This window comes from Achromobacter sp. HZ34, assembly GCF_002209485.1.
Classification (GTDB): Bacteria; Pseudomonadota; Gammaproteobacteria; order Burkholderiales; family Burkholderiaceae_B; genus Bordetella_C.
This window is the reverse complement of record NZ_NJIX01000004.1, coordinates 228,676-343,086: the sequence shown is the minus strand read 5'-3', so window position 1 is coordinate 343,086 and position 114,411 is coordinate 228,676. Positions and strand designations below refer to the sequence as shown.

At 65.3% G+C, this 114,411-nt stretch carries 109 protein-coding genes and 1 pseudogene (2 of these 110 cut by a window edge); 54 read left to right on the top strand and 56 right to left on the bottom strand.

The annotated features are described in order from the left end of the window. A protein-coding gene (locus CEY05_RS18110) for an SMP-30/gluconolactonase/LRE family protein (protein WP_088596890.1) crosses the window boundary here: on the top strand, positions 1-290 show its final stretch. It extends 841 nt beyond the left edge of the window; 290 of the gene's 1,131 nt are visible here — the last part of the coding sequence; its start codon lies beyond the left edge, outside the window; its stop codon occupies positions 288-290. Positions 291-387: 97 nt separating this feature from the next. Here the strand turns inward: CEY05_RS18110 and CEY05_RS18105 are convergent, their stop codons facing one another. Further along, on the bottom strand, positions 388-1,593 hold the full coding sequence (locus CEY05_RS18105) for an aminotransferase class I/II-fold pyridoxal phosphate-dependent enzyme (RefSeq protein ID WP_088596889.1): 1,206 nt from the start codon (positions 1,591-1,593) through the stop codon (positions 388-390). Positions 1,594-1,718: 125 nt separating this feature from the next. On the opposite strand from CEY05_RS18105, the gene CEY05_RS18100 reads away from it, so the two are divergent. Further along, positions 1,719-2,654, top strand: coding sequence for a LysR family transcriptional regulator (locus tag CEY05_RS18100; protein WP_088596888.1), 936 nt, complete (start codon positions 1,719-1,721; stop codon positions 2,652-2,654). Here the strand turns inward: CEY05_RS18100 and CEY05_RS18095 are convergent. The 9 genes from CEY05_RS18095 to CEY05_RS18055 all read right to left on the bottom strand — a co-directional run bounded on the left by CEY05_RS18095 (position 2,641) and on the right by CEY05_RS18055 (position 12,469). Then, positions 2,641-3,660, bottom strand: coding sequence for a tripartite tricarboxylate transporter substrate binding protein (locus tag CEY05_RS18095; protein ID WP_088596887.1), 1,020 nt, complete (start codon positions 3,658-3,660; stop codon positions 2,641-2,643). The genes CEY05_RS18100 and CEY05_RS18095 overlap by 14 nt on opposite strands. 98 nt (positions 3,661-3,758) lie before the next feature. Then, entirely contained in the window at positions 3,759-5,390 is a 1,632-nt protein-coding gene (locus CEY05_RS18090; RefSeq protein WP_088596886.1) for a hydantoinase B/oxoprolinase family protein, read from the bottom strand. Continuing rightward, positions 5,387-7,495, bottom strand: coding sequence for a hydantoinase/oxoprolinase family protein (locus tag CEY05_RS18085; RefSeq protein WP_088596885.1), 2,109 nt, complete (start codon positions 7,493-7,495; stop codon positions 5,387-5,389). The genes CEY05_RS18090 and CEY05_RS18085 overlap by 4 nt, the downstream gene beginning before the upstream one ends. Positions 7,496-7,729: 234 nt before the next feature. Continuing rightward, the gene (locus tag CEY05_RS18080) at positions 7,730-8,920 is read right to left on the bottom strand and encodes a TauD/TfdA family dioxygenase (RefSeq protein ID WP_088596884.1); all 1,191 of its coding nucleotides are present in this window, start codon (positions 8,918-8,920) and stop codon (positions 7,730-7,732) included. 149 nt (positions 8,921-9,069) lie between these two features. Further along, a complete protein-coding gene (locus CEY05_RS18075) occupies positions 9,070-9,540 on the bottom strand; it encodes a BON domain-containing protein (RefSeq protein ID WP_143220488.1) in 471 nt (156 codons plus the stop codon). Next, positions 9,537-9,773 carry a hypothetical protein gene (locus CEY05_RS18070; RefSeq protein ID WP_088596882.1) on the bottom strand — a complete coding sequence of 79 codons (237 nt, stop codon included), beginning with the start codon at positions 9,771-9,773 and terminating at the stop codon, positions 9,537-9,539. Before CEY05_RS18070 ends, CEY05_RS18075 begins: the two co-directional genes overlap by 4 nt. 88 nt (positions 9,774-9,861) lie before the next feature. Further along, complete coding sequence (locus CEY05_RS18065; RefSeq protein WP_088596881.1) at positions 9,862-9,981, bottom strand: DUF2474 family protein; 120 nt, start codon at positions 9,979-9,981, stop codon at positions 9,862-9,864. After that, positions 9,981-10,985, bottom strand: a complete 1,005-nt coding sequence (gene cydB, locus CEY05_RS18060) for a cytochrome d ubiquinol oxidase subunit II (protein ID WP_088596880.1) — start codon at positions 10,983-10,985, stop codon at positions 9,981-9,983. The genes CEY05_RS18065 and cydB overlap by 1 nt, the downstream gene beginning before the upstream one ends. A gap of 47 nt (positions 10,986-11,032) precedes the next feature. Beyond that, positions 11,033-12,469 (bottom strand): cytochrome ubiquinol oxidase subunit I, encoded by a 1,437-nt coding sequence (locus CEY05_RS18055; RefSeq protein ID WP_088596879.1) that lies wholly within the window; start codon positions 12,467-12,469, stop codon positions 11,033-11,035. Positions 12,470-12,651: 182 nt separating this feature from the next. Here CEY05_RS18055 and CEY05_RS18050 point away from each other — a divergent pair, with 182 nt between their 5' ends. From CEY05_RS18050 to CEY05_RS18040, 3 genes are read left to right on the top strand one after another with little or no spacing between them, the layout of a single operon-like run. Further along, complete coding sequence (locus tag CEY05_RS18050) at positions 12,652-13,074, top strand: FeoA family protein (RefSeq protein ID WP_233161582.1); 423 nt, start codon at positions 12,652-12,654, stop codon at positions 13,072-13,074. Then, positions 13,067-14,890 (top strand): ferrous iron transporter B, encoded by a 1,824-nt coding sequence (locus CEY05_RS18045; RefSeq protein WP_088596878.1) that lies wholly within the window; start codon positions 13,067-13,069, stop codon positions 14,888-14,890. The genes CEY05_RS18050 and CEY05_RS18045 overlap by 8 nt, the downstream gene beginning before the upstream one ends. Beyond that, positions 14,887-15,189, top strand: coding sequence for a DUF6587 family protein (locus CEY05_RS18040; protein ID WP_088596877.1), 303 nt, complete (start codon positions 14,887-14,889; stop codon positions 15,187-15,189). The genes CEY05_RS18045 and CEY05_RS18040 overlap by 4 nt, the downstream gene beginning before the upstream one ends. A 172-nt stretch (positions 15,190-15,361) precedes the next feature. Here the strand turns inward: CEY05_RS18040 and CEY05_RS18035 are convergent, their stop codons facing one another. Then, positions 15,362-16,282 carry a LysR substrate-binding domain-containing protein gene (locus tag CEY05_RS18035; protein ID WP_088596876.1) on the bottom strand — a complete coding sequence of 307 codons (921 nt, stop codon included), beginning with the start codon at positions 16,280-16,282 and terminating at the stop codon, positions 15,362-15,364. 107 nt (positions 16,283-16,389) lie between these two features. Here CEY05_RS18035 and metC point away from each other — a divergent pair, with 107 nt between their 5' ends. The 4 genes from metC to CEY05_RS18015 all read left to right on the top strand — a co-directional run bounded on the left by metC (position 16,390) and on the right by CEY05_RS18015 (position 19,917). Next, a complete protein-coding gene (gene metC / locus CEY05_RS18030) occupies positions 16,390-17,538 on the top strand; it encodes a cystathionine beta-lyase (protein ID WP_088596875.1) in 1,149 nt (382 codons plus the stop codon). 78 nt (positions 17,539-17,616) lie between these two features. Then, positions 17,617-18,267, top strand: coding sequence for an amino acid ABC transporter permease (locus tag CEY05_RS18025; protein ID WP_088596874.1), 651 nt, complete (start codon positions 17,617-17,619; stop codon positions 18,265-18,267). Further along, on the top strand, positions 18,264-19,040 hold the full coding sequence (locus tag CEY05_RS18020) for an amino acid ABC transporter ATP-binding protein (RefSeq protein ID WP_088596873.1): 777 nt from the start codon (positions 18,264-18,266) through the stop codon (positions 19,038-19,040). Before CEY05_RS18025 ends, CEY05_RS18020 begins: the two co-directional genes overlap by 4 nt. A gap of 46 nt (positions 19,041-19,086) precedes the next feature. Then, the gene (locus tag CEY05_RS18015) at positions 19,087-19,917 is read left to right on the top strand and encodes an ABC transporter substrate-binding protein (protein ID WP_088596872.1); all 831 of its coding nucleotides are present in this window, start codon (positions 19,087-19,089) and stop codon (positions 19,915-19,917) included. A gap of 75 nt (positions 19,918-19,992) precedes the next feature. Here CEY05_RS18015 and CEY05_RS18010 read toward each other — a convergent pair whose 3' ends face one another. Next, positions 19,993-20,742, bottom strand: coding sequence for a MipA/OmpV family protein (locus tag CEY05_RS18010; RefSeq protein WP_088596871.1), 750 nt, complete (start codon positions 20,740-20,742; stop codon positions 19,993-19,995). A gap of 259 nt (positions 20,743-21,001) precedes the next feature. Between CEY05_RS18010 and CEY05_RS18005 the strand changes: the two genes are divergently transcribed. Continuing rightward, the gene (locus CEY05_RS18005) at positions 21,002-21,667 is read left to right on the top strand and encodes a response regulator transcription factor (protein ID WP_088596870.1); all 666 of its coding nucleotides are present in this window, start codon (positions 21,002-21,004) and stop codon (positions 21,665-21,667) included. Then, positions 21,664-23,226, top strand: a complete 1,563-nt coding sequence (locus CEY05_RS18000) for an ATP-binding protein (protein ID WP_088596869.1) — start codon at positions 21,664-21,666, stop codon at positions 23,224-23,226. The genes CEY05_RS18005 and CEY05_RS18000 overlap by 4 nt, the downstream gene beginning before the upstream one ends. Here the strand turns inward: CEY05_RS18000 and CEY05_RS17995 are convergent. The 4 genes from CEY05_RS17995 to CEY05_RS17980 all read right to left on the bottom strand — a co-directional run bounded on the left by CEY05_RS17995 (position 23,223) and on the right by CEY05_RS17980 (position 29,131). Then, positions 23,223-24,278, bottom strand: coding sequence for an SDR family oxidoreductase (locus CEY05_RS17995; protein ID WP_088596868.1), 1,056 nt, complete (start codon positions 24,276-24,278; stop codon positions 23,223-23,225). The two genes, CEY05_RS18000 and CEY05_RS17995, sit on opposite strands and share 4 nt — an antisense overlap. A gap of 119 nt (positions 24,279-24,397) precedes the next feature. Then, entirely contained in the window at positions 24,398-27,037 is a 2,640-nt protein-coding gene (locus CEY05_RS17990) for a branched-chain amino acid ABC transporter ATP-binding protein/permease (protein WP_088596867.1), read from the bottom strand. Continuing rightward, positions 27,034-27,912 (bottom strand): branched-chain amino acid ABC transporter permease, encoded by an 879-nt coding sequence (locus tag CEY05_RS17985; protein WP_088596866.1) that lies wholly within the window; start codon positions 27,910-27,912, stop codon positions 27,034-27,036. The genes CEY05_RS17990 and CEY05_RS17985 overlap by 4 nt, the downstream gene beginning before the upstream one ends. A gap of 31 nt (positions 27,913-27,943) precedes the next feature. After that, complete coding sequence (locus tag CEY05_RS17980; protein ID WP_088596865.1) at positions 27,944-29,131, bottom strand: ABC transporter substrate-binding protein; 1,188 nt, start codon at positions 29,129-29,131, stop codon at positions 27,944-27,946. 311 nt (positions 29,132-29,442) lie between these two features. Between CEY05_RS17980 and CEY05_RS17975 the strand changes: the two genes are divergently transcribed. The 4 genes from CEY05_RS17975 to CEY05_RS17960 are packed head-to-tail and all read left to right on the top strand — an operon-like array spanning position 29,443 to position 32,880. Beyond that, positions 29,443-29,913 carry a nuclear transport factor 2 family protein gene (locus tag CEY05_RS17975; protein WP_088596864.1) on the top strand — a complete coding sequence of 157 codons (471 nt, stop codon included), beginning with the start codon at positions 29,443-29,445 and terminating at the stop codon, positions 29,911-29,913. After that, positions 29,910-30,833, top strand: coding sequence for a polysaccharide deacetylase family protein (locus CEY05_RS17970; RefSeq protein WP_233161581.1), 924 nt, complete (start codon positions 29,910-29,912; stop codon positions 30,831-30,833). The genes CEY05_RS17975 and CEY05_RS17970 overlap by 4 nt, the downstream gene beginning before the upstream one ends. Further along, on the top strand, positions 30,830-32,077 hold the full coding sequence (locus CEY05_RS17965; protein WP_088596863.1) for an amidase: 1,248 nt from the start codon (positions 30,830-30,832) through the stop codon (positions 32,075-32,077). The genes CEY05_RS17970 and CEY05_RS17965 overlap by 4 nt, the downstream gene beginning before the upstream one ends. 2 nt (positions 32,078-32,079) lie before the next feature. Then, the gene (locus CEY05_RS17960; protein WP_088596862.1) at positions 32,080-32,880 is read left to right on the top strand and encodes a GntR family transcriptional regulator; all 801 of its coding nucleotides are present in this window, start codon (positions 32,080-32,082) and stop codon (positions 32,878-32,880) included. A 45-nt stretch (positions 32,881-32,925) separates the two neighbouring features. Here CEY05_RS17960 and CEY05_RS17955 read toward each other — a convergent pair whose 3' ends face one another. Together CEY05_RS17955 and CEY05_RS17950 are read right to left on the bottom strand one after the other, a co-directional pair. Continuing rightward, a complete protein-coding gene (locus tag CEY05_RS17955) occupies positions 32,926-34,611 on the bottom strand; it encodes a glycosyltransferase family 39 protein (RefSeq protein WP_088596861.1) in 1,686 nt (561 codons plus the stop codon). Between the two features lie 119 nt (positions 34,612-34,730). Then, positions 34,731-35,873, bottom strand: coding sequence for a diguanylate cyclase (locus CEY05_RS17950; RefSeq protein WP_198952821.1), 1,143 nt, complete (start codon positions 35,871-35,873; stop codon positions 34,731-34,733). 353 nt (positions 35,874-36,226) lie between these two features. Here CEY05_RS17950 and CEY05_RS17945 point away from each other — a divergent pair, with 353 nt between their 5' ends. Continuing rightward, entirely contained in the window at positions 36,227-37,909 is a 1,683-nt protein-coding gene (locus tag CEY05_RS17945) for a thiamine pyrophosphate-binding protein (RefSeq protein ID WP_369825962.1), read from the top strand. Here CEY05_RS17945 and CEY05_RS17940 read toward each other — a convergent pair. Next, positions 37,878-38,840 (bottom strand): LysR family transcriptional regulator, encoded by a 963-nt coding sequence (locus tag CEY05_RS17940; RefSeq protein ID WP_158219354.1) that lies wholly within the window; start codon positions 38,838-38,840, stop codon positions 37,878-37,880. The genes CEY05_RS17945 and CEY05_RS17940 overlap by 32 nt on opposite strands. A gap of 144 nt (positions 38,841-38,984) precedes the next feature. On the opposite strand from CEY05_RS17940, the gene CEY05_RS17935 reads away from it, so the two are divergent. After that, positions 38,985-40,004 (top strand): LysR family transcriptional regulator, encoded by a 1,020-nt coding sequence (locus CEY05_RS17935; RefSeq protein ID WP_158219353.1) that lies wholly within the window; start codon positions 38,985-38,987, stop codon positions 40,002-40,004. Here the strand turns inward: CEY05_RS17935 and CEY05_RS17930 are convergent. From CEY05_RS17930 to CEY05_RS17920, 3 genes are all read right to left on the bottom strand, one after another. After that, positions 39,952-40,389: a transporter substrate-binding domain-containing protein gene (locus CEY05_RS17930; RefSeq protein WP_088596858.1), complete on the bottom strand. Its 438-nt coding sequence runs from the start codon at positions 40,387-40,389 to the stop codon at positions 39,952-39,954. The genes CEY05_RS17935 and CEY05_RS17930 overlap by 53 nt on opposite strands. Then, a complete protein-coding gene (gene solA, locus CEY05_RS17925) occupies positions 40,386-41,558 on the bottom strand; it encodes an N-methyl-L-tryptophan oxidase (protein WP_088596857.1) in 1,173 nt (390 codons plus the stop codon). Before solA ends, CEY05_RS17930 begins: the two co-directional genes overlap by 4 nt. A gap of 127 nt (positions 41,559-41,685) precedes the next feature. After that, a complete protein-coding gene (locus tag CEY05_RS17920) occupies positions 41,686-43,887 on the bottom strand; it encodes an autotransporter domain-containing protein (protein WP_088596856.1) in 2,202 nt (733 codons plus the stop codon). A 287-nt stretch (positions 43,888-44,174) separates the two neighbouring features. On the opposite strand from CEY05_RS17920, the gene CEY05_RS17915 reads away from it, so the two are divergent. After that, on the top strand, positions 44,175-44,600 hold the full coding sequence (locus CEY05_RS17915) for a helix-turn-helix domain-containing protein (protein WP_088596855.1): 426 nt from the start codon (positions 44,175-44,177) through the stop codon (positions 44,598-44,600). Here the strand turns inward: CEY05_RS17915 and argE are convergent. The 4 genes from argE to CEY05_RS17895 form a co-directional block, all read right to left on the bottom strand. Further along, entirely contained in the window at positions 44,588-45,784 is a 1,197-nt protein-coding gene (argE, locus tag CEY05_RS17910) for an acetylornithine deacetylase (protein WP_088596854.1), read from the bottom strand. The two genes, CEY05_RS17915 and argE, sit on opposite strands and share 13 nt — an antisense overlap. Positions 45,785-45,794: 10 nt before the next feature. Next, entirely contained in the window at positions 45,795-46,781 is a 987-nt protein-coding gene (locus CEY05_RS17905) for a LysR substrate-binding domain-containing protein (protein ID WP_088596853.1), read from the bottom strand. Positions 46,782-46,888: 107 nt separating this feature from the next. After that, a complete protein-coding gene (locus tag CEY05_RS17900) occupies positions 46,889-47,560 on the bottom strand; it encodes a DUF1028 domain-containing protein (RefSeq protein ID WP_088596852.1) in 672 nt (223 codons plus the stop codon). A 20-nt stretch (positions 47,561-47,580) separates the two neighbouring features. After that, positions 47,581-47,994 carry a RidA family protein gene (locus tag CEY05_RS17895; RefSeq protein WP_088596851.1) on the bottom strand — a complete coding sequence of 138 codons (414 nt, stop codon included), beginning with the start codon at positions 47,992-47,994 and terminating at the stop codon, positions 47,581-47,583. Between the two features lie 312 nt (positions 47,995-48,306). Here CEY05_RS17895 and CEY05_RS17890 point away from each other — a divergent pair, with 312 nt between their 5' ends. The 8 genes from CEY05_RS17890 to CEY05_RS17855 all read left to right on the top strand — a co-directional run bounded on the left by CEY05_RS17890 (position 48,307) and on the right by CEY05_RS17855 (position 55,141). After that, positions 48,307-49,119 carry an Asp/Glu racemase gene (locus tag CEY05_RS17890; RefSeq protein ID WP_088596850.1) on the top strand — a complete coding sequence of 271 codons (813 nt, stop codon included), beginning with the start codon at positions 48,307-48,309 and terminating at the stop codon, positions 49,117-49,119. A 103-nt stretch (positions 49,120-49,222) separates the two neighbouring features. Continuing rightward, positions 49,223-50,020 (top strand): transporter substrate-binding domain-containing protein, encoded by a 798-nt coding sequence (locus CEY05_RS17885; RefSeq protein ID WP_088596849.1) that lies wholly within the window; start codon positions 49,223-49,225, stop codon positions 50,018-50,020. Positions 50,021-50,035: 15 nt separating this feature from the next. Continuing rightward, positions 50,036-50,749 carry an ABC transporter permease gene (locus CEY05_RS17880; RefSeq protein WP_088596848.1) on the top strand — a complete coding sequence of 238 codons (714 nt, stop codon included), beginning with the start codon at positions 50,036-50,038 and terminating at the stop codon, positions 50,747-50,749. After that, the gene (locus CEY05_RS17875; RefSeq protein ID WP_088596847.1) at positions 50,739-51,428 is read left to right on the top strand and encodes an ABC transporter permease subunit; all 690 of its coding nucleotides are present in this window, start codon (positions 50,739-50,741) and stop codon (positions 51,426-51,428) included. Before CEY05_RS17880 ends, CEY05_RS17875 begins: the two co-directional genes overlap by 11 nt. A gap of 34 nt (positions 51,429-51,462) precedes the next feature. Continuing rightward, the gene (locus tag CEY05_RS17870; protein WP_233161607.1) at positions 51,463-52,221 is read left to right on the top strand and encodes an amino acid ABC transporter ATP-binding protein; all 759 of its coding nucleotides are present in this window, start codon (positions 51,463-51,465) and stop codon (positions 52,219-52,221) included. A gap of 97 nt (positions 52,222-52,318) precedes the next feature. Further along, entirely contained in the window at positions 52,319-53,344 is a 1,026-nt protein-coding gene (locus CEY05_RS17865) for a PotD/PotF family extracellular solute-binding protein (protein WP_088596845.1), read from the top strand. 29 nt (positions 53,345-53,373) lie between these two features. Beyond that, positions 53,374-54,228 (top strand): ABC transporter permease, encoded by an 855-nt coding sequence (locus CEY05_RS17860; protein ID WP_088597642.1) that lies wholly within the window; start codon positions 53,374-53,376, stop codon positions 54,226-54,228. Between the two features lies 1 nt (position 54,229). Further along, positions 54,230-55,141 (top strand): ABC transporter permease, encoded by a 912-nt coding sequence (locus tag CEY05_RS17855; protein ID WP_088596844.1) that lies wholly within the window; start codon positions 54,230-54,232, stop codon positions 55,139-55,141. Between the two features lie 8 nt (positions 55,142-55,149). Here the strand turns inward: CEY05_RS17855 and CEY05_RS17850 are convergent, their stop codons facing one another. The 5 genes from CEY05_RS17850 to CEY05_RS17830 form a co-directional block, all read right to left on the bottom strand. Continuing rightward, positions 55,150-56,100, bottom strand: coding sequence for a glyoxylate/hydroxypyruvate reductase A (locus tag CEY05_RS17850; protein ID WP_088596843.1), 951 nt, complete (start codon positions 56,098-56,100; stop codon positions 55,150-55,152). A 12-nt stretch (positions 56,101-56,112) separates the two neighbouring features. Beyond that, positions 56,113-56,655, bottom strand: coding sequence for a type II 3-dehydroquinate dehydratase (locus CEY05_RS17845; RefSeq protein WP_088596842.1), 543 nt, complete (start codon positions 56,653-56,655; stop codon positions 56,113-56,115). Positions 56,656-56,667: 12 nt separating this feature from the next. Then, complete coding sequence (locus CEY05_RS17840) at positions 56,668-57,285, bottom strand: glutathione S-transferase (RefSeq protein WP_088596841.1); 618 nt, start codon at positions 57,283-57,285, stop codon at positions 56,668-56,670. Positions 57,286-57,378: 93 nt separating this feature from the next. Further along, positions 57,379-58,380: an NAD(P)H-quinone oxidoreductase gene (locus CEY05_RS17835; RefSeq protein ID WP_233161580.1), complete on the bottom strand. Its 1,002-nt coding sequence runs from the start codon at positions 58,378-58,380 to the stop codon at positions 57,379-57,381. 27 nt (positions 58,381-58,407) lie between these two features. Continuing rightward, positions 58,408-59,529 carry an ABC transporter ATP-binding protein gene (locus CEY05_RS17830; RefSeq protein ID WP_088596839.1) on the bottom strand — a complete coding sequence of 374 codons (1,122 nt, stop codon included), beginning with the start codon at positions 59,527-59,529 and terminating at the stop codon, positions 58,408-58,410. Positions 59,530-59,782: 253 nt separating this feature from the next. Here CEY05_RS17830 and CEY05_RS17825 point away from each other — a divergent pair, with 253 nt between their 5' ends. Continuing rightward, positions 59,783-61,033: an NAD(P)/FAD-dependent oxidoreductase gene (locus CEY05_RS17825; RefSeq protein WP_088596838.1), complete on the top strand. Its 1,251-nt coding sequence runs from the start codon at positions 59,783-59,785 to the stop codon at positions 61,031-61,033. A 38-nt stretch (positions 61,034-61,071) separates the two neighbouring features. Here CEY05_RS17825 and CEY05_RS17820 read toward each other — a convergent pair whose 3' ends face one another. Next, on the bottom strand, positions 61,072-61,584 hold the full coding sequence (locus tag CEY05_RS17820) for an Lrp/AsnC family transcriptional regulator (protein WP_088596837.1): 513 nt from the start codon (positions 61,582-61,584) through the stop codon (positions 61,072-61,074). 158 nt (positions 61,585-61,742) lie between these two features. Between CEY05_RS17820 and glmS the strand changes: the two genes are divergently transcribed. The 4 genes from glmS (at position 61,743) to CEY05_RS17800 (ending at position 66,606) form a co-directional block, all read left to right on the top strand. Then, positions 61,743-63,575 carry a glutamine--fructose-6-phosphate transaminase (isomerizing) gene (gene glmS / locus CEY05_RS17815; protein ID WP_088596836.1) on the top strand — a complete coding sequence of 611 codons (1,833 nt, stop codon included), beginning with the start codon at positions 61,743-61,745 and terminating at the stop codon, positions 63,573-63,575. 121 nt (positions 63,576-63,696) lie between these two features. Then, positions 63,697-64,482 (top strand): alpha/beta fold hydrolase, encoded by a 786-nt coding sequence (locus CEY05_RS17810; RefSeq protein ID WP_088596835.1) that lies wholly within the window; start codon positions 63,697-63,699, stop codon positions 64,480-64,482. Positions 64,483-64,549: 67 nt separating this feature from the next. Further along, a complete protein-coding gene (locus CEY05_RS17805) occupies positions 64,550-65,224 on the top strand; it encodes a heavy metal response regulator transcription factor (RefSeq protein ID WP_088596834.1) in 675 nt (224 codons plus the stop codon). After that, positions 65,221-66,606, top strand: coding sequence for a heavy metal sensor histidine kinase (locus tag CEY05_RS17800; RefSeq protein WP_088596833.1), 1,386 nt, complete (start codon positions 65,221-65,223; stop codon positions 66,604-66,606). The genes CEY05_RS17805 and CEY05_RS17800 overlap by 4 nt, the downstream gene beginning before the upstream one ends. An 88-nt stretch (positions 66,607-66,694) precedes the next feature. On the opposite strand, the gene CEY05_RS17795 is transcribed toward CEY05_RS17800, so the two are convergent. Both CEY05_RS17795 and CEY05_RS17790 read right to left on the bottom strand, forming a co-directional pair. Further along, on the bottom strand, positions 66,695-67,078 hold the full coding sequence (locus CEY05_RS17795) for a nuclear transport factor 2 family protein (RefSeq protein WP_233161579.1): 384 nt from the start codon (positions 67,076-67,078) through the stop codon (positions 66,695-66,697). Position 67,079: 1 nt separating this feature from the next. Next, positions 67,080-67,475, bottom strand: coding sequence for a VOC family protein (locus CEY05_RS17790; protein WP_088596832.1), 396 nt, complete (start codon positions 67,473-67,475; stop codon positions 67,080-67,082). A gap of 136 nt (positions 67,476-67,611) precedes the next feature. On the opposite strand from CEY05_RS17790, the gene CEY05_RS17785 reads away from it, so the two are divergent. Continuing rightward, positions 67,612-68,493 carry an AraC family transcriptional regulator gene (locus CEY05_RS17785; RefSeq protein WP_088596831.1) on the top strand — a complete coding sequence of 294 codons (882 nt, stop codon included), beginning with the start codon at positions 67,612-67,614 and terminating at the stop codon, positions 68,491-68,493. Between the two features lie 22 nt (positions 68,494-68,515). Here the strand turns inward: CEY05_RS17785 and CEY05_RS17780 are convergent, their stop codons facing one another. Together CEY05_RS17780 and CEY05_RS17775 are read right to left on the bottom strand one after the other, a co-directional pair. Continuing rightward, the gene (locus CEY05_RS17780; RefSeq protein WP_233161578.1) at positions 68,516-69,121 is read right to left on the bottom strand and encodes a YitT family protein; all 606 of its coding nucleotides are present in this window, start codon (positions 69,119-69,121) and stop codon (positions 68,516-68,518) included. 321 nt (positions 69,122-69,442) lie between these two features. After that, positions 69,443-70,138 carry a DJ-1/PfpI family protein gene (locus CEY05_RS17775; protein WP_088597640.1) on the bottom strand — a complete coding sequence of 232 codons (696 nt, stop codon included), beginning with the start codon at positions 70,136-70,138 and terminating at the stop codon, positions 69,443-69,445. Positions 70,139-70,341: 203 nt separating this feature from the next. Here CEY05_RS17775 and CEY05_RS17770 point away from each other — a divergent pair, with 203 nt between their 5' ends. Beyond that, positions 70,342-71,295, top strand: coding sequence for a tripartite tricarboxylate transporter substrate-binding protein (locus CEY05_RS17770; protein WP_158219352.1), 954 nt, complete (start codon positions 70,342-70,344; stop codon positions 71,293-71,295). 49 nt (positions 71,296-71,344) lie between these two features. Continuing rightward, entirely contained in the window at positions 71,345-72,295 is a 951-nt protein-coding gene (locus CEY05_RS17765) for a GlxA family transcriptional regulator (RefSeq protein ID WP_158219351.1), read from the top strand. A 44-nt stretch (positions 72,296-72,339) separates the two neighbouring features. Here CEY05_RS17765 and CEY05_RS17760 read toward each other — a convergent pair whose 3' ends face one another. The 6 genes and pseudogenes from CEY05_RS17760 to CEY05_RS17735 form a co-directional block, all read right to left on the bottom strand. Next, positions 72,340-73,425 carry a glycosyltransferase family 4 protein gene (locus CEY05_RS17760; RefSeq protein ID WP_088596827.1) on the bottom strand — a complete coding sequence of 362 codons (1,086 nt, stop codon included), beginning with the start codon at positions 73,423-73,425 and terminating at the stop codon, positions 72,340-72,342. Beyond that, on the bottom strand, positions 73,422-74,744 hold the full coding sequence (locus CEY05_RS17755; protein WP_088596826.1) for a UDP-glucose/GDP-mannose dehydrogenase family protein: 1,323 nt from the start codon (positions 74,742-74,744) through the stop codon (positions 73,422-73,424). The genes CEY05_RS17760 and CEY05_RS17755 overlap by 4 nt, the downstream gene beginning before the upstream one ends. Positions 74,745-74,866: 122 nt before the next feature. Next, a complete protein-coding gene (locus CEY05_RS17750; protein ID WP_088596825.1) occupies positions 74,867-76,306 on the bottom strand; it encodes an MFS transporter in 1,440 nt (479 codons plus the stop codon). After that, positions 76,303-77,676, bottom strand: a complete 1,374-nt coding sequence (gene glmU / locus CEY05_RS17745; RefSeq protein ID WP_088596824.1) for a bifunctional UDP-N-acetylglucosamine diphosphorylase/glucosamine-1-phosphate N-acetyltransferase GlmU — start codon at positions 77,674-77,676, stop codon at positions 76,303-76,305. Before glmU ends, CEY05_RS17750 begins: the two co-directional genes overlap by 4 nt. Positions 77,677-78,591: 915 nt before the next feature. Further along, positions 78,592-79,098, bottom strand: a pseudogene (locus tag CEY05_RS17740) (PhaM family polyhydroxyalkanoate granule multifunctional regulatory protein); the annotation flags it as partial. A 68-nt stretch (positions 79,099-79,166) separates the two neighbouring features. Next, a complete protein-coding gene (locus tag CEY05_RS17735) occupies positions 79,167-79,886 on the bottom strand; it encodes a glycine zipper 2TM domain-containing protein (protein ID WP_088596823.1) in 720 nt (239 codons plus the stop codon). Between the two features lie 177 nt (positions 79,887-80,063). Between CEY05_RS17735 and CEY05_RS17730 the strand changes: the two genes are divergently transcribed. Next, a complete protein-coding gene (locus tag CEY05_RS17730; RefSeq protein ID WP_088596822.1) occupies positions 80,064-80,324 on the top strand; it encodes a DUF3717 domain-containing protein in 261 nt (86 codons plus the stop codon). 27 nt (positions 80,325-80,351) lie between these two features. On the opposite strand, the gene CEY05_RS17725 is transcribed toward CEY05_RS17730, so the two are convergent. From CEY05_RS17725 to CEY05_RS17705, 5 genes are all read right to left on the bottom strand, one after another. After that, positions 80,352-80,951, bottom strand: coding sequence for an SCO family protein (locus CEY05_RS17725; protein ID WP_088596821.1), 600 nt, complete (start codon positions 80,949-80,951; stop codon positions 80,352-80,354). 35 nt (positions 80,952-80,986) lie between these two features. Then, positions 80,987-81,883: a heme o synthase gene (gene cyoE, locus CEY05_RS17720; RefSeq protein WP_088596820.1), complete on the bottom strand. Its 897-nt coding sequence runs from the start codon at positions 81,881-81,883 to the stop codon at positions 80,987-80,989. 95 nt (positions 81,884-81,978) lie between these two features. Further along, complete coding sequence (locus tag CEY05_RS17715) at positions 81,979-82,992, bottom strand: heme A synthase (protein ID WP_088597639.1); 1,014 nt, start codon at positions 82,990-82,992, stop codon at positions 81,979-81,981. Between the two features lie 64 nt (positions 82,993-83,056). Beyond that, positions 83,057-83,755, bottom strand: a complete 699-nt coding sequence (locus CEY05_RS17710) for a hypothetical protein (RefSeq protein WP_088597638.1) — start codon at positions 83,753-83,755, stop codon at positions 83,057-83,059. A gap of 69 nt (positions 83,756-83,824) precedes the next feature. Beyond that, positions 83,825-84,610 carry an SURF1 family protein gene (locus CEY05_RS17705; RefSeq protein WP_088597637.1) on the bottom strand — a complete coding sequence of 262 codons (786 nt, stop codon included), beginning with the start codon at positions 84,608-84,610 and terminating at the stop codon, positions 83,825-83,827. Between the two features lie 52 nt (positions 84,611-84,662). On the opposite strand from CEY05_RS17705, the gene CEY05_RS17700 reads away from it, so the two are divergent. After that, on the top strand, positions 84,663-84,863 hold the full coding sequence (locus CEY05_RS17700; protein ID WP_057654428.1) for a twin transmembrane helix small protein: 201 nt from the start codon (positions 84,663-84,665) through the stop codon (positions 84,861-84,863). Positions 84,864-84,880: 17 nt separating this feature from the next. Here CEY05_RS17700 and CEY05_RS17695 read toward each other — a convergent pair whose 3' ends face one another. From CEY05_RS17695 to coxB, 5 genes are all read right to left on the bottom strand, one after another. Beyond that, positions 84,881-85,756, bottom strand: coding sequence for a cytochrome c oxidase subunit 3 (locus CEY05_RS17695; protein WP_088596819.1), 876 nt, complete (start codon positions 85,754-85,756; stop codon positions 84,881-84,883). A gap of 35 nt (positions 85,757-85,791) precedes the next feature. After that, positions 85,792-86,022, bottom strand: coding sequence for a DUF2970 domain-containing protein (locus CEY05_RS17690; protein ID WP_088596818.1), 231 nt, complete (start codon positions 86,020-86,022; stop codon positions 85,792-85,794). 17 nt (positions 86,023-86,039) lie between these two features. After that, entirely contained in the window at positions 86,040-86,171 is a 132-nt protein-coding gene (locus tag CEY05_RS31755) for a cytochrome oxidase small assembly protein (RefSeq protein ID WP_233161577.1), read from the bottom strand. Positions 86,172-86,174: 3 nt separating this feature from the next. Then, positions 86,175-87,776 carry a cytochrome c oxidase subunit I gene (ctaD, locus tag CEY05_RS17685; RefSeq protein WP_088596817.1) on the bottom strand — a complete coding sequence of 534 codons (1,602 nt, stop codon included), beginning with the start codon at positions 87,774-87,776 and terminating at the stop codon, positions 86,175-86,177. A gap of 99 nt (positions 87,777-87,875) precedes the next feature. Continuing rightward, positions 87,876-89,036, bottom strand: coding sequence for a cytochrome c oxidase subunit II (gene coxB / locus CEY05_RS17680; RefSeq protein WP_088596816.1), 1,161 nt, complete (start codon positions 89,034-89,036; stop codon positions 87,876-87,878). 318 nt (positions 89,037-89,354) lie between these two features. Between coxB and CEY05_RS17675 the strand changes: the two genes are divergently transcribed. Then, complete coding sequence (locus CEY05_RS17675; protein WP_369825970.1) at positions 89,355-90,146, top strand: NUDIX domain-containing protein; 792 nt, start codon at positions 89,355-89,357, stop codon at positions 90,144-90,146. Between the two features lies 1 nt (position 90,147). Here the strand turns inward: CEY05_RS17675 and CEY05_RS17670 are convergent, their stop codons facing one another. Beyond that, complete coding sequence (locus CEY05_RS17670; RefSeq protein WP_088596814.1) at positions 90,148-92,691, bottom strand: cation:proton antiporter; 2,544 nt, start codon at positions 92,689-92,691, stop codon at positions 90,148-90,150. A 267-nt stretch (positions 92,692-92,958) separates the two neighbouring features. On the opposite strand from CEY05_RS17670, the gene CEY05_RS17665 reads away from it, so the two are divergent. Beyond that, the gene (locus tag CEY05_RS17665) at positions 92,959-93,786 is read left to right on the top strand and encodes a phosphodiesterase (protein WP_369825969.1); all 828 of its coding nucleotides are present in this window, start codon (positions 92,959-92,961) and stop codon (positions 93,784-93,786) included. 295 nt (positions 93,787-94,081) lie between these two features. On the opposite strand, the gene rpoH is transcribed toward CEY05_RS17665, so the two are convergent. The 3 genes from rpoH to fghA all read right to left on the bottom strand — a co-directional run bounded on the left by rpoH (position 94,082) and on the right by fghA (position 96,851). Beyond that, complete coding sequence (gene rpoH, locus CEY05_RS17660; RefSeq protein ID WP_088596813.1) at positions 94,082-94,966, bottom strand: RNA polymerase sigma factor RpoH; 885 nt, start codon at positions 94,964-94,966, stop codon at positions 94,082-94,084. 228 nt (positions 94,967-95,194) lie between these two features. Further along, entirely contained in the window at positions 95,195-95,878 is a 684-nt protein-coding gene (locus tag CEY05_RS17655; RefSeq protein WP_369825961.1) for a hypothetical protein, read from the bottom strand. A 118-nt stretch (positions 95,879-95,996) separates the two neighbouring features. After that, the gene (gene fghA / locus CEY05_RS17650; RefSeq protein ID WP_088596812.1) at positions 95,997-96,851 is read right to left on the bottom strand and encodes an S-formylglutathione hydrolase; all 855 of its coding nucleotides are present in this window, start codon (positions 96,849-96,851) and stop codon (positions 95,997-95,999) included. A gap of 282 nt (positions 96,852-97,133) precedes the next feature. Here fghA and CEY05_RS17645 point away from each other — a divergent pair, with 282 nt between their 5' ends. From CEY05_RS17645 to hisC, 16 genes are all read left to right on the top strand, one after another. Then, entirely contained in the window at positions 97,134-97,850 is a 717-nt protein-coding gene (locus CEY05_RS17645) for a hypothetical protein (RefSeq protein WP_088596811.1), read from the top strand. A gap of 261 nt (positions 97,851-98,111) precedes the next feature. After that, positions 98,112-102,872 (top strand): glutamate synthase-related protein, encoded by a 4,761-nt coding sequence (locus tag CEY05_RS17640; RefSeq protein ID WP_088596810.1) that lies wholly within the window; start codon positions 98,112-98,114, stop codon positions 102,870-102,872. Positions 102,873-102,920: 48 nt separating this feature from the next. Next, complete coding sequence (locus tag CEY05_RS17635; RefSeq protein WP_088596809.1) at positions 102,921-104,384, top strand: glutamate synthase subunit beta; 1,464 nt, start codon at positions 102,921-102,923, stop codon at positions 104,382-104,384. Between the two features lie 211 nt (positions 104,385-104,595). Continuing rightward, on the top strand, positions 104,596-105,285 hold the full coding sequence (locus tag CEY05_RS17630; RefSeq protein ID WP_198952820.1) for a chromate transporter: 690 nt from the start codon (positions 104,596-104,598) through the stop codon (positions 105,283-105,285). Then, positions 105,282-105,812 (top strand): chromate transporter, encoded by a 531-nt coding sequence (locus CEY05_RS17625; protein ID WP_088596807.1) that lies wholly within the window; start codon positions 105,282-105,284, stop codon positions 105,810-105,812. Before CEY05_RS17630 ends, CEY05_RS17625 begins: the two co-directional genes overlap by 4 nt. Before the next feature lie 419 nt (positions 105,813-106,231). After that, entirely contained in the window at positions 106,232-107,068 is an 837-nt protein-coding gene (locus CEY05_RS17620) for an ABC transporter ATP-binding protein (protein WP_198952819.1), read from the top strand. Further along, entirely contained in the window at positions 107,065-107,883 is an 819-nt protein-coding gene (gene mlaE / locus CEY05_RS17615; protein WP_088596805.1) for a lipid asymmetry maintenance ABC transporter permease subunit MlaE, read from the top strand. Before CEY05_RS17620 ends, mlaE begins: the two co-directional genes overlap by 4 nt. 63 nt (positions 107,884-107,946) lie before the next feature. Further along, positions 107,947-108,441: an outer membrane lipid asymmetry maintenance protein MlaD gene (gene mlaD / locus CEY05_RS17610; RefSeq protein ID WP_088596804.1), complete on the top strand. Its 495-nt coding sequence runs from the start codon at positions 107,947-107,949 to the stop codon at positions 108,439-108,441. Positions 108,442-108,514: 73 nt separating this feature from the next. Continuing rightward, positions 108,515-109,366: a VacJ family lipoprotein gene (locus CEY05_RS17605; protein WP_088596803.1), complete on the top strand. Its 852-nt coding sequence runs from the start codon at positions 108,515-108,517 to the stop codon at positions 109,364-109,366. A 60-nt stretch (positions 109,367-109,426) separates the two neighbouring features. Beyond that, on the top strand, positions 109,427-110,059 hold the full coding sequence (locus CEY05_RS17600) for a phospholipid-binding protein MlaC (protein ID WP_088596802.1): 633 nt from the start codon (positions 109,427-109,429) through the stop codon (positions 110,057-110,059). 98 nt (positions 110,060-110,157) lie between these two features. Continuing rightward, a complete protein-coding gene (locus CEY05_RS17595) occupies positions 110,158-110,967 on the top strand; it encodes an ABC transporter ATP-binding protein (RefSeq protein WP_088596801.1) in 810 nt (269 codons plus the stop codon). After that, positions 110,964-111,776, top strand: a complete 813-nt coding sequence (locus tag CEY05_RS17590) for an ABC transporter permease (RefSeq protein WP_088596800.1) — start codon at positions 110,964-110,966, stop codon at positions 111,774-111,776. The genes CEY05_RS17595 and CEY05_RS17590 overlap by 4 nt, the downstream gene beginning before the upstream one ends. Positions 111,777-111,781: 5 nt before the next feature. Continuing rightward, a complete protein-coding gene (locus CEY05_RS17585) occupies positions 111,782-112,024 on the top strand; it encodes a BolA family protein (protein ID WP_088596799.1) in 243 nt (80 codons plus the stop codon). A 70-nt stretch (positions 112,025-112,094) separates the two neighbouring features. Then, positions 112,095-112,790: an ATP phosphoribosyltransferase gene (gene hisG, locus CEY05_RS17580; protein ID WP_088596798.1), complete on the top strand. Its 696-nt coding sequence runs from the start codon at positions 112,095-112,097 to the stop codon at positions 112,788-112,790. A gap of 91 nt (positions 112,791-112,881) precedes the next feature. Beyond that, positions 112,882-114,186 (top strand): histidinol dehydrogenase, encoded by a 1,305-nt coding sequence (hisD, locus tag CEY05_RS17575; protein WP_088597634.1) that lies wholly within the window; start codon positions 112,882-112,884, stop codon positions 114,184-114,186. Next, on the top strand, positions 114,183-114,411 hold the start of the coding sequence (gene hisC, locus CEY05_RS17570) for a histidinol-phosphate transaminase (RefSeq protein ID WP_088596797.1). It continues 959 nt past the right edge of the window; the window shows 229 of its 1,188 coding nt (coding positions 1-229); its start codon is at positions 114,183-114,185; the stop codon falls past the right edge of the window. Before hisD ends, hisC begins: the two co-directional genes overlap by 4 nt.

Genomic DNA, 114,411 nt, shown 5'->3' with positions numbered 1-114,411 from the left:
CCACCGGCGGCACCGCCATCGATTCGCAGGGCAATATCTACGTCAGCGATGCGGACAAGCAGCGCATCTTGCGCATCTCGCCGGAGGGCAAGCAGAGCGTCGTCATCGAAGACCCACGCCTGGTCTGGGGCGATGCCATGTGGATAGACCGCGCCGGCTATCTGTGGATCCCGGCATCGCAGCAAAGCCGCACGCCCGACTTCAACGGCGGCAAGATGGAAGTACAGAATCCGGTGGTGATCTACAAGCTGCAGATCCACGCGCAGCCAAGTCCGCTGGACCAGCCCTGATAGCCAGGGGTGGAACAGCCATCGGCGGCCGAGGCGGCCGCCGATGGCTTTGTCGCAGTGATACGCTCGACGGTCGTCGTATGTACTGCGCGAATTACTACCCGAGTTTTTCACACGCGCGCCGCACGCGGGCGCAGCCTTCTTCCAGCACCTCCATGGACGACGCGATGGAGATGCGGAAATGGGGCGACGTGCCGTAGGCGGCGCCTTGCAGCACGGCCAGGTTTTCCTCGTCCAGCAGGTACAGGATGACGTCCTCGTCGTTGTTCAATAGCTTGCCGCCGGGCGTGCGGCGGCCGATGAGATCGGCGCAGGACGGATAGACGTAGAAGGCACCCTGCGGCAAGGCGCAACTCACACCGGCGCATTCGTTGAGCAGCCCCACCACACGGTCGCGGCGCTGCTGGAAAATCGCCGCCCGTTCCTTGATGAAGTGCTGCGGCCCCGTCAAGGCCTCGGTCGCCGCGGCCTGGCTGATCGAGCTGGGATTCGACGTGCTGTGCGACTGCATCTTGGTCATGGCGAAGATCAGATCGCGCGGACCACCGGCATAACCGATGCGCCATCCCGTCATCGCATAAGCCTTGGACACGCCATTCACCGTCAACGTGCGTTCGTACAGCCGCGGCTCCACCTGCGCGATGGTCTTGAACCGGCGGTCATCGAACAGGATGTGCTCGTACATGTCGTCGGTCAGGATCCACACCTGCGGATGACGCAGCAGCACCTGCGCCAACGCGCGTAACTCTTCCTCCGAATAGACGCTGCCGCCCGGATTGCCCGGCGCGTTGAGTATCAGCCAGCGCGTGTTCGGCGTGATGGCCCGTTCCAGCGCCTCGGGCTGCAGCTTCAGGTCGTGCTGGCGCGAGCCCTGCACGAACACGGGCGTGCCGCCGGCCAGCAACACGATGTCTGGATAGGAGACCCAGTACGGCGCGGGAATGATGACCTCACAGCCCGCTTCCACGGTACACATCAAGGCGTTGAAGATTACCTGCTTGGCACCGGTGCCGGCCATCACTTCCTGCGATCCATACTCCAGGCCATTCTCGCGGCGGAACTTGTCCCTTATGGCGGCTTTCAGGTCCGGCGTGCCGCCGATGTCGGTGTACTTGGTCCGCGAATCCCGCATCGCGCGTATCGCGGCCTCGACCACGTGATCCGGCGTATCGAAATCCGGCTCGCCCGCCGACAGGCTGACGATGTCGCGGCCTTGCGCCCGCAATTCGCGGGCGCGCTGGCCAGCCATGGAACTGGGAGAAGGTTTGATGCGATGGGTGCGCTGCGCCAGATTGAGAGCCATGATTTTTTGGGGCTGAACGAGAGCGTTGGGAAAGGGAATGGCTTTGAAGCTTACGCGTGCGCCTGTATCCTTTCTATTGATAAATTTTGGTCTTCTTTTCGTGAAAAACGAATAAAGGGCGAAGCATGTCCAACCACGTTTCATTGCGTCATTTGCGCTGTTTCGTCGCCGTCGCGCGCAGCGGATCATTCACCGCGGCGGCCGCCCGGCTGTACATGACGCAGTCGTCCCTGACGCACGTGATCCAGCAATTCGAGGAGGCCGTCGGCATCAAGCTGTTCGATCGCAGCACGCGCCGTGTATCCATGACCGAGGAAGCCGAACGCTACCTGGCCGAAGCCGAGCAGATGATCAAGCGCTTCGACGCGTCCATCGCCGATCTCAAGGCCTTCGCCAGCGTGCAGCGCGGGCACCTGCACATCGCCGCGGCTGCCTCGGTGATCGACTATTACCTGTACAAGGTCATCGAACGCTTCCGTGCGCAGTTCCCGCAGATCACGGTGTCGATACGCGATGCAGGCGCGCAGCAGGTCGAGCAGCTGGTTGCCGAAGGCGCCATCGACTTCGCCGTAGCCTCGCGCCATCGCGGGCTGGAAGACCTGCTGTATACGCCCTTGCTCACGGACCGCTACGGCATCATCCTGGCAGCCGACGATCCGCGGGCACGCTCGAACGCGCCGCTGCCATGGAGCGATCTGGATCCGGCAAGCTACGTCGGCTTCAGTGCCGATACCGGTATCGATTCCTTCCTGCGCAAGCATGCACGAGGCTTCAAGCAGGGCGAGGGCCACCGCCACGAGGCATCGAGCACCACCTCGCTGTTCTCCCTGCTGAAAAGCCCCGGCAACTACTCGGTGGTGCCGGCACTGACGGCACAGCATGGCTACGCCCACGCCTTGCACTTTCGGCCACTGAAGTCACCGCAGCTGATGCGCGAGATCTGCCTGATCTCGCGCCGCCTGCGTTCGCTATCGCCGGGCGCGGAAGCCTTCCTGGCAATATTGCGCCAAGTCTTGCACGATACCCCGGTGCCGCCGTATACGAAGATCAATCCATCTTGATTCCAGCCTTGTCGATCACGTCCTTCCATATCGGCGTCTCGGTCTTCATGCGCTGGGCCAGCACGTCCGGCGCGCCGCCAGTGATGTCGAAGCCCATGTCCTGCATCTTCTTCACCACGTCCGGTTCCTTCAACGCCTTGTCGAAAGCCTTGTTCAAGGTGGCGACGATGGCCGGCGGCGTGCCGGCCGGCGCCAGGATGCCGTACCAGGCCACCAGCTCATAGCCAGGGATGGCCGCCTCGCTGATGGTCGGCAGGTCCGGATAGCCGGGCAGGCGATTCCTGGTGCTCACCGCCAACGCACGCAGCTTGCCGTCCTTGACCAGCGGCATCGCCTCCGGCATCACCGCGATCATGAAGGTCGTCTGGCCGCCGATCAGGTCGGTCAGCGCCGGCGCGCCGCCCTTGTAGGGCACGTGGACCAGCGGCACGCCCAATGCGCGCTTGTACAGTTCGCCACCCAGGTGCGATGGGGTGCCGCTACCGGCGGACGCGTAGCTCCAGGGACCGCCCGGCCCCTTCATCATCGTGTTGAGTTCCTGCAGCGTATGCGCCTTGCTGCCAGTGCCGACCACCACCACATTGGGCATGGTGCTGGTCATGATGATGGGCGCCAGGTCCTTCTGCGGGTCGAAAGGAAGATTGGAATACAGGCTGGGATTGACCGCCAGCGCCGTCGACGTCGCCAGGATCAGCGTGTAGCCATCGGGCTTGGACTTCGCCACGTAGTTGGTGCCGATATTGCTGCCGGCGCCAGGACGGTTCTCGACGATGACGGTCTGTCCCAATTGCTCGCCCACTTTCTGGCCCAGCAGGCGGGCGGTCAGGTCGGTGGAACCGCCGGCAGGGTACGGCACGATGATGCGTATGGGTTGTTCCGGATAAGCGGCATGCGCGGCGCTGGCACAAACCAGGGCCGATAGCGCGAGCGCACCATGGGTAAAGAGACGTCTGATGGCATGGCTTGCGGTGTGTCCGACTGCATGCCTGACTGCGGAGTGCTTCATGGTTTCCCCTTGCGATGTGAACTGCGGGACACGGGGTGGTTGTTCTCCCGTGCGGTATAGAAAAGCAGAGGCGCACGAAGCTCGTGCGCCCTGGCATGTCATGCGGTCCCCCCGGCATAGCCTTGCCGCACATCATGTTCGACATGAGCGGCTTCCCGCTCGCGCGGCGGTCCGTAGCCGCCGCCGCCCGGCGTGCGCAAGACAATCTCGTCGCCGGGCTGGATCCAGTGCGTCTTGCGATTGTCGATGCTCACGCCGTTGATCAGCACTTCACCGCAACCGCCTTGCGCGCCCCCCGCGATACCGGGCGCGGGTATCCTGGTCCGCTCGGTCATGAAGATCACCGACATGGGCGTCGCATGGCGGCTGACGAAGCACACTTCCTCGCCCAGGCCGCCACGATGGCGGCCGTCACCGCCCGAGCCGCCGCGCAGGGCCTTGTACTTGAACAACAGCGGCGCCTCGCGTTCGGCGACTTCCACCGGCGTGGGTGAAATATTGCTGGGCCAGGCCATCACGGAGGCGCCATCCTTGCGCGCCGAACCGCCCATGCCACCGTTGTAGAACAACACCGTGGCGAAGGGCTTGCCGTTCTCGCGGGTGCCGCTGAAATTGGCCACCCACAACGGCGAGCCGGCGCCGCCAATGACGGCCTCGGGCAACACCTGGGCCATGGCGCCGAATACCACCGTCGGCACGTAGTGCCCGGTGCAGGAGCGGCCGCCGACCGGCGCGGGCTGGCGCGGATTGAGCAGCGAACCTTCCGGCGCGGACACCACGATGGGGCGGAACAGCCCGTCGTTATTGGGCAGGTCCGGCAGCAGCAAGGCCTTGATGGCATACGCCGACATGGCTGTCGTGTAGGCCAGCACGCAGTTGATGCCCCGCGGCTGCTGCGGCGACGTACCCGCATAGTCGCAGGTAATGGTGTCGCCTTCGATACGCAACGCGATGGCATAGTGGAACGGATCTTCAAACCCGTCGGTCTGCATCTCGTAACGGTACGTGCCATCGGGCAGCGCCTGGATGGCCGCGCGCATCGCGGCTTCGCTGCGTTCGAACAGGGCGTGCGCCAGCGGATCGATCTCGGCCATGCCGTACTCGCCCAGCAAGGCATCCAGGCGCCGGCCGATCAATTCCAGCGCGCCGACCTGGGCCCAGATGTCGCCCACGGTCTGCTCGGGCGTACGCACATTGGTGCGCAGCAATTGCAGCAAGGTCGGATCGTCCTTACCTTCGCGCAGGAAGTGGAGGAGGGGCATATGAAAGCCTTCCTCGAACAGCTCGCGCGTGTCGACGGAACGGATCTTGCCACCGATGTCCGGCACATGCGCCGTGGATGCCGCGAAGGCCACGATACGGCCCTGGTGGAACAGCGGTTTGATCATCGTCACGTCGTTCAGATGGCCGGTGCCTATCCACGGATTGTTGGTGATGAACACGTCACCCGGCCGCATGTTTTCCTTGCCGAAGTGCGCGATCGCGGCCTGCGCGGTGCGGGGCAAGGTGCCGATGAAGGACGGGATGCTGCCGCTGTTCTCCGACAGGGAACGGCCGTCGGAGTCTGTCAGGACCACGGCGAAGTCATTGGCCTCGGTCGACAGCGTCGAGAACGACGTGCGCACGATCATCTTGGCGGCTTCGTTGACGATGGAGCGTATACGCGCCCAGAACACTTCAAGGAAGATGGGATCATCGGCCAGCTTGGCCAGTTGGGTTTGCTGCGTCATGCCTGCTCCAGGATTTCAACGATCAGATTGCCGGTGGCGGATTGGCTGACCCGTCCGCGCGGCCCCACCACCAAGGTGGAACCGTCGTCCTCGACCAGCAGCGGGCCGTCGGCCTGGAAGCCGGCGCGCAAGCTGTTGCGATCGTAGATCGGCGTATCGACGTAATCGCCCTGCTCCCGGAAGTACACCTGGCGGCGCGCCTTGGGCGCGGGCGTGCTGCCCGCGGCGACGCCTTCATCGCGGGGGACTTCGCGTGGCGGCGCTTCGCCGGAGACACGCAGGTTGAGGAGTTCGATGGGCACATCCGGGGGCGTACGGCCAAACTTCTCGCGATAGGCGCTTTCGAAAGCGGCCAGCAGCACCTTGCGCTCGTCGGCCGCGTCGCCTTTGCCCGTTTCCGCGCCATACGGACCCGGCGGCAGCGGCACGGTCAAGGTAAAGCCCTGCCCGACGAAGCGGCCATCGGCATGGCGCGACAAGCGCACCGGCCCGAAGGTCGCTTCCAGCGCCTGCAGGGACTGCAGCACCTGGCCTTCCAGTTCGGTATAGGCGTTTTCCAGCACCTGAAGGGAATCGCTGCCCGGCCGCATGCTGACCGTGCGCGAGCGGTCCGCGCGCGCCGGGGCCACCAGCAGGCCGTACGCCGATGCCACGCCGGCCGCGGGTGGGCATACCAGGGTGCGCACGCCTATCTTCCGGGCCACGTAGTAGCCGTGCAGAGGGCCGCCCCCACCCGTACACAGCAGCACGAAATCGCGCGGGTCACGGCCGCGCTCGGCCACGTGGACACGGGCAGCGCCTGCCATGTTCTCGGCAACGATGTCGTGGATGCCCCACGCCGCGCCCACCACGTCACGCCCGACCGACTCGCCCACGCGCGCCAGTTCGCGGCGCGCCTGGTCCAGGTCGATGGACATGGTGCCGCCGGCGAAGTAGTCCGGGTTCAGATAACCCAGCACCAGGTTGGCATCGGTCACCGTGGCATCCGTGCCGCCCCGGTTGTAGCAGGCCGGGCCCGGCTCGGAGCCCGCGCTCTGCGGGCCCACTTTCAGCAGGCCCAGCGCGTCGCGGTGGGCGATGCTGCCGCCGCCCGCGCCGATCTCGATCAGGTCGACCGTGGTGATGCGGATGGGCAGGCCGCTACCTTCCGCGAAGCGCTTCTGGCGCGCGGCCTCGAAACCGTAGGCAATGGCGGGGTTGCCGTTTTCGACCAGGCACAGCTTGGCGGTGGTGCCCCCCATGTCGAAGGCGAGCAGATTGGACAGCGAATCGCGCAGGCTGTAATGCGACGCCGAGATGGCGCCGGCGGCGGGGCCGGACTCCAGCAGTTCGATGGGTGTGCGGCGCGCTTCGTCGACGTGGCACAGGCCGCCATTGGACAGCATCATCAGCACGTCGGTGGGCAACCCCTGCTGGCCCAGGCGCTGCTGCAGGGAGGTCAGGTAGCGATTCGCCAAGGGCTTGATGTAAGCGTTGGCGCAGGTCGTGGACATGCGTTCGAACTCACGGATCACCGGCGCGACGTCGCTGGACAAGGTCACTTCCAGCTGGGGGAAATGCCGCGCCAGGATGTCGCGCACTGCTACTTCGTGGCGCGCATCGACATAGGCGTGCAGCAGGCAAACCGCCAGCGAACCGACCCCCTCGTCGACCAACGGCTGGACCGCGCGGCAGACATCGTCCGCAACGATCGGCGCCAGCTCGCTGCCGGAGGCATCCATGCGCGCGCCGATCTCGGCACGCCAGCGGCGTTGTACCAGCGCAGGGGCCGCCTCGATGTGCAGGTCGTACAGATCGTATTTGCGTTCGTTGCCGATTTCGAGAACGTCGCGGAAGCCCTGCGTCGTCAGCAGACCGGTCGGTTCGCCGCGCCGCTCGATCAAGGCGTTGGTGAACAACGTGGTGGCATGCACGACACGGCGCACGTCGCCAGGTTTGATCGCGCATTGCTCGACCAGGGTCTTCACGCCATCGGCCACGCCTTGCGCGGGGTCGCCGTGAGTCGTCAACACCTTCAGCGTGCGCAACGCCCCGCCTTCATAGTTCAGGGCCACCACGTCCGTGAACGTGCCCCCGATATCGATACCGATTGCCCAGGCTGCCACCGTGCTGCTCCTTGATTCCTGATGGGATATGCAGCAGATGATAGGGAATCGATTTCCAGCTATCCAACCAAAATTATCGATGCATTATTCGTGTTTCGATAAAAGTAGTGGATAACCCGATCGGGGTTTTCGCTGGACTTATCGCCTGGCGGCAATAAAAAAGGATGCCTGATCATCCTCAGGCATCCTTTGCTTGCAGTGAGCGGCGTGGCAGGGCGTGCCGCGCCAGCGCGTTCATGCGCCCGCCAGCGTCCCTTCTTCCTTCAGCACCTTGGGCGTCCAGGTTTCGAACGGCATGCCCAGCACCTGCGCATGGCGCTTTTCATAATCGAGGAACTCCGGCGAGATGCCGGAACCGCGCATGCCGCCGCGCACGGCGCCACCGCGCACGTCGATGTAGTACACGTCCCAGTCGGCGGGCAGCTCCTGCGAAATGGGTACCGCCAGCCACAGGCGCAGCAGATGCCGCTTGCGGTCGGCCTCCTCGTAGTCTTCGAAGGCAGTGCGTGAGTGCAGCGTCACATAGCTGTTGAGCAGCTGCAGGTCGCCCCGTTCGAGCTCCATGTTGTAGCAGAGCTTGTCGCCCGCCATCAGTTCATCCAGCAGATCCAGCGCCTGTTCCTGCGCCGGCGTCCAGCGCGGCACTTCGGGGAAGTCGCGCTGGGCGGCCACCGAGTTCTTGCGGTTGGTGCGGGCGGCGAACTGGGTCGGGTGATTGCCGAAGATGGACAGCGGGTAGTAAGGCGGCTGGCTGGGATCCTGCGCGCCCTGGTAGCTGTGGTAGTAGGGCTGGTGCAGGACTTCCAGCAGGTCGGGGCGCAGGCGCTCGATCTCTTCATGCAATGCGATGGAGCTGACCACCTTGCTGCTGCCGCCCGACTTGGCGGTGCGGCGGCACATCAGCGCCACGACGTCGCAGGAATCCATGTGGAAATCCAGCTCGGCATTGGTGTTGTAACCGCGGCCCCCTTTCGTCTTGTAGGAGCCGCCGGCATCGCGCACGTCGGTCATCACATCGCTGGCGCGATTCTGCGGCCGGCCCACGCCCATGTACAGGCCTATGCCCCAATACGCCAGGCGGGTGTCCTCTTCGCTCCACACATCGACTGGAAAGCCCTTGAGCAGGCACATGCCCCAGCGTCCTTGCGTAGTGGCGATGGCGGCGCGCAGGATGGCCTGGGTGGCCTCGTCCAGCGGGAAATCGTCCTTGCTCCATTGCAGCAAGGGCTTGGCGACCGTCCTGGCGTGCGCCAACGCCTTGTCCAGCGCGGCCACATGGGCGGGCCCCAGGCGCAGGACCCAGGAACGATCGTCATGCGCCTGCTGCGCGGTCCACGCGGCGGGTTGGCCAAAGTCGGGGTAAGTGCCTGCGGGAGCGGCGCCAGGGGCGGGGGCAGCGGACTTGCCCTGTGTGTGCGTATCCATCTCGGACTCCATCGGTAACGTATGAATGGAGTCTAGATACGCAACGCGTCCCTGTATATCGACGCTATTTGACGGCTGGCATCAGGAAATTTGATGTCAGTGGGCGGACCCGCCGCAGTACCGGCACCGGTCCGCGCCCTGACCGCCTGTCAAGAAGGCGAACCGCCCTGCAGCGGGGGCATTGCGCCCGGCTCGTCGAAGACCGACAGATGGTCGGCGACGGACCGTATGCCCGCCATGGCGGCGACCGCAGTGATGAGCACCTTGTGTTCGGCGCTCAGCACATGGCCCGCCAGGCTGGCGATGCCGTCATTGACGGAAACATCGATCGCGTCCGGGCTGCTGACCAGATGGCCCAGCCTGGCGCGGATATTTTCCACCAGGGTGTAGTCGTCGACCACGGCGGCGGTCAGGCTGGACTCGACTTCCCTGGCCACGCGGCGCGCGCCATGGGCCAGTTGCGATCCTTCGCTACGCACGCACTGGCTGAAGCTGTCGCAGGCATCGCGCACCTTGTCGTTCAACTGCGCCCGGCGGCGGCGGCCCAGGTCAGGGTCCAGGTAATACATCGCAATAGCGCCCACGGCGGCCGCTTTCAGGCAAGTGATAAGGTCTCTCATGGCCGCCCCGCGTTCGATGATTTCTGGTCCGTCGTGGCGGCGTCTTTCTTCGGTAATTCCTGTGCCTGGCGGCGCGGGTCTTCGCCGCTGAAGCCACCGTAGCTACTTTGTCCCGGATCCGCGCTCCGGCTATGGATATCTTCGCCCTTTGCTTTTTCATGCGCCCCGCTGCCCGCGCTTGGCAGGTTCTCCGGCTTACCGGCGGGACGGGTCGATCGATGCTCTTCGCTCATGGACGTCTCCTTGCGTTGGGTGGGATGGCTGGGCACACTTCCAGCAAGGCGCGTTCCCTGCACGCGAGACGCCTCCTGCCCGGCGCAGTCAGATCCGCACGGCGCCCAGCATCAGCAGCTTGAAGACGAAGGCGAGGGCGCCGGCCGTGGCGACACCGGCCGTCCATAAGGCCACCATCCAGGCGAAGGAACGCCAACCGGCAGCCATCAGTGATACCCCGAATCGCTTGCCACCTTGCCGCGGAACACCCAGTACGACAGGGCGGTATACGCAAGGATGACGGGCAGGACGACGATCACCCCCACCAGCGCGAAGCCCTGGCTGGAACGCGGCGACGACGCCTGCCAGATATCCATCGAACCCGGCAGGATGTAGGGAAAGATGCTGAGCATCAAGCCGCTGAAGCCAAGAAAGACGATACCGATCGCATAAGCGAAAGGCTGGCGGTCCAGGCCGCGGCGCGTCGCGCGAAAGATGCCCGCGATCGCCAGCACCAGCAACGCCGGCACCGGCAGGAAATAAAAGAAGTTGGCCGGATCGAACCAGCGTGCCGACACCCGCGGCTGCGCCAGCATGGTCCATACGCTGATCACCGCGATGGCCGCCAGCAGCAACAGGGACAAAGGCCGCATCACGGCGAGCAGCTTGCGCTGCAGCTCGCCGCCGGTCTTGCCGATCAGCCATCCGCAACCGAGGCAGGCATACGTCACGCAAAGCCCCAGGCCGCAGAAGAAGCTGAAGGGCGACAGCCACTCCATGCCGTTGCCGGTGTAACGGCCAGCGCTCATGGGTATGCCTTGCAGCAAGGTGCCCAGCACCATGCCCTGGCAGAACGTGGCCAGCGCGGAACCGCCCATGAACGCGATGTCCCACGCATGCCGGGTGCGCTGCGCCTTCGCGCGCAACTCGAACGCGGCGCCGCGAAAGATCAGTCCGCACAGCATCAGCACCAACGGCAGGTAGGTCGCGGACAGCAAGCCGCCATAGACCGCGGGGAAAGCCGCATACAGGCCGGCGCCGCCCAACACCATCCACGTCTCGTTGCCGTCCCACACAGGCGCCACCGTGTTCATCATCAACTGGCGTTCCCGTTCTTGCGGAAAGAGCGGATACAACAAGCCGATGCCAAGGTCGAAGCCATCCAGGATCACGTAGATCAGCACGCCCAGTGCGATGACGATGGCCCAGACGGTAGGTAGATCGATAGTCATGACAGTATCTTCAAGGTCAATGCGACGGCGTCCCGGCGCAGGTCGGCTCAGCGTGGCGCTGTGTGGCCCAGGGCGGCGGCCAGGACGTCGTGTTCCAGCGCGGGCGGGACGGCTGGCGCCGGCCGCGCGGCTGGACCCGCCGTTGGACGAGCATCATCCGGGGCGAGGGGCTGCGGACCCTTGTCCAGCAGCTTCAGCATGTAATAGATGCCGCCGCCGAACACCGCGAAATAGACGATAACGAACAGCAGCAGCGATGTACCCAGCTGCTGCACGGTGACCGGACCAACACCTTGCGCCGTGCGCATCAAGCCATACACCACCCACGGCTGGCGTCCCACTTCGGTGGTCACCCACCCCGCCAGCAGCGCGATCAAGCCCGAAGGTCCCATGGCCACCGCGAAGCGCAGGAACCAGCGCGACTCGTACAGGCGTCGTCCGCGCCGCAAGATCAGGCCCAGCAGCCCCAGCAGGAGCATCAGCATGCCCAGCCCCACCATGATGCGGAAGCTCCAGAACACGACGGTCGAGTTGGGCCGGTCCGCCGGCGCGAACGACTTCAGGCCGGCGATCTCGCCGTCCCAGCTGTGGGTCAGGATCAGGCTGCCCAGGCGCGGCGCCGCCACGGCATAACGGGTCCGCTCATTCGCCATGTCGGGAATGCCGAACAGGTTCAAGGGCGTGCCATTCTCATGGGTCTCCCACAATCCCTCTATCGCGGCAATCTTGGCCGGCTGGTACTTCAAGGTGTTCAGGCCATGGGCGTCGCCCACCACGATCTGCAAGGGTGCCAGCACCAGGATCAGCCATAGCGACAACGAGAACGCCCGGCGCACCGCATCGCGCGCACCCTTGCGCAGCAGATGCCAGGCCGAACCCGCGCACACGATCAGGGCGGCGACCAGGAAAGCCGCCAGCGCCATATGCGCCAGGCGATAAGGAAAGGACGGATTGAAGACGATCTGCCACCAGTCCTCGGGCACGATGCGGCCGTTCTCGATGCGCACGCCTTGCGGCGTCTGCATCCAGCTGTTCGAGGACAAGATCCAGAACATGGATATGAGCGTACCCACCGCCACCATGATGGTCGCGCCGAAGTGCGCCTTGGGGCTGACCTTGCGCCAGCCGAACAGCATGATGCCCAGAAAGCCCGCTTCCAGGAAGAACGCCGTCAGCACTTCATAGGTCAGCAGCGGCCCGGTGACGGCACCGGCAAAATCGGCGAAGCCGGCCCAGTTCGTGCCGAACTGATAGCTCATCACCACGCCGGACACCACGCCCAGGCCGAAGGAAAGCGCGAACACCTTGGACCAGAAGAAATACATCTCCCGGTACACCTCGCGGCGCGTCTTCAGCCACGCGCCTTCCAGCACCATGAGAAAGCTGGCGAGCCCGATGCTGATGGCGGGGAAGATGATGTGAAAGGAAACCGTGAACGCGAACTGGAAACGCGCGAGATCGAGAGCGGAAGGCGAGAACGTCATGACATGCGACTCAGGCAACAGCGCCGGAAAAAAGTAACGACGGATAAACGATGCATAGACGGCTGCTAAACGCGGCCGGGGGCTACACCCGCCGATGAAAAATTCTATGTTGCCGCGCCGCATTCCGGCCATTGGACAGATTGCCCCTGGACAAAATGTCCCAGCACATTGTCATGAATGCCATGTTGATCGGCCTCAAGTTGGCGCCAGATTTTTCCGAGGGCGAGGTGTATGCTACGCGGGCCTTTTTTCTTCACCTCTCCGCCGATTTCCGCATGACCTCTTTACGTCTTTCCGAGCTGGCCACGCACGATCACGCCGTGGTCGAACAGGTCATCGACTTGCGTTCGCCCGATCCTGTCGCGGCACGCCTGCGTGACCTTGGTTTCGTCGCTGGCGAGCCGGTGCGTATCGCGGCCAAGGCGCCGTTCGGGGGCGACCCGCTGCTCATTGCCATCGGCACCACGCGCTTCGCCTTGCGGCGCAACGAAGCCGAGCGCGTGCTGGTGACACGCGCGGTCAACGGCGCAATGAATCGCGCCATGACCGACGCAACGACCCCGGAGAAAGATGCAACCGAGGATGCCGGAGGCAAACATGCATGATGCAACGCTGCGGCTGGCGCTGGTCGGCAATCCCAACGCCGGCAAGACAGCCTTGTTCAATCGCCTGACGGGCGGACATCAGAAGGTCGCCAACTATGCAGGCGTGACGGTGGACCGCAAGGAAGGCCGCTTCACCACACCGCGCGGGCGCGTGGTGCGCCTGCTGGATCTGCCGGGCACCTACAGCTTCACCTCGGCCAGCATCGACGAGAGCATCACCACGTCGGTCCTGCTTGGCGACTATCCCGGCGAAACCCGCCCCGATGCCATCGTCTTCGTCGCGGACGCCACCAACCTGCGCCTGCACCTGCGTTTGCTCCTGGAAGTGCGGCGCCTGGGCCTGCCGGTGATCGTGGCGTTGAACATGGCGGACGAGGCCAGGCGCCGCGGCATCCAGATCGATCTCGCGCCGCTGTCGGCACGCTTGGGCATGCCGGTGGTGGAGACCATCGCCGTGCGCCGCAACGGCGTCGAAACACTGATCGCCCAGCTGGACGATGCCATGCCCGTCCCCGCGACCCTGCGCGACAGCGGCGACCTGCACGCCGACGTCCGCGCGCTGCTGGCCGACACCGTACGGATGCCGGCGAGCAGCACCACCATGACCGACCGCATCGACCGCTGGGCCCTGCATCCCGTGCTCGGCTTCCTGATACTTGCCCTGGTCATGTTCCTGACTTTCCAGGCGGTCTACGCCATCGGCAAGCCCATGACCGACGCCATCGCCGACGGCATGGGCTGGGTGGGCGACCTGCTGACTGCCCAGATGGGCGAAGGGCCGCTGCGAGGCCTGTTGCGCGACGGCCTGTTCGGCGGCCTGGGTACCGTGCTCGGCTTCCTGCCGCAGATCCTGACGTTGTTCTTCTTCATCCTGGTCCTGGAAGAGTCAGGTTACCTGCCCCGCGCCGCCTTCCTGCTCGATCGCGTCATGCTGTCGGTCGGCTTGAGCGGCCGCGCCTTCATCCCGCTGCTGTCAAGCTTTGCCTGCGCCATTCCCAGCATCATCGGCACGCGCAGCATTCCCGACCGGCGCGACCGCCTGGTGACCATCCTGGTGGCGCCGTTGATGACCTGCTCCGCGCGCCTGCCGGTCTATGCGCTGTTGATCGGTGCCTTCGTGCCGCTACGGCCCGTACTGGGTGTGTTCAACCTGCAGGGCGCCGTGCTGTTCGCGCTTTACGCCGGCGGCATCGCGGCGGCGCTGGGCGTGGCCTACGTGGGCAAGCGCCTGCGCCGGCGCAACCACGAATCCGCGCTGATCATGGAACTGCCGACCTATCGCCTGCCGAAATGGCGCGACATCGGCATCGGCCTGTGGGAACGCATCTGGATATTCCTCAAGCGCCTGACGGGCGTCATGCTGGCCCTGACCATCATCATGTGGTTCATCGCCAGCTTCCCGGGCGCGCCGGCCAATGCCAGCGACCCCGCCATCGACTACAGCCTGGCCGGCATGATCGGACAATGGATACAGCCGCTGTTCGCGCCGCTGGGTTTCAACTGGCAGATCACGCTGGCCTTGATTCCCGCGTTCGCCGCCCGCGAATCCGCCGTGGCGACCTTGGGCACGGTGTACAGCGTGGCCGAAGGCCAGGACGCCGCGCTGGGCAGCATGCTGGCCGGCAACTTCTCCACCGCCACGGCGCTGGCCTTGATGGTGTGGTTTGCCTTCGCGCCGCAGTGCATGTCGACCCTGGCCGTCATCAAGCGCGAGACCGGCAGCCGCCGCATGGTGTGGCTGTCGTTCGGCTATATGTTCGTGCTGGCCTACGCGGCAACGTTCCTGACCTACCGCCTGGCGAGCTGGCTGCTATGACGGCGACCGGACAACTGTGGCAATACGCCGTCGTGGCCATCGCCCTGGCCGCCAGCCTCGCCGGCGTGCTGCTCCATCTCTTTCCACGCCTGCATGCCGGCGTGCGCCGCGCCATCGGCGCGTTCCTGCGCCACCCGGCCATGCCCGGCCGCCTGCAGCGCGCGGGACAACGCTGGGCCGCGCCACCGCGCGGCGGCTGCTCGAACTGCGCCAGCGGCGGCACGGATGCGCCCCGCGCAATCGCCACGGTTGCCATGCCTGCACGGCGGCGGGCAGGCGGCCGGGGTCGGGCAGACTGATCCGGCAAGTCGATCTGGCAAGTCGATCCGGCAAGTCGATCCGGCAAGTCGATCCGGTAGTTCGATTCGGTAGGCCGATTCGGTAGGCCGATTTGGTAAGCGGATTCGGTAAGCAGATTCGGTAAGCAGATCAAGCACGCCCAGCTGCCGCGGCACGGTCTCGGCCCCGGCGTCACCGTCCCGGAGCCAGCACCGGCGCCAACTGCGCCAGGTCGGCGTCCAGCTGGATGCGCATGCTGCGCAGGAAGGCCTTGGCGTTCTCCGACAAGGGATTGCCCGGACGGAACACCAGCAGCGTGCAGAAGAACACTTCCATCGCGAAGGGCCGCAACACGACACCCCGCTGCACATAATCCAGGCCCATCACCGGATGCACCAGGCCCAAGCCCAGATTGCGCATGGCCAGTTCGCAGATGGTATTGGAATAGGGCGTCTCCAGGATCGGGCTGATCTCGAGGCCCTGCTCGTGCAGCAGGGCTTCCATGCGGCGCCGGCTGGCGTCCTCCGGGTTGAGCGCGATGAAGGGATAGGCCGCAAGATCGGCCGGCGTGATCACCGGCTTGCGCGCCAGGGGATGGCTAGCGGCCATGGCCACCACGCCGGGCACGCGCAGGAATTCCGAATGCTCCAGGCCCGAGACGTCCAGCTCGTCGGCCATCAAGCCGAAATCCAGCTGCCCCGCCAGCACCCGCTGGTACACCTCGCGCGAGCTGAGGATCTGGAACGACAGCTGCACCCGCCGCGTGGCCAGCTCGAAATGCGCGATGGCGCGCGGCATGAAGCCGGTGCCCAGCGCCGGCAAGGCGCCTATCGCCAGGCGTCCGAGCCCGAATGACTTCAGGCTGCGGATGCGGTGCTCGATCATCTCGAAACCGGAGAAGCAGCGATCGACCTCTTCGATCAGGGCGCTGGCTTCCTGCGTGGGTACCAGCCGGCCGCGCACGCGCTCGAACAGCCGTAACTCCGCCGCGGTCTCCAGCCGGCGGATGGCCTGGCTGACGGCGGGCTGGGATATGCCCAACAGATGCGCCGCCTTGCTGGTGGTGCCGGCACGCATCACCGCCCTGAACACCTGGATCTCGCGCATATCCATCTATAAGCCTCGCTTATCGAGCTAGATGATTCCCTATATTGAACGAATAGGTCGATTGGCAGAAACTGTCCCAACCGCCTCACCCCCTGCATCCACCAATAGAAAACATGAAATCTATAACTACACCTAATGAGCCCTATCGTAGCTTGTCGCCTGCCGTCATGCGCGGGTCGACCGTGGTGTTCGATAACTTCCAGGACTTCGCCAATCGCAAGACGCGGCAGCCGGACGGGTTCAGCTACGGCATCACCGGCACCCCCACGGCACGGGAACTGGAACGCCGCATCGCCGCCCTGGAGCACGGCCAGCACTGCGTGGTGACGCCCAGCGGCCAGGCGGCGCTGATGGGCTGCGTGATGGGTTTCGTGCGCGGCGGCGACCACCTGCTGGTATCGGCGGCCTGCTACGGCGCGCTGAAGACCTATGCGCAGAACTACCTGGCGCGCATGGGCGTGGAGGTGGAGTTCTACCAGCCGGACATCGGCGCCGGCATCGAAGCCCTGGTGAAGCCCAACACCCGCATGATCTGCATGGAATCGCCCGGTACGGTGACGATGGAGATGCTGGACGTGCCGGCCATCGCAGCCATCGCCCGCCGCCGTGGCGTGCTGACCATGGTGGACAACACCTGGGCCAGTCCGCTGGGCTTCCGGCCGCTGGAACATGGCGTGGACTTCTGCGTGGAAGCGGCGACCAAGTTTCTTGGCGGCCATTCCGACCTGCTGGTGGGCGCCATCAGCATGAACGACCGCGGCCATTACGAGGTGCTGCGCGAAACCCAGAGCATCATGGGCCTGCAGGTCAGCCCCGATGACGCCTTCCTGGTGATGCGCGGCATGGAAACCCTGGAAGTGCGCCTGGCCGCGCAAAGCGATGCCACCCTGGACATCGCGCGCTGGCTGGACCAGCAACCCCAGGTCAGCGAACTGCTGTACCCACCGTTGGAGTCCGACCCTGGCCACGCCCTGTGGAAGCGCGACATGCGCACCAACGGCTGCCTGTTTTCCATGATCCTGCAGCCCGCCAGCGAACGTGCGCATCATGCGTTCTTCGATGCGCTGAAGCACTTCTCCATCGGCGCCAGCTGGGGCGGCACGCACAGCCTGGCGGCCTATTACCCAGCGCCGTTGCAGGCCAACCGCGTGTATGCGCGCACCGACCAGCCCGTGATCCGGCTTTCCATCGGCCTTGAAAACCGGGAACTGCTGCGCCACGACCTGCAAGGCGCATTGGAGGCTTACGCGCGGCACGTCTGAAGCACCTGGAGACGGGCGCCTGCGGATCGGCGGCGCCCGGCTGCGATTTCAAAACCCACAATACAAGGGGATAAAACCATGTGGGAACTCTTCCAGCGCGCCGCGCCCTTATTGGGACCCGCGCTGCTCATGACCCTGTTCCTGGGGCTGACGTCCTTCGTGGGCGGCTGCGTGCTGGGCATGCTGATCGCCCTGGCGCGCATATCCAGCATCCGGGCGTTGCGCTGGTTCGCCTTCGCGTACGTGTCCATCTTCCGCGGCACGCCTTTGCTGATACAGATCCTGTTGATCTACTTCGGCTTGCCCACCTACGGCATCGTCGTGGGCCCGGTGGCGGCGGCACTGGTGGCGCTGACGCTGTTCGCCGCCGCGTATCTCAGCGAAAACTTCCGCTCCGGCATATCCGGCGTGGACCGGGGCCAGTGGGAGGCCGCCTGGTCCATGGGCATGAGCTACACGCGCACCATGCGCCGCATCGTCTTGCCGCAGGCGCTGCGCATCGCCATCCCGCCCTTGGGCAGCCGCCTGATCGCGCTGATGAAGGACACCTCGCTGGCGTCCACCATCACGGTCGTCGAAATGACGCGCGTGGCCGACCAGATCGGCGCCACGACCTTTCGCTACATGGAGATGTTCGTCATGGTCGGCGCCATCTACTGGATCATCAACCAGTTCCTGACCATCCTGCAAACCCTGCTCGAAGCCCACCTGTCGAGGCGCTACCAATGAACGGCGATCGCTCCCCTGTCGTCCAGACCGTGCGCGTGCACGGGCTGAAGAAATCATTCGGCGCCAACCAGGTCTTGCGTGGTGTCGACCTGGAGGTCCGTCAAGGCGAGGTCGTCGTCATCATGGGGCCGTCTGGCTCCGGCAAGACGACCCTCATACGTTCCCTCAACTTCCTTGAAACCCCTGACGACGGCCATGTCGAGATCTGCGGCATCGCGGTCGCCTGCGATGGCGGCACGGGCGACCGCGCGCGCCGCCAGGCCGTGCAGCAGATCCGCCGCCGCACGGCGATGGTGTTCCAGTCCTTCAACCTGTTCCCGCACATGACGGCGCTGCAGAACGTCATCGAAGGCCTTCTCGCCAAGGGCGTGGCGCGCGAGTCGGCCATCCAGACCGGCATGCGGCTGCTCGACCGCGTGGGCCTGAGCGAAAAGGCCGCGCAATATCCCGGCAAGCTGTCCGGCGGCCAGAAGCAGCGCGTGGCGATCGCCCGGGCGCTGGCGATGGCGCCGGAGGTCATCTTCTTCGACGAACCGACCTCCGCCCTGGATCCCGAATTGCGCGACGACGTGCTGCAGGTCATGCGCGAACTGGCCGCCGAAGGCATGACCATGCTGGTAGTCACGCACGAGACGCGCTTCGCGCGCGAAGCCGCCGACCGCGTGGTGTTCATGGAAGGCGGCCACATCCTGGCGAATTGCCCGCCAGACGAGTTTTTCAGCGACCAGGCCAGCGATCGCTGCCGCCAATTCCTCGGTCGCCTCAGCGATTGACCGAGCAGTTCAAACAAGCACAAACCAGAAACAAGGGAAATCCATCATGTCGCCAAGAATTCGCCTGTCCCTCATCGCTATCGCCGCATCCGCCGCCTTCAGTGCCCTGTTGCCGATCACGGCACACGCTGCCGGCGCATTGGAGCGCATCCATGGCGCCGGCGTCATCCGCATCGCCAACACCCAGAGCTCACCGCCCTGGTCCTTCCTGAATGACCAGAACAAGCCGGATGGCTATGACGTCGACATGGCGCGGGAAGTGGCGCGTCGCCTGGGCGTGCCCAAGATCGAGTTCGTGGCCGACTCGTTCAAGAACTTCGTGGCCGGCCTGAAGACCGACAAATACGATCTGGTGATGAACGACCTGACGCCGACACCGGAACGCATGTTGCAGGTGGACTTCTCCGCGCCCTACGGCGTGGAAGACTTCCGCATCTTCGTGCGCCAGGACAACAAGGACATCCACGGCGACAAGGACCTGGCAGGCAAGCGCATCGGGGTCAGTACCGGTTCGTCCAATGAATCGTGGTCGCGCGCCCATCTGCCGCAGGCCATCATCCAGACCTACGAGAACGGCAGCCTGATCTTCGCCGACCTGGGCATCGGCCGTATCGACGCCGTCATCATTTCGCACTTCGGCGGCCTGCGCTACGCCACCGAGCGCAAGTTGCCGATCAAGGAAGTGGGCGAGCCGCTGACCTATCAGCTGTCGGCCGCCGCCATGCGCAAGGACGAACCCGAACTGCGCGCCGCCGTCAGCAAGGCCATCGCCGAGATGAAGGCGGACGGCACCATCGAGAAGCTGGGCCAGAAATGGGTGGGCAAGGAATACGACATGGTCGGCTCCATCGCCCGCGCCGAAGCGGAGGTCAAGTAGCCGGCGCGATTCGATCGGCCCGCCCCACCGGCCGCCCTGTCGGCCGCCCTGCCCAAGGCGGCCGCCTGGTCAGCATCAGAATCGGTAGCTCAGGCCCACCATGCCGTAGGGTGACGTGCGACGCTCGACGATGGGGCTGTCGCGCGCATCGCCCAGCAGCGTGCGCACGCCCACCGTCGTCACCATGGTCCATTGCGGCGTCAGGTCATAGCGCCAGTTGGCGCTGAGCGTGGCCGACCGCAAGCCCGCGCCGGCCGAATAGGCATGCAGGCCGCCGTCGCCGCGGGCGGCCTGGCTGCGGGCCGCCTCGCTGCCATCGACGCCGAACCAGGTCGACATATCGTCGTGGCTGCCCCACACCGTGCCGGCGCCGACGCGGACCTGGCTGCGGCCGGAACGCCAGACCTCGTACGACGCCCGCAGTTCGGCACGGGTGCCATAGCCCGAGCGCAAAGCCTGGGTGGCCGTCAGGTCCACACGCCAGCGATCGGCACTCCAGCGCAGGAAGGCGCCCGTGGTGCCGTGCGCATCGATGTCATCCAGCCCGTCCAGATGGTCGTGATCGTCCGCATCGCGCCCCAGGCGCAGGCCCGCGAAGACGCCGGCCTGCCAGTTGGGCGCCAGGTGCGTCCGCAATCCCAGCACGGGCAAGCCGCCGTCGCCGCCGATGAAGAACGCGCCGGACTGGTACTGGATGAGGGGCACGGGGACGGCGTGATAGTCGTGCGATCCCTCGTACTCGGGCACCACGCCCACGCCCAGCCCTATACTGTTCTCCGCTTGCGCGGCGCCGCAAGCAGCCGCCAAGGCCACTGCCAGCGCCATGGACCGCGCTCCGCGCACGATCGATTGTCCAGCCCTTGCTTCGCTTACCACTTCGCTTACCATCATGTCGCTCCGACTTACCCGACCGCGCAATGGGCGGCCTTCCGGAACGCGATTCTTGGTGAACGGATTTAAAAGTTTTTTAATCGCCGGCAATTAATGTACGGAACAGCCGGGGATTGCGTTTTCCGCGCAGGACCAGCGGTCCAGGCCGGGCCGGAATATTCCACTCGAACCTGCACATCACCGAGGATATGCGTTGCATCTGCTGCTAGTCGAAGACGACCCCATGCTGGGAGACGCCCTGGGCGCCTGCCTGCGCCAGGCCGCCTATCAGGTGGACTGGGTCACGGACGCCGCCCAGGCACGCGCCGCCCTGACCGACCATGCCTTCGACGCCGTGCTGCTGGACCTGCAATTGCCGCACGGCTCCGGCTTGGCGATACTGCGCGGCTTGCGCGACCGCTACGACGCCACGCCCGTCATCATCCTGTCCGCGCGCGACCGCTTGAGCGACCGCATCAAGGGCCTGGACGAGGGCGCCGACGACTATCTGGTCAAGCCCTTCCCCTTCGAGGAAGTCCTGGCCCGCTTGCGCGCGGTGACCAGGCGGGCCAGCCATCGCGTGGTGCCGCTGATGCAGGTGGGCGATGTCCACGTCGATCCCGCGCGCCGCAGCGTCATGCGCGACGGCACACCGGTCAAGCTCAGCATCCATGAATACCGCACGCTCGTCGCATTGCTGGAAAGGCAGGGCCACATCGTCACGCGCGAACAGCTGGAGGACGCGGTGTACGGCCGCCACGGCACCATAGAAAGCAATACGGTGGCCGTGTACATCCACCAGCTGCGGCGCAAGCTGGGCAATGGCCTGATCGCCACGGTGCACGGCTTTGGCTACCGCATCGGCGAGGCAGCGGCATGAACAGCCTGCGCGTGCGCCTGCTGACCGCCATGCTGATCACCATCGTGGGTTTTGGCAGCGCGTGGTACTTCGCCCGTGCCTGGGATATGCGCCAGCCCGAGACTGGCTATTGGGACAGCCGCCTGCGCGACATCGCCCGCCTGACGCTGTCTTCCATCCCGCGTACGCTGGTGACCAGTGGGGGCGAAGTGTCCGCCTACCATCTGGCGGATGCCGACCTGGACGCCGACGATGACGGCGAAGCCGATACCTACGCCGATTCCGATGCCAACCCGATCAACCGCATTGCCTTCCAGGTGTGGAACCTGCACACGCACACGCTGGTGATGCGTTCACCCGGCGCACCCGATACGCCCATGCGCCCGGACTTCTCCCCCGGCTTCAAGGAAGGCGACGTGGCGGGCGAGAAATGGCGGGTCTATACGCTGGTCGACAGCACGGGCAGCGTCCAGGTGCAGGTGGCGAAAAGCCCGCGCGACCTGGACGAGACCTACCAGACCTGGCGCCAGATCGGCGTCCTGGCGACCATGGGCGTCTTCATTCTGCTGGCGATCGTGGTGTGGGGGGGCATCCGGCTGAGCCTGCGCCCGCTGGACCGTATCCGCGCCACGGTCGCCAGGCGCACGCCGCTGGATCCCTCGCCGCTGCCGGAAGCAGGCCTGCCCAGCGAGATCCAGCCCTTCGTGCGTGCCATCAATCTTTTGCTGGAACGCCAGGAAGCCGCGCTGGCGCGCGAACGGCGGCTGATCGCCGATGCCGCCCATGAATTGCGCACGCCGCTGGCCGCCATCCAGGTGCAGGCACAGGTAGTACAGGCCCAATTCCTGCAGACCCGATTCTTGCAAGGCCAATCCTTGCAAGCTCCATCCGAACAAGGCCAGGTGGTTCCGCCGCAAGGGGAGCCCACCGGGCAAGATATCGCGCAGGCCCGTGCCGCCGCGGCCAAGCTGCAGGCCGTAGCCGTGCGCGCGGCGCGGCTGGTCGAACAGCTGCTGGACCAGGCCCGGCTGGAAACCGACGACGCGTGGCCGATGGAAGCCCTGGACCTGGCCGATCTGGCCGACATCGTCGTGCGGGATTTCGAGGGACCGGCGCAACGCAAGAAGCAGAGGATCACCCTCGATGCCCAACCCTGCCCGCTGCGCGGCAACGTGGACACCCTGGGCATCCTGCTGAGCAATCTGCTCGACAACGCGGTGCGCTACACGCCGGTGCTGGGGCACATCACCGTCTCGTGCCGCCTGGACGAGAAGGGCACGCCCTGCCTGGAAGTCGCCGATGACGGCCCGGGCGTGGCCGCGGTGGATCGCGCGCGCATCTTCGAACGCTTTTTCCGCGTGGCCGGTAGCGGCGAGCGGGGCGCGGGCCTGGGCCTGTCCCTGGTGGCCCGCATCGCCGCGATGCACGGCGCCGTGGTGGAAGATCGGCCGGCGCACCGCGGCTTCCACCTTGCCGTGCGCTTTCCAGCCGCGGGGAGCGCACAGGGCGCCGGGCTGGTCCGGACGGTAGAAGCAGCGGCAGCAGCGCCGGCAGCGCCACCGTTGCCGCAACGGGCCTAAAGCGCCCGTAGCAGTGCCAGCCCGGCCAACGCCAGGGCACCCAGCTTCAGCACCTTGACCGTATCCGGGTTCATGGGGGAACGGCGGTAGCCGCCATCGATGGCATGCCCCACGGACGGCTCGAACAGATTGCCCTCGCCCCGTGCCGCCGGATCCGCCCTGCGGAAACCGGCGTCCATCAGCCGGCGGGTAACCCCGGCCGACAGGTCGGGCGCCACGGTGTGCGCCAGGCGCACGGGCCAGGCGACGCTGCCCAACAGGGTCGACGGACGGGGATGCCGCACCAGTTGCACCAGCGCCAGCGCCACTTCCCGGGGATCAAGCATAGGGGGCGGCGGGCGCAATTGCTTGCCCGAGAAGTTGGCGCCATGGGCCACCCCCGGCGTGTCGACGAAGGTGGGATACACCTCGCACACGGCAACATCGGGCAGATCCACCAGTTCGGCACGCAGCGATTCGGAAAAGCCGCGCAGGCCGAACTTGCTGGCCGCGTAGGCCGCCGCATAGGGCGCCGGCGCCCACGCACCGATGGAAATCATGTTGATGATGACGCCGCGCCCACGTTGCCGGAAATGCGGCAGGACGGCGTGGCAGCCGTAGATGTGGCCCAGCAGATTGGCCTCGACCACGCGTTTGTGCGCGCGCACCGGTACGTCCTCGAAACGGCCCACCGCGCCGACGCCGACATTGTTGATCCAGACGTCGATGCGGCCGTATTCCTGCAGGGCGAAGTCGGCCAGCGCCACCATCTGGTCAGGGTCGGTGACGTCGGTGGGCACCACCAGGGCCTGGCCGCCGGCGCGCCGGCAGGCACCCGCCACGCGCTCCAGGCCGTCCGCGCCACGGGCCGCCAGCACCACGCTGGCGCCCCGCTTGGCGAACTCCAGTGCCGCCGCGCAGCCGATGCCGCTGGACGCGCCGGTGATGACGACGATAGGGCCGGACGTGTGGCGGATATTTACCTCCGGGTCACTGGAGGCACGCTGCGACCCAGCCGTGGGGTCGGTCGCGGGGTCTGTCGTAGGATCAGTGGACGATGGGGCTTGGGACATGGCGCTCTCCGAGCTTCGCGGGAAGCGCAGGGAAAGCAACCGACATGCCTGGACGGGATGAGCAGGCCCACCCCGGCGGGGCCACGATCCGACTGGCAAGATCTACATCCTGCCCCGGTTCAGGCATGCAGATATGCATTCGCCAGCGCATCGTCGGCGGCGATCTCGGCCGACGTGCCCTGCGCCACGACACGCCCGCTCTCCAGGACGTAGGCACGATCGGCCAAAGCCAGGGCGAGTCCCGCCATCTGGTCCACCAGAAGAATTGTCATATTCTCCGCGCGCAGCCGATCGAGCGACGTGAACAGCTCGGCGATGACCTTGGGCGCCAGGCCCAGCGACGGTTCATCCAGCAGCAACACGCGGGGACGGCTCATCAGGCCGCGCGCCACCGCCAGCATCTGCTGTTCGCCGCCCGACAGCAGGCCGGCACGCTGGTGCAGCCGTTCGCGCAGGCGCGGGAAACGGTCCAGCATCTCCTGCACGCGTGCCTCGATGCCCGCCTGGTGCAGGAAACCGCCCAGGCGCAGATTGTCCAGCACCGACAATTCAGGGAACACCTGGCGGCCTTCGGGCACCAGCACCAGCCCCATGCCGACGACGGTCTCGGCGGCAGCGCCTTCGATGGTGTTGCCGTCGATATGCATCGCGCCGGACTGGCTGCCATGCAGGCCGGCCAGGGTACGCATCAGCGTGGACTTGCCCGCGCCATTGGCGCCCAGCAGCGCCACCATCTCGCCCTCGCGCACCTGCAGGCTGATGCCATGCAACACCGGCTCGGCACCATAGCCGGCCACCAGGTCGGACACGCCCAGCAGTTCGGCACCCGGTGCCCGCGAGGCACCGTTACCCGCGCCGTCACCCCCGCGCGCCGCGTCGATCTGGCCATCGAGCGACTCGCCCAGGTAGGCCTGCTTGACGGCCGGATCGTTCTGGATCTCGGCGGGCGTGCCCACGGCCAGGCGGCGGCCGGCATCCAGCACCACCAGTTGATCCGAGATCGACATCACCAGGGCCATGTCGTGTTCGACGATGGCGACGCCGATACCGGCATCGGCGATGCGGCGCAGCAGCGTGGCGAGCATATGCTTGTCTTCGCGCGACAGGCCGGCGGCCGGTTCATCCAGCAACAGCACATCCGGATCGGTGGCCAGGGCGCGGGCGATCTCCACCAGGCGGCGGTCCACATGCGCCAAGTCCGCGGCCATCACCTGCGCACCGCCGCGGTAGCCGCAATAGGCCAGCAGGGCACGCGCGCGCGCCAGTGCCTGGCCGCCGCGTGGACCGCGCGCCGCCAGCAAACCGCCCAGGCGGCCGCGGCCCATGGCCAATACCACGTTGTCTTCCACGCTCAGCGAGCCGAACAGTTGGGACGTTTGATAGGTGCGCGCCACGCCGCTGCGCGCGACGCGGAAGGCCGCCTGCCCGGTAAGCGCCCGCTCGCCCAGCAGCACGGCGCCGGCCGATGGCAGGTAGTAGCCGCTCAACATGTTCAGCGCGGTGGTCTTGCCCGCGCCATTGGGGCCGATCAGGCTGGTGACCGCGCCGGCCGGGACCTGCATGGACAACTCGTTCACGGCGCGTACGCCGCCGAAGGTGATGCCCAGGCCCTGCGCCGCCAGCATGGCACGCGGCCGCGCCGCCAGGCCCATGCCGGAGGTGGAGTTACCGGAGGTGGAGTTACCGGATGTGCTGGCGGCGGATGTGCCAGCGCCCATCGCGGCCTGCGTAGCCGCAGGCCCGGTAGCAGGGTCGCGCTCCCCACGCGCCGCCTGGCCGTCGATTCTGGAATTCGCCGGGGCATTGGTTTCAGCGTCGATGCGGCGGCGCTCACCCATGCGCCCGGCGACTTGCCGCCACAGTCCCACCAGCCCATCCGGTGCCACCCACAGCACCACCAGCAACAGGGCGCCGAAGAACAGCAGGCGGTAGTCTTCCAACGAGGCCAGCAACTCGGGCAGGGCGCCCACGACCAGCGCGCCGATGACCGGTCCCGCCACCGTTGCGGCGCCGCCCAGCACCACCACCAGCACGAACAGGATGGACTGCATGAAATTGAAGGTGTCCGGCGTGACGAAGCCCGACAGCGGCGCGAACAGGCCGCCCGCCAGCCCGGCCGTCGCGGCGGACAAGGTGAATGCCACGGTCTTGATCACCAGGGGATTGAGCCCGATGGACTGCGCGGCCGTCTCGCTGTCCTTGACGGCGCGCATGGCCGCACCCCAGGCGCCATTCGAAAAGCGCGCATAGGCTGCAAGCAGCACGGCCGCGGCCGCCACGGCCAGCACCGTGATGGTCTGTTCCGGTCCCCAGCCCGCCACCAGCTGCGGCGGCAGCACGCCCATGATGCCGCTCTGCCCGCCGGTCAAGCCGTCCATCTCGATGAAGGCATGCTGGACGATGAAGCTGAAGGCGATGGTGATCATCGCCAGATAAGGGCCCTTGACGCGCAAGGCCGGCAAGGCCACCAGCGCGCCCAGGGCCGCCGCCAGTAGAGTGCCCGCGACCCAGGCCGGCCAGAAGCTCCAGCCGGCCTTGGTGGTGAGGATGGCGACCGTATAGGCGCCGATGGCGTAGAAGCCCACATGGCCGAAAGAGACCTGGCCGGTCAGCCCCAGCAGCACATTCAGGCCGACGCCCACGATGGCCAGCAGGGCGATCTGTGCCAGCACGAAAACGTAATAGCTGTTCAACGTGAAGGCCAGCACCAGCGTCGCGGCCGCCACGGCCACGCCAAGAGAGAGAGACTTGGAATTCATACTTTCTTGACCTCCGCGCGGCCGAACAAGCCATTGGGCCGCAAGGCCAGTACCACGATGACCAGCAGGAAGGTGATGATCTGGGTGTAGCCGGAGCCCAGCGTCACCGTGACCACGGCTTCGGCCACGCCGAAGATCAGCCCGGCGAACATCACGCCCCAGGCGCTGGAGATACCGCCCAGGATGGCCACGGCATAAGCCTTCAACCCGAACAGCGTGCCCATTTCGGCGTTGACGTTGAACAGCGGCGCGATGAGGATGCCGGCGATGCCCGCCAGCAAGGTGGACAGCGCGTAAGCGGCGGCCACCGCGCGCTTGATGGGAATACCCATCAAGCGCGCCGCGTCACGGTTCTGCGCAACCGCCAGCAACGCCGTGCCCCAGCGCGTGCGGCGGCCGATCAGGTGCAGCGCGGCGGCCAGCGCGAAGCCCACCAGCGGAATCAGCAATTGCAGCGGATAGACCCCCAGGCCCATGCCGGCGATGTCGATGGGCGCCACCGCCAGCGGCGAAGGCAGGCTGCGCGGCTCCTTGCCGAACGTGTGCATGACCACGTTATCCAGCACGATGCCCAGGGCCACGGTGGACATGAGCCAGGCATTGGAGCCGCGCGAGGCAAAGGGCCGCACCGCGAAGAACTCGACGATCAAGCCATACAGCGCGCAGCAGGCCAGCGCCAGCACGACGGCCGGCAGCGTGCCCCACCCCAGCGTCTGGGCGAAGGTGAAGCACAGCACCGCGCCCAGCATCATCGAACTGCCCTGGGCGAAATTCACCGTCCCCGAGACGGCATGGGTGACGTGAAAGCCCAGGGCCGTGAGCGCATACATGCTGCCCAGGCCCAAGCCGCTGATCAGCGCTGCCAACAATTGCATGGATAGTCCCGCCGCTTGCTTGATTTACTGATTATTTGGCCATGCCGACAGGCAGGATGCGATTGTCGATGAACTGCGCCCAGATATAGTCCTGCGCGCCCAGTGCGTCATGCTGCGTAGGCGTGAAGGGGTGCTTGTAGGACTTGATCAGGCCGTCGTAGCCGTCGATCTGTTCGAAGCCCTGGCGGATGGCATCGCCGTCGGTGGAGCCGGCCTTGGCGATGGCCAGCGCCGTCAGCTGCATGGCGTCATAGGCATTGGCCACGCCCACCGCCGGTGTGATGTTTTCCGGGCCCTTGACGTCGGGATACTTGGCCTTCATCGCGGCGATCACCTTCTCACCCACCGGCGACTGCTTGCCGAAGAAGCTGTAGGTCTGCACGAAGTGCACTTCCTTGGCGTTGGGGCCGGCCAGTTCCGTGAAGCGGCCGCCCGCCGGGCCCCAGTGCGACACCACCGGCACTTTCCAGGCCATGCGGTCGAGCGACTTCACCACTTGCGCAGACGGCCCCACGTTGCCCACCAGCAGCAGCGTATCGGCGCCGGCTGCCTTCAGGCGGCTGAGCTGCGGCACCACGTCGACCGCGGTGTCGTCGAACTTCTCGCTGCCCACGGGCTGCAGACCCTTGGCGGTGAGCGCGGCGACGATGCCTTTCTGGTTCGACTCGCCCCAGGGGTTGTTGACCATGATCAGGCCGAACTTGGCACTCTTGAACGTCTTCTGCGCGTAGTCGACCATGCCGGCATCGACCTGTTCGTCCATCGCCGACACACGAAACACATAGTTGGGGTTGGCGCCGTTGCGGGTGATGGGCGTGCCCGCGGCCCACGGGCCCATGAAGGGCATCTTGGCCTGGTTCACCAGCGGCACGATGGCCATCGAGACCGGCGTGTCCAGGCCGCCGAATATCGCCGCGACCTTTTCCTTGTAGATAAGCTCGCGCGCCGCCGTCACGCCCTTGGCGGGATTGGCCTCGTCATCGCGGCGCACCAGTTCCAGCTTGCGGCCGCCCAGCAGGCCGCCCTTGGCATTGATCTCGTCGATGGCCACCTGCATGCCGCGCGAGATGGCTTCGCCGGCCAGCGCCGACTGGCCCGACAGGGCGGTGATCAAACCGATCTTGATGGGCTCGGCGGCCTGGGCCGCGGTGATGCCCAGATTGGCGCAGGCCAGGGCCAGGATAGCGCTGGTGAAGGTGCGGCGAGAAAGGCGCGACATGGAGTTCTCCCGATGGTGTCGTGGCGCGAATAGGCAGGAATGCCTGCATCGGGATCAAAGCAAAACCCATGCCAAGTCTGCTTGACTTGCGCCGATTCTGGCATGGACTTTGCTTGGGTTTCGTTTGAATTTTGCTTCAACTGGTTCATATCTTTGTCGGCAATCACTCCTATTTATTGACGACAATTTATCTGGATCCTGCGGCAAAAAATCAGGGCAAGACAGGCGGGCGCGCTCGACCCGCAAGCCGCGCACTGATCCACACCGAACCAAAGCGCGCACCAACATGGCGCAGAAGATGGGAGAAAACGATGCACGAGGCACCAATGCAGGACATCGGCGGCGCCGGCAGCGATCCGGGCGCGATCGTCGATGCATACCTGACCGTACTCATGAAGCCCGACCCCGAGGGCGCGCGGCGCTACGTCTCGCCCGCGTTGAAGATCCGCTTTACCGGCGGACGCGCCATGCGCGACCCGGCTGAATGCACCGCCTTCAACAAGTCGCGCTATGCCTGGGTGAAGAAGCGCTTCGAGGCCACCGAGGTGGTGGCGGGCGCCACGCCGGCATACGCCATCGTCTACAACCGCGGCACGCTGTACGGCGAGTGGCTGGACGGCACGCCCTTCGAAGGCAATCGCTATGTCGACCGTTATGAATTGCGCGACGGCCTGATCACGGCAATGGACGTGTGGAACGACAGCGCCGAATGGTTGCTGGCAAAGGCGGGCTTGCTGACCGCGGCAGGATTGCCCACGACGGCGGGGCTGGCAACGCGATGAGCAGCATGGACATGCCCGATTTCGGCGCGCTGGCCACGCACGGCCGCTTCCACTACTCGCCCATCCATCGGCGCCCGGACTACGTCTGGCCCAACGGCGCGCGGCTGGCCGTCTACCTGGGTTTCAACATCGAGCACTTCGCTTTCGGCGAAGGCCTGGGCGCCCGCCTGGGCCTGCATGTGGGCGAGCCCGACGTGCTCAATCACACGTGGCGCGAATATGGCAATCGCGTCGGCGCCTGGCGTTGCCTGGACCTGTTCGACGACTTGCGCCTGCCGGCCGGCGCCATCGTCAATACCGCCCTGCTGGATCATTGTCCCGAGCTGGTCGCGGCCTGCGCGGCGCGCGGCGACGAGTTGATCGCGCACGGCCACACCAATGCCGCGCACCACGGCGCCTACAGCGAAGCCGCCGAGCGCGCGCTATTGGCGCATTGCGCCGAAGCGCTGCAAGGCGTGGCGGGCCAGCGCCCGGCGGGATGGCTGTCGCCCTGGATCGCCGAGTCGCGCCTGACGCCCGACCTGCTGGCCGAGACGGGCTACCGCTACACGCTCAACTGGGCGCATGACGACCAACCCACCGCCATGCGCACGCGCAGCAATACGCCCCTGTGGTCCATTCCCTATCCGCAGGAGGTCAACGACATCCCCATGATCATGGGGCGCCTCATGGACGGCAAGGATTTCGCCCAGCTCATCATCGACAACTTCGACGAGATGCTGGACCAGTCGCGCCGCCAGCCGCTGGTCATGGGCATCGCCCTGCATCCTTATCTGGTGGGCCAGCCCTATCGGCTGCGCCACCTGCGCCGCGCCCTGGCGCACATCGCCGCGCGGCGTGACAGCGGCGAGATATGGTTCACCACGCCAGGCGCGATCTGCGCACACGTGACGGCACAAAACGGAAACACGACAACATGACATTGCCTTTCGACGACACCGTGGGCGCCTGGGTACCGCACGGACACTTCCGCCTGCCTCCTACGGGCCAGGGACCGCTGACCGGCCTCGCCTTTGCCGCCAAGGATCTTTACGACGTGGCCGGCCATCGCACGGGCGCGGGCAACCCCGCATGGCTGCGTACCCATGAACCCGCCGACGCGACCAGCCCCCTCATCGCGCAGTTGCTGCAAGCAGGCGCGACACTGCATGGCAAGGTGATCACCGACGAGCTGGCCTACAGCATCCAGGGCGAGAATGTGCACTACGGCACGCCGCGCAATACGCGCGCGCCCGATCGCGTGCCTGGCGGCTCGTCCAGCGGTTCGGCCGCCGCGGTGGCGGGCGGCCTGGTCGACTTCGCCCTGGGCACGGACACCGGCGGCTCCACGCGCGTGCCGGCCAGTTATTGCGGCCTGTGGGGCTTGCGCACCACCCAGGGCCTGCTGAGCACGCAACACGTGGTGCCGCTGTCGCCGCTGTTCGACACCATGACCTGGCTGGCCGCCCGCAGCGACGTCTTCGAACGAGTAGGCAGCGCGCTGTTGGGCCTGCCCGTGGATATGCCCCTGTCCGCAGCGCTGGATGCGCAATCGGACGCGCCGCGGGAAATCGCCTGGCGCGAGGCCATCGTGCTGACCGATGCCTGCGCCCAGGCCGACGCGGCCTTCGCGCCCTTGATCGATGCCGTGGCCGGTGCCTTGCAGGAGACCGGCTTGCCCGTGGCCCAGCAGGCGGCTTCCAGCACCGACCTGGAAACCTGGCGGCGTACCTACATCACCGTCTCGGCCTGGGATGCCTGGCGCACGCATCAGGCATGGATCACCGACGTGCGGCCGGACTTCGGGCCGGCCATCGCCGGGCGTTGGCAAGCCGCGGCCAGTATCGGCGCGGACGAGGCGGCCACCGCGGCCGCCGTCCAGGCCCGGCTGCGCGACGAAGTGCGCACCCTGCTGGGCGCGGACCGCGTGGCCGTATTGCCGTCGGCCTCCAGCGCCGCCATCGCGCACACGGCCGATCCCGCCACCGTCGATGCGATCCGCGCCCAGACTTTCCGCATCACCTCGATCGCCGGCCTGGCGGGACTGCCCCAGGTCAATATCCCGTTCATCGGTGGCGACGGGCTGCCCGCAGGCGTATCCTTGCTGGGTCCGGCCGGCAGCGATCTGGCCTTGATACGGCTGGCCATCTCCATCGGCACAAGACTTTCCGCCCTGGGCACGTAAGCATGAAAAAAGCGGTACGCAAGACTCCTTCCCCGGCACCGTCCGCGTCCCGGCCAGCGCCGGCACCCCGGGGCCGGCCCAAGGTGCGCTCGGACGCGCTGGTGGCGGACGCCACGGCTGCCGCGGCTGTCGCGGCCGAAGACGCCGAAACGCGAATCTACCAGTCCGTGGTGAGCGGCGTCATGGGCCAGCGCCTGCTGCCGGGTACCAAGCTGCCCGAGGCCGCGCTGTGCGAGCTGTTCGACGTGGGCCGCGGCGTGGTGCAGAAAGCCCTGCAGCGCCTGGCCCACGATCACGTGGTGGAGTTGCGGCCCAATCGCGGCGCCATCGTGGCCATGCCCACGCGCGAAGAAGTGGACAAGCTGTTCGAGGCCAGGCGCGTACTGGAGGCGGCCATCCTGCCGCTGGTGGCGAAGTCGGCCACCAAGGCCGATTTCGCCATGCTGCGCCGCCAGCTGCGCGAGGAACACCAGGCCATGCACAGCGCGCCGCAGACCGAATGGGCGCGCCTGGCGAGTACTTTCCACCTGACGCTGGGCGAGCTTTCCGGCAATCCGCTGCTGGCGCGCTACCTCACGGAGATCATCTCCCGCTGTGCCCTGGTGGTGGCCATCTTCCAGCCGCCCGGCAATGCCGCCTGCGAACATGACGAGCATGCGCGCGTGGTGGATTACCTGGAGGCGGGCAAGATCAAGGAAGCGGTGGCCGAGATGGATGCGCACCTGCGCGATCTGGAGTCGCACATCCAGCTGGTCGAAGACCAGACCGAACTCAGCCTGGCCGATATGCTGGGGCTCAGCTGAGAGCGGGCGCCCCTGGCCGCGGCAACAGCAACAGCAACGGCAACGTCAGCGCCGGCGCGTCGGACTGTCCTCCGAGGCGCTCAGCACGGCCGCCGCGCAATGCGCCTGCCTGAAGGCGTTATCGACGTCGATGCGCCACAGGGCACGCCGGCTGTCGGTATAGCGCGGCGCGCGGTCGCGCAGGATGGCGTAGCGCGTCGCGTCCCGGGACGGCTCCCCCCACACCCAATACGTCTCGTTGACCGCGTTGGCGCACAAGCGGCGGGTCATTTCCTGTTCGGAGATAAGGTTGCGCTGCATGGCAGCACCGTCGAACCGGCCGGCGTCGAACAGCTCCTTGCGCCAGTTGTCGCGCGTGGGAATGTCGGCCTGGGTCCAATCGTCGACCACCCACATCGGCGCAGCCAGGCGCAAGGTCATCGGCAGGTCGTACGGGTACACATGCAGCGCAATCAGCGTATCGGCGGGATCCATCTCGGCGCTCGCCGCCCGGCCCAGGTCCACCGAATTGGGCCGGGCCTTGACGGTGGCGATGACGGTACCGCCCACGCAGAACAGCACCGCCAGCGTCAGCGAGAACGCGAACCGGCGATTCGACTTGTCCCGACGCGGCGCGGCGCCCGTAACCCCGGCGATGATGACCTCCGCCGCCAGCGCCGCCACGGCGGGCAGCACGGGCAGGATGTAGCCGATCAGCTTGGAAGCCGGCAGGGAAAAGAACACCAGGATCACCGCCAGCCAGCACACCATCAGCCAGCGCACGTCGGCGCTCATATCCACCAGGGTCGCGGCCATCTGCACGGGGCGCGCCGGCGACGGGCGCCGCGTGTTGCGCCAGAATTCCTTGCGCATCGCGCCGCCCAGCCACAGCGTCCAGGGCACGGCCAGGGCCGCCACCACGGGCAGGTAGAACCAGAAGGGCTGCACGTTGTTGAAGCCGGTGGCCGCGAAGCGCTCGAACTGCTGGTAGACGAAAAAGTAATGCAGGAAGTCGGGAAAGCGCGTCTGCATCACCCAGAACCATGGCAAGGTCATGGCCAGGAACACCGCCAGCACCGGCGGCCACAGCAGCACCGAAAAGCCGCGCCAGCGCCGGCGCAAGACGAGCCACAGCACCAGGACGGCCCCGGGCAGGACCAGACCGATCAGGCCCTTGGCCAGCACCCCGAGCCCGGCCAGCACGCCCACCAGCAGCGACAGCGCGCGATAGGGCTGGCCCGCGCTGGCGCGCAGCACCACCGACGCGCCCACCAGGATGGTCATGCCGATCAGGCCGGCTACCAGCATGTCCAGGTTGGCGAACTGGGCCGCGCCGAAGAAGATGGGTTGCGTGATCAGGGCCAGCAATGCCACCGTGGCCGTCATGGGGCCGCGCCAGCGGCGCAGGAAAGCGTAGAGCACCATCGCCACGGCCCATGCGGCGAGCCACGAAGGCAGGCGCGCCGTCCACACGTGCGCGCCGAACAGGGCATAGGCCGCTTCCGCCATCCAGTAGTACAGCGGCGGCTTGTGGAAGAAAGGCATGCCGTCCAGGGTCGGCACCAGATGCAGGCCGGAGGTCAGCATCTCCCAGGCCACGCCGCCGTAACGGCCTTCGTCGGGCATGGTCAAGGGCCGCAGTCCGATCAGGAACAGCAACCAGATGCCGGTACCCAGGAAGACCACGATGTCCGAAGGGGCCGCGATCCAGCGGCGCAGGGCGGCTACTGCAGAAGAAACGAAGGCGGACAAACTGGATTCCTGGGGATGACTGCGTGTCGGTGACGGCGCAGGCAGGGGGAACAGCCCCTGCAAGACCCGCAGTATCGACGTGTCCTCGTCGAATTTGTATGAAATGAATACCTGGAAAATCAGGCCACTTCGAGCCGGTTCCCACCCAGGGACTTGGCACGGTACAAAGCCTGGTCGGCCGCCGCCAGTATGTCGATCAGGTCGGGGACTTTGTTCTCGAAGCGCGCCAGGCCGGCGCTGACCGTGGCCCGCATGCCCATGCCGGCGGCGCCGGTGGCGATGGTTTCAGCGAAATACTTGCCCACGGTGTCGCCCAGCGATTCGGCGCGCAATGCGTCGTGGCCCACCACCAAGGCGGCGAACTCTTCACCGCCTATGCGCGCCAGCACCGTCTTGTGGCCCAGTACGCTCTGGGCGATTTCCGCGAAGGACTTCAGTACCTGGTCGCCCGTCTTGTGGCCATACAGGTCATTGATGCTCTTGAACTGGTCCAGGTCGAAGGCCAGCACCGCGATCGGACCCTGCCCGCCACGGCCGCGCATGACCCGCCCGCCTTCCTCGAAGAACCAGCGGCGGTTGCCGAGCCGGGTCAGGTAGTCGGTGCGCGACTCCCGCAAGAGATGGCCGTGGCTTTCCTCGCGGATCAGCTTGAGCAGCGTCATTGGCAGGATCACCGAATACAGCACGCCTTCGTACAGGGTGATCTTGCCGGCGATCGGCTGCACCAGCGGCCCATAGGCCACCACCAGCCAGGGCAGGATGATGGCCCGGAAGAGATACAACGCGGCATGTATCCCCGTCACCGCCACGATGATGCGGCGGGAATAGAAGTTCTCCATCCCCTCGCACTTGATCATTTCGCGCGCCGTCAGGATGCTGACGACGGCGATGGGAAAGGCGCTGACATAGGCCCACACCACGTCCTGCCAGCGCGGGCCGCCGCCCACCCAGATCAGGGCCATCACGGCCAGCAGGCCCAGCGAAAACGCGCGGTACTGCCTGCCGCTCAGCGCCGCGACCCCGTTGAGGATGAGCAGATAGCCACCGAGGAACAGCAGGTTGGAAACCACGGCGCCGCTGATGCCGGGCAGCTCCTTGCGAAACATGACCGCCACGCAGCCGGCCGCGAGCGTGACGTATCCCGCCGCCAGGATGCGTAGTTCCTGGCCGCGCTGGGGATAGGTCCTGCCCTCCCAGACCGTCAACCCGGCACTGGCTAGTAGCGTTCCGATCGCGAGAATATAGAAAGTAAGAAGATCCACTTACACCGCTGACGAAAATATGCGGGCCCGGTAGATCGGGCCCGCGCGCGTATTTTACGTCGTTAATGGAAAGGCGGCCGCAAGGATACCCCTGTATTGCGGAGCGGGTTTTCACAACCATGGAATGACAATCGTCCTTGACGTGTAACCGGCACGCGGGCGCCCTCACTTGAGGGTCATGAAACGGTGATCCGCCTCACGACCATCACGTTCGCCACTGCTCTGCCATGCATTTGGCGAAAAGCAGGTCTGCGCCCGCGCCCTACCGGGCCGTGCACCTCCTCTGACATACTGCGCGGCTGCAAAAACCACCCGGATCCGCCGCGCCGGCGCGCGACTTCATAGAGCCCTCCATGACCACCATGACCCCTACCGAAAACCAGGCCGCGCGTAACGGCGGCCAGATCCTCGTCGAAGCCCTGCGCCGCAACCAGGTCGATACCGTCTACTGCGTTCCCGGCGAAAGCTATCTGCCCGTGCTGGACGCGCTCGCGGGCCACGCCAGCATACGCACTATCGTCACGCGCCATGAGGGCGCCGCTTCTAACATGGCGGACGCCCACGGCAAGGTGACCGGCCTGCCCGGCATCGCCTTCGTCACGCGCGGCCCCGGCGCCACGCATGCCGCCAATGGCGTGCATACGGCGCGCCAGGATTCCACGCCGATGATCCTGTTCATCGGCCAGGTGACGTCCCGGGAAAAGGAACGCGAAGGTTTCCAGGAAGTCGACTACCGCCAGATGTTCGGCGGCCTGGCCAAGTGGGCCACCGAGATCGAGCACATCGAACGGATTCCGGAGATCGTCAGCCGCGCCTTCAGCGTGGCGATGTCGGGCCGCAAGGGCCCGGTGGTGGTGGCGCTGCCGGAAGACGTGCTGTTCGGCACCGCCGCCGTGGCCGACATCGCCGCGGTGCGCGTGGCGCAGGCCGCGCCCGAGCCGCAGGCGGCGCAGGAACTGGCCGCGCTGCTGGCCAAGGCACAACGCCCCCTGGTGATCGTCGGCGGCACGGGCTGGACGGCGCAGGCGCAAGCCGACCTGCGCCGCTTCGCCTCGGCGTACAACCTGCCGGTGGCGGCGTCCTTCCGCCGCCAGGACGTGCTGGACAACCGCGACAGCCAATACGTGGGCCAGCTGGGGCTGGGCGCCTCGCCCGCGCTGGCCAAGACCCTGGCTGACGCCGACCTGCTGATCGTCCTGGGCAGCCGCCTGTCCGAAGTCACGTCCGGCGCCTATGAGCTGGTGCGCAGCCCGCAGCCGACGCAGCAACTGGTGCACGTGCACGCCGATCCGGAGGAGCTCGGCCGCGTCTATCGCGCCGACCTGCCGGTCAATGCGGCGGTGGTACAGGCGGTGGCGGCCTTTGCCGCGCTGCCGGCCGCCACCGGCACACGCCCGTGGGATGCATGGACCCGCGCGGCGCGGGCCGCGTATGAAGCCCATAACGCCCCGCTCGTGCGCGGCGCCGAGCAGCGCGGGGTGGAACTGTCGGCGGTGGTCGCGCATCTGTCCGCCACGCTGCCCGATGACGCCATCATCAGCAACGGCGCGGGCAATTACACGGTGTGGGTGCACCGCTTCTTCCGTTACAAACAGCTGGGCACCGAACTGGCGCCCACCAACGGCGCGATGGGCTACGGCCTGCCGGCCGCCATCGCCGCCAAACTGGCGCGTCCCGCCAGCACGGTGGTCTGCTTCGCGGGCGACGGCTGCTTCATGATGTACCCGCAGGAACTCGCCACCGCGGCGCAGTTCGGCGCGGCGGTGATCGTGGTGGTGGTGAACAACGGCATGCTGGGCACCATCCGGATGCACCAGGAACGCGAGTATCCCGGCCGCGTTTCAGGCACGGCGTTGATGAATCCCGACTTCCAGGTCTTCGCGCAATCCTTCGGCGCCTATGCCGAGCGCATCGAGCACGAAAGCGAATTCCCCGCCGCCTTCGAACGCGCCCGCGCCTCGGGCCGCCCGGCCCTGCTGGAACTGGTCACCGACCCGCTGCAGATCACTCCCGCGGCACGTCTGGACAAGGCCTGAGGTGTCCCGCCAGGCGCGCGCCAGGCCACGCGCCGCTGGCCACCAGGCCGGTGGCCACTTCACGGATGGCGGCGCTGAAAGACCACAGGGTCGACGGCGCCTGTTCCGTCCGGCCCAGTACCAGGCAGACGCAGCGCTCCGCGTCATCGCCCGGCAAGGGAAAGCCGCGCAAGCGGCCGAGGGCGATGTCGTCCGCCACGGACGCCAGCGGCAACACCGTGCAGCCGCAGCCCTTGTGTACCAAGGTGGCGGTAATGGCCGTGGAACTGTCGCTTTCCAGGGCCAGATCCACCTCGTGCCCGCGCCGCGCCGCCATGGCTTCGACGAACATGCGCAGGCCGTGATGCGTGCTGGGCAGGATCAGCGGCACGCCGTCCAGGCCCTGCTCGTCTACCCGTGCCTGCGTCATGGGATAGTTCACCGGCGTCACCAGATACAGCCTTTCGTGCAACAGCGGCTCATAAAGCATGCTGCCGGCATGTTCGGGCCGGTACAGGACGGCCACGTCCGATACGCCCCCCTGCAGGTCCGCCAGCAACGCGCTGGCCAGGCCTTCGGTGAAGTGCAGCCGGCTATGCGGAAAGCGCTGGCGCAGCACGTGGAACAGATCGCCGAACACCGTGCGCGCGATCGTCGGCTGCGCCGCGATATTGATGCGCGCCGGCCCCAACCCCGCATGGGTCGATATCGCTGTCTGCGCCGCCGCCAGCGTGTCGCGCACCTGCTCCGCATAGGTCAGCAGGGCCGCGCCTTGCGCGGTAACCGACACGCCCCGCCCATTGCGATGGAACAGCCGCGCGCCCAGCGTCTTTTCCAGCTGCGTGATGCGCCGGCTGACGCTGGACGCGTCAACGCCACCAGCCAGCGCGGCGCTGGAAAAACTGCCTGTCTCGGCGACGAGCGCGAAGACCGCCAGATCGTCCGAATTCATGTCTATGGGATTTCCGACGCCAAGTTGAACGGCACACGATGGTGAGCGCCGCATGAGGGGCCGACCCGGGATTTACCCTGGATGGCGCCCCGGGGCCCACGAGTATCAGGTAAAACTCATGGCACCCACGCCCGCACACGATACATGAAACCGCTACCGCTCATCGACATGCACGCACTGCGCGTCTTCCTGATCGCCGCGCAGGAACGCAATATGTCGACCGCCGCCACGCGGCTGCGGATCAGCCAGTCGGCCGTCTCGCAGACCATACGCAATCTGGAAAACCAGCTTGGCGCGATCCTGGTCAATCGCACGGAACGGCCGCTGTCCCTCACCCCCGCCGGCCAGGTACTGGTGGATCGTGGCGCTACCCTGCTCGACGGCGCACTGGATCTCGCCAACGCCGTCGCCGAAAGGGCCAAGGGCGTCAATCCCAGCATACGCCTGGGCGTGGTCGACTCCTTCGCCGCGACGTGCGGCGCGCGCCTGGCCCGCGCGCTGGCCGCGCGCACCACCCGCCTGGCCGTGCGCACGGGCCTGACGCCGGCATTGGACCAGCAGTTGCTGGAGCGCGAACTCGACCTGGTCATCTCGTCGGAGTTCCTGGGTGAGAACCCCGCCATCGCCAGCTACCCGCTGTTCACCGAATCATTCCTCGCCATCATTCCCACGCCCTTCCATCAGGGCCAGGCCACCGTCGCCGCGTTGCGCGAGCTGACCTCCGGCCTGCCGTTGATCCGCTTCAATGCCGAGTCGCACGTCGGCCAGCAGATCGACGAAATCGTCGGACGGCACCAGATCAAGTCACCTCGGCTGCTGGAATTCGAGACCGCCGACACACTGACCGCCATGGTGTCCGAGGCAATGGGCTGGGCACTGACCACGCCGCTGTGCGTGTTGCAGGCGGAACATCTGTGCCGTGGCGTCGAATTCTCGTACATCGACGACCTGCACGCGTCACGGACGCTATATCTGCTGGCGCGCGCCGATCAGCATGAAGGGTTCGTCGCCGACACCCTGCACCTGTGCCGCGAACTGCTGGCCGCGGAACTGGTTCCGCGCCTGGAGAAGCTCGATCCACGCCTCGCTGCCTGCATCAGCGTGCCCCACGCTACAACACCTGCGCCAGAAAGCGCCGGGTCCGTTCGTCACGCGCAGACGTGAACATAGTCAGGCTGTCGTTGCCCGGCGCCACGGCCATGTTCCAGCGCGTGGGCAACACGCCTTTCAAGGGCATGGCATGAGCGCCGCTCCAATCGGATTCGAGCAGGCGGCCCTGGATGAAAGTCTGGTCGTAGACATAGCCCACGCAGTTGCCCTGCTTGAGCGCCAGCAGCGGTTTTTCCGAACCATCGAACGCGGAAAGTTCGGCGCCATCGGTGCGGGCGACATCCTTGTTGTACCAGGACCCCGAGGTGGCGCACAGCGTCTTGCCCTTCAGATCGGCCCAATCGCTGGCCTTGGTCGACTTCGGCAGCAGCACATTGACGAAATCGGAATAGTACGGCGGGCCTATCGCCTGGACGACCTTGCGCTGCCCAGCACTCACTGGAACCGCGCCATGGAGAACGGCCTGAGGTCGATATCGCTGCGCTGTTCCACCACTTGCTGCGCCACCGCCTCGCCGATGCCGGCGGAATGCTTGAAGCCGTGGCCCGAGCAGGCGGAGACGACCGTGATACGGTCCTGCTCCGGGTGGCGGTCGATGATGAAGCGGCGGTCGGGCGTAACGGTATAAAGGCAGGCTGCCGCTTTCGCCACGCGCGGGGTCACCCCGGCGAGACGGCCGCGGACATTGGCCTCGTACATCGCCGCCGATTCAGCCGGCGTGACGTCGCGGTCCATGGCGTAAGGCGTAGTGCTGGTGGCGTACTGCTCCGTCGCGACTTTCAGTCGCGGATCTCCCGCCGCCGGTGGGAAGCCATAAAAATAATCCGTTTCCTGTTCGCCGTGCATCCAGATAAACACCGGGGACGAGGCTGGCTGCCAGGCGCTCATGTCTTCGAGCTCGTACCAGTGCAGCAGTTGACGGGTGACCGTGAGCAGGCGTTCGAACGCTCCCCCAAGCAAGCTGGCGCACCAGCTGCCGGCGGCCACCACCACCTGGTCGGCGACGATCGTGCCCTGGTCAGTGACGATGGTTACTCCACCAGCGGTCTGCTCGACGCTTTGCACCACCGTATTGTTGCGGATCTCCGCGCCCAGCGCCTGCGCTCGCGTGAGCTGGGCTTCGATGCATGCCTCCGGGCGCACATAGCCGCCGCCCGGTTCGAAGCAGGCCCATTCGCGACCGGACAGTCCGGTGAATTGCGGAAAGCGCCGCGCGATGGCGGCGCTGTCGATGACCTCGTGGGGAATATCGAAAGCCTCGGCACTGCTGATGGACCGTGCGACGAAGTCCGGCATCCCATGATGCAGCGCCTTGTTATCGCGCGGCGACATGATGAGCGTGCCGCAGCGATTGAACAGGGCCATCCCGGTGGCCGCTTCCAGCTCGCGCCAGATCCGGTGCGACGCCAGCACCAGCGGAACATAGTCCAGCCCCTCGCCGACGGCCTGCCTTGTAATGCGCGTCTCGCCGTGGCTGGACCCCAGCGCGTGCGGGGCCGCGTAGCGTTCGATGCCGACGGCCTTTACGCCACGCCTGGCAAGCTGGTACAGGGTCGCGCTGCCCATGGCGCCCAGACCGATGACTGCAACATCTACCCGCGTTTCCATTCGATGCCATGCCTCGTGGTGATTGACACCGCAAAGGCTAGGGCGGCACCCCGCGCGCCGTCAATGACAGGCGCGCTTGATGAAGCAAAACTGATTGGAAGCATCAACCGTGCTTATGTTGATGCACTCAGAACGGCAGGCGATAGCTCAGGCTGCCCCAGTAGCGCGTGGTCTCGGCTTCGGTGGTCGCGTTGCCGGCCAGCGAGAACGTGCCCTTGCCCACACCCACTTCCATGCCCACGCCGAAGCGCAGCCAGTTCTGCTTGTATTTCTGCCCGTCCAGGTTGAAGGACGACAGTCCAAGTATCTGGCCGCTGGCGTCACTGCCCTTGCTCTCGAAGCGATGCACGCCTTCGACGCGGCCCAGCAACTTGACCTTGTCCGACAGATCGTAGACGCCGTCCAGCCCCAGGCGCGCCTGCGTCGAGTGATCGTTACGGGCATCCCAGCTCACCGGGAAGCCGCCGTTGCTTTCGGTGTAGCTGCCCATGTGAGTACGCATGTAAAGCAACGACGTATAGGGCGTCAGCGCGTAGCGTTCGCCTTGAACCGCGTTGAGCCAGTCCAGGCGCCCTTGCGTGGCCCAGGTGTGCTGCGACGCCGAGCCGGTGGAATGCACCTGGAAGCCCGCGTTGTCATAGCCGCGGCGCACGTCCGTATCGCCGAAGTTGTAGTAGGCGCTCAAGGTGCCATACAGCGGGGTGCCCGGAATGGCGGAGATGAATTCCGGCAGGATGTAGGTACCAAGCGCGCGGATGTTGCCGTCATAGACGGTGTCCTGGCTGCTGTAGCTGCGGCCCACCGCGATCTTGCCCATGGACTTTTCGCCTATGCCGCGCGCATAGCCGATTTCGATCGCACCCTGGTCGGCGTGGTTGTCGCTCGATACATCGGCACGGCCCCAGTCGCCGGTGCTCCAGACGTATTGCTGGTTGCCCGAGATCAGGCCACGCATCGGACTGCCGTGCGCACCGGTCAGCACCATGCCGGTGTCCTGCAAGGCCTGGCTGGAGGCCTGCGACGCCGCGTTCAAGCTGTTCATGTAGTTGGCCAGCGTGATGATGCCGGAGCCGGCGCCCGTGGGCGGCGGTTCTACAGGGGGCGGGGGAGCAGCAGGATCGGTGGGAGCCGTCGGCGGGGTAGTGGTGGTGGTCGTCTCCACGACACGCGCGACGTAGATATTGCCGTCCGCCAAGGTGCCGGTAACGGTGTTGCCGTCGGCGCTCACCGCTTGCGCGCTCTGTACGGCGACGGCAGTGCTCGCCACCGCGATACCTTTGCTGGTCAACCATTCCGGGATGGTCTGCATTCCGGTGGACGCCGTCCAGCGATAACCGTCAGCCACCGTGGACACGGGATTCTGGACCAAACCCACCACCACGTCGCCGCTTGCGTTGACGTCCAGGGCGGTCGACCATGAGGTGGTATCGCCATGCAGGTAGCCCAGGCTGACCGGGCCGGTTGCCGCGGTCCAGCGGAACGATAGAGGGCTCAAAGGACCGCCCGCGACAGTACCGCTTGCCAGACCCACCACGACGTCCCCAGCCGCGTTGATACCCAACGGAACCGTCATGGTGCCGCCGGGCAGGTGGCCCAGGCCCACCATGCCATCCGTGCTGGTCCAGCGCCAACCGTCGAGGGTGGAGCCGCCGCCCGCTACCGGCGACATACCATATCCTATCGCCACCGATCCATTGCCGTTCAGCTTGATAACGGAACTTGCACCGGCGGCGTATGCCGAGGTCGTATCCAGCCTGGTCACCGTCGGTGACGGGCCCAGGGTCGCGATGATTGCCTCCGCGTTGCCCGTCCCGCCGGGATAGTACGCGTACCCCCCGACGACATTGCCGTCAGTGCTGACGGCAGTGATGCTCGCGGCCAGCGGACCCGGAATCGCGATGACAGTACGCGCGCCCGTCGCCACGTTCCACATGACGCCACGGCCGTCCGTCGTCGTGTTGATTTCGCTGCCTACGACGAAGGAGCCATCGCCGCTGATGCCCGCCGCCACGGTCTGCGGATAGGCGGGATCGGTACTCAATAATTGCACCCCACCCGCAGCGGTGTAGATGTACGGCCTCTGCACGCTGCCCCCATCCGTCGCCGTTCCGGCCACCACGTTGCCGTCCGAACTGATGTCCATGCTGAACTGGCCTAGCGTATAGCCAGGCGACATGACCAGGCCTGACGGCAAGGTGGCCGCTGTCAGCCCACCCGAATATGTTGTTTCGGCGCACACGGCACTGCCGGCACAAGCGAGGGTAATCCCCAGGCTGAGCGTGCTGAGACGAAATACGCGATTGTTCGTTCTTCGGGAAAAGTGGTTCATGAAAGTCCGGATGGGAGGCTTGCGTTGACTAATTCGCAATCACATGCACGGATATGGTGCAGTCGCGGCGCCCGTCAGGCGCAGCCGTTCAGGCATTTTTCATGCATCCGGGCTCGACAGCCGGACCCCGGCGCCTCGGCCGCGCCATTCTCCCGGGATAGTCGACGGGATCAGCGTGGCCATGCTTGCTCGACGGGGTTTCCAAACCTTACGATTGCGAGGAAATGTGGGCGCAAAGGTAAGGGCGCAGTCCATCCATCGTCTATCCAAAATTAGTCCGACGTCGCATGCATCCAGTACCACTGAGCGCGGCTCCGCCCAAGCGGATGCAGCCGGTCAATGCCCACCGCATCACCACGGCCGCATTGGCGTTCGTCGATGCCAATCCCCATGAACCGCTGACAGTAATGAAGCTGTGCTTGGCGCTGAAGGTCAGCCGGACTTACCTGCAACGCAGCTTCCTCGAAATCTACGGCGTATCGCCGCTGGCCTATCTGCGCATGCGCCGGCTCAATGACGCGCGGCGGGCGCTGAAGGCCGCGCAGGGGACGGACGTCACCGTGGCGGAAGTCGCCATGGGCAACGGTTTCTTCCACTGCGCCCGCTTTGCCAAGCATTACTTCCAGCAGTTCGGCGAGCTGCCCTCCGCCACGCTGGGCCGGCCGAGCCGGCCGGCTCGAACCGCGCCCGTCCCGGACGGTCAGACCAGGTAAGCCGTCAGTTTCTCCAGCATCGCGTCGCACGCCTCGATTTGCGCGATCTCGACATATTCATCGGCTTTGTGGGCGACCTCGATGCTGCCCGGTCCGCACACCAGTACCGCCGTGTCGCGCCATTGCTGCTGGAACAACCCGCCTTCCGTTCCGAACGCAACCTTGGTCAGGCCGGTGCCCGCGGGCAACCATGACGACAACAGCTGTACGCCAGGTGAATCGGCGGCGGTGGCCAGGCCCGGATAGGTGTTCACCACGTCGACCGTGGGCGGCGCGGCGACCGGCAAATCCTGGTCAAGCGCCTGCTCATGCGCCCGGGCCTCGCGCATCCGCGCTTGCGTCAGTTCCAGCACCCGCGCCAGGATCTGCGCCGGGTCGTCCTGCGCCACGTTGCGTATCTCGAAATTGACTTCGCACTGCGCGGGCACGATGTTCAGCGCGGCGCCACCCTTGATGGTGCCGGCGTGCACCGTCGTGTAGGGGATCGCATATCCTTCCTCGCGCGGTCCGTCCTGGGCCAGTTCGCGCTGTACCTCGCGCATGGCCGCTACCAGGTCGGCGGCGGTATGGATGGCGTTGACGAAACGCGGCGCCAGGCCCGAATGCCCGGCCTGCCCGCAACACAGCGCGCGATAGGCTGCCTTGCCTTTATGGCCGGTGCCGATTTTCATCAGCGTGGGTTCGCCCACCACGCACAGGGTCGGCGCCGGCTTCATGTGCTCCAGCGCACGGATCAGATGGCGCACGCCCACGCAGCCGATTTCCTCATCGAAGGACAGGGCCACGTGCAGCGGCCGCTTCAAGGGCAGACCGGCCGCACGCACCATGGCCATCACCGCGCAGGCGACGAAGCCTTTCATGTCGGCGCTGCCGCGGCCGTAGATGCGGCCATCGCGCTCGGTCGCGGCGAAAGGCGGGACGGTCCAGGGCTGGCCCTCGACCGGCACCACGTCGGTATGGCCGGACAACACGACGCCTGGCACGTCCTTGGGCCCCACCGTCGCGAACAGATTGCAGCGGCTCTCGTCCTGCGGATCCGCCACCACGGTCGATTCGATGCCGGCCCCGGCCAGCACCGCCTGTATGCGTTCGATCAGCGCCTGGTTGGGCGTCAACGTGACGGAAGGAAACGCGAGCAGTTCACGCAGCAAGTCGAGACTGGTGGACGGCGGGGATGAATTCATGGAATTGCCTCTATTGATTCGGATCGCCGCCAGCGGCGGCGGCGTCGGGCACGTAGGGATCGAAGAAGCTGCCCTCGCTCATGCCGGGAATGTACTGGTCCGAGATATACGCGCGGCAACGCTGCATGAACACTTCCGTCAGCCGCGACGGTTTCATCGGCTTGTAGGTGGTGAGCCCCAGCAGCATGGGCCGGTGTTCCCCCACCAGGCGCAATCGCACCAGCCGCTTGCCGTCGAGCGCTTGCGTCGACTTGGGCCGCACATTGAAGAGGGCATAGCCTATGCCGTTGGCGACCATGGAGCGCACCACTTCTTCGGAGCGGGAACGGGCGACGATATTCGGCTCAAGGCCATGCTTGGCGAACAGGGACATGAAATATTCCCGGCTCAAGGGCAGGTCGAGCAGCACCATGGGCAGCTTGGCGAGTTCATCCAGCGTCACCGCAATCTGCTGCGACAAGGGGTGCAGTTCACTGACGACCACGTGCGGCGGCAGATGCGCCAGCGTTTCGAACGCAATCTCGTCACCCAGCCTCAGGTCGTAGGTCAGCGCGATGTCGATATCCAGCGTGTGCAGTTTTTCGATCAGCAACTGCTGGTCACCTTCCACCATATGCAGGTCGACTTTCTCGAAGGCCCGCGAGAAACCGAAGATCACTTCCGGCGCGATCATCGCGGCCAGGGACTGGAAGCAGCCGACCCGCAACGTGCCCTGGATCGAATTGCTCGACAGCGACGCGATCTCATACAGCCGCGACGCCCGTTCCAGCAGGTCCTCGCACTCGCGCATCACCTGTTGCCCCAGCACCGTCAGCGCCAATCCCTTGGACGGATGCCGCACGAACAGCTGCACGTCGAGTTCGGCTTCGACGTGCGCGATGGCCGCGGATATCGACGGGGCCGAGATGTGGATCTGCGCCGAGGCCGCGGCGATGCTGCCATGCTTGGCCGTGGCGACGAAGTACTCCATCTGTCGCAGCGAAATGCGATTGAGCATAGTCCGGGAGGAAAGAACAGGGTTGAGCGGAAGTGTATCCACTATGCCCGGACTATGGGACCTGGCGCGCCGCGGGTTTTCTCGCACGGCCAACTCAGGTTTGGCGCTCACGGATTGCCTGGTACGCCGAAGCTGGGCGCCGACGTCGGATTCCTCGCCCGTGTGATGTAGTCCTGGACTTGCGGCTCGTAGACCTTCCACGCTTCGTACAGGGTCTCGACGGGACACGAATCGACCCAGTCCATGCGCAGGTCCACCATGGGCCAATCCAGGTCGCCATAGACCAGCAGGCCGGCGGAATGCACGGGTCCTTCTTCGCCGCCTGCCGCCTGGCCGGCCAGCAGGGCCTGCATCAGCCGCTCGGCCAAGGTCCCCTGGGCCCGGTCGAACGCGGACAGCATCGCGGCGGGCACGTCCAGCGTCGCCAGCATGTTGCCGGCGCAACTGGCGTGCTCTCCCGTGGCGCCGGCCAGCCGGCCCAAGGCGTCCGCGCCCGTGTACACCGCCGGGGCGTGGCGAGCGTCGATGGCCATCAGCTGCCTGTAGCTGAGATAGGGACGTGCCTGCAGGGACTCGATGGCTTGCGCAGGCGTGGCGCCGGCCGCCAGCGCGTCCAGGAGGGCCGGCCCCAACGCAGGGTCGGTGATGTTCTGGCTGACGACAGCGCCGACGCCGGCGCGGGCACGGATGCAGCGCGCGGCCACGGCCGGTGATGACGACGATACCGCCGCGCCGAACTGGCCCGACGTCGGGCAGCGCGCAATGATGGAGAAAGTCATTACCAGAGCCTCGGCCTAAGTCAATCAGGAATAACCGCAGTCGCATCGATCTCCACCAGCCACTCCGGCCGCGCCAGTGCCGACACCACGATGCCCGTGGAAACCGGAAATACGCCCTTGAGCCATTTGCCGACCACGCGGTAGACCGGCTCGCGGTAGCGGGGATCGATGATGTAGATGGTGATCTTGCAGATATGTTCGAGTTCGCCGCCGGCTTCCCGCAGCAGCATGTCGATGTTGTGCATGGCCTGTTCGGCCTGGCCTGCCGCGTCGCCGATGCAGACGCTTTCGGACGTATCCAGGTTCTGGCCGATCTGGCCGCGCAGGAATACGGTGCTGCCGCGCGCGACGACTGCCTGGCACAAGTCGTTATCGAGGCTCTGTTCGGGATACGTCGCTTTGGTATTGAAGGTGCGTATGCGGGTATGTTTCATGGCTCGTCGAGAAACTAGGGTTTATCCGGAGGCCTGCGGTTCAAGGACAGTCCAGGCTTGTCGATAGTCGGCTCAAGCCCGGCGCGCGCCTATTTGTTTTTTCCGGTGTCCCGTCTCGGAAATTCCGACGCGAACCGTGCCCGCGCGAGCCATCAGGAAATTCGATCCCTGCATAAGGAAAAGGCGACTTGGTGCCTCAGGTCGTCTCTCTCATCATTGGTTGGCGTTGACGCAGCCTCCTTGGCGTGGAGAAACCATTGCCTCTCAAGGGGCGCTGCCCGCAAGCCAGACCTCACGATACGGAGCCGCGCGTTGAACACCCTCTCGAATTCCCTTCAAGCCGATACATCCGGCAAAGCCTATCCCCGGTTCCGCTATGACGGCTCTGGCGACCTGGCGCGTATCGGCCTGATCTATATCGCCTCCAGCGTCGTCATGGAGGAAGAGATGTGGGCCATGTCGGCGCCCGGCGTCTCCACCCACACCGCGCGCGTCAAGCTGCCGAAGGTGACCGTCGAGGGAATCGAAGCGATGATGAACGCGCCGGAGCTGGAGCAGGCCGCCCGCATGGCTGGCGCTGCGCCTATCGATGTATTGCTTTTCGGCGGAACCAGCGCCTCGTTCCTGCATGGAACGGCTTATGACCATGCGCTGATCGAGAAGCTGCGCCAATGGGTGCCGGGACCGAAGATCACCACGGCATCGACGGCGACGCTGGCCGCGTTGAAGCAGGTCAAGGCGGGCAAGGTGGCGCTGGCCACGCCTTACCTTCCCGAGATCCATGAGCGCGCCATCCGTTTTCTGGAAGAGAACGGCCATGAGGTAGTGAAGAGCGCTTACCTGGGCATTTCGGATGACCATGCGCTGGCCGAAGTGTCGCTGGAACAGGTGTACGACCACGTCCTGTCCGTCGACCATCCGGATGCCACCGCGATCTTCGTCTCGTGCACGAACTTCAGAACGGTGGGCGCCATCGAGGCCCTGGAGCAGAAGCTGGGCAAGCCGGTCATATCCGCCATCCAGGCGTCCTTCTGGCACTGCCTGGAACTGACCGGCGCGGTGGGCGCCAAGCCTGGCTACGGTGTGCTTTTCAATGGCAGGACGGCGGCATCGGCCGCGGCTTGAGCAGGGAGCCACGCAGCGGATTCAAGCAGTAGACAGAGGACCTGTCGGCGGCCACAAGGCTGACCGCCGACAGCACTGATCGATATATACAAGGGGAATAAAAATGAAGTTCAAATCATCCATCGCGGCTTTCACAATGGCCGGTGTCTCGCTCCTGGCCAGCAGCCTTGCGCCCGCCCATGCGGAAAAACTGGTGCTGGGCAACGAGGGCAGCTATCCCCCGTTCAGCATGGTGGACCCATCGGGCCGCCTCACCGGCCTGGAGCCCGACCTTGCGCGCGAGATGTGCAAGCGCATGAATGCGCAATGCGAGATCGTGGTCATGGACTTCAAGGGGCTGATCCCCGCCCTGCTGCAGAAAAAACTGGACGCCGTCGTCAGCCAGACCAAGCCGCTGCCGGAACGCAAGGAAAAAGTGCTGTTCGGCCGGCCCATCCTGTTCAACCCGGATTCCTATGTGGTGCCGGCCGACAAGAACTACGCGTTCACCAAGGCCGGCTTGAAAGGCGTGCGCATCGGCTTGCAGAGAGGATCGGCCCAGGCCAAATACGTGGGAGAGCAGTTCGGCGATGCCGTGCAGATCGTGTTCTACGACAATCCGGACCAGATCAGGCTGGACCTGGCCAACGGCCGGCTGGACATGAGCCTGGGCCCGAAGATCAGCTGGACCAATGAATTCCTTTCCAAGCCCGAGGGCAAGAACTGGAAGTTCGCCGGCGGCGACCTGTGGACGGGCGGCGGCGAAGCGGGATCGAGCTGGATCGCGCGCAAGGACAGCGCGGAACTGCTGAACCGCATGAACGCCACGCTGGACACCATCATCAAGGACTGCACCTTCACCACGCTGCGCAAGAAGTATATGGACGTGGCGCTGCTGCCCGAAGAAGCCGCCTGCAAATAAGGCGAGGACGTAGCCATGCCTTCGATGGGCTTCGTGCAACAACTCGGGATAGGCGCCCTGACCACGATACAGGTGGCGGTGTGCGCCTATTTATTGGCCCTGGCGATCGGCACGCTGTTCGCCCTGGCCACGCTGCGCCCGCGCTTGCTGACGCAACTCATCTGGGTGCCTTACGCGTCCGTGTTCACGGGCGTGCCGTCGCTGCTCGTGGCCTTTCTCTTCTACTACGGCGGCTCGGACATCGTCGCCAGCCTGCTGGCGCCGTTCGGCATCGCCACGAGCATCGAAGTCACGCCCTTCATGGCGGCGGTCGCGGCCCTGGGCATGGTGTATGGCGCCTATCTCGCCGACTTGATACGCAGCGCCATCCAGAACGTGCCGCACGGCCAGTTCGAGGCGGGACGGGTGCTGCTGGTGCCGCGCCGCATCATCTGGCTGCGGGTGATCCTGCCGCAGATGCTGCGCCTGGCGCTGCCGGGCATGACCAATATGTGGATCGTGGTGCTGAAGGATACGGCCCTGGTGTCGCTGATCGGCCTGAAGGAAATCATGGCCTACGCCAAGCTGGCGTCGGGCGTGACGAAAGAACCGTTCATCTACTACCTGCTGGCGTCCGCTTTCTTCCTGGGAATGACCTGGCTTACGTACTACGTCGCCAGGAATGTGGAACAGTGGGCGGGGCGCGGCTTCCACCCGATCGTGACCAAGGGAGCCTCGCATGTACTTTGACCCGCAAGTCGCATGGGACAGCTTGCCCAAGCTGCTGGCGGGAACCGCCACGACCTTCGCGGTGTTGCTGCCCGTCCTGGTCTTCGGCCTTCTGCTGGCCTTGCCCATCGCATTGGCGCGCTTTCGTCCCGGGCCCCGGTCCGTCCTGGCCGCCGCCTATATCGGCTTCTTTCGCGGCGTGCCCAGCCTGGTGCTGCTGTATCTGATCTATAGCGGACTGCCTCAGTTCGCCATCGTGCGCGGGACCTTCCTCTGGAACCTCTTCTCCAATGCCTATGTATGCGCGTGGATCGGCCTGGCGCTGACCCACTCCGGCTTCATGGCCGAGATCATTCGTGGTGGGTTGGCGGCCGTCCCGCAGGGCACCCTGGAAGCGGCGGCGACACTGGGCTTGAAGCCACGCCAGATCCTGTTCCGCCTGCGCCTGCCGCTGGCCGCGCGCTATGTGCTCAGGGCGTATCAAAACGAGCTGCTCATCATGGTCAAGAGCACCGCGGCGGTCAGCGCCATCACCCTGGTGGACCTGACGGCCGCCGCCAATACCGTCTTCGACTACACCTACGATCCCTTTACGCCCCTGATGACGGCAGCCGCCATTTACTGGTGCATCACCAACGGCATCCGCCTGGCGTTCGCCGCGGCGGACCGCAAGTTCAACCGTTATCTCGCCAGGGCCTGAATCCACCATGAGCGCACTTCCTTCCAACCTGGCCATGCCCCAAGCCGCTGCCGCGCGCGGCCAGGCGCCCGCGGTTTCGATCGCCGGCCTGAACAAGTTTTATGGCACGTTCCATGCGTTGCGCGACATCGACCTGGATGTGGCGAGCGGCGAGATCGTGGTGCTCTGCGGCCCTTCCGGCTCCGGTAAATCCACCCTCATACGCTGCATCAATCATCTGGAACAGCACGACTCCGGCCAGATCCATGTCAGCGGCATCAAGCTGACACGACGCCAGGAAGATGTGGAAAAGGTGCGGCGCGAGCTGGGCATGGTGTTCCAGAATTTCAATCTGTTCCCGCACATGACCGTGCTGGCGAACTGCACCTTCGCGCTGCGCCTCGCGTTGAAGATCGCGGAGAAGGAAGCCGAAGCCATCGCCCACGAGTACCTGGCCAAGGTCAACGTGGCGGAGCAGGTCCACAAATATCCCATCCAGCTGTCCGGCGGCCAGCAACAGCGCGTGGCGATCGCGCGGGCGCTGTGCCTGAAGCCGCGCATCATGCTGTTCGACGAGCCCACATCCGCGCTCGACCCGGAATCGGTGGGCTCCGTGCTGCGCATCATGGAAGACCTGGCCCAGACCGGCATCACCATGATCTGCGTGACCCATGAAATGGGTTTCGCTCGGCGCGTAGCGGACCGCTGCGTCTTCATGGAGCGTGGCGAGATCGTCGAAAGCGGGCCGGCGGACACCTTCTTCGACGCCCCGGCCAGCGACCGCCTGAGGAATTTTCTCGACCAGGTTTTGTAAGCCGACGTTTTGTAGGCCGAGCTTTTGTAAGCCGAGTAATGATAGCGATAGCTGCAAACACTTCAATCCATAGCGGTATATCTACAAGGGGTTCGTGATGATAAGAAAGCTACTCTCTGCCGGCATGCTTGCCGGCGCATTGATCTCCTCCGCGGCGCATGCCCAGGATGCCCTGGTGGTCAGCACCTGGGGCGGCAGCTTCCGTGACCTGATCGACGAGACCATAGGCAAGGAGTTCACCAAGCAGACCGGCGTGCCGGTCAAGTACATCACCGGCGGCACCATAGACCGCTTGAACAAGGCCAAGCTCGCCGGCAAGCCGGAAAGCGACATCACGTTCACCACCTCGCACATCGGCTGGCTGTACGTGAACGCCAATCTGTACGAGAAACTGGACACCAGCAAGATCCCCAACTACTCCCACCTGGTGGACCGGGCCAAGATCAGCCCGTACCACATCGGCAGCTGGGCCTACGTCTACACCATCGGCTATCGTCCCGACCTGGTACCCAAGGATATCAAGTTCGACAGCTGGAACGATCTGTGGAATCCGGCATTGAAAGGCAAGCTGTCGGCGCCCGACTTCGATCCCAGCCACATCATCACCATCGCCGCGATGCTGTCGGGTGGCGACGCCAGCAGCTGGCAGAAGGGCGAGGATAAGCTGAAGGCCTTGAAGCCGAACTTCAAGGCGTACTACACCAACGACGCCAACAGCCAGCAACTGATCGCTTCCGGTGAAACACCGGTGCAGGTCCTGCTGTCCATGAATGCCTACTACATGATCGGGCAAGGCGTGCCGATCAAGGTCGCCATGCCCAAGGAAGGCGCGGTGCTGGGCGTGGACACCATGGCCATCATGAAGGGCAGCCCCAGGGCCGACCTGGCCTACAAGTTCATCAATATCGCCCTATCGCCCGAGGTGCAGAGCAAGATCGTCGCCGCCAAGAAGGCCAGCCCGGTCATCGACGACGCCAAGGTGTCGGCCGAGGATGCCGCTTTGCCCGGCGTGTTCACCACCAAGCAGCAGTGGGACACCCAGGCCATCGTCATCGACGACAAGTTGCGCGCCGAGAAGACGGCCGAATGGCGCAAGTGGTTCACTGAAAACATGATGAACTGAGTCAACGTGGACGATGGATGGGTCTGCTCATGGACGCGCGCTCCAAACTCAAGGGATGGTTGATATCGCCCGCCAGCTTCGTCGCCTTGTGCATATGCGTGGCGCTGGCAGCCGTATTGCAATACAGCGTACGCGCGTTCATTCCCGGTTCGCTGGACGTCGGCGGACTGACGCTGGCGAACTTCACGGGACTGGGCAAGCCCATCTATCTCGAAGCATTCTTCAACACCCTGCGCCTGAGCGTGGAGACCACCGTATTCTCGATACTGGTGGCCTATCCGCTGGCCTACGCGCTGGTCCGGGTACGCAACCGCTTCTTCAAGTCCTTCATCCTGATCGTTTCGATCACGCCGCTGTTCCTGGGCGAAATCGTGCGCACCTACTCGTGGATCATCGTGCTGGGCAACAACGGCTTCATCAACACCGTGTTGCGCAAGCTGGGCATCATCGACCAGCCCCTGGCCTTGATGTTCACCCACCTGGGCGTGCTGGTGGCCCTGGTCCACGTGACCATACCCGTGGTGGTGCTGATGCTGGCGACCGCCATCTCGCATATCGATCGCGATTATGAGAAGGCGGCGGAGAGCCTGGGCGCGGGGCCGGTACGCACTTTCCTGACCGTCACCCTGCCTTTGTCCATGCCCGGCATCCTGGCCAGCGTGACCACCTCTTTCGCGTGGACCTTCAGCGCCTTCGCCACGCCGCAGATGATAGGCGGCGGCCGGGTGCCGACGGTTTCGACGCTGGTCTATCAATTGGGATTCGCGTCCATGAATTTCCCCCTGGCGGCCAGCCTCAGCATCGTCGGCCTGGCCTTGACCGCCGTCTCGCTGATGTTCCTGGGGCAAGTGACCCGCCGCTTGAAAGCCTTCGGAGGCCACTGACATGAAGATCCAGACTTCCGTCGCAGGCAATGCCAACACCCTCGACGCCGCCCCTGGCGTTGCCGGCGGGCGCAGCGCCAGTGCGCCGAAGGCGCGGCCACGCAACAAATCTCCCCTGTGGTTGCGCATAGGCGGTCCGATCCTGATCATCGTGCTGCTCGCCTTCGTGCTGCTGCCCGTGGTGGTGGTGACGGTGGCCGCCTTCAACGACAAGGCCCTGCTGACGTTTCCGCCCGAGTCCTGGTCCTTGCGCTGGTTCAAGCGAGTGTTCACCTACGGTGACTTCCAGGATGGTTTCCACGCCAGCATGATCGTGATGCTGTGGGCGTCCTGCCTTGCCCTGGTGATAGGCACCGGCCTGGCCGTGGCGGTGAAGCGCATGGCGTTTCCCGGCAAGCATCTGCTGCAGGCCATCCTGCTGTCACCGCTGGTGATTCCCCATTTCACCGTGGGCCTGGGCTTGTTGATCCTGGTGGCGCAGCTCGATATCGAACGCGGCTACGGCATCGTGATCCTCTGCCACGTGATATTGGTGCTGCCTTTCGTGCTGCGCAGCGTCTATGTGTCGATGGAAAACCTGGACGAGCGCCTGGAGCAGAGCGCGGCCAGCCTGGGGGCATCGCCGTCGCGGGTGCTGTTCACGATCACCATACCGCTGCTGGCGCCGGGCCTGTTCGGTGGCTGGCTGTTCGCCGCCATCATGTCCTTCAGCGAATTCACCGCGTCGCTGTTCGTCACCACGCAAAGTACGCAGACCTTGCCGGTGGCGATGTACAACTATGTGCGTGAATTCGCCGATCCTACCCTGGCGGCATTATCGGTCGTGTATATCTTCGTGACCGCCGCGCTGCTGGTCTTCGCCCATCGTTTCCTGGGGCTGGGGCGCATCCTCAATATCGAGGACACGCACTAGGTACGGCGTCAGTAGCCGCGCGCGGGATCGATGACGTTCAGCGGGGCCTGGCCCCGGTCCACGCGCGCGATGTTCTCGGCGATCTGCTTCGCGGCGGAAGCGGGAATCGCCACCGAGGCCAGATGGGGCGTGATCAATACATTCTCCATCCGCCACAGGGGATCGTCGGCCGGCAGTGGCTCCCGTTCGAAGACATCCAGCGTGGCGCCGCCCAGGTGCCCCGAGCCGAGCAATTCAGTCATGGCCGCCTGATCCACCAGAGCACCTCTTGCCACATTGATCAACGCCGCCCCACGCGGCAGTCGCAGCAGCCTGGCGCGATCGATCAAACCCCGCGTCCGCGGTGTAAGCGGCAGCATCAGCACCACGATGTCGGCTTGCGCCAGCACGGTATCCAGCGTGTCCATGCCGGCATGGCATTGGATGCCTTCGATCTGCCGGGGACTGCGCGACCAGCCCAGCACGGTCAGGCCCTGCCGGCGCAGCTCCCGGGCGGCATAGGCGCCCAACTCCCCCAGACCGAGCACCGCCACGCGGATGTCCTCGGGCGAGCGGGGGTGACGGTAGGCCCAGGTACCATTTCTCTGCGCCTGCTCGAACGACGGGATGTCGCGGGCATAGCGCAGCGTGGCGAACAGGACATAGCTCGCCATCATGCGGGCCATGTTCGGATCGGTGATGCGGGTGATGGGTACGCCCGCGGGCAGATCCTGCCGGCCGACGAGGGAATCGACACCGGCGCCCAGGTTGATGATCAGGCGCAGGTTGGCCATGCGGTCGAAGAAACCCGCCGGTGGCTTCCACGCCAGGGCGTAGCGGACCTGGGCCGGATCGTCGATTTCACTGGCGTGCCGGATGTCCAGCCGCGGCAGCTGCGCGTGCAACGCGTCGCGCCAGGTGGCGTAGTCATCGAACTCGCTGTGGAAAACCAGGGTGCCGGAGATCTCGCTTGCGCTCATTGCCTGTCTGCCTCAGGTTGGTCGACGAATCAGGCGTGCCATTGCCTCGATGGCCAGCTCGTAGCCATCCGCGCCCAGTCCGGCGATGACACCATCCGCCGCCTTGGAAATATACGAATGATGGCGGAAGCTCTCGCGGCGCCAGATGTTGCTCATATGGACTTCAACGATACGGCCGGGGAAGGACAGCAGCGCGTCCAGGATGGGTATCGAAGAATACGTCAATCCCGCCGCATTGATGATGACGCCCTGGGCATCGCCGCGGGCCTGCTGGATCCAGTCCACCAGCTGGCCTTCCCAATTGGACTGCACGAAATTCAGGTTCAGCTCCAGCGCCGCGGCTTTCTTCTCGCAGCGTTCGCGTAACGTGGGAAAGCTGTCCGACCCGTACGTCTTGTTGGCGTCCAGGCCGTACAGGTTGGCATTGGGTCCGTTGAGAAACCAGACTGTCGTGGCATACGGCCTGTCGCTGGACGCATTCGTGGCGATGGACTCGTTGGCCGTGGCGGTCACGTTCGTATCAGTGGCTGTGTTCGGATTCGTGGCTGTGTTCATGTCGTGGGCGCCTCAGGCATCGTGGGGTAGGGTGGCCTGCATGGCAGGCAGCGCATTGAACGCGGCGAACCACGTCGCCGCATGGGGATGCGCCGCGCGCCAGTCGAGTTCCGGATAACGGAAATCCAGATACCCCAGCGCGCAGCCTATGGCCACCTCGCCGATGGAAGGATCGGCGGATTTGAGTGCCGCGGCGACCGCTTCGATTTCGGCCAGGGCGGCATCAACCTTCACCAACTGCGCGTGCCGCCAGTCATCCCACTGCTTCGCTTCGGGCCGCGCGGTGCGCTCATAGCGCGCGAGCAAGGCAGCATCCAGCAAGCCGTCGCCCATGGCCTGCCAGGTGAGCGCCTGCCAGCGCGCGGGGCCGGCAACGGGAAACAGCGTGCCATTGCCGCCGAGGTCGGCAAGATATTCACAGATGACACGGCTGTCGTAGAGCGCCTGGCCGTCCGCCAGGATCAGGGTCGGGACCTTGGCCAAGGGATTGTGCGCGGCAATCCGCGCATCGCGCTTGATGGGGTGCGCGGCGCTGTCCAGCCATTCGATCCTGTCGGCCAGGCCGGTCATCGAGGCGCACACCATGACCTTGCGGACGAATGGCGAGGTTGGGGCGTAAAGAAGTTTCAACGAGAACTCCAGCCGAGGTAGAAGAGACGTGGATATCGACGCCCGGCGTGGCCCCGGGCGCGGATCCGGATATGAAGCCGCAGCTATCCAGGTTCAATCCGGAATCAACACCAGTTTGCCGAAAGCCTTGCCGCTTTCCAGCAGCTGGTGCGCCTGCACGGCCTGTGCCAGCGGCAGGCGCGCATGCATCTTCGGCCGAATGCGACCGTCCGTCACCAGCGGCAGGACATGGCGCGCCAGCGCCGTCGCCATGCGCGCCTTCTCCGCATCGGTCTGCGGCCGCATGGTGGAGGAATGCAGGCTCAGCTGCTTCTGCATCAAGGTCAGCAAGTCGATACTGACCGTGGATCCCTGCAGGAAGGACAGGCTTACGTGGCGTCCACCGAAAGCCAGCACCTGCAGATTGCGCCGCACGTAGTCGCCGCCGACGATATCGAGCACCACGTTCACCCCCTTGCCTTGGGTATACGCGTCGCAGGCCTGGACGAAATCCGTATCGTGGAAGCAGATGACTTCGGCCGCGCCCAGCTCACGCAGCGCGGGAAAACGGTCGCGCTCGCCATCCGTCACGATGACCCGGGCGCCTGCCGCATGCGCCATCTGTATCGCCAGGGTGCCGATGCCGCCACCGCCGCCGTGTATGAGCACCGTTTCGCCCATGCGCAGGCGGCCCAGTTCGAAGAGGTTATGCCAGACGGTGAACAGCCCTTCCGGCAAGGCGCTGGCCTCGGCGTCATCGAGGCCGTCGGGGACGGGCAGGGAATGGTCCACGCGTGCCAGGCAGTAAGGCGCATAACCGCCACCCGCGAGCAGGCTCATCAGGCGTTTGCCCCGCAGGGAATCCGCAACGCCGGGACCGCAGGCGATCACCTCGCCGCAGGCCTCCAGGCCGAGCACGTCGGTGGCGCCCGGGGCGGGTTTGGCCAACCCCTGCCGTTGCATGATGTCCGGGCGATTGATGCCGCCGGCACGTACGCGCAACAGGACTTCGCCGGCGCCGGGGGTGGGAACCGGCCGCGTGGCCAGCGTCAGGACAGTGGCATCGCCGGGTTCACGCGCGACGATGGCCTGCATATCGGTAGGTGGATGGGTCATGGTCCTCGAACGTCATGGACGGGTGGATTACGGCTGTGCGTTGAACACGCTGACGCCGTGATCGGGAAACGCCAGGCCCGCGACCGCGCCCACGGGCCAGTCGCGCAGACAGCCCAGGCCGGCGGTGCGTATCATCACGCGCTGCTTACCCGCGACGGGGATATGCACATCGACGTACATATCCACATGGTCGCCCTGAAACACGTGGTTGACGACCGTGCCGCTCAAGACCGAGGCGCTATGGAGGTTCTCCAGCTTGATATGTTCGGGGCGCACGTAGACGTCCAGGCGGCGGCCTTCGTGCGCCCCGCCCACCAGCCTGTCCCGCGGCACGCTCATCAGGCCGGCGCCCAGGCGCAGCTGCAGCGTTTCCGAATCCGAGCCATGGTAATAGCCGGGCAGGATATTGACGTCGCCCAGGAAGGACGCGACGAAGGGATCCTGGGGATTGCGATAGAGTTCGTCGGGCGTGGCGATTTGCTTGATGACGCCCTGGCTCATCACCGCGATGCGGTCCGACATGCTCAGGGCCTCGCCCTGGTCATGCGTCACGAAGATGGTGGTCACGCCCAGCTCGCGCTGGATGTCCCGTATCTCCACCTGCATGGCGCCGCGCAGCCCCTTGTCCAAGGCGGAGAAAGGTTCATCCAGCAGCAGCACCTTGGGCCGGATGACCAGGGCGCGCGCCAGGGCAACGCGCTGCTGCTGCCCGCCGGAGAGTTCGCGCGGCTTGCGTCCGCCCAGTTCATCCAGTTTCACCAGGGCCATGACTTCGCGCACCCGCTGCGCGATTTCCGCCGCCGGAACGCGGCGCATCCGCAGGCCATAGCCGATATTGCGCTCCACCGTCATGTGGGGGAACAGGGCGTAGTTCTGGAAAACGATGCCGATCTCGCGCTGATACGGGGGCAGCGTGGTCACCGAGGTGCCGTCGATGAAGATTTCCCCTTTATCGGCATCGGCGAAGCCGGCGATCAGGTTCAGCAGCGTGGTCTTGCCGCAGCCCGACGGGCCCAGCAGCGTCAGGAATTCGCCCTGTTCGACCCTGAGGGACACCTCATGCAGAACGGTTAGATCCCGGTAGCGCTTGACCACGCCTTCCAGCTGGACAGCGCTGGAATGCTCGGGCGAAAAAGTGCGATTGCGCATGGCTTTGCGGCGTCCAATCTGCGGGTGACGCTTTCAAGAATAAGGCAAAGGTGCGCGCACGGTGCGTTGTCGATGCTGATGCCCGCCATCGGAAAAACGGAAGCCGAAACGGGCCCGCCGACGACGCTGGAGACGTTTGCTTTTTCCTAAGCCAGCCGTCTGAAAAACGAAGTTATCAAATCCGGCGATCTCCCTCACACTGCGTGGCAAATCGCGGGACACGTCAGGCCCCGATACTCTTCAGGATCTTGAAATGTCAATTGAAAAGACCAATACGTTGGTGATCGGCGCTGGCCAGGCTGGCATTGCAATGAGCGAACACCTCGGCGCGATGGGGATCCCGCATATCGTGCTGGAGCGCAAGCGGATCGCTGAACGCTGGCGTTCGGAGCGCTGGGATTCGCTGGTGGCGAATGGGCCGGCCTGGCATGACCGCTTTCCTGGACTGAAGTTCGATGACGTCGGCCCGGACGTCTTCCCGGCCAAGGAACGCATGGCCAGATACTTCGAGGATTACGCCAAGCTGATCAAGGCCCCGGTGCGCACGGGTGTCGAGGTCTTGCGTGTCAAACGCAACGACAAGCGCCCCGGCTTCACGATCACCACTTCCGATGGGACCATCGAAGCGCTGCACGTCGTTGCCGCCACGGGACCTTTCCAGGTTCCCAGCTATCCCCGGATCGTCCCCGACAGTGCCGGGATCCAGCAGCTGCATTCCTCTTCGTACAAGAATCCGGGCCAGTTGGCGGACGGCGCGGTACTGGTGGTGGGCGCCGGTGCGTCCGGCTCGCAGATCGCCGAAGAACTGCGGCAGGCCGGGCGCAAGGTCTATCTGTCCGTCGGCGAACACTACCGCCCGCCGCGTTCCTACCGGGATCGGGATTATTGCTGGTGGCTGGGTGCGCTGGGGATGTGGGATGAGGTCAAGAAGAAGCCCAAGCGCGAACATGTGGCGTTTGCCGTCAGCGGTTACGACAGCGGCAAGACCATCGATTTCCGCCGCCTGGCGCATGAGGGCATTGAACTCGTCGGCATCACCAAGTCCTATGAAGACGGCGTAATGCGTTTCGAGGACAACCTGGTGCGCGACGTGAAGCAGGGCGACGATGATTATTTCGAAGTCCTGCGCGAAGCCGATGCCTACATTGAGCAGAACAGCCTGGACCTGCCGCCGGAGCCCGACGCGTGGAAGCTGCTGGACGACCCGGAATGCCTGAAGCATCCCATCCTGCAACTGGATCTGGCCAAGGCCGGCATCAAGACCATACTCTGGGCGACGGGCTTCAAGGTGGACTTCAGCTGGATCGAAGCGGACACCTTCGACAACAAGGGCTATCCGATACACAAGCGGGGAATCTCGGCGGAGAAAGGCATTTATTTCCTCGGCCTGCCCAACCTGACCAACCGGTCATCGTCCTTCATCTGGGGCGTGTGGCATGACGCCAGGTACATCGCCGACCATATCGGCATCCACCTGGATTATCTGTCGTACAAGAAGGAGTGATACGCAAGACTCGCCTGGATCCCAGGTGCGATCGCCGCTCACACCTCCAGGGCCGCCGCTGCGATACGGGTCTCGAATTTCGATCGGTGCACTGAAAAGAACGTGCGCACGTTGCGCACGTTGGCCTGCGCGGTGAAGGCCCGGTGCACCAGCGCGTGGTAGGCCGGCATGTCGGCCACCTGTGCGATCAGGACGAAGTCCGGGCCGGGTGACACGCGATGGCATTGCAGGATGGCAGGCTCGTCACGCACCAGGGCTTCGAACTCCGTCAGCTTTTCCGCGGCCTGGACATCCAGCGTGATCTCCACGATGGCGGTCAGGGTGCTGCCCAGACGAGCCGGATCCAGGAGGGCGACCTGCTTTTCTATCACGCCACTTTCCACCAGGCGACGCACGCGGCGCAGGCAGGTGGGCGGCGAGGCGTGCACTTTTTCCGCCAGCTCCTGGTTCGTCAGCGAGGCGTCCTGCTGCATCTGGGCCAGGATGCGGCGGTCCAGGTCGTCCAGGGCGACGAAGGGGGAGACAGGCTCCAAAGCTTCGGAATCGTTCATAGATCGCCAGTAAATTTCAAAACAAAGGCCATTTTCGAATAAAATTACACGACAAAATGTGACTTGAAGAATAGTTCATTTTAGCCGTAAAAACGGAATCTTATTTCTCCCCTCCCCGCCCACAATGGCGCTTGTCTTTCTTTCCCCCGGAGCATGCCATGTGCGGAATCGTCGGAGCGGTCGCCCAACGCGACATCACCCCTGTCCTGGTTGAAGGCCTGCGTCGCCTCGAATATCGGGGTTATGACTCCTGCGGCGTGGCGGTCTATGCCGACGGCGAACTGCGCCGCACGCGCAGCACCGAGCGCGTCTCCGAACTGGCCGCGCTGGTCGAACAGGAGCACGTGACCGGTTATACCGGCATCTCGCACACTCGCTGGGCCACCCATGGTGCGCCGGCCACGCACAACGCCCACCCGCACTTTTCGGCGCATGGCAAGGACAAGCCGCGCATCGCGCTGGTCCATAACGGCATCATCGAGAATCACGACGAGTTGCGCGCCGAGCTGCAGGCTGCCGGCTACGTGTTCGAAAGCCAGACCGATACCGAAGTCATTGCGCACCTGGTCAATCATCTTTATTCCGGCGATCTGCTCGAAGCCGTGCAGCAGGCGGCGCGCCGCCTGCTGGGCGCCTATGCCATCGCCGTGTTCTGCCGCGACGAGCCGCATCGCGTCGTGGGCGCGCGCCAGGGCTCGCCGCTGGTGGTGGGCGTGGGCAAGAACGAGAACTTCCTGGCGTCCGATGCACTGGCGCTGGCCGGCACCACGGACCAGATCATCTATCTGGAGGATGGCGACGTCGTCGACCTGCAATTGTCGCGCGTGTGGATCACCGACGACCAGGGCCGTCCCGTCGAGCGCAAGGTCAATACCGTACAGGTGCACAGCGGCGCCGCCGAGCTGGGCCCTTATCGCCATTTCATGCAGAAGGAAATCTTCGAGCAGCCGCGCGCGGTGGGCGATACCTTGCAGGACATCGAATCGATCACGCCGGAGCTGTTCGGCGATGGTGCGTACAAGATCTTCAAGGAAGCGGACTCGCTGCTGATTCTCGCCTGCGGCACCAGCTATTACTCCGGCTTGACCGCCAAGTATTGGATCGAGTCGATCGCCAAGATTCCCGTGGCGGTGGAAATCGCCAGCGAGTACCGCTATCGCGACAGCGTGCCGAATCCGCGTTCGCTGGTGGTGACGATTTCGCAGTCGGGCGAGACGGCCGACACCCTGGCGGCGTTGAAGCATGCGCGCAGCCTGGGCATGGAGAACACGCTGACCATTTGCAACGTGGCCACCAGCGCGATGGTGCGTGAGTGCAAGCTGGCCTTTATCACGCGGGCTGGCGTGGAGATAGGCGTGGCGTCGACCAAGGCCTTCACCACGCAGTTGGCGGCGTTGTTCATGCTGACACTGGCGCTGGCGCAAACGCATGGCCGCATCAGCGATGAAGAGGAAGCCGAGCATTTGAAGGCACTGCGCCATCTGCCGGCGGCCATCAGTTCCGTGCTGGCCTTGGAGCCGCAGATCATTTCCTGGGCCGAGCGTTTCGCGACCAAGGAAAACGCCTTGTTCCTGGGCCGCGGCATGCATTATCCGGTGGCGCTGGAAGGGGCGTTGAAGCTGAAGGAAATCAGCTACATCCATGCGGAGGCCTATCCGGCTGGCGAACTGAAGCATGGCCCGCTGGCCCTGGTCACCGACCAGATGCCGGTCGTGACCATCGCGCCCAAGGATGCCTTGCTGGAGAAGCTGAAATCCAATATGCAGGAAGTGCGCGCGCGCGGTGGCGAGTTGTATGTATTCGCCGATGCCGACAGCCACATCGTGCGCGACCCGGGCATGCATGTGATCCGCATGCCGGAGCACTACGGCAAACTGTCGCCCATCCTGCACACCATACCTTTGCAACTGCTGGCTTACCACACCGCCTGCGCCCGCGGCACGGACGTGGACAAGCCGCGCAACCTGGCGAAGAGCGTGACGGTGGAGTGAAGCAGGCGTCTCCCTCGAGCAGGTGAAGTTTCGTCATTTTTTTGTAATGACTGCGTCATGGCCGCGTTTCCCCCTGATTTCTACACTGGCGGTTCGCTATGTAAATCTTCAGGAAACCCCCATGAAACTTCGTTCGATGGTGCTGTCTCTTTCCCTCGCCGCCGGCCTGTTTGGCGCTTCATCCACCTGGGCTGCCGGCTCCTCCACTTCCGAGGCGACTCAGGAAGTGAAAAATATCGTGCTGGTCCATGGCCTGTTCGCCGATGGGTCCAGCTGGTCGAAGGTCATCCCGTTGCTGCAAGCCAAGGGCTTGCATGTGACGGCGGTGCAGAATCCCACCACGTCCCTGGATGATGACGTCGCCGCCGTAAAGCGCGCCCTGGCGCAGCAGGACGGCCCGGTGATTCTGGTCGGGCATTCCTACGGCGGTATGGTCATCAGCCAGGCGGGCGACGTGCCGCAGGTGAAGGGCCTGGTCTACATCGCGGCGCGCGCGCCGGACGCTGGTGAAGATTATGTGGCGCTGACCAAGCGCTTCCCTGCCGCGCCGGCCGGGGCTGGCTTGACGTGGTCGGCAGACGGATTCGGGGTACTCAGCGAAGAGGCCTTCATCAAGGATTTCGCGAATGACTTGCCCAAGGCCGAGGCAGAGGCCTACTACGCCGTACAGCAGCCCATCGGTGCCGCCATCAAGACAGCCAAGACCACGGTCGCGGCGTGGAAGAACAAACCGACCTGGTACGCTGTCTCGACGAAGGACCGCACCATCAACACCGAACAGGAGCGATTCATGGCCAAGCGAATGAACGCCCATACCATCGAGCTCGATGCCAGTCACGTAGCGCTGATTTCCCAGCCTGAAGCAGTCGCCAAGCTGATCTTGCAAACAGCACACGTGCCGGAGTAAAAATCCCCCAGGCCAAAACATTGCGCCACAAACCAGGTCGTGTGCCAAGGTCAAAAAAGGCCGATCAATGAAGATTCTGATAATCGAAGACGAATCCAAGACGGCCGATTACCTTGCCGGGGGACTGGGCGAGGCAGGATACACCGTCGACTGCGCGAATAATGGGATCGACGGCTTGCACCTTGCGAAGGAGACTTCCTACGACCTGATCCTGCTGGATGTGATGTTGCCCGGCCTGGACGGCTGGACGGTAATGCGCAAGCTGCGTGAGCAAGCCAGAGCGCCCGTGCTGTTCCTGAGTGCGAAAGGCAACTTGGAAGATCGCTTGCGTGGCCTGGAGCTCGGCGCCGAGGAATATCTGGTCAAGCCCTTCTCGTTCGCTGAACTGCTGGCGCGCATTCGCATTATCCTGCGCCGTGGACAAGAGCAGCCGGCGCAGGACGTCCTTGCCCTCGGCGACTTGCGCGTGGACATCGCCAAGCACCGCTGCGAGCGCGGCGGCGTGCGCATCGCGTTGACCAATAAAGAATTCAAGTTGCTCGTCTGCTTTCTGCAGCATCCCGAGCAGGTGTTATCCCGCACCTTCCTGGCTTCGCGTGTCTGGGATATGAATTTCGACAGCGATACCAATGTGGTCGATGTTGCCGTACGCCGCCTGCGGCAGAAGGTCGATGAACCCTTTCCCTTGCGGCTGATTCACACCGTTCACGGCGTGGGTTACCGTTGCGAGCTGCCAGCGTGACAAGACTGTCCCTGACGACCCGCCTGGCGCTGTTGTTGGCCGCGTTTTCATTTGTCGCGCTGGCGTCGCTCGGTAGTGCGCTGTATGTCGCGCTCGGCCGGCAACTGGATCTGCGCGACGATGGTGCATTGCTGGCGCGCGTCGAGCAGATTCGCGCATTGCTGCATGACCTGGACGCGCGCGAATTGGTTCGTGACAAGCCGCAGCTGTTTGGCAACATGCTGGGCAATACGGAGTCGCTTCTGATCATCCGCCCTGCAGGCGGGGCGCCGTTGCTCGAAGTCAATCCCGGTCGGCGAGCACTGCCCGAGGTCACGCCACTGTCCGCGGACGAAGCGTTGAGCTTGCACGATGTCCGGCGCAACATCATGAGCGACGGCACGCCCTTTATCTACACCGCGGTGCTGAGCACCGCGCCAGGCGGCGGCCCTGCGCTGGAAATCCTGTCCGGACGCCTGCTCAACGAGCGCACGCGCATCCTGCGTGAGTATCGCGACAAGATCATCCTGTTCTCATCCATCATGGCGGTGCTGGCGGCGGGACTGGCCTATATTCTTGCGCGGCGCGGCCTGGCGCCTTTGCACAGGCTGGCGCGGCAAACCGCGAGCATCGGCGTCGGCACCTTGTCAGTGCGCTTGCGCCGCGACGATGCGCCTGCCGAACTCGACGCGCTGATCTACCAGTTCAATGCCATGCTGGTTCGCCTTGAGAGGGGGTTTGAGCAGCTCAAGCAGGTCAGTGCGGATATGGCGCACGACCTGCGCACCCCGATCAACAATCTGTTGGGACAGACCGAAGTCGGTCTTGGACAGGTACGCGAACCGCAGTACTACCAGCGTTTGCTGGGCTCGCATTTCGAGGAATTGCAGCGCCTGTCGCGGATGATGGACAACATGTTGTTCCTGGCGCGTACGGAGCATGCCGAAGATGCGCTTCAGTGCACTGAACTGGACGTGGCGAATGAACTCGAACGCGTCTGCGATTACTTTGAAGATGTGGCGGCCGAACGTGGCGTGAAACTGGATTGGACCGGGCACGGCAAAATCCGCGCGGACGGGTCCCTGCTTCGTCGTGCACTGGCCAATCTGCTGGACAACGCCGTGCGTTTTGCCGAACCGGACAGCACCATCGAGATAAGCGCCCAAGGTCAGGCGCGGAACATGGTGATCAAGGTGCTCAATCGTGGCGTGGACATTCCCGCCGAGCATCTGGAAAGCATATTCGAGCGCTTTTTCCGGGTCGATCCGTCAAGACAACGTTCCAGCCAGTCCAGTGGGCTGGGCCTGTCGATCGTGCGTTCGATCATGCAATTGCATAAAGGACGATGCTGGGTGGAAAGTGGCGGAGGCCTGACGTGCTTTTACCTGGAATTTCCGGTTTAACCCCCGCTGGACACGTGATCCTCTTCGGCGGTCTCACCGCCAAGCGCTAGTGAGATAGCCACAAGTATTTCATTGTGCTTGCTTGCCGTCAGTCCAGATCCGCATCTATGCGTTTTATCAAGCCATCGCCGTCGACCGCGATCTTGAGCCTCCCGGTCTCGTGGCCGAAATCGCCCGTGAAGTCGAGCCGAACGACAATGTGGCGGTCGTCGGTCTGCTCGATCGATAGCAGCTGGCTGACGGTTTTATATCCAACGAAGAACTGCGTCAGATAAAGACGAATTCCCTCGGTACCGACAAACGCGTCACCGACCGACACGTCATCTATCACGGCGTCGGAAGTAAACAGCGCCAATGCGCCGTCGACATCGAAGGCATTGGTGGCCTGAATGAAAGCATCCACCAGTTTTCTCCCAGTCGGCGCCCCGGTGGCCGGAGTAAGCCGTGCGCCGTAGATCATCCGCTTCTTCATATCAGTGCTGCCACTCCTTGTAGACGAATTCGAGGCTGTAGCCGTCAGGGTCTCGCACCTGAGCTGCGTAATAGCGGGGGTCGTAGTGCATTTGCGGTCCAGGCGGATGGATTTCACCGGCGCCCGCGGCCATGGCCGCCGAGAAGGCGGCATCGACTTCGCGCTTGCCAGCGGCAACGAAGCCGACATGGGCGGCGCGGCCTTCGACCGTACCTGCGCGTAGCCAGAAGAACACGCGGCCATTCGCGCCGAAGCCCTTGAGATCGGGATGCCCGGCGGGACCTTGCCTGCCGTCATAGTCCAGCACATGCGCGATGCCGAGCGGGACCAGTGCTTTCTCGTAGAAGGCGATCGAGCGATCGATGTCGCTGACGGAGATGAAGACGTGGTCGAGCAAGTTGCGCTCCTCTTTAGTCAAATGAAGAGACCAAGATACGTTCTCCATGCGCCACCCACTCACCCGATCCTCTCCAAGGCTTGCCTGTTTCTGCTTTTTCCTTGAATGCCCGGACGGCCTCTGCTAGCGTCGGATCATGGAACAGCAACTGCAAGCGTTGAGGGCATTGGCATCCCGGGCCGAGAACAGGCGCACGGAGACGGGCATTCCGCGGGTCGCCATGGTGCAGGGTGAAATTCCCGAGCACCGGCTCGCCGCCCTCTACGATCCAATGATCAACCTGATCCTGACGGGATCGAAGACGATGACGGTCGGCGACCGGACGCTTCACTATGATCCGGCAACCTACTTCGTCATGTCCGTGGATCTGCCGGCCATCGGGTCCGTTCATCCGGCCCCGACTGGGGAACCGTATCTGGCAATCAGCCTGACGCTGGCTCCCACTATCGTCGCGGCGCTTATCCGCGATCTGCCGGTGGAGGCCCGCGGCACGCTTGCCGGTTCCGGATTCTCGGTCGCCCCCGTCGATGGCGAGTTGCTTGACGCCTGGATACGAATGCTCCGGCTGATGGACCGGCCCAACGAGATCGCGGCGTTGGCACCCGCCTATGAGCGGGAGATCCTGTTCAGAGTGCTTCAAGGGCCGCTAGGCTGGATGCTGCGCGACATCGCATCGCCGGACACGGCGCTGGCGCGCGTCAGTGTCGCCATTCATTGGCTACGCCAGAACTTCGCCGAACCGATGACCGTGGCGGCCTTGGCCGAGATGGCGACATTGAGCGTTTCGGCGTTTCATCGCCATTTCAAGGCCGTGACGGCACTGAGCCCATTGCAGTACCAGAAACGCGTCCGCCTGCTGCACGCGCGATCCCGATTGCTCTCCGGCCAAGGCAGCGCAACGTCGATCGCATTCGACGTGGGTTACGAAAGCCCGAACCAGTTCAGCCGTGAATACGCCCGCCTGTTCGGCCTGCCGCCTTCCAGAGACCTGGCCCAGGCCACTAAAGAGCGAAGATGATACGAAAAGGGACGAGTGCTTCCTAGCCCCGATACCGCCCCGGCTTGTGCCAGGCGATCAGCATGGCGTTCATGGCCAGGGTTCCTAGCGCCGACCAGAGGGTCTTGGCCAGGGGGAGCCAGGCGGCAGCCATGCAGAACAGGAGCAGGTCGAAGGCCAGCTGGGTCTTGCCGGCGTTGATGCCGTAACGGCGCTGAATCCACAAGGTCAGCGCGCTGGTGCCGCCCATCGACGCGTTGTGCCGCGCCAGGCACAGGATGCCCATGCCCAGGAAGGTGCCGCCGGCAATGGCGGCAAAACCATTGTCGATGCTGGAGACTTCCAGGGAATGGCTGATCGCGCTGACGGCGACGCCTATCGCCACACTCACCAGCGCGCTCTTCAGGCCGAACGTCTTCCCCATGGCACAGCAGGAAAACAGGATGAAAGGGATGTTGATCAGCGGCACCAGCGGCGCCGGTGCATAGCCGGAGATCAAGGAGCCCAGCAGCGCCATTCCCGCGATGCCGCCGGTGATCATGCCTCCCCGCGCCAGCAGGGAAATGCCCATGGCGGCAAACAGGATGCCGATGAACAGGCCATAGGCGTCATCCGCCGCGTTATGCGGAGGCACGTTATCGGTTGTCATGGCGCCGGACGCGCTCGTGGATAAAGCTGGTCCGGTCGCCGAAGGATAGCGGCGCTGGAGTAAAGACATGGAAACTTCCCGTGAGGTATTGGGGAATGGGTCCTCAACGGAAAGCCTAAGGCTTGTGGCCACCGCAAACCGCTGGGAATAGTTGCAATGTTGCCCTGCAACATCCCCTTCGGCAACTACAAATTCTTTCCTGCGTGGCGCGCGGGCATCAGCGCCGGAGTCCGTGCGCCAAATGCGTGCAGCCAGCGCCTGGATGGTGCAGTGATGCCTGCAGGCGCACCCGCCTTTCACCCAGAATGGTGCAAGGCATGATCAACCCGCCAGCTTCCCCGCCACTCGCTGCGAGACTTCCCGCCGCTGCCCGATCATCTCCCGCGCCTTCAAGCGCACCTGTTCGACCAGCGCCGGCTCGGCCACGCGGGGATGGCCGCTCTCGAAAGGTGGCGCAGGGTCATATTCCAGCATCAACTGCAGCGCTTTCGCCGCCTCCGCGCCGCGCAATTCGGCCAGCACCCGGAATGCGAAATCGAGCCCGGAGGTCACGCCGGCGCCCGTGATGCGGTCGCCGTCCACGACCACCCGCTCCGGCACGATTTCCACGCCAAACAGGCCAAGCTGATCGATGGACAGCCAGTGGGAGGTGGCCTTCCTGCCCGCCAGCAGCCCAGCCGCGGCCAGCAGCAGCGAGCCGGTGCAAACCGACGTCACCAGTTGCGCCCCTGCCGCCTGCTGGCGCAGGAATTGGATGACCTCGGTATCCTCCATCAAAGGCGTCTGCCCGGGACCACCCGGCACCACGATCACGTCATATTGCGGCGCGTCGCTAAACCCGCGATCAGGTGTGACGACCAGCCCCGTATCGCCTTTGATGGGTTGGCGGTCCTTCCACACCAACTCGGCGTGACAGTCAGGCGCACGGGCGAGGACTTCGAAGGGGCCCAGGATGTCCAGCGATGTCATCATCGGGAACACGAGCATCCCTATGCGGGTTTTGGGTTCGGTTTTCATACTGCGTACTATGCCGCAACGCCCGCCGCCCCGTCGGACAAACCCAGGGTATTTCCGGTCAGGATATCCCCGCAAACAGGCGCGGATGTCCGAGAGTGCACCAGCTATGTCCGACTGGAATCGACCCACGAGGTGAAACTTGCGCCAAGGGGAGCTGCCATTCGGCAGCCAAGAGATCAAAAATGAAATATAGACGGCACTTTATGAAGCTGATGGGCGGCGCGGCATTGGCGCGCGCGCTGCCCGCACACGCTGACGACGCGCATCCAGGCGTGGTCAGACTATTGGTGGGCTTTCCTCCGGGCGCGACGGGCGATCGAATTGCGCGAGCGGCAGCGCCTGTTTTCGCCGCCCATCTTCAATCCAATGTGATCGTCGAAAACAAGTCAGGGGCTGGCGGACAACTGGCGGTCGGGCTGGCGAAAACCGGCCCCGCCGACGGCAGTGTCCTGCTGCAGACCATCGGTTCTTCCATGGTCATCTATCCACACACGTACCGGAACCTGCCCTATGATCCCTTGCACGACTTCATACCCATAGGTACGGTAGCTACTGCCCCGATCGCCTTTGTCAGCGCGCCGACGGTGCCCGCCAAGACCTTGAAGGAGGCAGTGAGCCTGATCCGCCAGGAACCCAAGCTGGGCTTCTACGGATCACCGGCGTCGGGTAGCGTGTTTCACTTTTCCGGCGTGCTGTTGCAGCGGGCCATGGGCTGCGATTTCACCCACGTGGCCTATCGCGGCTCGGCACCGGCGCTGGCGGACGTCCTGTCCGGGCAGGTGCCGTTCGCCTTTCTCGCCCCCAGTGATATCCTGGATCACCACCGCGCCGGCAAGCTCAGGATACTGGCCGTCACCGGCACCGCGCGCGCGTCGCAGCTCCCCGATGTGCCGGTCTTTCCCGAGGAGGGCTATAAGGAGCTGGTCAACCAGGAGTGGTTCTCGTATTTTCTGACGCGCGGCGCCGGTGCCGCCACGGTGGATCGATACCGCGCCGCCTTGCATCAGGTGGTCACGGACGAGAAAGTAAGAACCGCTTTACTGACGTCAGGTCTTGAGATGGGCGACGGCAGCCCCACGACACTCGCGCAAACCATGAACAGAGAATATGGCCAGTGGAAAAAACTCGTCGCCGAGATCGGCTTCGTCGCGGACTGAGACGGCGGGTCGATCACGTCCGGCGGTCGCAACGCGGCACGTCGGCATCGTGGTTTTCGGCGATGTACTGCTGCTCGACGTCACCGGTCCGGCTGATGTTTTCAGCCGCGCCAACCACCATCTGCGCCGGCCCGATGAGCCCGACCGCTATCGCGTGACGGCCCTGTCCTCTTTCGGCGGCGAAATTGTCAGCTCTTCCAGCCTGCGCTTGCAAACGTCGTCGTTACCGCCGCCGGAGATATGCGCATTCGATACGCTGATCGTGGCGGGCGGGCCGGGAGTGATGAGTGCGAGCCACGACCTGCAACTGAGGAACTGGCTGTTGGCGGTTGCGCCGCGCACGCAACGCATAGGCTCGGTATGCACGGGAGCATATGTCCTGGCCGAGGCGGGTCTGCTCGACGGCAAGGCCGCGACCACCCATTGGGCGCATGCCGAACGATTCGCGGCGCGCTATCCGTCGGTTCGCCTGAATACCGACGCGCTCATCGCGCGGTCGGAGAAGATATTCACGTCCGGCGGCGCCACGGCGGGCATCGATCTGGCGCTGAGCCTGGTGGACGAGGATTTCGGCCGGGACCTGGCCTTGGCCATTGCCAGGGAATTGGTGGTCTTTCGCGTCCGGGCGCCCGGTCAGGGCCAACAAAGCGCCGCCTTGATCGCCTATGGTGGCTCGGCGGATCGATTGAGCCGCGCCACGGCCTATATCCTGGACAGGCTGGAGAGCGGCGTAACCGTGGAGCAGGTAGCGGACCATGTCTGCCTGAGTGTGCGACAGTTGTCGCGCAGCTTCAAGGAAGTGTTCGGACTTCCGCCGCAACGGTATATCCGCGCCGCCCAGATCGACTTGGCGCGTGAACTTCTGTCAGGTACGCAACAGTCGCTGGACAAGGTGGCGCTGCGCTGCGGATTTTCCGGCAGGCAGCAGATGACGCGGGCATTCGAGCGTCAGTTGGGCACGACGCCCATGGCGTTCAGGAATGCGGCGGATGCCGAGTAAGGATCCCACGGCGGGCTGGCCTCAACACGTCGGCCCGGTCCCGCTCAATGCCCCAGCCGCGCGCCTTCGCCCCGTTCCCGCAACAGCCGCTCGAACTGCGCCAGATAGCGATTGCCCATGATGCCGACGTCATGCTCGACACGTACATAGTCGTAGGCCCGCGCCGTCATCGCCTGCCGCAACGACTCGTCGTCCAGCAAGGCCGCCATGCCCTGCGCCACGGCGTGATGATCCTCCACGGCGCAAAGTACCCCACGCCCATCCGCCAGGCTTTCCTTCAGGCCGCCCGCGTCCGTGGAAACCACGGGCACCCGCTGCAGGAAGGCGTCGAATACGCTGCTGCCCAGCGCTTCCTCGCGCGAGGTCATGGCGAAGACGTCCATGCAGGGATAGAAATCCTCCACCCCTTTGCGGAACCCCGCGAACAGGTACACATCCTGCACACCCAGCTCGGCCACCAGCGCGCGCGCCTGGGCCTCTTCATTGCCGCCGGCACCGAAATGCACGAACAGGAAGTCCAGGCGCGTGCGCGCCAGTTCAGCCACCGCCCGTATCATGGTCAGCGGATCCTTGTCGTGGATCAACGCCGCGGAAGTCGCGATGATGCGCTTACCCGGCACCTTGAACTCGGCCGCCAGCCGAGCCTGGTTTTGCGCATCGGGCGGCACGGGCGCCACCGCGCTGCGGATGATCACCGGCGCCAGGCCCAGCCGGCGCGGCTCGGTGGCCGCCATGTCGCTGATCGCCACGAACAGGTCCACGTGGCGCCATTTGAAGCCGGTCTTCCATTCCTCGTTGGGCTTGACCACGAACGAGGTGCGGCGCGAAAACACCACGGGACGCCGATGCACCGGCTTGGTCAGCACCGCCCAGGTCACCGTGTTGGCGGTCTGCGCGTGAATGATGTCGTACTGCCTGCCACGGCGGGCCAGGAAACCGATCTGCGCCGCCACGCCGGACACCGCGTGCACCTTGAATCCCTGCTCGGCGGCACGCTGTGCCAGCGGACCGCCGGCACGCGCCAGCAGCTCCACGTCGTGCCCCGCATCCCGGAAGGCCATCATGCAGTAGAGCGTCTGCCGCTCACCGCCGCGCCAGCCTTTCTCGAAATTCAGCTGCAGGATTTTCATGCGCGGCCGATGCCCTCGTAGTCGAAGCCCATCGCCTTCAGGTCCGCCGCGTTGTATTGATTACGCCCGTCGAGGATCAGCGGCGTCTTCAGCAAGCTGCGCACGCGATCGAAATCGGGCGCACGGAACACCTTCCATTCCGTCACCAGCACAAGACCGTCGGCGCCATCCAGCGCATCGTACATATCCTCGACGAAGGTCACGCGCGCATTCTTGCCCAATACCTTGGCGGCCTCTTCCATGGCCACCGGATCATAGGCACGGATGGTGGCGCCGCGCCGCGTCAGCTCGTCGATCACGTTCAGGCTGGGCGCCTCGCGCATATCGTCGGTATTGGGCTTGAAGGCCAGGCCCCACACGGCGAAACTGCGCCCTTTCAGGTCCTCGCCATAGCGGCGCACGATCTTGCGCGCCAGGCGGAATTTCTGTTCGTCGTTGGCGGCCTCGACTGCCTCGATCACCCGCATGGGCAGCCGATGTTCACCGGCCATGCGGCTCAAGGCCTGCACATCCTTCGGAAAGCAGGAGCCGCCATAACCGGCGCCAGGATAGAGAAACTGATAACCGATGCGCGGATCGGCACCGATGCCGCGACGAACATGTTCCACATCGGCCCCCACCGCTTCGGCCAGGTTCGCCATCTCGTTCATGAACGAGATGCGCGTGGCCAGCATGGCGTTGGCGGCATACTTGGTCAGTTCCGCCGAACGCACGTCCATCACCATCAGGCGGTCGTGGGTGCGCTGGAAGGGCTCGTAGATGCGCCGCATGACGCCCACGGTGTAGTCGTCGTCGGCGCCGACGACGACGCGGTCCGGACTCATGAAGTCATGGATGGCCGCGCCTTCCTTGAGGAATTCCGGATTGGAAGCGACGCTGAAGGGCAGGTCGACACCACGCTCGGCCAAGACTTCGCTGATGGCGGCGCGCACCTTGTCCGCGGTGCCCACCGGCACGGTCGACTTGTCGACGACGATCTTGCGGCTGGTCATGTACCGGGCAATACCGCGCGCGGCGGCCAGCACGTATTGCAGATCGGCCGAGCCGTCCTCGCCCGGCGGCGTGCCGACCGCGATGAACTGCACGTCGCCATGCGCCACGCTGGTCTCGACGTCGTCGGTGAAGTGCAGGCGGCCGGCCTGGACGTTGCGGCGAACCAGGTCTTCCAGACCCGGTTCGTAGATCGGGATGCCACCTTCACGCAAGAAGGCCACCTTGGCGCTATTCACGTCCAGGCACATGACATCGTTGCCCATTTCAGCCAGACAGGCACCCGAGACCAGGCCCACGTAGCCGGTACCCACCACCGTAATCTTCATCGCATTCGCCCTAGAAAACATGGCGCGTGGCTAGGCACGCGCCCGATGGACCCGATTATAGGGCGGGGCAGAAGACGCTGCCGTGGCGGCGGCCGCGACCGCCGCCCCACGGCATGGACGATCTAGCCGTGCTGGGAATTGCCCGGCGCCACCGCCTTGAAGCGCACGGTATTGACCAAGACCGCCGCGGCGGCGCAGACCGCGCCCAGGATCAAGGCCAGCGTGGGCCCATGGGCGCCGCTCAGGCCGAAGGCGGTGGCGACCAGCGCGGTGCCGCAGCTCTGGCCGAACACCCGCGTGGTGGCCTGCAGGCCGCCGATGGCGCCACCGCGCGAGCGCGGCGCCGACCCGATCATGGACCGGTTGTTGGGCGTCTGGAAGAAGCCGAAACCGGTACCGCAGACGAACATGGCCGCGATGATCGCCGTGTTGCCGATGTCGTGCGGTAGCAGGGTCAGGGACACCAGGCCCAGCCCCATGGCGGCGGCGCCGATGCCGCTGAGCGTGGCGGCCGAGTAGCGGTCCGACATGCGTCCCGCCACCGGGGCGATGAGGGCCGTACCGATGGGCCAGGCGGCCATCAGCATGCCGACCTGCAATTGCGGCCGGCCCAGCACCCCCTGGAAAAAGAAGGGCAAGGACACATAGGAAGCCATCTGCGCCGCGAAGGTGCAGGCCGAAGCCGCGACGGCGAAGGCGATAGGCTGGATGCGCAGCAGGTCCACCGGCGCCAGCGGCGCGGTCTGCCTGGTGGCGCGCCGGACCAGGAACCAGCCGGCCACCAGCGAGATGGCGATCAAGCCCACGCCCTTGACCGGATCCGCCACCAGCTTGTCGATGCCGATGATGAACACGCCCAGCGTCAGCATGTTCAGCAAGGCGCTGATGGCGTCGAAGCGCGTGTTCGTGCGCGGAACGTCGGGCAGGAAACGGACCCAGAACATGCCCAGGATGCCCAGGGGCACATTGACCGCGAAGATCCACGGCCACGCCGCCACCGACAGGATGGCCGACCCCAACGTCGGCCCCAGCACCGACATGATGGCCACCGTGGTGGCATTCAGGCTGATGCCCCGGCCCAGCTTGGCGTGCGGATAGATATGCCGCACCAGGCCGCCGAACATGCACATCAGCGAGGCCGCGCCCACGCCCTGGAAGATGCGGGCCAGCGTCAGTGTCAACAGCGAATCGGCCATGGCGCAAGCCAGCGATGCCACGGTGAAGACCGCCAGCCCCATGGTGAACATGCGGCGAAAGCCCACCCTTTCGGCGAGCGACGACAAGGGCAGCAGCATGACCACCAGCGCCACGCTGTAGGCATTGACGATCCACACGGAATCCGCCGGATCGATACCCAGGTCGTGCGAGATCGTCGGCAGGGCCACGTTGGCGATGGTGCTGTCCAGCACCGCCAGGCAGATACCCAGCATGACCACGCTGGCGGCCCAATAACGGCGCGGCGTCGGCAAGCCGTCCTGGACGGCGGCGGACTGGGTCGCGCCGGGGCCTGCGGGGGCGGAATCAGAGGCCGTGCCCGCGGCAGAAGGAGCGGTGTCTTTCATGGCTTTTTCTTGACGGGGCGGGTCCAACCGGCGATGGAGGTCTGGCGGGCGCGCGAGACCGTCAGTTGTTCGGCGGGCGCATCGCGCGTCAACGTGGTGCCGGCGCCCAGGGTGGCGCCACGGCCTACGCGGATGGGCGCGACCAGTTGCGTGTCGGAGCCGACGAAGACGTCATCTTCGATGATGGTGCGATGCTTGTTCACACCGTCGTAATTGCAGGTGATGGTGCCCGCGCCCACATTCACGCGCGCGCCGATGTCGGCATCGCCGATATAGGTCAGGTGATTGGCCTTGCTGTCGACACCGATCACCGCATTCTTCACCTCGACGAAGTTGCCGATGTGCGTGCGGTCGGACAGCTGGGCGCCGGGACGCAGGCGTGCATAGGGCCCGATGCGCGCATCGGCGCCCACCTGGGCCTGCTGCAGATGGCTGAAGGCCTCGACGTGCGTGCCCACGCCCAGCTTGACGTCGCGCAGCACGCAATGCGGGCCGATGCGTACGCCGTCGGCCAGTTCGACCTGGCCTTCGAACACGCAGCCGACATCGATGTAGACGTCACGGCCCACGGTCATGGTGCCGCGCAGGTCGAAACGGGCCGGATCCGCCAGCGTGACGCCGGCTTCCAACAGGCGGCGCGCCTGTTCGCGCTGCCAGATGCGTTCCAGTTCAGCCTGCTGCACCCGGCTGTTGACGCCCAGGGTCTCCCACGCCGCCGCCGGCTGCGCGGCACCGACGGCCACGTCATCGGCCACGGCCAGGCCCACGGTGTCGGTCAGGTAGTACTCGCCTTGGGCGTTGTTGTTGTCGATGCGGGTCAGCCAGTCCTTCAGGCGCGCCGTGGGCGCCGCCAGGATGCCGGTGTTGACTTCGCGGATGGCGCGTTCCTGTCCGCTGGCGTCCTTGTGTTCGACGATGCGCGTGACCTGCCCGCGTGCGTCGCGCACGATGCGGCCGTAGCCGGTGGGGTCGGCCAAGGTTTCGGTCAGCACCGCCATGCCCTGGCCGCGCGCCTCCAGCAGGCGGCGCAAGGTGTCGGCCTGGACCAGCGGCACGTCGCCGTAAAGCACCAGCGTGGCGTCGTCGGCCTCGCCTTCGAGCAGCAGGGGCGCGGCCTGTGCCACCGCGTGGCCGGTGCCGTGCTGAGGCTGCTGCAAGGCGAACTGCAGGTCGTCCTGGCCGGCGTAGGCGGCACGCACCCGGTCCGCGCCGTGGCCGATGACGACCACGATGCGAGCCGGCTGCAAGCGGCGGGCGCTGTCCAGGACATGATCGAGCATGGGCCGGCCGGCCAGTGTATGCAGGACCTTGGGCAGGTCGGACTGCATGCGTTTACCCAACCCGGCGGCCAGAATGACGATGTTCAGCATGAGGAGATCTTTGCAAAAGCGCCCCGTGCCGCAGGCAGCGGGGCTGGACAGGGCCGTCAGGCGGCCCGGATGGATGAAATTTTACGAGCGGGGACGGCGCGCTTTCGTGACACCGGCCGCATTGCGTGGCGTGCCATTGGCCGCGGCCTTGGACAGTGGTTTCTTTGCAGCGGGGCTGCTGGAAGAAGATGATTTGGCCGTGGCTTTGCTTGCGGCGGGTTGGGCGGATGTACGCGCCCGCGTCGGGCTGGCGGCCGCGGCCTTGGTGGCGCCGCCGGATTTGCTCGCGGATTTCCTGGCGGCGGATTTCGTCGCGCCTGCTTTGGTGCCGCCGGCTGAGGAGCCCGCGGCCTTGGCCGCCGGCGCCTTCGATGGAGCCGCCTTTTTCGCGGCAGCCTTGCCCAGGCCGACACCGGCGGTCGCGCCTGGAGACGATGCGGCAGCAGCACCATGCGCGGTCCCGGCCGAGCCGGAACTCGCATCGGTATTCGCACCAGCACCTGCGCCCGGTGCCGCGCCCGGCATGGACGCCGCCGTCGCCGCGGCCAGTTGGCCGAACTGCTGCTGCAGCAGATTCCACCAGGCCTCGGACGCCGACTGCGCGGCGCCGCCCAGGAAGGAAGGCATCGCCGGCATCCCGGGCATATTGGGTATCCCGGGCATCCCGGGCGTCGCGCCTACGCCGGATTCGGCGGCGGCGCCCGCTTCGGCAAGCTTGTCGGCCGCCGCGGAGAGCTTGTCGTCTTCGGTCCTGCCGCCACCCGCAGTGCCACCAGCATCTACGCGGCCAGACCCCGCCGCACCAGCCCCCGCGCCGCCGTGCACGCCGGCACCCGGCGCATTGTCCGGCGGCATGTCGATATCGGAATCATCATCGTCCATTTCGTCGTCGGGATCCGGATCGGGCCGCGTGGGCGCCGCGGACCCGAACGGCGCGCCAGCACCAAAGGCGGAGCCGGCCGCACGGCTGCTGGCCGATGCACCGGCCGCGCCGCTGGCCGCCTGGGCGCCTGGCCCTGCGGCGCCGCGCGGCGCCGGTTTCAAGCCCAGCACGACTTCCAGCGGTGACGCATCGCCCCATTGCACGCCGGCGGCGTTCTGGCTGCTGACGCTGTCGACGAAGGACCGCAAGGTGTTGATGGTGGAGCGCTGGACTTCCAGCCCCTGGATGGTGCTGCCCAACATGGACAGGTTCAGGCGCAGCCAGCTTTCCACCGTGCGCAGCTCCGCGATGCGGCGCTCCAGGTCTTCGAGATTCAGCGCCGGCGACATCGGCATGACTTGCGCCAGACCGCCGGGCCCCATCAATCCCGCCCAGGCTTTGCGCATCATTTCCATGCTGGCGAGGAGGGGATTCCCGGCGGCGTCACCGGATTGCCCCAGGCCGGGGAGGATGAAGGGATTGCTTTGCGGGTCGGTCATTCAGTCTCTCTCGTGGGGGCATGACCGTCCCGGTACCAGCGGGTTCGCCGCGCGCCCGGCTGCGGCGCTCACTGCGGCAGCAGCTGGTTGTTTTCAACGCGTATGGCTTGGCCCGGCGAAAATTGGAACGGCGTATCACTGCGGAAAGTATGCGTGCGGCCATCGTTGGTGCGGGCGACCAATTGATAACGCGTCACGGTTTTCTGGTTCATATTACGCTCGATTTCCCTGCCTGCCAAAGCGCCACCCACGGCGCCCAACACGGTCAGCGCGGTCTTGCCGCCGCCCCCGCCGAACTGGTTGCCGACCACGCCGCCAACCACGCCACCGGCCACTGTGCCGACGACGTGATTGCTGCGGTCCTGGACCGGCACCTGCACCTGGCCCATCGACACGACGGTGCCGCATTGCGGGCATAGTGCCGGGTCATTCTGCGCGGCGGGCGGCACACCTTGTTGCGGAATATTCTGCGGCGCGTTTTGGGGAGCGGGCTGCGTCCGCGCATTGGGTTGCGCGCGGGGGGCCGCCTGCGGCTGCTGTGGCGCCTGGGCCTGACCCGGCAAAGGCGCCAGGTTGGCATTGGCGGGATCGCTTTGCGCCAGGGCCGAGGGGGCCGCCGCGGTGCTCATCGCGGGCTCGTCGGCACCCTGGCGTCCATTCGATGTAGGCAGCCAGCCGCCGATCGCGGCCACGGCTACGCCGCAAAGTACGATGACGGAAACCGCGGCGGTCGCTACCAGAGGATGCAGGCCGCGGCGCGATTCAGATCGGGAGGTGGCGGTATTCATGTCATTTTCCTTGCAAAGCCGTCCATGGCGGATGTATAGCATCGGTATCCGCTTACAACGCGTGAGCAAGGTGACGGTTTGCAAGAGTTGCAAGGCTATTCAAGAATGCTGGAAACAGCTGTGACCAGACCCTGATAGCCGTATACGCGCGGCGCACTCAACTGGGAGAATGGCCCGATGGATGACACAACGCCGATCTCGATCACACAACTCGAACAGGCCATCAACTATTGGCGCCTTCGTTCGCCGTCGACGGGCGACGAAGCGCGCCTGTGCGAGGAAGCCGCGGCGTTGGCAACGCCGTATGCCTTGTTGATATTCGCGGGGACACGCGAATTGCACGTCGGCGACTTGAACGATGAAAGCCGCCAGGCGTATGCCGGATGGCTGGAAGCGGAACGACCCCGCAGTCCGGAAGCGCGGACGTTGAATCTGTAGGATTCTACGGGCGCTCGATGCGCCTGCTCAGCCCAGCAGCAGCTTGATGTCGTGCACCAGCGCGTCGGCGCCTGCGTTGTTGTTGACCAGCACTTGCGCCTCGCCCTTCTGGTCGAGCAGATAGAACGCGGCGCTGTGGTCCATGCTGTAGTCCGAACCGTCCTTCGTGGGTACCTTGGCGTAATAGGCCTTGAACGACGTGGCCGCCGCCTTCAGTTGCGCCAGGTCGCCGGTGAAACCGACGAAATTCGGATTGAAGGTGGTGACGTACTGCTTCATCACATCCGGCGTATCGCGCTCGGGATCGACGGTGATCATCACCACCTGCACCCGCGCGGCGTCCGGCCCCAGCGTCTGCATGACCTGGGCCAACTCGGCCAGCGACGTCGGGCAGACGTCAGGACAATGCGTGTAGCCGAAGAAAGCCACCACCACCTTGCCCGCGAAGTCGGCGATGCCGCGCGGCTTGCCGTCCTGGTCGACCATGGTGACGCCCTTGCCCAGATGCGTGCCCGCCAGGCTGCTGCCCTTGAAGGCCGGCTGGTCCTTGCAGGCCGCCAGCGCGGCGAACAGGGCGGCGCCACCAAGAACGCGCAGCGCGGCGCGACGGGCGGGAACGAGGGGCATGAGGGAGCTCTCCGAGGGGCGCGCGCTGCTGCCGCTTACGCCAGCAGCAGGTTGAGCCAGTGATCGATCAACAGCGCGCCGAACAGCAGCGCCAGATACAGGATGGAATAACGGAACATCGACCGCGACAGGGCATCGCTGTAATTGCGATACAGGCGCCAGGCATAGCCCAGGAAGATGCCGCCCAGCACGATGGCGGTGACCAGGTAAAGCAGGCCGCTCATGCGCAAGGCGTAGGGAATGAGGGTGCAGGCCAGCAACGCACAGCTATACAGCAGGATCTGCAGGCGGGTGTATTCCGGACCGTGCGTGATCGGCAGCATCGGCAGGCCGGCTCTCTCGTAGTCCTTGGCGCGATACAAGGCCAGGGCCCAGAAGTGCGGCGGCGTCCAGATGAAGATGATCAGCACCAGCGCCCAGGCTTCCGCCGGCACCGCGTTGGCGATGGCGGCCCAGCCCAGCGCGGGCGGCATGGCGCCCGACAGGCCGCCGATCACGATGTTCTGCGGCGTGCGCGGCTTCAGGATGACGGTGTAGATGATGGCGTAGCCGACGAAGGTGGCGAAGGTCAGCCACATGGTCAGCGGGTTGACCAGGTTGTACAGCACCAGCATGCCGGCGCCGCCCAGCAGGCCGGACAGCATCAGCACCTGCTGCGGCATGATGGTGCCGCGCGCGGTGGGACGGCGCGCGGTGCGCAGCATGCGCGCATCGACTTCCTGTTCGATCAGGCAGTTGATGGCGAAGGCAGCCGCGGCGAGCAGCCAGATTCCGAGGGTGGCGAAGACCACGCGCCCCAGATCGGGCAGGCCGGGGGTCGCCAGGAACATGCCGATGACGGCACAGAAAACGGCGAGTTGGGTAACGCGGGGTTTGGTGAGCACCAGGTATTGGCGAAGCAATCCCTGGTCTGGGGCGGCAAGACTGGTCATGGTGGCGCTATTCTAACTCCGCTCCAGGCCATCGCGGGTTACAGGGACAGGTCGCAAGCGCCTGTTTACATTGGACAAATTGTCCCAGTCACGAACTAGGCGCTGCGCAGGGCCGCCTGGCCGGCCGTTGCCAGGCGTACGCGCAGCGTCACCGCGGCCAGGACCAGGCCCGCGGCACCGCCGTTGTGCAGGACCGCGATCAGCAGCGGCCATTCGAAGAAAATGGTGGTCAGGCCCGTCAGCAGTTGTGCCGCCAGCAGGGCCAGCGCCAGCGTGGCGGGTCCGCGCAGACCGGGTTCGGCCCGCATGCGCCAGGCCAGGATACCCAGGTACACGAACACCACGAAGGCGAAATTTCTGTGCACCCAGTGGATGGCGGTCAGGGCGTACTGCGAAATCATTTCGCCCGAGGGCAGTTCGCCCAGGGCGCGGAACACCGAGAAGCCGCCGGCGAAGTCCATGGGCGGGACCACATGCCCCTGGCACAGGGGGAAATCCATGCAGGCCAGCGCGGCGTAGTTGGTACTTACCCAGCCGCCCAGCGTGATCTGGATGAACAGCAGCAGCAGGCCGCCGCTCATCCACCCGCGCCAGCGGGCCGCGGACGCCGCCAGGGCCGTATAAGGACGTTCGCGCGCCGCCAGCCAGGTCATCATGGTCAGGGTGAGCATGCCGAACACCAGGTGCGCGGTCACCACCGCGGGCATCAGCTGGTGGGTCACGGTCCAGGCGCCGAAGGCACCCTGCACGCACACGATGACCAGCGCGGCCACGGCCAGCAGGGGCGAGCGGCCCAGGCGGCTACGGTAGCGGAAGGCCATGTAGACGATGGCGATGATCAGCATGCCGAGCAGCGTGCCGGCATAGCGGTGGACCATTTCGATCCAGGCCTTGGACAGCGATACCGCGCCGAAAGGCATGGCCTGGTTGGCCTGGTGGATGTCGGTCAGCGAGCCCAGGGGCGATGCGCTGCCGTAGCAGCCCGGCCAGTCCGGACAGCCCAGGCCGGAATCGGTCAGGCGCACGAAGGCGCCGAACATGATCAGGTCCAGGGTCAGGAACCAGGTGAAGAAAACCAGTTTGCGGTAACGGAGGACGATGGCGTCCAGGCCGGCCGCGGTCACTTCTGCAATCACTTATATCTTCGCTTCAAGTCGTGTGGTGCCCGGCATACTAGCCGATGCGCGAGTTGTAGATCAGTTTGCTCAGGTCGCCCCGGACCTTGACGGGATCGGCGTCGGCGGGGAATTGCAGCATCAGATGTCCCAGCGGATCGGCCAGCCACATGGGTCCGGCCAGGGCGGCGGCGGGCGCGGCGGTAGCGTTATTCACGCTGCCGGTGCCGGTCCCGGCCGCCGGCGCTGCAGTTGGCGCGGCATTCGCCCCGCCGTCCAGCAGGAAGGCCGCCAGTTGTTCCGGCCGCGCCCGCACCATGACCGTTCCCACGTAGGCATCCAGTACCTTCTGCGGCACTGGCGCATCGTCGGTGATGAACCAGATGCGCGCCACGCGGTCCACGTTCTTGCCCTGGCTGGCGTGGCTGTTGCGGATGATGAAGAGCTTGCGCGCGCAGGACTCCGGGCAGGCGCCGCCGTCCGCGGCCATCAGCAGCCACTTGCCGCGCAACTGGCGCAGGTCGTAGGGCTGGCCGTCCAGCGTGGCGAGCGGCAGTTGCGCGGGCGTGGGCAGGTCGCGCTGCGGCTCGATCAAGGTGCCGTAGTTACTGCCGTCGCGCGGCCACCATTGCGGATTCAGATAGAAGACCACGGCGGCCAGGACCGGCGCCAGCGATACCAGGAAGACGATCACCAGGGTCAGGGTGCTGCGTCGGCGCGGGGCCGTGCGCGGAGGGCCGGCTGTCGTGGAGGTCATGGTCACAAGCAGGATTCCTGTCTTTTTCGTGTGCCGGCGTCCCCGCGTCGGGACCGGCCGGCAATCAGTTTAACGTCCACGCCGCCGGCGCAACGCGCGCCACGCCACGACCAGGAAGGCAATGCCCGCGATCGTCGCGAAGCCGAACCATTGCAGCGCATAGCCCTGGTTCTGGTTGAAGTCGACCGAGGGCTGCGGCCAGTCCTGCTTGAGCACGTCCGCGTCAGGCGATGCCGCGGCCCGTTGCTCCAATACCGCGGGTAATAGCCGCAGGCCGGTGGCGGCGGCGTAGGCGGTCAGGTCCAGGTTCTGCACCGTGGGCGGCTTGCCGTCGGCCTGCGGCAGGCGGGCGGGCAGGACGTCCACCGCAGTGCCGCCGAAATGCCACAGTTCGAACAGACGGGGCACGCGTTCGGCCAGTTCGCCGGTGACGAGTTGGGGATCCGCCGGCGCGGGCGGCGCGACCGCGCCAGGCTGGCCAGGCGCCGCGCGCGGCATCCAGCCGCGCAGCACCAGGATGGCGGTGGCAGGATCGCTGCCTTCCAGCAGCAACGGCGTGGCGATCCAATATCCGGGGCGGCCGTCGCGATTGCGGTTGTCGAGCACGACGGTAAGGTCGTCGCGGTAGCGGCCATGGGCCTGCGCCGGACGCCACGCCTGCAACTGCCCGGCAGGCGTGGCAGCCGTCAGCGTCAACGGCGCTTGCGCGCGCCCGCCTTCGATGGCCGCCAGGATCGCGCGGCGTTCATCGGCACGATGCAGCTGCCAACGCCCCAGCGACGCCAGCACGGCGACCGCGAGCGCCAGCAACAACAGAGCGGCCAACGTGCGTGCGGTGCTGTGAGGACGTACCATGTGCATCTACAACAATTCCAATTCGGGGCGTCCGCGCCCGCGGAGACCTGCCATGCGCGTACTTGTCGTCGTCGCCTTCATCGGCATCCTGGTCAGCCTGGGCTCGGCCCTGGTCTACCTGATGAAGGACAAAGGCAAGACCAACCGCACGGTCAACGCATTGACGGTGCGCATCGGCCTGTCGGTGGCCTTGTTCCTGTTCGTCCTGCTGGCGCACCAGCTGGGCTGGATCCAGAGCACGGGGATCAGATAGGCCAGCGCCCCCGCCGCTTACAGCCAGTACACGAACAAATACAGTCCCAGCCACACCACGTCGACAAAGTGCCAGTACCAGGCGGCGCCTTCGAAACCGAAGTGATGGTCGGCGGTGAAGTGCCCACGCAGCAAACGCACCAGGATCACGGTCAGCATGGTCGCCCCCATGATCACGTGGAAACCGTGGAAGCCGGTCAGCATGAAGAACAGCGACCCATACGCCCCGGAGCTGAACTTCAGGTTCAGCTCGGTGTACGCGTGGTGATATTCCATGGCCTGGCACGCCACGAAGATGAAGCCCAGCAGTATGGTGCACGCCAGCCAGAATATCGTCTTGCCGCGATGGTTCGCGCGCAAGGCATGGTGGGCGATGGTCAGCGTCACACCGGAACTCAGCAACAGCGCGGTATTGATGGTGGGCAGCCAGAACGGCCCCACGGTCTGGAAGTGCTCCACCACGCCGGCCGGACCGAAATTGGGCCACACGCCGGAGAAATCCGGCCACAGCAGCAGCTTGTGGTCCAGATCGCCCAGCCACGGCGTAGTGATGGTACGCACGTACCACAGCGCGCCGAAGAAGCCGGCGAAGAACATCACTTCCGAAAAGATGAACCAGCTCATGCCCCAGCGGTAGGACACGTCCACCCGCTTGCTGTTCAAGCCGCCTTCGGACTCGCTGATGGCATCGCCGAACCAGAAATACAGCACCGTGACCAAGCTCAGGATGCCGACCAGCACCATCCACTTGCCCGCGCCGACACCGTTGACCCAGGCGGCCGCGCCCAGGGCGGTGACCAGCAAAGCCAGCGCACTGCGCACGGGGTGGCCGGAATCCGCCGGCACGTAGTAATAGGGTGCCTCTTTCGCTTCAACCGAGTGACCTGCACTCATGGTGTTCTCCCAGGTACGGATGTTCGAATACTTGTTCAGCTCAGGCTGGCAACGGCCCAGCGCACGATGGAAATCAGTACGACGACAAACAACACGCCCGCCAGCACCGCGGCGACCACCAGATGGACCGGATTGAGCCGGGCGGCATCCTCGCTATAGCCGGACCCCTTGCGGATGCCCAGCAAACCCCAGGCCACCGCCTTCAATGTCTGCAGGAAAGACAGCTTGCGCTGCGCCGCGCCCGGCGGTTTCTCGTCCACGGCCATGACAGCCTCCCGTGCGCTCACACGCCGCCCCTGGCGAGCGGCGCGAACAGGCTGCTGCCCTTGAACAGCGCCCAGATGAAGATCGCCAGCACCACGGCCAGCAAGGTCAGGCCCACGGTCTTGTTGCGGCGGCGTTGTTCAGGCGTCATGGCTTACTTCACCTCCGGCGGTTCCACGAAGGTGTGGAAGGGCGCCGGCGACGGCACCGTCCATTCCAGCCCTTCGGCGCCTTCCCAGGGCTTGGCCGGCGCGGGCTCGCCCTTGCCGGCGAAGCAGCGCAGCATGGTGTACAGGAAGATCAGCTGCGACAGGCCGAACCAGAAGGCGCCGATGGTGGCGATCTGGTGGAAGGTGGTGAACTGCGCGGCGTAGTCGGCATAACGGCGCGGCATGCCCGCCAGGCCCAGGAAGTGCATGGGGAAGAAGGTCAGGTTGAACGACAGCAGCGAGAACCAGAAATGCAGCTTGCCCAGCTTCTCGTTGTACATGCGGCCGGTCCACTTGGGCACCCAGTAGTAGGCTCCCGCGAACAGGCCGAACAGCGAACCGGCCACCAGCACGTAGTGGAAGTGGGCCACCACGTAATACGTGTCCTGCACCTGGATGTCGATGGGCGCCACCGACAGGATCAGCCCGGTGAAGCCGCCGATGGTGAACACGAAGATGAAGCCGATGGCGAACAGCATGGGCGTTTCGAAGGTCATCGACCCGCGCCACATGGTGGCCACCCAGTTGAACACCTTCACGCCCGTGGGGATGGAGATCAGCATGGTGGCGTACATGAAGTACAGCTGGCCGGTCACCGGCATGCCCGTGGTGAACATGTGGTGGGCCCAGACGATGAAGGACAGCACCGCGATGGCGGCGGTGGCGTAGACCATCGAGGCATAGCCGAACAGGCGCTTGCGGGCAAAGGCCGGCACCACGGCCGACACGATGCCGAAGGCCGGCAGGATCATGATGTAGACCTCGGGGTGCCCGAAGAACCAGAATACGTGCTGGTACAGCACGGGGTCGCCACCAGCGGCGGCGTTGAAGAAGCCCGTGCCGAAGTGGCGGTCGGTCAGCACCATGGTGATGGCGGCGGCCAGCACCGGCATCACGGCGATCAGCAGGAAGGCGGTGATCAGCCAGGTCCAGCAGAACAGCGGCATCTTCATCAGCGTCATGCCGGGCGCGCGCATGTTCAGGATGGTCACGATGACGTTGATCGCGCCCATGATGGACGACGCGCCCATGATGTGCATGGCGAAGATGGCCATGTCCATGCCAGGCCCCATCTGCAGCGACAGGGGCGCATACAGGGTCCAGCCGGCGGCGGTGGCGCCACCCGGCGCGAAGAAGGACGCGGTCAGGATAAGCGCGGCCACCGGCAGCAGCCAGAAGCTGAAGTTGTTCATCCGCGCGAAGGCCATGTCCGACGCACCGACTTGCAGGGGAATCATCCAGTTCGCGAAGCCGACGAAGGCCGGCATGATGGCGCCGAACACCATCACCAGGCCGTGCATGGTGGTGAACTGGTTGAACAGCTCGGGCCGGAAGAACTGCAATCCCGGCTCGAACAATTCGGTGCGCAGCAACAGGGCCAGCGTACCGCCCTCCAGCAGCATGACGAACGAGAAGATGAGATACATCGTCCCGATGTCTTTGTGATTGGTGGCGAACAACCAGCGCCGCCAGCCCGTGGGCATGGCGTGGTGATGGTCATCGTGACCATGGCCCGGCGAGACGTGGTCGACAGTGACGCTGCTCATGATGGACTCCTTGCCGCTTGGCGCCGGCCCCTGTGGCGGGACCGGGTTATATGCTCGGTTGCTAACGCGGCGGCCAGCGGGCCGCCGCATCCGGCGCGCTCAGCGCGCCCCTTTGACGTCGGCCGGCTTGATGGTCGGATCCTGGCCCTTGCCCTTGTTGTCCCAGGCGTGACGCGTGTAGGTGATCACCGAAGCGATCTCCACATCGTTCAACTGGCCGCCGAAGGCAGGCATGGCGGTGCCCGGATGGCCCAGCAGCACCGTCTTGATCTGCTCGGCCTTGGGCCCCAGCACGATATGGTCGCCGTCCAGCGCCGGGAAGGACCCCGGCACGCCCTTGCCGTTGGCCTGGTGACAGACCACGCAATTCGCGCCGAACACCTTCTCGCCACGGGCGATCAGCTCGGGCTCGGTCCAATCCTTGTTGGGGTCATCGGCCGCCGCGGCCATCTTCTTCTTTTGCTCGTCGGCCCACTTGGCATAGTCTTCCTTGGACAACACCGTCACCACGATGGGCATGAAGGCGTGGTCCTTGCCACAGAGCTCGGCGCATTGGCCGCGATAGGTGCCGACCTTCTCGGCGCGGAACCAGGTATCGCGCAGGAAGCCGGGAATCGCATCCTGCTTGACGCCGAAGTCCGGGATCATCCAGGAGTGGATCACGTCCACCGCCGTCGTGATGATGCGCACCTTCTGGTCGACCGGCACCACCATGGGGTTGTCGACTTCCATCAGGTAGAACTCGCCCTTGGGCTCGCGGTTCTCGATCTGGGCCCGCGGCGTGGACAGGTTGGAGTAGAACTTGACCCCGTTGGCGGCGCCGTCGAGGTACTCGTAACCCCACTTCCACTGGTAGCCGGTGGCCTTGATCGTCACGTCCGGACTGGACGTGTCTTTCATGGCAACCACGGCCTTGGTGGCCGGCAGCGCCATGGCGATGACGATGAAGAAGGGGATGACCGTCCACGCCACTTCGACGCCGACGTGTTCGTGGAAGGTGGCTGACACGGCGCCGCGCGATTTGCGGTGCGCCCAAATGGAATAGAACATGACGCCGAAGACGCCGATGAAGATCACCACACAAATGGCGAGCATCATCCAGTGCAACCACATCACGTCATGCGCAATCTGCGTAACACCTTCATGCAGATTCAGCTGATTGACCTTCGGTCCTCCGGGCATATCGTTGACCTGCGCCCAAGCCCCGCCGCCAACCAGCATGGCACAGGCGCCGGGAATCCCTCTCCACCACTTCTTCATGCTGACCCTTTTTGCACGTACGCGTGAGGCCCTACCCAACCGCGGTTACACCGTGGACAGACACGGAAACGCGTAATTATTGGTTGGCGGATTCTTGGGGAGCCTTGCCACCCCTTCGATCCAGCTCGAATCACAAAGAAACCGGCGGATTATAACGGACACGTCACTTCGTGTAATTGCTGACTACCCGATCGCACGACCCGCCGCCCCTGCACTAGAATCGCCGCCATGCAGCAAAAAACCATGCCCATCCCGCTCCCGGACACTGCCGTCCACCCCGCCGCCGGTACCCTTCCGGACGAGGCCCACCGGCCCTCGCTGGCAGACCAGGCAAAGGCCCTATATGCCTTGCTGCGCGAGCGCGCGGTGGAGCCGACACCGGAACTATCACGCCCGGTCTTCGTCGCTGGCCAGCCCTGTGGCAGGGCCACCCTGGCGGCCTGTGATGCACTGCGTCATCTGTCTGGCGTAGTGGTCTCGCGGGACGCTCTGGAATTAGGTCAAACCCTGGTACCCGGGGTGGCGCTGGACACGCTCCTGGCCGGTGTGGCCCAGGCGCTGCGCGATGCCAACTGCCTGCGCGGCTGGCGCGACGAATTGCTGGACGTACTGGACCAGGCAGGCCGCCCGGTCGGCGCCATCGAGCGTGCCGCGGTACGCCCGCTGGGCCTGCTGACGCGCGCCGTGCATCTGAATGCGTGGACGCCCGATGGCCGCCTGTGGATCGCGCGCCGGGCCTTGAGCAAGTCCACCGATCCCGGCATGTGGGACACGCTGGTGGGCGGCCTCGCCGGCAGCGGGGAAGACCTGGACCTGGCGCTGGTGCGTGAATGCGGCGAGGAAGCCGGGCTGGACGTGCCCGACATCCAGGCACGCGAACCCATGCGCACGATATTGCGCATGCAGCGCCGCCTGCCCGAGGGCTATCAGGTGGAAGACCTGCTGGTCAGCCGCTGCGTGCTGCCGCCGCATGTGCGGCCGGCCAACCGGGACGGCGAGGTCATGGAGATCGCCACGGTCGAGCCGGCGCGTGCCCTGGCCATGGTGGCGGCCGGCGAATTCACCCTGGAAGCCGCACTGGTCATCGCCGACGAACTGATGCGGGCTTAGCCTAGGATTGCGGCTGCCCGGGCGCAGGAGACGAGGCAGGCGTCGTGGTCCCCGTGGACGAGAACTGCCGCCACACCTCGATGGCCCGCATCCGCTGGCGCGCCACGATCTCTATGCCCTCGCGCAGCGACGGATCGCCCGCCAGCAGGGCGCGGAAATCGCGCGCCGACATCATCAGCAGTTTGCTATAGCCCAAAGAGGTGACCTCCGGCATCATCACCTGCTCGCCCAGCAAGGCCAGTTCGCCGAAGAATTCGCCGCTGCCCAGTTCCACGGTCGTGTGATCCGGCAGGTGCACCGTCACCGCGCCCGAAGCGACGAAGCACATGGCATCGACATTGCGCCCATGTCCCAGCACCACCTGGTCGGGCAGCGCCAGGCGCGGCTTGAGCAGCTTGCAAATGGCGCGCAAGGAGTCCGCGCTTAGACTTTCGAACAGGGGCACGCGCTTGACCAGCTCGGTAGCGCTCATTTCGATGTCCAGCGGCGGATGGCGGTCGATGTGGCCCCAGCGCGCTTCCAGCTTCTCCACCAGGTCGGCATAGACTTCCCCGCTGATCAGCGACTGCCCCAGCATCTCGCGGTAGCGCATCCGCTCCAGCTGCCGCGCCACGCGGCCCAGGTAGCTTTCCTGCAGCCACAGCGCATAGGACGGATATTGCAGGTTGAGCGCCTGCAGCGCGTTCTCGATGGCATCCAGGCGGCGCTGGTGCGCCCGCACCAGCACCTCGGCGGTTTCCTCGCCCAGCATCGGCTTGATCTGCTGTCCGGCGAAGGCGATCAGCCTTTGCGCCACGGTACGCTTGCACATCAGGGCGGCGAAACGCTGGCCCAGTTCCGAGGCCAGCCAGCGCTGCCAGCCGAACAGATAGTGCATCCGCAAGGCCACGCGGAAGCCCTTGGAGTAGCGCACGTCGGCGGCGATGCCATTCTCGAAACCGCCCAGGCCGCCCGCGCGGACGGCGTCTTCCAGCCGTTCCGAGCGCGCCAACAGCGATTCCGCCAGCCGCCAGTCGACGATCTGGGCCTTCAGCACGTCGAAGAACATTTCCTCCTCGCGCCGCGCCAGGATGGCCAGGCCCACCGACACCCGCGCGTCCAGCGACATGCTGCTGACCTCGGCGTCGCGCACTTCCTGCAGGCTGGTGTCGAACACCGTCCGAATGCGCTCGCGCACTTCCGGGCCGATATGGTCCGCGCTGGCCACGTCATCGGTCTTGTCCTGCAAGTCCTCCAGCGCCACCATCACCGCCTGGTTGCGGATGGTGCGTTCCATCTGCGACAACTCGTTCAGGCGCAGCAGGCGCATCAGCGGCCGCAGGCTGATGCCGTTGATGAACAGGGTCATCAGCACGAAACCGGTGGTCGCCACCGCGACGAACTGGCGCGCCGTCTCCGGCACGTCATTGCGTTCGGTCACCGCCAGGGCCAGGGCCAGCGAGACGGCGCCACGCAGGCCGCCCCACAGCATGACGGTCTTGTAGGCGCGGCTGACCCGGGCGCGCAGCCGCGTCAGCTTGAGCAAGGGCAGCATGCCGAACACCACGATGGCGCGCGCCACCAGGGTGGCGACGAACAGCACCAGGATCAGCCACAGGTCGGCGCCGGTCGCGTGTTCCATGATGCGCGGGATCAGCATGGCGGCGAACAGGAAGATCAGCGAATTGGCCCAGAAGCCGAATTGCGCCCACGCGCTGGTCAGGTACTCGAAGGTGGTCGGCGCCATGCGCGTGCGGCCTGTCGACCCCACCACCAGGCCGGCGATTACCGTGCCCACCACGCCGGACACGCCCAGGTAATGCTCGGAGACGTAGAAGGTGAGATAGGCCAGGGTCAGGGTCAGCGTGATCTCCGCGGCCGGGAAACCGCGCAGCCACGCGAACAGGTAGCAGGCCAGGCGCCCCATGACATAGCCGGCCAGGCCGCCGCCGATGAAGTGGATGACGAAATCGGTGAAGACATTGCCCACCGACAGCTTGCTCTGCCCCGTGATGACGGCCAGCAGCACCGAATACAAGGAAATCGACGCGGCGTCATTGAACAGGCTTTCGCCCTCCACCAGCGTGGTCAGGCGCTTGGGCGCGCCCAGGTCGCGGAAGATGCTGACCACCGCCGCCGGATCGGTGGTGGCGACGATGGCGCCCAGCAGCAGGCACACCACCAGTCCATACGGCGACAGCATGTGCAGGGTATAGCCCACCACCACCGTGCACACCAGCACCGCCACGATGGCCATCATCAGGATGGGGCCGATATCGTCCAGCAGGCGCCGCACGTTCATCGACAAGGCGGTTTCGAACAGCAGGACGGGCAGGAAAACGGTAAGGAAAGTTTCCGAGGAAATCTCGAACTTCTCGATCGAGTCCAGCATGTCCGCCACCACCGGCGGCGCCCAGCCATGGATGTGCACGCCCAGTCCCAGCAGGCAGCCGACGATGGCCAGCAGCACGGAGTAGGGCAGTTTCAGCCGGCCCGCCAAAGGCGGCATGAAGCACACCAGCGTGAGCAGCGTCGCCAGTCCGAAAACAAGTATTCCCACATCCATATTGTTTAATCCCGCGCCCTTATCCCGTTGACCGTAGAGGATAGCGGACTTTATCGGCGGATCGCGGGATATGGCGACCTGAATAGGGTTTTGAAGGGAATCCGAAAGCACTTTTGGTTACGCGAATTGAGGCGTGGAGGATGCCGCAGCTGCCTGAATTTCGCTAAGGTGAAGACAGCGTGCCCTATCGCGCTATCTATACCGTTGCCGGAGTTCCCCTTGCCCCCTGTTCCCCCGTCCGCGCTCACCGGCCTCCCCTCCGGCGCCATCCGGCCACTGCCATCGGCCGATGCCGACCGACCGGTTCTATTGATCCATTTGAGCGATGCCCACCTGGGCGCGGATTCCACCCTGATGCTGGGTGTCGATACGGAGGCCAGCCTGCGTGCCGTGGTGGACCAGATCCACCGTGAACATGGCGATGCCGACCTGGTGCTGGCAACGGGCGACCTTTCCCAGGACGGCAGCGAGCCGGCCTACCGCCGCTTCGCCCGCGTGGTGGGCGAACTGGGTTTGCCCGTGCGCTGCCTGCCCGGCAATCATGATTCACCCGCCATGCTGACGCGCACCCTGGGCCACTGGGCCAAGCCGGTGACCGATGTAGGCGCCTGGCGCGTCATCGCGTTGAACTCCACGGTAAGCGGTTCCAATGCCGGCCATCTGGACCGCCACCAGCTGGAAGTGCTGGATACCGCCGCCGCCAGCGCGGGGCCGCGGCCGGTGCTGGTGGCCCTGCATCACAATGCCGTGCCCATGACGCCGGACTGGCACGACACCATGATGCTGGACAACGCCACCGAACTGTTCCGCCACCTGGGCCGCTGGCGCAATATCCGTGTCCTGCTTTGGGGCCACGTGCATCAGGAATTCGATCGCCGGCGCGGCAATATGCGCCTGCTGGCCTCGCCGTCCACCTGCTTCCAGTTCACCATCCGCGATGGCCGCCATCGCATGGATACCAGTGCGCCCGGCTATCGCTGGCTGAAGCTGTACCCGGACGGCTCACTGGCCACCGGCGTGCGGCGCCTGGACCCCCGGGCATGGGAAGCCATGTTGCAAGGGTGGGAGCAGCTGGAAGCGGACCAGGCCGCGTGAAGCGGCGGAGAGGGAAAATCCCCCCTGGGTCGCCGTGGCAGCGGTCGATGTCGACGACCTGTCCTCAGGCCGAATCGATTTCCACGGCACTTGCGACGGCAATAAAAAACGGGGCACCCACAGGTGCCCCGTAAACCACCTGTCTCATAGGGGAGGGGAAAGAGGAGAAGCCGAGACAGGTGAGGGCCGCAATACTGGCATTGCGATCAGCATGCAGCCCGAATTGATTAGGTAACCAGCGGGGAATTTAGTTTCGCCAGGATTATGTATTTTCCCCGCGATGTGTATCCACCCGTTACGCCGCCAGCGTCCCACGCATCTTTTTCAGCGCCGCCGATTCGATCTGGCGGATGCGTTCCGCCGAAACGCCGAACTCATCGGCCAGCTCATGCAGCGTGGAACCGCCGTCGTCCTGCAGCCAACGCGCCTGGATGATGCGGCGGGAACGTGCGTCCAGCTTGTCCAGGGCGCCGTTCAGGCCGTCGCCTTGCAACTGTTCGCGCGCCTTGCGTTCCAGCACCCGGGTCGGTTCCTGCCGGCCTTCGTCGGACAGGTAGGCGATGGGCGCATAGGTATCCTCATCGTCGTCCTGGCTTTCCAGCGACAGTTCACGGCCGGACATCCGCACTTCCATCTCGCTGACGTCTTCACGACGCACGTTCAGCTCGCGCGCGATCTCGTCGACCTTCTCGCTGTCCAGGGTCTTGCCGTCCGGACGCATGCTGCGCAGGTTGAAGAACAGCTTGCGCTGGGCCTTGGTGGTCGCCACCTTGACCAGGCGCCAGTTCTTGACGATGTACTCGTGGATTTCCGCCTTGATCCAGTGCACGGCAAAGGACACCAGGCGCACACCGCGCTCAGGGTCGAAACGCTTCACGGCCTTCATCAGGCCGACATTGCCTTCCTGGATCAGGTCGGCATGGGGCAGGCCATAGCCTAGATATTGGCGGGCAACGGACACCACCAGGCGCAGGTGCGACAGCACGAGCTCACGGGCGGCGCCAAGGTCATCGTTGTCGCGCAGACGGCGGCCGAGCGAAGTCTCCTGCTCAGCGGTCAGGACCGGCAGACGATTCACAGCCGATATATACGCGTCGATCGTCCCCAGCGAGCCGGGATTGGCGATAGCCAGAGCCAGGGCGTTGGAAGAGACCGTCAACGAGGAATTTGCCTGTTTCATGGTGAGTTTTCTCCAGGAAACCTTAATAAAGTGGAACTGATGTTAGCACTCGAAGTGCTGGACTGCTAATTGGACATGCGCATTATGTCCATAGTTCCCCGCTATGTAGGAGAAGACCCTGATCCCTGTCAGTTAATAGGGAGAAAGGCCGGGACTATCCCCCGCCGCGGCGGAACATTTTCCGGTCCCGGGCCGCGTAGTGCGCCCGTCCGGCTTACCAGGTCTGGCTTACCAGCCGCGCTGTTTCAGCCCGTCAGTGGTGGCGCTGTCCGCCGGCCGCACGAACAAGGCACCGCGGGGATCGAGCAGGACCCGATACTGCGCGCCGTCGAACATCGGCATGTAGGCGCCGCTGCCGAACTGCACGTCGACGAAGGGCAGCCAGTTGGGGAAGCGGTGCTTCAGCGTCGTCAGGTCCGGTGTGCGCGTGTCGCCCAGCGGATAGACCGTGCGCGGCTGCGACTGCTCGGCCACGGGGTCGTCGTAGCGTCCTGACAGCCGCTCCATCCGGTACAGGGGCGGCACGCCAGCCAGCAGCGCGGGCAACTCCCAACGCACCACACGGGCATCGATCTGCCATTGGTCGCCCCGAACCTGGAACTGGCGCGGTGCCTCGCCCTCCAGCTGGCAGGTGACCAGGTACTGGCGTTCGCCCTGCTGTTCCAGCCGGATGGTCGCCACTGGCTGATCAGTTGTCAGGCGGTGGAACTGATATAGCGAACCGCCCAGCAGCCCCGACACCACGGCCAAGGCCAGGATCAGCAGACCGACCAGACGGCGCACCGGGCGCAGGCGGAACTGCTTGCGGCCAGTGGCATCGCGCGGCCCGCCGCGCCCAAGAAACAGGACAGCGCCCAACAGCAAGGCCACCAGGGCCGGCCCGAGAATCCACAGGAAAGGAGCTACAGCCAATCGGCTACCCCGCCAACGTTTTCGACACTTTCAGTATATAGATGCTGTCAACGCTGTGCCGCCCCAAGTCCCATCCGGTTATGGACAAGCGTAACGAGAAGTCCCAGCCGGTCTGTTGTCACAGGCGCTGGGCATGGAAGCGGATGTGGTCTTCCATGAAAGTGGAAATGAAGTAGTAGCCGTGGTCGTAGCCTTCATGGCGGCGCAGGTCCAGCGGCTGGCGCGCCTGCACGCAGGCGGCTTCGAAGGCGTCCGGATACAGCTGTTCGGCCAGGAAGGCATCGGCCAGGCCCTGGTCCACCAGGATGCCGCCGGGGAAGGGCGCCTGCGCCTTGCTCATCAATTCGGAAGCGTCGTAAGCCGCCCACGCCGTCCGGTCCGGTCCCAAATAGTTACCGAAGGCCTTATGGCCCCAGGGACACTGGCTGGGCGCGGCCACCGGCGCGAAAGCCGACACCGAACGGAATTTCACCGGATTGCGCAGCGCCAGCACCAGCGCGCCATGGCCGCCCATCGAATGGCCGAAGATGCCCGTGCGAGCAGCGTCGCCGGGCAGTTCAGCGTGTTGGCCCGTCACCATGCCGTACAGTTCCTCGGTGACGTAGCTGTACATGCGGTAGTGCTTGCTCCAGGGCGCCTGGGTCGCGTCCAGGTAGAAGCCGGCACCGGTGCCGAAATCCCAGCCGTCGTCCTCGCCGGCGATGCCGGCGCCGCGCGGGCTGGTGTCAGGCGCCACCAGCAACAGGCCCAGCTCGGCCGCCAGACGCTGGGCGCCACCCTTGATCATGAACGTCTCTTCAGTGCAGGTCAGGCCCGCCAAGTAGAAGAGGACGGGCACCCGGCCCTGTTCCGCCTGCGGCGGCACGAATACGGAAAACCGCATCGGCAGGCCGATGGCGGCCGAATCGTGGCGGTAATAGCGCTGCCAACCACCGAAGCAGCGATGCTGGGAAACCAGCTCCAGACCGGCCATAGGGAAACTCCTGAAAGATGAGGCGCAGGGAAGATAAACGAGATCGAGCAGGGCTCGCCCCGGCAAAAACAGCGGGCGTACGCAGGAAATCTTAACCCGCCGGCGCGCCGCGCCACCGGCCGGGGGACAGGTCGAAAGCCGCGCGGATGACGGAAGGGGTGCCGTAACAGCGGGGAGTCGGGTAATCTTGGATCTACTTGGTATTGCACGGCGGCGTTTACGCGGTACCATTTATTGCCACTGCGCTCTTTTGCGCGCCGCATGCTCAAGACCTGAGATCCTATGGCACGCCTGCCCCGACTGTACGCCCCCGGACTGCCTCAACTGGTCCTCGCCAATTTCATCCACCCGCTGGCCGCCCCGTCGCAGCCCGCGCCGGCGGACACCCTGAACCAGGTTGCCACCTGGCTGGGCGAAACCGCCACGCGCAATCGCGTCGCGCTGCATGGCTGGGTGCTGGCCAGCGACCGGATCCTGCTGCTGGCCACGCCCGTCGACGGCGAAGGCCTGCCCCGCTTGATGCAGACACTGGGCCGTAACTTGGCCGCACGCCTGCGCGGCGGTCGTGTCTTCGCCGGCCGTTACCGGTCCGCGCTGGTCGAGCCGGGCGCCTGGGTGCTACCTGCCCTGGTGTGGCTGGAAACCTATCCGGTCCGTAGCGGCGCCACCCACGACGCCGAGTTGTGGCCGTGGTCCTCGGCGGCCGGACACACGGGCAGCGCCGCCACCCAGGCCGGGTGGATGTCGGATCACACGGATTACTGGTCCTGTGGCAATACGCCGTTCGACCGCCAGGCCAACTATCGCCGCCGCCTGCAGGAAGGCTTGTCGCAGGAACAGATACAGCGCGTCGACCAGGCGGTGCAAGGGCAGTGGGCGCTGGGCGGACCGTCCTTCATTGCCTCGTTGTCGCACACCGCCAGCCGCCGGGTCACCCCGGGCCAGCGCGGCCGCCCGCGCAAGAAGCCCGCGGAGCCCGTGTCCACCGAAACACCTTGAGACAGCGCCTGCGAGGGCGACAATAGAAAAGACCGGGTCCGTCCCGGTTTTTTTACGCCTGTGCTTCTTGGGGACACATAGGACACCGCGTTGATGTGTCCCCGATTTATACGAGTTACGTTTAACGTCCATTAATTTAGGGACATACCCCATTTAATTATCTTGCCGCTAGCGCTGCAGCGCAGTATCGTCGCGGCTTGCGCTGCAACATTGCGCCCGTAGATTCTTATTTTCAGCAGCCCCACGCCCCTGGAGCGCGACATGTCCGTATCCCTGACCTCCCCCTCCTGTCCGCCGGAACCGCCCATCGACGCCACGCGCATCGGCATGACCGCGGGCACGCCCGCCGGCCTGCCCGCGCCGCAAGGGCTGTATCACCCGAACAACGAACATGATGCCTGCGGCGTGGGTTTCGTTGCCCACATCAAAGGCCGCAAGAGCCACGCCATCATCCAGCAAGGTCTGAAGATCCTGGAGAACCTCGATCACCGGGGTGCCGTGGGCGCGGACAAGCTGATGGGCGACGGCGCCGGCATCCTGATCCAGATTCCCGACTCGCTGTACCGCGAGGAAATGGCGCAGCAAGGCGTGGCCCTGCCGCCGCCGGGCGAATATGGCGTGGCCATGGTCTTCCTGCCCAAGGAAACCGCGTCGCGCCTGGCCTGTGAACAGGAACTCGAACGCGCGGTGCGCGCCGAGGGCCAGGTTGTGCTGGGCTGGCGCGACGTGCCGGTGGACGTGGACATGCCCATGTCGCCCGCCGTGCGCGGCCTGGAACCGGTGATCCGCCAGCTGTTCATCGGCCGCGGCGCCGACGTGATGGTGCCGGACGCGCTGGAACGCAAGCTCTACGTCATCCGCAAGACCGCCAGCCACGCCATCCAGAACATGCGCCTGGCCCACGGCAAGGAATACTTCGTGCCGTCGGCGTCGGTGCGTACCGTCGTCTACAAGGGCCTGCTGCTGGCCGACCAGGTCGGCCGCTACTACCGCGACCTGGCCGACACCCGCACGATCTCGGCCGTGGCGCTGGTGCACCAGCGCTTCTCGACCAACACCTTCCCCGCCTGGCCGCTGGCCCACCCGTACCGCATGATCGCCCACAACGGCGAAATCAACACGGTCAAGGGCAACTTCAACTGGCTGCGCGCCCGTGAAGGCATGATGCAGTCGGCGGTGCTGGGCGACGACCTGCCCAAGCTCTACCCCATCGTCTATGAAGGCCAGTCGGACACGGCGACGTTCGACAACTGCCTGGAACTGCTGGTGAATTCCGGTTATTCCCTGGCGCACGCCATGATGATGATGATCCCGGAAGCCTGGGAACAGCACACCCAGATGGACGAAAGCCGGCGCGCCTTCTACGAATACCACGCCGCCATGATGGAGCCGTGGGACGGCCCCGCCGCGGTGGCCTTCACCGATGGCCGCCAGATCGGCGCCACCCTGGACCGCAACGGCCTGCGTCCCGCACGCTACCTGGTCACCGATGACGACATGGTCATCCTGGCTTCGGAATCCGGCACCCTGCCCATTCCGGAAAACCGCATCGTCAAGAAGTGGCGCCTGCAGCCCGGCAAGATGTTCCTCATCGACCTGGAACAGGGCCGCATCATCGACGACGCTGAAATCAAGTCGCAACTGTCGAATTCCCGTCCGTACCGCCAGTGGATCGAGCGCCTGCGCGTCAAGCTGGAATCGCTGCCGACGCCCAAGGCCGCCAGCACGCCCGACCGCTCGGCGTCGTCGCTGCTCGACCGCCAACAGGCATTCGGCTGGACCCAGGAAGACTACAAGTTCATCCTCGAACCCATGGCGATCACCGGCGAGGAAGCCATCGGCTCGATGGGCAACGACGCGCCCCTGGCCGTGCTGTCGAACCGCCCCAAGGCCTTCTACAGCTACTTCCGCCAGCTGTTCGCCCAGGTCACCAACCCGCCCATCGACCCCATCCGCGAACAGATGGTGATGTCGCTGGTGTCCTTCATCGGGCCCAAGCCCAACCTGCTGGACATCAACAACGTCAACCCGCCGCTGCGCCTGGAAGTCGCGCAGCCGGTGCTGGACGGCGCCGCCATGGCCCAGATCCGCGACATCGAGCAGGTCACCGGCAAGAAATTCCGCAGCCAGGAACTGGACATCACGTATCCCGCCGCCTGGGGCCGCGAGGGCATCGAAGCCCGCGTGGCGGCCCTGTGCGCCCGCGCCGTCGATGCGGTGCGCAGCGGTTTCAACATCCTGATCGTGTCCGATCGCCTGGTCGATAACGACCGCGTCGCCATCCCGGCCCTGCTGGCCACCTCGGCGGTGCACCAGCACCTGATCCGCGCCGGCCTGCGCACCAACACCGGCCTGGTGGTGGAAACCGGTTCGGCGCGCGAAGTGCACCACTTCGCCCTGCTGGGCGGCTACGGCGCCGAAGCCATCCACCCCTACCTGGCGCTGGAAGCGCTGGAGCAGATGGCGGATCCGGAAAAGGCGGTGAAGAATTACGTCAAGGCCATCGGCAAGGGCCTGAACAAGGTCATGTCCAAGATGGGCATCTCCACCTATATGTCCTACACCGGCGCGCAGATTTTCGAAGCCGTCGGCCTGCAATCGGCGCTGGTCAACAAGTACTTCACCGGCACCTCCAGCACGGTGGAAGGCATCGGCATCTTCGAAGTGGCCGAGGAAGCCTTGCGCCTGCATCGCGCCGCCTTCAGCAGCGATCCGGTGCTGGCCAGCGACCTGGAAGCGGGCGGCGAGTACGCCTACCGGGTGCGCGGCGAAGAACACATGTGGACGCCGGACTCCATCGCCAAGCTGCAGCACGCCACGCGCGCCAACAACTACCGTACCTATAAGGAATACGCCCAGATCATCAACGACCAGAGCCGTCGCCACATGACCCTGCGCGGCCTGTTCGAATTCCGCTTCGATCCGTCCCGCGCCATCGCGCTGGACGAAGTGGAATCGGCCAAGGACATCGTCAAGCGCTTCGCCACCGGCGCCATGTCGCTGGGCTCGATCTCCACCGAAGCCCACTCGGTGCTGGCGGTGGCGATGAACCGTATCGGCGGCAAGTCCAACACCGGCGAAGGCGGTGAAGACGAACTGCGCTATCGCGGCGAAATGCGCAACGGCGGCAAGAGCATCGTCAAGGACGGCGACACGCTGGCCAGCGTCCTGGGCGAGGACCGTATCGAAGCCGACGTGCCGCTGGCCGCGGGCGATTCGCTGCGTTCCAAGATCAAGCAGGTGGCCTCGGGCCGTTTCGGCGTCAGCGCCGAATACCTGGCCAGCGCCGACCAGATCCAGATCAAGATGGCGCAGGGCGCCAAGCCCGGCGAAGGCGGCCAGCTGCCTGGCCACAAGGTGTCGGAATACATCGCCAAGCTGCGCTACTCGGTCCCGGGCGTGGGATTGATCTCGCCCCCGCCGCACCACGACATCTATTCGATCGAAGACCTGGCCCAGCTGATCCACGACCTGAAGAACGTCAACAGCAAGGCCTCGATCTCGGTCAAGCTGGTGTCCGAAGTGGGCGTGGGCACGGTGGCCACGGGCGTTGCCAAGGCCAAGGCCGATCATGTGGTGATCGCCGGCCATGACGGCGGCACGGGCGCGTCGCCGGTGTCGTCGATCAAGCAGGTCGGTACGCCGTGGGAACTGGGCCTGGCCGAAACCCAGCAGACGCTGGTGCTGAACCGCCTGCGCAGCCGCATCCGCGTGCAGGCCGACGGCCAGATGAAGACCGGCCGCGACGTCGTCATCGGCGCGCTGCTGGGCGCCGACGAATTCGGCTTCGCCACCGCGCCGCTGGTCGTGGAAGGCTGCATCATGATGCGCAAGTGCCACCTGAACACCTGCCCGGTGGGCGTGGCCACCCAGGACCCGGTGCTGCGCGCCAAGTTCCAGGGCAAGCCCGAGCACGTCGTCAACTACTTCTTCTTCATCGCCGAGGAAGTGCGTGAAATCATGGCCCAGCTGGGCATCCGCCGCTTTGACGAGCTGATCGGCCGTGCCGACCTGCTCGACACCCGCGCCGGCATCGGCCACTGGAAGGCCAGCGGCCTGGACTTCAGCCGCGTGTTCTACCAGCCGGAAACGGACGGCCCGCTGCGCCAGGTCGAGGAACAGGACCACGGCCTGGCCGCCGCCCTGGATCACCAGCTGATCGAACGCAGCCGCCCGGCCATCGAGCGCGGCGAGAAGGTGTCCTTCATCGTGCCCGTGCGCAACCGCAATCGCACCATCGGCGCCATGCTGTCGGGCGCGGTGGCCGCGCGCTACGGCCACGAAGGCTTGCCGGACGACACCATCCACATCCAGTGCAACGGCACCGCCGGCCAGAGCTTCGGCGCGTTCCTGGCGCACGGCATCACGATGGACCTGGTGGGCGAAGGCAACGACTACGTCGGCAAGGGCCTGTCGGGTGGCCGCATCATCGTGCGCTCGCCCAACGACTTCCGCGGCTTCGGCCCGGACCACATCATCGTCGGCAATACCGTCATGTACGGCGCGCTGGCAGGTGAGGCTTTCTTCAACGGCGTGGCGGGCGAACGCTTCGCGGTGCGCAACTCCGGCGCGGCCGCGGTGGTCGAGGGTACCGGCGACCACGGTTGCGAATACATGACCGGCGGCACCGTGGTGGTGCTGGGTGGCACCGGCCGCAACTTCGCGGCGGGCATGTCCGGCGGCGTGGCCTACGTCTGGGATCCGGACCGCAGCTTCCGCCATCGTTGCAACCTGTCCATGGTCGAACTGGACAGCGTCCTGCCGCACAGCGAGCAGGAAGCGCTGAACAACATCGACGTGTGGCACAGCGCGCAGCGCGGCCATGAACGCCAGACCGACGAAACCATCCTGCGCCGCCTGGTGGAAGAACACTTCCGCTACACCGGCAGCTACCGCGCCCGCGAAATCCTGGGCGACTGGGAAGCTTCGCGCGGCAAGTTCGTCAAGGTCATGCCGACTGACTACAAGCGCGCGCTGGGTGAAATGTGGCGCGCGGCCAACCCGCAGAAGATGGCCGCTTAAAAGTGCGCAATCGCCCTCACCGGACACAGGTATAGGACTAGCAATACCATGGGAAAAATCACCGGCTTTCTGGAATTCCAGCGCCTGAATGAAGCCTACGCCGCGCCGACCGCGCGCCTGAAGAACTGGCGCGAGTTCGTCTTGCGCCTGGACGACGACCAGTCCAAGCAGCAGGCGGCGCGCTGCATGGACTGCGGCATTCCGTTCTGCAACAACGGCTGCCCCGTCAACAACATCATCCCGGACTGGAACGACCTGGTGTACCGGCAGCAATGGCGCAAGGCGCTGGACGTGCTGCACTCCACCAACAACTTCCCCGAGTTCACCGGCCGCATCTGCCCGGCGCCCTGCGAGGCCGCCTGTACGTTGAACATCAACGACGACGCCGTGGGCATCAAGTCGATCGAGCACGCCATCATCGACAAGGGCTGGGAAGAAGGCTGGGTTGCACCGCAACCGCCCGTGCGCAAGACCGGCAAGAAGGTTGCCGTGGTGGGTTCGGGCCCGGCCGGACTGGCCTGCGCGCAGCAACTGGCGCGTGCCGGCCATGCCGTGACGCTATTCGAAAAGAGCGACCGCATCGGCGGCCTGCTGCGCTACGGTATTCCCGACTTCAAGCTGGAAAAGGCGCAGATCGACCGCCGTATTTCGCAGATGGAAGCGGAAGGCGTGGAGTTCTGCCCGTCGACGTATATCGGCGAACCCGCCGATGCCGAAGACGGCCTGACCACCCGCACGCCGGCCTCGCTGAAAGAAGAATTCGACGCCGTGGTCATGACCGGCGGCGCGGAAAACCCGCGCGACCTGCCGGTGCCCGGTCGTGAACTGGAAGGCGTGTACTTCGCCATGGACTTCCTGCGCCAGCAGAACAAGGCCGTGGCGGGCGACCGCCTGTCGGGCCAGACGCTGGCCAAGGGCAAGCACGTCATCGTCATCGGCGGCGGCGACACCGGATCGGATTGCGTGGGTACCAGCAACCGCCACGGCGCCGCGTCGGTCACCCAGTTCGAACTGCTGCCGCAGCCGCCCGAGTCGGAAAACAAGCCGATGACCTGGCCCTACTGGCCGGTCAAGCTGCGCACGTCGTCCTCGCATGACGAAGGCTGCGACCGCGACTGGGCGGTCACCACCAAGTCGCTGCAAGGCGAGAATGGCGTGGTGAAGAAGCTGGTGGCGGCGCGCGTCGAATGGGTCAAGGACGAAGCCACCGGCCAGATGAAGATGCAGGAAGTCGAGGGTTCGGAATTCGAAATGAAGGCCGACCTGGTGCTGCTGGCCATGGGCTTCGTGTCGCCCCTGCAAAAGGTGCTGGACGCCTTCGGCGTGGACCGCGACAGCCGTGGCAACGTGCGCGCCAACACGGACGACTATCGCACCAGCGTGGACAAGGTCTTCGCCGCGGGCGATATGCGCCGGGGGCAATCGCTGGTGGTCTGGGCCATCCGCGAAGGCCGCCAGGCCGCCCGCTCCGTCGACGAGTTCCTGATGGGTGAAAGCGACCTGCCGCGTTAAGGTCACGCTGCACTTGCTCAGCATTGGAAGCCTTGCCCGCCGGACTCATCCGGCGGGCTTTCTTTTGAGCGCGCTGTATCGGTTTCCCGACGCCTCAGCCACTTTGGTATCCCATAATTAAGTCTTTCGACAACTGCATTTAGGTAAGATCAGCGCCTGTTCATACGCTGGCCAGCCGGGCCGGCCTTCATCCCTCATACCGGGTGCCTCCGTGCGATCCCCCGCCTCCGCCACTGCCTCGCAGCCACCCGTCGAACTCGGCGCGCCGCCCACCCTGGCACAGATTTTCACCGCGTTCAGCAAGATCAGCCTGACCAGCTTCGGCGGCGGCCTGAGCGGCTGGATGCTGCGCGAATTCGTCCAGCGGCGGCGCTGGCTGTCGGAGGACCAGTTCCTCAGCGGCCTTTCGCTGGCCCAGGCCTTCCCCGGCGTCAACGTGGTGAACCTGGCGATCTGGATCGGCTACCAGCTGCGCGGTAGCCGTGGCGCGCTGGTGGGCGCGCTGGGCATGGTGGTGCCGGCCATGCTGGTGGCCATCATGGTGGCGGCGGCCTTCGGCGAAATCGCCCACGCGCCCCTGGCGCACCGGGTGCTGGCGGGCGTAGCGGCCGCCGCGGTGGGCCTGTCGCTGCAGATGGGCATACGGGCGGCGTACCGTGCTGCCTACGGCGCCGCGCCCATCGTCATCATGGTGATCACCTTCGGCGGCATTTTCCTGGCGCAATTGCCCTTGCTGTGGGTGGTCGGCGCCATGGCGCCCCTGTCCATCCTGCTGGCCTGGCTGCGCCTGCGCCGGGAAGGCCAGGCCGCGGCGATGGCGCACGCAGGTGCCGGCGCAGGATCGGCTACAGGCGCGGATGGCGGTGCCCGTGCCGATGTGGATGCGGAAACCCGGCCATGACATCCGCTGCTCATCTGTTCGACCTGTTCACGGTATTCACGCCGCTGTCCTTCCTGACCGTCGGCGGTGGCCAGAGCGTGGTCGCCGACATCCACCGCCAGGCGGTCAACGTCTATGGGTGGATGAACGACAACCAGTTCCTCGACCTGTTCGCCCTGTCGCGCGTGTCTCCCGGACCGGGGTCGATACTGGTAACCCTGGTCGGCTGGCAGGTTGCCGGCATCCTGGGCGCGCTGCTGGCGTCGATCGCCATCTTCGTGCCTAGCAGCCTGCTGGTCTACGGACTGGCGCGCGTCTGGGCGCGCTACAAACACCAGCGCTGGACCCGCGCCATCGAAATCGGCCTGGCCCCGGTGGCCGCGGCCATGATCCTGGCTGCGTCCTGCACCATATTGCGCGCCGCCGAGGGTGGACCCTGGGCCTGGGGCGTCGCGGCGGTGGCTACGGTGCTGCTCATCTACACGCGCGTCAGTCCCTTCCTGTTGATGGGTACCGGCGCGCTGGTCTTCTGCCTGGTGTTGCGCTGAGACGCCATTCCGCAAATCTCCGCTTGAATGTTGCACGGCGCGCCGGCTGAATCCTCGGACGCCGGCTGCGCAGTGCGCGGATTGTTCGTCTACAGCGGTTTTTCTCCTCGCATCTCCCGTCAAGTCGGCGAAGATCGACATTTTGACGCCGAATCGAGCGCCTCCAGGCAACGCCCTGCCGTAGCGGCTGCTCATCCAATTTCTCGAAATATCACAGAATTTCTCTGCAATTAGGCGATCTTGACGGGCACTTCCCTGGTTTAATCGGCTCCGCTGCCGGCCACTGCCGCGTCAACAGGCCGTCATGTCATGCTCTCCGGCACCTGAGATGTGTCTGGGAGCGCCCCTGATGCTCAGGCTATACAATGTGCGGTCCAGATTTCGGGGGACGGAATGACCCGTCCACTGCCTTCCCCTCTATGCCTGACCTACCCGCAAACCAACAGCACGCTGCGCTGCAATTCGACGACGTTTCCCTGGGATACGGCGAATTCACCGTCCTGAGCGGCATCACCATGACGGTGGCGCCGGGACAGGTCGTGGCCGTGATGGGTGGCTCCGGGTCGGGCAAGACGACCATGCTGCGTGCCGCCACCGGCCAGCTGATCGCCCGGGCCGGCACCGTGTGCGCCTTCGGCCAGGACCTGGCCCAGGCCACCCCTGCCCAGTTGCAGGCCCTGCGCAAGCGCATGGGCGTGCTGTTCCAGCAGGGCGCCCTGTTCACCGACCTCAACGTCTTTGAAAACGTCGCCTTTCCGCTGCGCGAACACACGCGCCTGGACGAGGCCGAAATCGTCAGCCGCGTGCTGGACAAGCTGCAGGCCGTGGGCCTGCGCGCCGCCGCGCATCTGAAGGTATCTGAAATCTCCGGCGGCATGGCGCGCCGCGTGGCCCTGGCGCGCGCGGTGGTCCTGGAGCCCGAACTGATTCTCTACGATGAACCCTTCGCCGGCCTGGATCCCATTTCCATGGGCATCACGGCCCGCCTCATCCGTAGTCTGGCCGACCGCCTGGGATGCGCCTCGGTGCTGATCACCCACGACGTCCAGGAATCCTTTTCCATCGCCGACCAGGTATATCTGGTCGGCCAGGGCCGCCAGGCAGCCGCCGGCACGCCCCAGCAACTGAACGCCTCGCAGGATCCCTACGTGCGCCAGTTCCTGGACGGCGCGCCCGACGGACCGGTGGCCTTCCACTATCCCGAAACCCCGGCCTTCGCGCGCTGGCTGGCGCGCCAGGAGGGGAGCAAGCCATGACAGACAGCAGCAGAGTGGAGCGTGCGGGGCACAAAAGCCCGGGGCTTATCTCCCGCCTGGGCGGCGGGGTGCGCGGCACCATCGCGGGCCTCGGCTATTTCACCCGCTTCTTCCTGGCGCTGCTGGGACGCAGCGGCACCGCGCTGCGCCGGCCCCGCCTGGTGTCGCAGCAAATCCACTTCATCGGCAACTATTCGCTGCTGATCATCGCCGTATCCGGCATGTTCGTCGGCTTCGTGCTGGGCCTGCAGGGTTATTACACCCTGCGCCGCTACGGCTCCGAGGAATCGCTGGGCCTGCTGGTGGCCCTGTCGCTGGTGCGCGAACTGGGTCCGGTGGTCACGGCCCTGTTGTTCGCCGGCCGCGCGGGCACCTCGCTGACGGCGGAAATCGGCCTGATGAAGGCCGGCGAGCAGTTGTCGGCCATGGAAGTGATGGCGGTGGACCCGATGCGCCGGGTGCTGGTGCCGCGCCTGTGGGGCGGGATCATCGCCATGCCGGTGCTGGCCGCGGTATTTTCCATGGTGGGCATCATGGGCGGCTGGGTCGTCGGCGTGGTGATCATCGGCGTCGACGCCGGCGCTTTCTGGTCGCAGATGCAAGGCGGCGTGGACGTCTGGTCCGACGTCGCCAACGGCGTGATCAAGAGCATCGTGTTCGGCATCACGGTCACGCTGGTGGCGCTCTACGAAGGCTGGCAGGCCAGGCCGACACCGGAAGGCGTGGCGCGCGCCACCACCCGGACGGTGGTGGTGGGTTCGCTGGCCGTGCTGGCCCTGGACTTCCTGCTGACCGCACTGATGTTCGGCAACTGACCCGGCCACTGCCCACAAAAACTCAATCCTGCTGATACTGATACGCACACCTGACGGATACATATGTCACGCGAAAAAACCGATTTCTGGGTAGGCCTGTTCGTGCTGCTGGGAGCCGCCGCCCTGGTGTTCCTGGCCCTGCGCGCCGGCAACCTCAGCACCTTCTCCTTTGCGCCGACCTATAGCGTCAGCGCCAATTTCGACAATATCGGCGGCCTGAAGGAAAGGGCCGCGGTCAAGAGCGCGGGCGTCGTGGTCGGCCGCGTCGCCAAGATCGGCTTCGACGACAAGACCTTCCAGGCCGTCGTCACGCTGCAACTGGACACCCGCTACAAATTTCCCAAGGATTCGTCGGTCTCCATCCTGACTTCCGGACTGCTGGGCGAGCAATATGTCGGCGTCACCGCCGGCACCGAAGAAGATAATTTTGCCGATGGCGGAAAAATCCGCTATACACAAAGCGCCGTCGTCTTGGAAAACCTGATCAGCCAGTTCCTTTATGGATCGGCCGAAAAACAGGGTTCCGCGCCGGCCGGGGACGCGGCCCCCAAGAACTGAGCACTTCCGTGACACCTGGCGTCTCCAGACACGGGTGTCTCCTCCGAGAAGCCTGACAGATACAAGAAACAATATGAACACCCCCTCTTTTTATTGGACCGGTCTTTTGCGCGTCGCCTCGTTCGCCGCGGCCGGACTGACCCTGGCAGGCTGCGCGTCCGTGCAGAATCCCGACCCGCGCGACCCGTGGGAAGGCTTCAACCGGGGCGTGTATTCGTTCAACGACGCGGTCGACCGCAACTTCCTGCGCCCGATCTCCGTGGGGTACACCTACGTCACGCCGCAGCCGGTGCGCACCTGCGTGCACAATATGTTCAATAACGTCGCCGACGTCTGGGCCGCCGCCAACAGCATGTTGCAAGGCCGCGGCCTGGATGCCATCAACACGGTTGGCCGCTTCCTGTTCAACACCACGCTGGGCGTGGGCGGATGTATCGACGTCGCCACGGCCAACGGCCAGCCGCGCATCCCCAACGACTTCGGCACCACCCTGGGCGTCTGGGGCTTCAGCCAGGGTCCGTACCTGGTGCTGCCATTGTGGGGCTCCAGCTCGGTGCGTGACGGCGTAGGCATGGCCGGTGACTTCGTCGGCAATACCTACACCAGCGTGGGGGCCATCGACAACGTGCGCGTGCGCAACTCGCTGTATGGCCTGGAAATCGTCGACCGCCGCGCCAGCCTGCTGGATGCGACCGACACCGTCGACCGCATCGCCCTGGATCCCTACAGCTTCGTGCGTGATGCGTATCTGCAACGCCGCAATGCCATGGTGCTGGGTCAGAAGGGCCAGGACAAGCTGCCTGACTACAGCGATGACGATGGCGGCACGGACGCCAAATCGGCGCCTGGAACCGCCCCGGCGACCCCCACCGTCCCGGCGCCTGGCGCCAACCAGTCGGGCACGGTCTCTCCGGCCAAGCGCTAAATCCGCGCGGCACGCCGTTTGCCGGTGTGCCGCCGCTTCCCGTATCTGTAAGGAGTCTCCATGCGGTTTTTCCCCGCTAGTTCCCTGTTGCAACGCCTGGCCCTGGTGGGCCTGCTCGGCCTGGGCGCCGCCCACGTGGCGCATGCGGCCCCGGACGCCACCGGTGCCCCGGACAAATTCGTACAGCAGGTCGCCGACGAAACCCTGGCCGCGCTGAAGTCCGGCGGTGGCGTCAAGGCCGGCGATGTCGCCCGCGTCAACCAGGTGGTGACGCAGCGCATCCTGCCTTATGTCGATTTCGAGAAAACCACCCGCCTGAGCGCCGGCCGCTACTGGCGCCAGGCCACGCCGGCCCAGCAGAAAGACCTGGCGGAAGCCTTCCGCGGCACGCTGGTGCGTACCTATGCCGGCGCCCTGACCCGCGTGGACGACCAGACCGTCTCCAAGACGCTGCCCTTCCGTGGCGATGCCAAGGCGGATGACGTGGTGGTGCGCACCCAGATCAGCCAGTCCAACGGCCAGAACACCAGCGTCGACTACCGCCTGGAAAAGACCAGCTCCGGCTGGAAGATCTACGACCTGAATGTGGAAAACATCTGGCTGATCCAGAACTACCGCAACCAGTTCGCCCAGCAGATCAACCAGAACGGCATCGATGGCCTGATCAAGGCGCTCAACCAGCGCAATCAGTAAACGGCTACGCGCGATAACCCCGCGCGCCGCCCGGGCATGCCGGTCGGCGGCGACCGTATAATGCGTGATTCGCTCTTTTACGGGCTCGTCGCCGTCCCATGTCCGCCGTTTGTCTCGAAAACGTCTCGAAAATCTACACCCCGCGCCATCCCGGGTGGAAAAAATGGCTGGGTAAACCAGCCAAGCCGGGCTTCCAGGCCCTGCGCAACGTCAGCCTGAACATCGAGCACGGTGAGTTCTTCGGGCTGCTCGGTCCCAATGGGGCCGGCAAGACCACCATGATTTCCATCCTGGCCGGCCTGGCCCGCGCCAGCAGCGGGCGCGCCAGCATCTGTGGCCACGATGTCGTCGATGATTTCCGCATCGCCCGCCGTTCGCTGGGCGTGGTGCCGCAGGAACTGGTCTACGACCCTTTCTTCACGGTGCGCGAGACCTTGCGCATCCAGTCCGGCTATTTCGGCCTGCGCCGCAATGACGACTGGATCGACGAAATCCTCTTCAACCTGGGCCTGGCCGACAAGGCCGACAGCAATATGCGCGCGCTGTCGGGCGGCATGAAACGGCGTGTGCTGGTGGCTCAGGCGCTGGTGCACCGGCCGCCGGTCATCGTGCTGGACGAACCCACCGCGGGTGTCGACGTCGATCTGCGCCGCACCCTGTGGGAATTCATCGTCCGCCTGAACAAGGCCGGCCACACCATCATGCTGACCACACATTACCTGGAAGAAGCGGAAGCGCTGTGCAACCGCATCGCCATGCTCAAGGGCGGCCGCATCGTCGCGCTGGATACCACGCAGGCACTGATGGCCCGCGTGGGCGGCGTCGACCTGGAAGACGCCTTCGTGCGCATCATGCACGGCGAAGGCCAGCAGGACGAGGAAACCCGCCTGACGGAGGTGCTGTCGTGACGCCGCCGATCGAACCGCGCGCGCTGCCCCTGGTAGCGCCCGACCTGAATGCGGGTTCCGGCTTTCCCACCCTGCTGCGCAAGGAACTGCTGCGTTTCTGGAAGGTCAGCTTCCAGACCATCGCCGCGCCGGTCATTACCGCCTTGCTGTATCTGGTGGTGTTCGCGCAGGTCCTGCAGGACAAGGTCCAGGTGTACGGCACCGTGGCCTACACGTCCTTCCTGATCCCGGGCCTGATGATGATGAGCATGCTGCAGAATGCCTTCGCCAATCCATCATCGTCCCTGATCCAGAGCCGCATCACGGGCAATCTGGTGTTCATCCTGCTGCCGCCCCTGTCCTACCGCGATCTCTTCGGCGCCTACGTGCTGGCAGCCATCGTGCGCGGCCTGGCGGTGGGCCTGTGCGTGTGGGTGGTGGCCCTGTTCTTCACGCCGCTGCATCCCGCCCATCCGCTGTGGGTGCTGGTTTTCGCCGTGCTGGCCTGCGGCATCATGGGCAGCCTGGGCCTGGTGGCCGGCCTGTACTCGGAAAAATTCGACCAGCTGGCGGCCTTCCAGAATTTCCTCATCATGCCGGCGACCTTCCTGTCCGGCGTGTTCTACTCCATCCATACGCTGCCGGCTTTCTGGCAAGGCGTATCGCACTGGAACCCGCTCTTCTACACCATCGACGGCTTCCGCTACGGCTTCTTCTCGGTTTCCGACGTGTCGCCCTGGCGCAGCCTGGCGGTGGTGGGTGTGGTGTTCCTGGCGCTGGCCACTCACGCCATACGCCTGCTGGCCAGTGGCTACAAACTCCGGAATTGACGACCATGCTTCCCACTCCCGAACAAGTCCGACAATACATACTCGACGGCCTGTCCTGTGAGCATATCGACGTGCAGGGCGACGGTTCGCATTTCGACGCCGTCATCGTCAGCGCGGCCTTCGAAGGCAAGCGGCCCATCGCCCGCCATCAACTCGTCTACGCCGCCCTGGGCGACCGCATGAAAGCAGAGATCCACGCCCTGTCCATGCGTACCCTGACCCCGACCGAATACGAGGCCGGGCGCTGATGCGCGTGCCGCGCAGCTTGTATCCAGGCGCGCTGCCCCCAATAAAGAGTCGATACGGCAAGGAAACCGCATGAGCTCCATCTCCCAGAACGGCCGCCAGGACACGCCGCTGACGCTGGCCCTTTCCAAAGGCCGCATTTTCGAGGAAACCCTGCCGCTGCTGGCCGCCGCCGGTGTCGAGGTCACGGAGAATCCCGAAAACTCCCGCAAGCTGATCATCCCGACCAGCGATCCCGGCCTGCGCCTGATCATCGTGCGCGCCTCCGATGTACCGACCTATGTCCAGTACGGCGCGGCCGACCTGGGCATCGCCGGCAAGGACGTGCTGATCGAGCATGCCGCAGAGCATCCGGGCGGGCTGTACCAGCCCATCGACCTGAATATCGCCAAATGCCGCCTGTGCGTGGCCGTACCCACCGGTTTCGACTACGAGAAGGCGGTCCACCAGGGTGCGCGCCTGCGCGTGGCCACCAAGTACGTGACGGCGGCGCGCGAGCACTTCGCCGCCAAGGGCATGCACGTGGACCTGATCAAGCTGTACGGCTCCATGGAGCTGGCGCCGCTGGTGGGACTGGCCGACGCCATCGTCGACCTGGTGTCCTCGGGCGGCACGCTGCGCGCCAACAACCTGGTCGCGGTCGAGGACATCATGCATATTTCCTCGCGCCTGGTCGTCAACCAGGCCGCGCTGAAAACCCGTGGCGAGCGCCTGCAACCCTTGCTCGACGCCTTCCAGAAGGCCAGCGCCACCCCTGTTGGAAGCTGACCTTCAGGCTAAGCCTGCAAGCCGTTTTCGCTTGATGAATTTTTACCCGATGCCGGCGCGTGTCCGCCGGCACCGGAATGGGATGAACACCATGGCATTGATCAACCGCCTCGACGCCCGCGATCCGGGCTTCGCCTCCGCCCTGCGCCAGCTGCTGGCTTTCGAAGCCTCGGAAGACGAATCCATAGACCGCACCGCGGCCGACATCCTGCATGCCGTGCGCACGCGCGGTGACGAGGCGCTGCTGGAATACACGCGCCGCTTCGACCGCGTGCCGGCCGACAGCGTCGCCGCCCTGGAAATTCCCAAGGACAGCTGGCATGCCGCCCTGGCATCGCTGCCGACGGCCCAGCGCGAGGCCCTGGAGTCCGCCGCTGCCCGCGTGCGTGCCTACCACGAGCGCCAGCGTGGCGAGACCTGGACCTATACCGAAGCCGACGGCACCGTGCTGGGCCAGAAGATCACGCCGCTGGACCGCGTCGGCCTGTATGTGCCGGGCGGCAAGGCCGCGTATCCGTCGTCGGTGCTGATGAACGCGATTCCCGCCAAGGTCGCCGGCGTGCCGGAACTGATCATGGTGACGCCGACGCCGGACGGCATCCGCAATCCCATGGTGCTGGCCGCCGCCGCCATCGCCGGCGTCGACCGCGCCTACGCCATCGGCGGCGCCCAGGCCGTGGGCGCGCTGGCCTATGGTACGGCCATCATCCCGCAAGTGGACAAGATCGTCGGCCCCGGCAATGCCTACGTGGCGGCCGCCAAACGGCGTGTCTACGGCACGGTGGGCATCGACATGATCGCCGGTCCCAGCGAAATCCTCATCATCTGCGACGGCCAGACCCCGGCGGACTGGATCGCCATGGACCTGTTCTCGCAGGCCGAACACGACGAGTTGGCGCAAGCCATCCTGCTGTGCCCGGACGCCGCCTACCTGGACCAGGTGGCCGCCGCCATCGAACGCCTGCTGCCGACCATGCCGCGCGCCGACATCCTGCGCACCAGCCTGGCCAACCGTGGCGCCCTGATCCTGGTGCGCGACCTGGAAGAAGCCTGCGCCATCGCCAACGACATCGCGCCCGAGCACCTGGAAATCTCCACCGTGGACCCGCAGCAGTGGGCCGACCGCATCCGTCACGCCGGCGCCATCTTCATGGGCCGCTACAGCTCGGAATCGCTGGGCGACTACTGCGCCGGGCCCAATCACGTGCTGCCCACCTCGCGCACCGCGCGTTTCTCGTCGCCGCTGGGGGTCTATGACTTCCAGAAGCGTTCCAGCCTGATCCAGGTGTCGCGCGAGGGTGCCCAGACGCTGGGCCGCATCGCCGCCGAACTGGCCTACGGCGAAGGACTGCAGGCGCACGCCGGCAGCGCCGAATACCGGCTCGACAAGCCATGATCCAGGACGCGCTCGGCGCCGCGGCTGGGTCACCTGCACCCGGGTCATCTGCGGTTGCATCGCCTGCGGCCGCCGCCGCGGCAGCCACCGTGCGGCGCGATATCCAGGCCATCGCCGCCTATGCCGTCGGCCATGCCGAAGGCGGCATCAAGCTGGATGCCATGGAAAATCCCTACCCGCTGCCGGACGAGGTGCGCGAGGACATCGCCACCGCGGTATGGGCCA

Coding starts and splice junctions, on each gene's coding strand:
- CEY05_RS18105 (WP_088596889.1), bottom strand. CDS start 1,593: ATGGCTCTCAATCTGGCGCAGCGCACCCATCGCATCAAACCTTCTCCC.
- CEY05_RS18100 (WP_088596888.1), top strand. CDS start 1,719: ATGTCCAACCACGTTTCATTGCGTCATTTGCGCTGTTTCGTCGCCGTC.
- CEY05_RS18095 (WP_088596887.1), bottom strand. CDS start 3,660: ATGAAGCACTCCGCAGTCAGGCATGCAGTCGGACACACCGCAAGCCAT.
- CEY05_RS18090 (WP_088596886.1), bottom strand. CDS start 5,390: ATGACGCAGCAAACCCAACTGGCCAAGCTGGCCGATGATCCCATCTTC.
- CEY05_RS18080 (WP_088596884.1), bottom strand. CDS start 8,920: ATGGATACGCACACACAGGGCAAGTCCGCTGCCCCCGCCCCTGGCGCC.
- CEY05_RS18075 (WP_143220488.1), bottom strand. CDS start 9,540: ATGAGAGACCTTATCACTTGCCTGAAAGCGGCCGCCGTGGGCGCTATT.
- CEY05_RS18070 (WP_088596882.1), bottom strand. CDS start 9,773: ATGAGCGAAGAGCATCGATCGACCCGTCCCGCCGGTAAGCCGGAGAAC.
- CEY05_RS18065 (WP_088596881.1), bottom strand. CDS start 9,981: ATGGCTGCCGGTTGGCGTTCCTTCGCCTGGATGGTGGCCTTATGGACG.
- cydB (WP_088596880.1), bottom strand. CDS start 10,985: ATGACTATCGATCTACCTACCGTCTGGGCCATCGTCATCGCACTGGGC.
- CEY05_RS18055 (WP_088596879.1), bottom strand. CDS start 12,469: ATGACGTTCTCGCCTTCCGCTCTCGATCTCGCGCGTTTCCAGTTCGCG.
- CEY05_RS18050 (WP_233161582.1), top strand. CDS start 12,652: ATGTTGATCGGCCTCAAGTTGGCGCCAGATTTTTCCGAGGGCGAGGTG.
- CEY05_RS18045 (WP_088596878.1), top strand. CDS start 13,067: ATGCATGATGCAACGCTGCGGCTGGCGCTGGTCGGCAATCCCAACGCC.
- CEY05_RS18040 (WP_088596877.1), top strand. CDS start 14,887: ATGACGGCGACCGGACAACTGTGGCAATACGCCGTCGTGGCCATCGCC.
- CEY05_RS18035 (WP_088596876.1), bottom strand. CDS start 16,282: ATGGATATGCGCGAGATCCAGGTGTTCAGGGCGGTGATGCGTGCCGGC.
- metC (WP_088596875.1), top strand. CDS start 16,390: ATGAAATCTATAACTACACCTAATGAGCCCTATCGTAGCTTGTCGCCT.
- CEY05_RS18025 (WP_088596874.1), top strand. CDS start 17,617: ATGTGGGAACTCTTCCAGCGCGCCGCGCCCTTATTGGGACCCGCGCTG.
- CEY05_RS18020 (WP_088596873.1), top strand. CDS start 18,264: ATGAACGGCGATCGCTCCCCTGTCGTCCAGACCGTGCGCGTGCACGGG.
- CEY05_RS18015 (WP_088596872.1), top strand. CDS start 19,087: ATGTCGCCAAGAATTCGCCTGTCCCTCATCGCTATCGCCGCATCCGCC.
- CEY05_RS18010 (WP_088596871.1), bottom strand. CDS start 20,742: ATGGCGCTGGCAGTGGCCTTGGCGGCTGCTTGCGGCGCCGCGCAAGCG.
- CEY05_RS18000 (WP_088596869.1), top strand. CDS start 21,664: ATGAACAGCCTGCGCGTGCGCCTGCTGACCGCCATGCTGATCACCATC.
- CEY05_RS17995 (WP_088596868.1), bottom strand. CDS start 24,278: ATGTCCCAAGCCCCATCGTCCACTGATCCTACGACAGACCCCGCGACC.
- CEY05_RS17990 (WP_088596867.1), bottom strand. CDS start 27,037: ATGAATTCCAAGTCTCTCTCTCTTGGCGTGGCCGTGGCGGCCGCGACG.
- CEY05_RS17985 (WP_088596866.1), bottom strand. CDS start 27,912: ATGCAATTGTTGGCAGCGCTGATCAGCGGCTTGGGCCTGGGCAGCATG.
- CEY05_RS17980 (WP_088596865.1), bottom strand. CDS start 29,131: ATGTCGCGCCTTTCTCGCCGCACCTTCACCAGCGCTATCCTGGCCCTG.
- CEY05_RS17975 (WP_088596864.1), top strand. CDS start 29,443: ATGCACGAGGCACCAATGCAGGACATCGGCGGCGCCGGCAGCGATCCG.
- CEY05_RS17970 (WP_233161581.1), top strand. CDS start 29,910: ATGAGCAGCATGGACATGCCCGATTTCGGCGCGCTGGCCACGCACGGC.
- CEY05_RS17965 (WP_088596863.1), top strand. CDS start 30,830: ATGACATTGCCTTTCGACGACACCGTGGGCGCCTGGGTACCGCACGGA.
- CEY05_RS17960 (WP_088596862.1), top strand. CDS start 32,080: ATGAAAAAAGCGGTACGCAAGACTCCTTCCCCGGCACCGTCCGCGTCC.
- CEY05_RS17945 (WP_369825962.1), top strand. CDS start 36,227: ATGACCACCATGACCCCTACCGAAAACCAGGCCGCGCGTAACGGCGGC.
- CEY05_RS17940 (WP_158219354.1), bottom strand. CDS start 38,840: ATGAATTCGGACGATCTGGCGGTCTTCGCGCTCGTCGCCGAGACAGGC.
- CEY05_RS17935 (WP_158219353.1), top strand. CDS start 38,985: ATGAAACCGCTACCGCTCATCGACATGCACGCACTGCGCGTCTTCCTG.
- solA (WP_088596857.1), bottom strand. CDS start 41,558: ATGGAAACGCGGGTAGATGTTGCAGTCATCGGTCTGGGCGCCATGGGC.
- CEY05_RS17920 (WP_088596856.1), bottom strand. CDS start 43,887: ATGAACCACTTTTCCCGAAGAACGAACAATCGCGTATTTCGTCTCAGC.
- CEY05_RS17915 (WP_088596855.1), top strand. CDS start 44,175: ATGCATCCAGTACCACTGAGCGCGGCTCCGCCCAAGCGGATGCAGCCG.
- argE (WP_088596854.1), bottom strand. CDS start 45,784: ATGAATTCATCCCCGCCGTCCACCAGTCTCGACTTGCTGCGTGAACTG.
- CEY05_RS17905 (WP_088596853.1), bottom strand. CDS start 46,781: ATGCTCAATCGCATTTCGCTGCGACAGATGGAGTACTTCGTCGCCACG.
- CEY05_RS17900 (WP_088596852.1), bottom strand. CDS start 47,560: ATGACTTTCTCCATCATTGCGCGCTGCCCGACGTCGGGCCAGTTCGGC.
- CEY05_RS17895 (WP_088596851.1), bottom strand. CDS start 47,994: ATGAAACATACCCGCATACGCACCTTCAATACCAAAGCGACGTATCCC.
- CEY05_RS17885 (WP_088596849.1), top strand. CDS start 49,223: ATGAAGTTCAAATCATCCATCGCGGCTTTCACAATGGCCGGTGTCTCG.
- CEY05_RS17880 (WP_088596848.1), top strand. CDS start 50,036: ATGCCTTCGATGGGCTTCGTGCAACAACTCGGGATAGGCGCCCTGACC.
- CEY05_RS17875 (WP_088596847.1), top strand. CDS start 50,739: ATGTACTTTGACCCGCAAGTCGCATGGGACAGCTTGCCCAAGCTGCTG.
- CEY05_RS17870 (WP_233161607.1), top strand. CDS start 51,463: ATGCCCCAAGCCGCTGCCGCGCGCGGCCAGGCGCCCGCGGTTTCGATC.
- CEY05_RS17865 (WP_088596845.1), top strand. CDS start 52,319: ATGATAAGAAAGCTACTCTCTGCCGGCATGCTTGCCGGCGCATTGATC.
- CEY05_RS17860 (WP_088597642.1), top strand. CDS start 53,374: ATGGACGCGCGCTCCAAACTCAAGGGATGGTTGATATCGCCCGCCAGC.
- CEY05_RS17855 (WP_088596844.1), top strand. CDS start 54,230: ATGAAGATCCAGACTTCCGTCGCAGGCAATGCCAACACCCTCGACGCC.
- CEY05_RS17850 (WP_088596843.1), bottom strand. CDS start 56,100: ATGAGCGCAAGCGAGATCTCCGGCACCCTGGTTTTCCACAGCGAGTTC.
- CEY05_RS17845 (WP_088596842.1), bottom strand. CDS start 56,655: ATGAACACAGCCACGAATCCGAACACAGCCACTGATACGAACGTGACC.
- CEY05_RS17835 (WP_233161580.1), bottom strand. CDS start 58,380: ATGACCCATCCACCTACCGATATGCAGGCCATCGTCGCGCGTGAACCC.
- CEY05_RS17830 (WP_088596839.1), bottom strand. CDS start 59,529: ATGCGCAATCGCACTTTTTCGCCCGAGCATTCCAGCGCTGTCCAGCTG.
- CEY05_RS17825 (WP_088596838.1), top strand. CDS start 59,783: ATGTCAATTGAAAAGACCAATACGTTGGTGATCGGCGCTGGCCAGGCT.
- CEY05_RS17820 (WP_088596837.1), bottom strand. CDS start 61,584: ATGAACGATTCCGAAGCTTTGGAGCCTGTCTCCCCCTTCGTCGCCCTG.
- glmS (WP_088596836.1), top strand. CDS start 61,743: ATGTGCGGAATCGTCGGAGCGGTCGCCCAACGCGACATCACCCCTGTC.
- CEY05_RS17810 (WP_088596835.1), top strand. CDS start 63,697: ATGAAACTTCGTTCGATGGTGCTGTCTCTTTCCCTCGCCGCCGGCCTG.
- CEY05_RS17805 (WP_088596834.1), top strand. CDS start 64,550: ATGAAGATTCTGATAATCGAAGACGAATCCAAGACGGCCGATTACCTT.
- CEY05_RS17795 (WP_233161579.1), bottom strand. CDS start 67,078: ATGAAGAAGCGGATGATCTACGGCGCACGGCTTACTCCGGCCACCGGG.
- CEY05_RS17785 (WP_088596831.1), top strand. CDS start 67,612: ATGGAACAGCAACTGCAAGCGTTGAGGGCATTGGCATCCCGGGCCGAG.
- CEY05_RS17780 (WP_233161578.1), bottom strand. CDS start 69,121: ATGACAACCGATAACGTGCCTCCGCATAACGCGGCGGATGACGCCTAT.
- CEY05_RS17775 (WP_088597640.1), bottom strand. CDS start 70,138: ATGAAAACCGAACCCAAAACCCGCATAGGGATGCTCGTGTTCCCGATG.
- CEY05_RS17770 (WP_158219352.1), top strand. CDS start 70,342: ATGAAGCTGATGGGCGGCGCGGCATTGGCGCGCGCGCTGCCCGCACAC.
- CEY05_RS17760 (WP_088596827.1), bottom strand. CDS start 73,425: ATGAAAATCCTGCAGCTGAATTTCGAGAAAGGCTGGCGCGGCGGTGAG.
- CEY05_RS17755 (WP_088596826.1), bottom strand. CDS start 74,744: ATGAAGATTACGGTGGTGGGTACCGGCTACGTGGGCCTGGTCTCGGGT.
- CEY05_RS17750 (WP_088596825.1), bottom strand. CDS start 76,306: ATGAAAGACACCGCTCCTTCTGCCGCGGGCACGGCCTCTGATTCCGCC.
- glmU (WP_088596824.1), bottom strand. CDS start 77,676: ATGCTGAACATCGTCATTCTGGCCGCCGGGTTGGGTAAACGCATGCAG.
- CEY05_RS17735 (WP_088596823.1), bottom strand. CDS start 79,886: ATGAATACCGCCACCTCCCGATCTGAATCGCGCCGCGGCCTGCATCCT.
- CEY05_RS17730 (WP_088596822.1), top strand. CDS start 80,064: ATGGATGACACAACGCCGATCTCGATCACACAACTCGAACAGGCCATC.
- CEY05_RS17725 (WP_088596821.1), bottom strand. CDS start 80,951: ATGCCCCTCGTTCCCGCCCGTCGCGCCGCGCTGCGCGTTCTTGGTGGC.
- cyoE (WP_088596820.1), bottom strand. CDS start 81,883: ATGACCAGTCTTGCCGCCCCAGACCAGGGATTGCTTCGCCAATACCTG.
- CEY05_RS17710 (WP_088597638.1), bottom strand. CDS start 83,755: ATGACCTCCACGACAGCCGGCCCTCCGCGCACGGCCCCGCGCCGACGC.
- CEY05_RS17705 (WP_088597637.1), bottom strand. CDS start 84,610: ATGGTACGTCCTCACAGCACCGCACGCACGTTGGCCGCTCTGTTGTTG.
- CEY05_RS17700 (WP_057654428.1), top strand. CDS start 84,663: ATGCGCGTACTTGTCGTCGTCGCCTTCATCGGCATCCTGGTCAGCCTG.
- CEY05_RS17695 (WP_088596819.1), bottom strand. CDS start 85,756: ATGAGTGCAGGTCACTCGGTTGAAGCGAAAGAGGCACCCTATTACTAC.
- CEY05_RS17690 (WP_088596818.1), bottom strand. CDS start 86,022: ATGGCCGTGGACGAGAAACCGCCGGGCGCGGCGCAGCGCAAGCTGTCT.
- CEY05_RS31755 (WP_233161577.1), bottom strand. CDS start 86,171: ATGACGCCTGAACAACGCCGCCGCAACAAGACCGTGGGCCTGACCTTG.
- ctaD (WP_088596817.1), bottom strand. CDS start 87,776: ATGAGCAGCGTCACTGTCGACCACGTCTCGCCGGGCCATGGTCACGAT.
- coxB (WP_088596816.1), bottom strand. CDS start 89,036: ATGAAGAAGTGGTGGAGAGGGATTCCCGGCGCCTGTGCCATGCTGGTT.
- CEY05_RS17670 (WP_088596814.1), bottom strand. CDS start 92,691: ATGGATGTGGGAATACTTGTTTTCGGACTGGCGACGCTGCTCACGCTG.
- rpoH (WP_088596813.1), bottom strand. CDS start 94,966: ATGAAACAGGCAAATTCCTCGTTGACGGTCTCTTCCAACGCCCTGGCT.
- fghA (WP_088596812.1), bottom strand. CDS start 96,851: ATGGCCGGTCTGGAGCTGGTTTCCCAGCATCGCTGCTTCGGTGGTTGG.
- CEY05_RS17645 (WP_088596811.1), top strand. CDS start 97,134: ATGGCACGCCTGCCCCGACTGTACGCCCCCGGACTGCCTCAACTGGTC.
- CEY05_RS17640 (WP_088596810.1), top strand. CDS start 98,112: ATGTCCGTATCCCTGACCTCCCCCTCCTGTCCGCCGGAACCGCCCATC.
- CEY05_RS17635 (WP_088596809.1), top strand. CDS start 102,921: ATGGGAAAAATCACCGGCTTTCTGGAATTCCAGCGCCTGAATGAAGCC.
- CEY05_RS17625 (WP_088596807.1), top strand. CDS start 105,282: ATGACATCCGCTGCTCATCTGTTCGACCTGTTCACGGTATTCACGCCG.
- CEY05_RS17620 (WP_198952819.1), top strand. CDS start 106,232: ATGCCTGACCTACCCGCAAACCAACAGCACGCTGCGCTGCAATTCGAC.
- mlaE (WP_088596805.1), top strand. CDS start 107,065: ATGACAGACAGCAGCAGAGTGGAGCGTGCGGGGCACAAAAGCCCGGGG.
- mlaD (WP_088596804.1), top strand. CDS start 107,947: ATGTCACGCGAAAAAACCGATTTCTGGGTAGGCCTGTTCGTGCTGCTG.
- CEY05_RS17605 (WP_088596803.1), top strand. CDS start 108,515: ATGAACACCCCCTCTTTTTATTGGACCGGTCTTTTGCGCGTCGCCTCG.
- CEY05_RS17600 (WP_088596802.1), top strand. CDS start 109,427: ATGCGGTTTTTCCCCGCTAGTTCCCTGTTGCAACGCCTGGCCCTGGTG.
- CEY05_RS17595 (WP_088596801.1), top strand. CDS start 110,158: ATGTCCGCCGTTTGTCTCGAAAACGTCTCGAAAATCTACACCCCGCGC.
- CEY05_RS17585 (WP_088596799.1), top strand. CDS start 111,782: ATGCTTCCCACTCCCGAACAAGTCCGACAATACATACTCGACGGCCTG.
- hisG (WP_088596798.1), top strand. CDS start 112,095: ATGAGCTCCATCTCCCAGAACGGCCGCCAGGACACGCCGCTGACGCTG.
- hisD (WP_088597634.1), top strand. CDS start 112,882: ATGGCATTGATCAACCGCCTCGACGCCCGCGATCCGGGCTTCGCCTCC.